The organism is Leptospira bourretii (assembly GCF_004770145.1).
Taxonomy (GTDB): domain Bacteria; phylum Spirochaetota; class Leptospiria; order Leptospirales; family Leptospiraceae; genus Leptospira_A; species Leptospira_A bourretii.
Genome location: NZ_RQFW01000005.1, coordinates 57,672 through 173,014, shown reverse-complemented (window position 1 = coordinate 173,014; position 115,343 = coordinate 57,672). Strand labels below are relative to the sequence as shown.

Genomic DNA, 115,343 nt, shown 5'->3' with positions numbered 1-115,343 from the left:
TCCTTGGTTTCCACTTTCCTGAAACATCACAACAATCGGGTCTTGTAACACAGAAGTTCCAAATCCATTTTCCATTTTAGAAACGATTTCTTCTTCTTTCATCCCGTCTTTGATTCGGTTTTCAATAAAGGTTTTAAGATAACTTGACGCCGCACACATGTTAAACGAACAAGATTGGATGGGGAGACTTGGCAAACAAATACATCGAATTTGTTCTGTCACTTTTAGAAAAGTTTGGATCTGCGCCTCTTCTTTGAGGTTGGTGGTTGTTTTTTGTGCAAAAAGGAAGCTAGGAAATAACAAACAAAATCCAAGGAACAAAACGAGTTGGGAAAGGGATCGTTTGAAAACTTGTAACTTAGTTTTTTGTTCGATTTTTCTTGGTTTGAATTTGTATGTTTCAGAACCAAACTGATGTGAAGGGATTTTGTTTGGAATCGTAAAATCCATTTTAACCAACCACCTTCTTTTTGTTTTCGCCCGCAGGTAATAATAGGAATATTCCTGATAAAAAATAGAGTAGGGAACCAATCCAAATCAGTTTGACCAGAGGGTTCACCCATACTTCCAGGTTTGCTACAATTTGTCTTGGGAAGTTGAGGAAAAATTTTAGTTTATCCATCTCTGAACCAGGAGTGAAATAATACTGCATAAACATCAAAGGAAGATCAGGGTTTTCTGATTTTAAATCCGAGGTTTCAATGGCCCCAAGTTGGATATAAAAGTCTTCTTTGGTCATGGAAAGAATGGCAGGTTCACTCGTAGGAATATGGGTTTCGAAATCTCCTGTTAGGTGGGAAATTTGAGGATAAAATCTACGTTCTGTTGTCAGATCACTTAGTTTATTTGTGCCTCGAAAGATTCCGTAAGTTCCTTCTTGGGAGACAATCACGTTTTGAATGTTCGGTTCCCCACCAAGTCCAGAAATGAGAACTGGCTTTAATTTGAGAGTGGAGGCTTCGATTTGATACCCACCAATCATTGCTTTGTCGATGGATTGGTAAACAATTTCCTCCGATGTTGGTGGTTGTAGTTCATAAAAGAAACGAACCGATGTATTTATCTTAAATGCATTTCCCGCATACCCAATAAAAATTAAAACGAGTGAAAAGTGTACTAAGTATCCACCATACCGCCGTTTGTTTTTGAGTAACATTCTGTATCCAGCAACGAAGATGTTTTCGTTTTTGTATTCTTCTCTTCGTGCTTTGATCCCTCGATAGTATTCTTGGATGATTCCCGAAATAGTGAATATACCGATAGTAACTGTTAATACAGAATACACCTCTGCTAAAACATCTCCATACTTACTGTCTGGTTTTGTAAAGTTTTGCGAATAAAAAAGAATGTAGAGTCCACCACCGATCACCCCTGCAATCAATGGTTTGAAGAGAGTGGAAAAAAACACAGCTCCTGCGCCTTTTCTCCATGCCAGAAGAGGTGCTGCTCCCATCAGAAGTAGAAGAAAAATCCCTGCTGGTACTCCCCAAGAATTAAACCAAGGAGCTTTGAATTCTTTTCCATATAAAAGAGGAGAAAAGACACCGAGCAAAATGGCTGCGGTGGATAAAACAAGTAAAAAGTTGTTTAAAAGGAAACTGCCTTCTTTGGAAGTAATGGCTTCCAGATTTCTTTCAGGTGTTAGGTGCTTTCTTCGATACACAACAAAACCTGTAAAAAATAAAAAACTTCCTATGATATAAATAATAAATGGAGTCCCAATGGTTGATTTGGAAAAACTATGAGGGCCTTCGAGTACTCCAGAACGAGTGATCCAAGTTCCAAGCAAACTAAAGTGGAAGGCAAGGATCACAAGTAACATATTCCAGAACTTTAACATCCCTCTACGTTCTTGGATGACAACCGAATGAACAAAGGCACTGGTGAGTAACCAAGGCATAAGGGATGCATTTTCAACAGGATCCCAAGCCCAGTATCCGCCCCAACCTAACTCTTCATAGGCCCATTTGGATCCGAGTAAAATTCCTGTTCCAAGAAAAAACCAAGAAAACAAAGTCCATTTGCGAATGAACTTCATCCAATCTTCTGAGAGTTGTCCTGATACAAGAGCCGACATAGCAATTGCAAAAGGAATCGAGATACTCACATAACCAATGTAAAGGATGGGAGGGTGGATGATCATCGCCCAATGTTGGAGGAGGGGATTGAGTCCACGACCAGCAGCTGCTTCTGGAACAAATTCACGGAATGGTTGTGCATCTCCATAAAAAACAGCGAGGAAAGAAAAAAATCCAGAAAGAACCGCAAGGATGAGATTCATCATCGGGATTCTGTCTTCAATGGACTTACGTGTTTGCCATAAAACAATAAAAGTAAAAACGTTTAGAATTAAATTCCAAAATAATAAACTTCCCGAAGATCCAGACCAGATGGATGTCATTTTGTAAAATAGCGGTAAGTGTTCACTGGAATGCATGACCACATAATAGTTGCTATAGTCTGATCTTACGAGTTGTGTGAGTAAAACCGTAAAGGTTAAGATGATGACAAAAGGATTTGTCATCAGAGCCAAACGACCTAGTTCGATGGCTTTTCGTTCTTGTTTATAGATTCCGTAGATGGTTTGTAATGCGGAAAAAATTAAGATGGCAAGAGAGGCGGAGAGAAGGATGGTTCCTAAATTGTTCATTGTTCCTCGGCGTATCCCGCTTCATATTTGGAAGCACATTTGGCTTCTACATGAGTGGCAACAAGTACCCCGTGGTCTAATTTCCCATCCACTCGGGCTCTGGCTCCTTCTTTGAAGGCGTCAGGTAAAAGTGTAGCTCCCGTAAATAAGACTGGGATGATTTGATCATTGAGTTCCAAATCGAATTTGGCTTTTTTCCCCTCGCGGACAAGACTCCCCACCCGGACAAATCCTCTGACACGTAGGTTTTGGTCTGAGTATTTGGTTTGGTTGGCTGCCAGTTCCGAAGCATCCAAAAGGAGATAGGAAGTTTCCTGAGAGGAAAAATAAGCAATCCCGCCAAGAGAGAGCCCGATGAGAAACAAAAGAGTTAAAAACTTACGATTCATAATCCATTCTTTAGACGAATTCCCGTCTTTCCTCTAACCTCTCTGATTGCAAGTTTCGGTCAAACAAAAAGGTCTTAAAAAAACGAGGGAATTGCATCTGTTATAAAAAGGATTTGTAGCGATAAACGAAATATCCCACCCACTCCTTGACGGCAAGCGAGGTTTGGTCTAAAAAACTTGCCGAAGGAATGTAAAGTTCAAAAGCACCTGAGTTTAAATTGGTGGAACGATAGTCTGTTGGATAGGGAATAAAAGGAATTTCTTGTTTTTCAAAACAACCCGCCGCACGTTTCATATGGAAGGCCGAGGTGATGAGGATAGTTTTTTCTAATTTTTTTTCCTGGAGTAATTTCTTTGTTTCCACTGCATTTTCATAGGTGTTTCGGGACTGGTTTTCCCAAATTAAGTCTTTTTCAGGAACCCCTAGGTCTATGAATATCTCTTTGGCAAGATCTGCTTCTCGGTAGGCATCGGCAAAAAGAAGTCCAGATCCTCCCGTAAACAAAATCTTTTTTACCTTCCCTGCTTTATAGATCCGCACTGCATCTGTTAGTCGATCTGCGGAATCAGTGAGTTCCGGTCTACCAGGGTGGGACGAGATCGTTTGGATCATCCCACCTAACACGACTGCTACATCTGATTTTGGAAGATCGGAAATTTTTACAGGCGGGTAGTCTTTTTCTAAAGTTTGGAGAAGGTAGTTGGCAACATAAGCATTGGATGTTAAGTATAAAAATAAAATGATCTGAAAGAGTCGAAACTTCCCATGTCCTGATTTTGTTTTTAGTAGGGCGAACAGAGCCAATAGGAAAAAGAATGGAAGAGGAAAGAGGAGAACCGTCGCGAGTTTGGAAAGGGTAAAAAAGATAGAATCCATTGGTAATAGGATTCAAAAACCTTCTGAATCTTACCAGTCGAATTCGGGGCCTAAGAAACCAATTCCACTCCCCCAATACTGTGAAGGGTGTGGATAACGAACTGAAATTCCCAGGGGAGAGCGGGAATACTTCCAATCACGTGCAATTTGTTTTCGTCTTTGGATTTGTTCTTCCGGGATCGATGATTCAACTTTATGTAAGTATTGTTTGGTGACTTCCACCCATTCTTTGATCGCAGCCGGATTTTGTTTTTTTAAATCTTGGATTAAAATCCTGAGTTCGAATTCTGCATCTTCTCGGAGGTCCCGAGCAATTTCCGAAACTTCTGCATTGGCACCAAACACGGTTTCGCTTCCCTCCGTGCGATCCACTGTATCTCGCCATTTCGCATAGGCAATCATCAGATCTTTTGTCTCATTATACCTAAACATAGTAAAAGAATGATCGTTCTTCTTTCCAAAAAACGCAATCGAAAATTCCAAACATACAAAGTTTGTTTCGGTCTAATCCTCGTGAAGTTCCTATACTTACCTTTGTCCCTTCTTCTTTTTTTTGTTTTGTCCTGTTTTGCAGACGCTAGTGTTCGTAAATCCCACCACACAAAAAATGGATTCCAAAATCCCAATCCCAACATTCAAGCAAAAGGCCTCTCTGATATTTTGGTCTGGCAATACCAAAGGTTCCAGTTAACGACAAGTTTGGATCCGGCAGATTATCCTCCTTTTCCTGTCGTGGGAAATGACGGAAAGGCACTGAATGCCAACCTTTCCAAACTTTCGGTGACTTGGGTGGGGCATGCCACCACTCTCATCCAAATTGACGGAGTAAATATTCTGACAGATCCGATTTGGAGCGAAAGATGTTCTCCTATTAGTTTTATTGGTCCAAAACGTTATACACCTCCAGGGATCAAAATTGAAGACTTACCTCCCATTGACATAGTGGTTTTATCACATAACCATTACGACCATACGGATTTACCAACTCTCAAACAATTAGAGGAAAAATTTCATCCTCTTGTGCTCACCGGTCTAGGTAACAAGAAATTATTGTTAGGCGAAGGTATGAAAAATGTTAGGGAGATGGATTGGTGGGAAAAAACAAATTGGAAGGATATCGATATTACTTTTACTCCAACCCAACACTTCAGCGGGAGAGGACTTTTTGATCGAAATGAATCTCTCTGGGGGAGTTATCTCATTTCCGGCGAAACAGAAAAAGTCTACTTTGGGGGAGATACCGGTTATTATACCCATTTCCGAGAAGTGGCGGAACGGTTGGGAGAAATTGATGTTGCGATTTTGCCAATCGGTGCCACAGAACCTCGTTGGATGATGGAGGCGGTTCATGTGGATCCAAAAGAAGCAGTCCAAGCCTTTTCTGATCTGAAAGCAAAGTATATGGTGCCAATGCACTACATGACCTTTGTCCTTTCCGATGAAAAACTAGATTCTCCTGTGCCTCGCACCAAAGAAGAGCTAAAACGATCGGGAATCTCCGAAGATCGATTGGTTCCTTTAAAAATTGGAGAATCTCGGTTTTTTTAGTTCCAAGAGGTTTCGATTTCAGGTAAGCTGTCCTAAAAAAATAGGATGGTGAGCATGTTGAAGAAGCTTCTCACAATGATAGTATTCCTAGTTTGTTTGTCTGTGACAACAGCAGGTTTATTTGCTGAGGACCCAACTCCGGTTCAAGCGCAGACAACCACTCAGGAAGAAACAGGACATTCGTCACACGGCGAATCAGTACATCAGGAACTACCGTATTGGTCGGTTTTACCTTTTGTTGCTATATTACTTTCCATCGCAATCTTGCCGGTTGCCTCTCACAAAACTTCTCATTGGTGGGAAGACAATAATAACAAATTGATCCTTGCTGTGGGACTGGGAGCCATTTCTTTTGTGGTTCTTCTCATTTATGGTTACAGCCATAATATTGTGCACACGGTTTTCTTTGATTATATCCCTTTTATCATTTTACTCGGATCTTTGTTTTATATTTCCGGTGGGATTGTGATCAAAGGTGATATTCATGCAACACCACTCAATAACACATTGTACTTGTTAATTGGTGCGGGCCTTGCTTCCTTTATTGGAACCACTGGGGCATCCATGTTACTCATTCGTCCTTTGTTGAAAACAAATAGCGAAAGAAAACATGTGGTTCATACCGTTGTGTTTTTTATCTTCCTTGTTTCTAACATTGGTGGATCTTTAACACCACTCGGTGATCCTCCACTTTTCCTTGGGTATTTGAAAGGAGTTCCTTTTACATGGACATTCAAACTATTACCTGAGATGTTATTTGCTTTGGGAATTTTACTTGTTGTGTATTTCATTTGGGACACTCTCGCTTACAAAAAAGAAACCAAAAAGGATCTCAAAAGAGACGATAAACTCGCCACTCCTTTTTCTATTGGTGGGCAAGTAAACTTTATCTGGTTACTTGGTGTGATTTTGGCTGTTGCTTTTTTAAACAGTAACTATATTCCTGAAATCAACAACACTCCAACTCTTGGATTTATCCGAGAGGCAGTTTTAATTGTTCTTATTGGACTTTCTAAGTTTACTTCTAAAGAAGCAGATCGTAAGTTCAATAACTTTACCCTTCATCCAATCCAAGAAGTGGCCTATCTTTTCATCGGGATTTTTATTACGATGATTCCTGCTCTTGTGTTATTGGAAGCACATGGTAAGGAATTGGGAATCACTGAGAACTGGCAGTTTTTCTGGGCAACAGGGGCTTTCTCTTCTGTCTTAGACAATGCGCCAACTTACCTCACCTTTGGTTCGTTAGCTTCTGGTCTTCTCACTCCAGCGGGTGCAGCAAACCCTCTCACTCTGGGTCAGTTCATTGGAAATGTCCAAGCGGAAGAAATTTTAAAAGCCATTTCAGTTGGTGCTGTGTTTATGGGTGCGAATACTTATATTGGTAACGCTCCTAACTTTATGGTGAAATCCGTTGCTGAAGAAAACAAAGTAAAGATGCCATCCTTTGGCGGATACCTAGCATATTCTATGGGAATTTTAGTTCCTGTGTTTATCCTAATTACTTTTGTGTTTTTTGTTTAAGATCTAAAATGAGCCGGGGAGTGGTCCCCGGTTTTCTCCTCATACCAAACTTCTTCGAATTTAAGTTTCGCTATGAACGTTTATCCCCACGAATTCAAATTTTACCTTAATCCGCTTTCTACCAAATCCAACTTTTTCATCTAACAACCGTTTTTACTATCTGCGAAAGAAAGAATCTGCTTAGGGAAATGTTTGCTGTGATTTGAAAAGAGAGAAGAAGTCTGGACTGTAAAATCCAGACTTAAAAAGAAAGGGAACGTTTTGGGCGGAGGTTACTTCTTTTCTTGTAATGATTCCAATTTGTTCAGACCAAATCCAAGGACGAGTCCAAACACTAGGGCTGCGAGTGGGATTTGGGTTTCACCAAAATCATTAGGTAATACATTCTTTGCTGTGGCAATCTGAATGTCTCGTTTCACTTCACCTGATCTACCCACAATTGCCTGACCATGTGCATAGTCTTTGAAAGGCCAAAGGATAAAGAAAGATCCGAGGATGAGTCCCAGTAAAAAGGTCATTGTATGGGATTTGTATTTTACAAATAACCATTTTACAAAATGAGTAAAAATCAAAAGCCCGAGTAAACATCCAATTCCAAAGGCTCCCAGGAAAACAATCGAACTTGGTTCGAGAATGGTAGAAAGTTTTCCAATTACAATCTGATATTCACCTAACACGAGCATGATATATGATCCAGAGATTCCTGGTAAAATCATCGCAGAGATGGCAATGGCTCCAGTCAGAAAAGCAATTAAAGGATTTTCGGAACCCGTTGTATCTCCCATAAAAAAACTTGGGACAATGGTGAGAAGGATACCTGGAATGAGAAATAACCAAACAAAAAAACTATGTTTTTCAATCAGTTTGTATGGAACCACTAAAGAAGGAAAAATCAGTCCAATGAAAAGTGCAAGTGTTGCTTGCGGGTAGTTTTGTAATAAAAACTGAATGAGTTTGGCACCAGAGATTACTGATAACAATAAACCAATCCCCAAAAACACAAGGAACCAAAAATCAATCCGTTTCATTTCCAAAGCAAAACGTTTTCTTACATCTTCTTTCCAGAACCCGAATACCAAAGCTAACGATGCTTTGATGGTGTCTAAGTTTAGAGAAGTGATGGCTGTGATGAGCCTATCATAAAGCCCGAGGATGAGTGCAAAAGTCCCTCCGGAAACACCAGGAATGAGGTTGGCAATCCCGATGAGAAAGCCATTGAGAAGGCAGAATAAAATTTCTTTTTTCGATAGAGGCATAAAGGAAAGGATGGGAGTGCAAAGACTTTATGCAAGGTTTTTTCTAGGAACAAAAAACCAAAGGATTCCATAACTAACGACAGTATATAAAAAAACGATGAAAAGGATAATGATGTTTGGAACCAAATAGGTTTTTAAGACAAAATGGATACAAACAACCGAAAGATTTAAAATGGAAAAAATACAGAGAGATCCAATTTTTCCTAACTTAGTTTCTGTGATCCTTTGGTAGAGATGTTCTCTATGCGCAGAGAACAAATGTTTCTTTTGGAAAAATCGTTTGATTAGAATAAAAACCCCATCCAACCAAAAGTAGGGAAACAAATAAAAATAATCAGTGACATCCCAAACTGGTGAATTTGGGTTTCCCCACTTCCCAATAAACAAAGGTAAGGTCATTACAAAAAAACCTAAGGCCAACGATCCACTATCTCCCATAAATAGTTTGGCTCTTGGAAAATTATAGAAGATAAATCCAAACATAGAAACAAACAAAATTGTATAAAAATGATAACCAGGATTTCCGATTCCATAAAACTGAGGGGCGATTGTTACTAAAGAAAAAAAGGACAAAGAGAGGGTGGTGACTAAATACCAGTCCATTCCATCCATAAAGTTTACGAGATTCACTGCAAAAACTATAAAGATGGTAAGAACGATCACTTGCACTGGTTTGGGAATCGTCATCATTCCGAAATAAGTGACCTCTGGGTTTGTCCAAATCAAAAATACTGCCACCACACTCAATTCTAGAAATAAACGAAGTTTGGGACTGAGATGATACAAATCATCAATGAATCCTAAAATACAAAAGACAAATGTACCAGCTAACAAAAGATAGATGCCGAATGTTTTCGATAAGTTCTCTTTTGGGGAAAGTAAAAATCCCCCATCGGGGCAAAAAAGGAGAAAGAGGGATGTGAGAAGGAAAACGGGAATAAAAAACATCCCACCCGATTTTTTTGTGACCACGTTGTGGAGGCTACGTTCGTTTGGCACATCTTTGACCCCAAAGCGGGAATAGACATAAAATGAATGCAAAATGAGGCTAAGAATCGCAAGAATGGCAAACATTGGAGGGAAAAAATAGACCATTTTCGCAAAGTTTATCTGTACGGGGTCTTTTGGCAGTTTTTTATTGCAAAATTCCGTCCCTCTTCGATGTTTAATTTATGTTTCAGGGCGTTTATACAGCGGTCATCACCCCCTTCCGCCAGGGGAAAATCGATTATGATAGTTATTTTAAAATCCTAGAAAACCAGATTCGGTCCGGAGTGGCTGGTGTGGTTCCTTGTGGGACAACGGGGGAATCTCCCACCCTTTCTTATGAAGAACATAAGGAACTCATCCAAAAGACAGTCAAAGTTGTGGCGGGGAAAATCCAAGTCATTGCAGGCACTGGTTCCAATTCTACAAAAGAAGCCATCGAACTTACGGAGTCTGCTTGTGCGGACGGAGTGGACGGAATCTTAACGGTCAACCCATACTACAACAAACCCACGCAAGAGGGAATGTTTCGCCATTTTACAGAAATTGCCAATGTATCTTCTAAACCGGTCATGTTGTACAATATTCCAGGAAGAACCAATGTCAATTTATTGCCGGAGACGGTCGCAAGACTTGCGGCCCATCCAAATATTGCGGCCATCAAAGAAGCAACTGGTGATTTAGGACAGATGGCGAAGGTCATTGCCGCTACACCACCTGACTTTGATTTGTTGTCTGGTGATGACAACCTAACACTTCCTGTTTTATCCATTGGAGGGAAGGGAGTTGTATCCGTTGTATCCAATCTATTTCCACGCGCTTGTGTGGATATGGTTTCTCTCTATTTACGTGGCGACTTAGAAGCATCTAAAAAGATTTATTACAAACTTCTTCCTGTGTTTATCAATGCCTTCATTGAAACCAATCCTATTCCCATCAAAGCAGCAATGAGTTGGTTTGGGTATTGCGAAAATGAACTTCGTCTTCCTATGACTTCTTTATCCGAAGGATCTGCGGCCGATGCTTTCAAAAAAACTGTATTCCAATTAAAAGAGGAAGGCATTGTCTAAAATCAAAGTTGGTGTCATCGGTGCTGGGGGAAGGATGGGAAAGGCCATCATCCAAGTGCTTTCCCTTTCCAAGAAATCAGAGTTAAGTGCTGCGGTCGTGAGAGAAGGTGCTGTGTATGCTGGATTTGATTCGGGTAACCATGCAGGAATCAAAGAAACTGGAATTTTACTTTCGACCGACTTACAAAAAGCATGTGAGTCGTCGGATGTCCTGATTGATTTTAGTACACATACCGGATTTGAATCTATTTTAAATACGACCTTAGCCAATAAAAAACCTTTGGTGATTGGAACTACTGGACTTACTGATTCGGATAAAGCTCTCATCCAGTCGGCAGCAACTTCAATTCCCATTGTGTTTTCACCAAACATGTCTGTGGGGGTGAATCTTTTATTTAAGTTAACAGAGATCGCAGCGAAAGTGTTAGAGGAAGATTTTGATGTCGAAGTTCTAGACATTCATCACCGACACAAAAAAGATGCTCCTTCTGGAACGGCAATGTATTTGAAAGAAGTCTTACTGAATGCCACCAAACGTTCTGAAGAAAATGTCATTTATGGTCGTCATGGAATGTATTCAGAAAGAGACCAAAAAGAAATTGCTATGCATACGATGCGAGCAGGTGAAGTGGTTGGCGAACATACTGTATATTTTTTAAGTCCAGAAGAACGAATTGAAATCACCCACAAGGCACAAGACCGCAAAACATTCGCTACTGGTGCGGTAAAAGCAGCGGAGTTTTTACACGGAAAATCCAAAGGCCTTTATAATATGTTTGATGTGTTAGGAATATAAATTGGATTTTTTTCGAGGATTATACATCATTCCCTGGAGTAAAAATTATATCTCCATATCATTAGATGTATTAATCGTCGCATTTTTAATTTATAAAACTTATACAACCTTACGTAGGACTCGTGGAATTCAACTTTTGCTCGGTGTGGGGATCATTTGGATTTCCGGAAGCCTTGCGGAATATTTAGGGTTTGAACTTCTGGAATGGATTCTCACAAACATTCGTCCGGCTTTGGTATTTGCAATCATTGTCCTTTTGCAGCCAGAACTTCGTCGTTTGACCGGCGACTTAGCAAGGATTCGACTTCTTCGTTTGTTCTTTCTCAAACCAACTTTTGATTTAGATCCGATTGTGGAAGCCGTTCGGATCATGTCGCAAGAAAAAACGGGATCCATCATTGTTCTCGTCAAAGACATAAGTTTAAAAGATATTTCTGAAAATGCCGTGCCTATGGATGCACAAGTCACATCGGAAATATTACAAACTATTTTCTTTAAAAATTCTCCCCTGCATGATGGAGCTGTCATCATCGAACAAAATCGTATTGTTTGCGCTGCCTCTTATTTGCCAATGAGTAGTTCAGTAGAAATTGCTACGTTAGGTGCAAGGCACCGTTCCGCTTTAGGACTTTCTGAAGAAACAGACGCTATCATTATTGTTACATCAGAGGAAACAGGAGATATTACCATTTGTTTTGAAGGGGAAATGTTGCACCCAGTCAAACCTCTCGAACTCAAAGCACTTGTGAGTGGGCTTATGAGTGGAACTCGTAGGTCGAAAGACGATTCTCTTCGTAAACCAAAAGAGAAAGATACTGGTGTGAGTATATGATCGTAAAACTTCTTGGAAAAGTAGTTCGAAATTGGAAGGCAAAACTTGTTTCGCTAATCATTGCCAGTATCTTTTATGTGAATCTTCAAAACTCCAAAGTTTTAATTAAAACAATTAATGTTCCTGTCGACTATCCAAAGTTATCTGGTAATTTAAACTATTCCAAAAATCCTGAAAAAACAATCCCCGTTCGAGTGGAAGGTTTGAAGGATGTAGTTAATTATTATTCCCAATTTATGAAAGCTGTGATTGATCCAGAAGACGTTCAGTTGGGTGTAACGGAAGTGCCTATTAAAAAAATCGTAGGTGTCCCAAGTGGGGTAAAAGTCACCAAACTGAAAAAAACGGTCCCAGTTGAAATTGAATCCAGAGGATTAAAAATCGTTCCTTTAGAAGTTACTTTTGAAGGTGCACCGCCAGCTAACTTTGAAAAGTTGACTCAAATTGTAAGTCCTCAAAAAATTACACTCAGTGGAAAACCACAAGATTTGGAAAAAATCACTAAGGTTGTATTGCCTGAAATTTCTCTTGCCGATAAAAAAGAACCATTTGCAAAAACAGTTAGGATTCCAGATCTCCCTAAAGGTGTGAATGTCCTTGGATCTCGGGATGTTACTGTGAATGTAAATATCATTCCTTTGTCGTATAAAACTGGGGAACAAACTGCCGCAGGAATTCCTATTGTTTGCTCTGGACAAGACATTCGGTTGGATGCAGAACTTTCAGAAGAACAAGTTGCGATTCGGTATTTTTCTTTAAAACCAATTCGATCAGCGCAAATCCTTACCGGGATTACAGCTCAAGTCCCTTGTAATTATATCTTTGATCCTATTAAAAATAAAATCATCCCCGAATTACAACCGCAAGTTGCTAAGGTTCGTATCATTAAAAACAAAGATTTAAAAGGGATTGAAATTTTACAAATCAGCCCAGAAAAAATCGAGATTCGTTATAAGGTCAAAGAACAAAACCCTGATTCCGATCCGACCGATGATGGAACGGGAATGGAAGGTCCGGGATCCGTTCCTTCCGACAGGTCTTAGTCTTTATTTTAAAAATTCATAAATCTCTTTAAAACTTTCTTCTGGATTTTCCCATTGCGGGTAATGGCCAATCGAATCCCAACGAATGAGTTTTTTATTTTTGATTGGGAGTTTTTCAATTTCGTCAGCTAGGTGACGACCACTCACTGGATCTTCTCCTCCATTGATAAAAAGAAGAGGAACTTCTGTTTGGAGAAGGGCATTTTTCCATCGTTCCCCGTGGACCCTTCTTTCTTGAATGTATTTCAAAAGTTTATGTGGAATTAAAACCTTGTTTGGATAAGTGATAAGTTTCCAAAGAACAGAAATTTCTTTATCGTTAGGCTTTGTATTTTTTCCAAATACTTGTGCGAATGCCACTCCAAATTTTTTTTCATCATAAAACCTTGAAAGAAAAGCACCTAATATGGGTGTGGCGAGCAGTTTTTGTTTGAATGTTGGTCTGTGGAGGTGAGGGAAAAGTCCTCCATTCATAAATACAGCACCATCTATTTCATACTTACGATCACTTCTTTCTAAGTGCCTTGCTAATATTTCTTGGCCCACACTGACTGCATAATCATGAAAAACAAATTTCACTCTTCTCAGTGCATTCTTTTCAATAAAGTTCTCTATAATATCTGTTTGTTCGATTAATGTATATTTATGTTTTTTTGGTTTGGATGAATATCCGAATCCTAAAAAATCAATTGCGATTGTATTGAAGTAACGCGAAAGTCCATTGAAGATTTTGGAATAGTCCCAAGAAGAAGTGGGGAATCCGTGAAGTAGAATTAAGTTTTGTCCTCTTCCTTCTTGGATAAAGAAGATTTGAAACTTCTTATATTCGAAAAATTTACCAGCCGCTAACCATTCAGTAGCGTTCTTTTTTGGAAAGTTTAGATCAACCATATCCGACATAGAACAACAAAAGAGGAAGTGAGTCAAATAGAAGAATTTGTTACTTTCTCTTTTCCCGAAAGCCGATCTTTAAAGGGATGGAATCATACCCTCTCATCTATTTTGTAAAACCGGAAGGTAATCTTTCGGATTGGGAATATTTTTGGCATCAGATTCCCTATGGAGCACCGGGCATCCTTACATTTTTTGTAGGGTTATTTCTTAGTTATTTTGCCTTTCAAAAGTTTCGTAAATCAGATGTTGATAATAAAATTTTTCATTTAAACCTTACCATTTCATTTATTAGTTTTGGATCGGTGGGGCTTGTTCTCACAACTAGAGCTTGGATTCAAGATGTAAATACTTTAGTTTTTTGGAATGATCTACTTTATTTTTTAGTCGCTCCACTCGCACCAACGGCTTTTTATTTGGCCTACCATATGACTGGCAAACAAAGTAAACTCCTGTTATATTATTCTTATCTTTGTTGGTTCGCAAGTTTCGTATTATACTTTGGAGTTTTGATTGGGAAAGGATTTGAAACCACGGTTTTCGAATTCACTTTTGGTAAGTATCCGAGAGGAAGTTCTTTTGTTCGGCCTTGGGGAATTTTGGCACCACTAGGTTATTTCTTATTAATTTTACCATCTTTTATCAAACACTACCAATACATTCGTAAACATTATCACCTAACCTTATTTCATGGTGTGAATTTACTTTTTTTACTCACAACCATGAATGCTCCGAGTATTCTTGGGTTCAAAGTGTATCCAGGTGGATTCTTTTTGTTCATCCCAATGTTACTTGTGGCTTATGGAGTATTCCGTTCGGATTTTTTTGATGTAAATGAACTTTTGTTTCAAAAGAATGGGATGTTCTATTTTCTATTTGCACTTTTATCCTTTGTTTTGATTTTTATTTCTTTCGGAGTTTCCTTTGGACTGTCTCCTGATGCTTACGAATCAGCGAAGTGGTATCCTTGGGGGATTCCTCCCGTAGTATCCGTGTTTGGTGCTGTGTTTTTGTCGATCATTGTTGCGGGAGCCAATCCATCGGCAAGGATCAACCAACTCTGTGCCTTTGCTCTCATCCTTACGGGATTTTATGTCATTCAGTCTGTTCCTTTAAAATTAAACATATCCTATGTGGTGCAACTTCGGATTTCGCAAATGACCTTTGTGGCTTTTTCTTTTGCACCAAGCATTATGGTGCGTTTGGTATTTGAAGCCATCGGTCAAAAATCTCCCAGATGGGTTCAAGGGATTGATTTACTCTGTGTGAGTGCAGCCATCCTTGCTCCATCTCCTTATCTGTTTGTCGGATATTTTGATTACCCTTGGTCAAGAGTTCATCATGGAGGACCTGCAGAACTCCTTGTGGGAATCAACGGTGCCATTGCTCTTGTTTTAGTATTAATTACTTTTTTAAGAAACAAAGGTTACATTAACTTTGCATCCAAATGGATCATTGGATCATTTTTATTATCCGCTGTTTTATTGTTAGCTGCTCTTTTGCCAAGTCATGGATTTCCCATCTATCCATTGGCGGATTTTCAATTTATACCCGCATTTTTACTCGGTTATGCGGTACTCCGACATGGGGCCTTGTCTTTGGAAGGAAGAACCATCCAACTCAGCCAAAGGCTTGCCAATTTAGGCCTCATTACCATGGCCATTGCAGCCATTTTGTATTTTCCTATGATTCGTGAACAATACGGAGTAGGAGAGTCTGCGTTCCATTTGACCATGATTGTAATCCCTCTTGTTTTGTTTAACTACCTAGTAGTTTACATAATGTCTCGTCCTCTGGCAGAAGAACTTGATATCAGCTATTTTTTGTTGGATTTAGAAAAACAAAAAGCAGATGAAGAAAGGGAAAAAGCCCTCATTGCCCAGGACAAAGCGGAAGAAGCAAGAGAAGAGTCAGAAAAGTTATTACTCAATATTTTACCCTATAAAGTCGCTCAAGAACTCAAACAAAAGGGAAGTGTGACACCTTCTCGAATTGAAAACGTCACAGTTCTTTTTACGGACTTCAAAGGATTTACGAAAGTCGCTGAAGGGATGGATGAACAAAGCCTAATTGAAGAACTTGATGCCTGTTTCACTCAGTTCGATGAAATCATTCTTAGAAACAATTTGGAAAAATTAAAAACCATCGGGGACAGTTATATGTGTGCTGGTGGTCTTCCTGTCGAAACGAGGACAAGTGCCATTGACGCTTGTTTGGCGGCCTTGGAAGTCCAAAGTTTTATGAACCAGTTGAAAGAAATCAAAACGACACTGAACTTACCATTTTGGGAACTTCGATTAGGGATTCATACTGGACCGGTTGTGGCGGGAGTTGTTGGACGATTTAAGTTTGCTTACGACATTTGGGGAGATACGGTCAACACTGCATCAAGAATGGAGTCTGGTGGAGAAACAGGTAAAATCAATGTTTCTAAAGAAACCTATGAACTCGTGAAGTATTTTTTTGTTACTGAATACCGAGGGAAAATTCACGGAAAAAATAAAGGGGATTTGGATATGTATTTTGTCCACCGCCTAAGACCTCGTTATTCGCAAGATCCTGATGGAAAGGCACCTAACCAGTATTTCCGGGAAGTGTATTCCCGGATCACTCATGGTGCCAATATCCGTTGGAAAAAAGAATCTTAACTTAAGTTTCTTTAAGTTTGTTCTTCCTCTGCAAGCCAAGTGCGTAGGAGCTGCGCCACATCTTCTGGTTTTTCTTTTGCCAGGTTGATTGCGTTTTCTAAAAGTTCGCGTCTCAGTTTTTCGTCGAGGGAGAGTTCGACTTCCGCTCCCCCTTCGTCCATCACTCGAAGAGCCGCTTCTCTCATCATTTGTTGTTGAGCCGCCAGTTCTTCTTCTCTGAGTCTTCTTCTTCTTGCGATTTCTTTTTTGATCGCACGGTAAACTAAGATCGCAAGGATGAGTAAGATAAGAATTACAAGTGAAGCAATCACCATATTTCGGATGGCACGTTGTTTTTGAAACTCTTCATCTTCTAAACGAAATTGTTCTGTCCTATCTTTCGGAATGGTGATCACACTGATTTGATCACCACGGGATCTTGTATAACCAATCGCAGCTTCTAAGTTTTTGCGAACGAGTTTTAAATCACTTTCAGCAACAGGAATGTATTTTCTATCATATCCCATTCCATCTTCTCTTTCTTTTCGTTCCCAAACACCATCGACAACAACAGAGAGTCCAATCTTTTCAATTTTCCAAGGTTGGCGTTTGATATCTTTCACACGTTTGTTGAATTCGTAGTTATTGATATTTTCGTCTTTGGAATATTCTGCTTTTTGGTAGTCTGTATCTTTATAACCAGGAGGAAGGTTTGGTTCGGTTCCTGCAGGGCCATCGGGAGTGAACCCACGTCCCTTAAAAGATTCTTTTGTTTCTTTGGATGAAACTTTTAAGGAATATCCATCCACCAACTTTCTTTCGTTATATGGTGTATCAGGGTTATCTTCTTCCGCAACAACCGGTAATACTTCGTTTTCGGTTAAAGACTCTTGGTCCCAATTGAAAGAATATTCGAAACGTGTGATATCAACTCGGTCTTCTCCACCCAAATACCAACGTAAGGTATTTCGAATGTCGATGAGTCTTTTGACTCGTTCTTCTTCTTCGATTCTAAGTTTTTCTTGGACAATCCGAAGTTCTAATCTTTCTTTTTCTAGGTCTTCTTCAAAGTCGGAAATGATTTTACCATCGGGATCGGCTACACTTACGTTTTCTGGTTTTAACTTAGGAACGGCACGTGCAACTAAGTTCACAATCCCTTTGATTTCTTTTTTACTCATTCCCTCTACACCAGGTTTGAAGTGTAAAATCACACTGGCTTTGACAGGATAGGAATTGGATTCAAAAAGATCACCTTCAGGAATCGCGATGTTGACATCGGATCTTTCAATGGGTCTTAAGGTATTGAGTGATTTTTCAATCGCACCTTTGAGAGCTCTGTACTTTTTAATGTCTTTGTCGAATTGGGTCTCTGTAAATTTTTCAATGTCGAATAATTCCCAACCAGTCACACCTGCAGGGATCAAATTCTCTTGCGCAAGTTTAGTGACGATCTCTTGTCTTTGGTCGGGATCAACAGTAATGAGGCTTGTATCACTCGACCCATAAGAATAACCGAGAGCATCGAGTTTTTTGGTTACCTCAGAAAAGTCTTTGGAATCCAAATCCTTAAAGAGAACCACTCGGTTTCGTTGTGACGAGACATTGGACAAGATGATGACTGCCACCACCACAACGGCAAGCACACCACCCAAAATCATTTTTTTGGTTTTATCGAGTTTGTTTAACAACTCTTTGAGATTATCGATGATCTTTTGCAGTGGTTCAGGCATAGTACGGGCCTCGTCGAGATTTGAGACATAATCTCCCGGGAATTCCGAAATGTACAAGTACTTTTCGCGAAGGTTCGGAAATTAAGGGGATTTTGGCTGGAATTGGTATTGACGTCTTTTTTTGTGATTACATTGTAATTACGATGAAAGCTGCAATCATCCAGATTGGAAATTCAAAAGGAATCCGAATTCCTAAAACAGTTTTGGCGGAATGTCATATAGAAGATGAAGTCGATCTATTGGTAGAGGACAATAAAATCATCATCACTCCACATAAAAACAAACCGCGAGTGGGTTGGGAAGACCAATTCAAAGCGATGGCAAAAGAAAAAGAGGATGAGTTACTCATTCCAGATTCCATTGATTTGAACTCGCAGGATTGGGAATGGTAATCAACCAATACGAAATCTATTTGATTAATCTAGATCCAACTGTCGGATTTGAGATTAAAAAATCTAGGCCATGCATTGTGATTTCGCCTAACGAAATGAATCAGTTCATAGGGACTGTGATGATTGCACCAATGACTACCGCTTCAAGAACATATCCAACAAGAGTCGAGTTGGTGTTTCAGGGAAAAAAAGGATCTGTTGTTTTAGACCAAATCAGAGCTGTTGATAAAACAAGATTGATTCAAAGGCTAGGGTCGGCGGATACTAAAACCATTCAGAAAATTAAAAAAGTCATAAAAGAAATGTTAGTCGATTAACCTTGAGTTTCTTTTATGACTTCTAATTTAAATATTCTAAGCCACACCTTCCACTTTTTGGAACACACGATCAAATCGTTTGAGGGCATCATCAATCACCGCATCTGTATCGGAAGCACTGGTATAAAGTCTACTTCCGGCAAGAGTCACAAGACCTTCCGACATATACGCCGCACCCATTTCTTCCATCGCATGTTTTCTTTTATGAGCTTCCGCAATGGTTTTTTTGATGGTCCAGAACTTCTTGATATTGATATCGAGTAACATGGTACCAACTGTTTCTAAGTGGCAAATGGAACCTTGGTTGAAGGCAACAAAAGGAAGGTCATACTTTTTGATGAGTTTTTGTAATCCTTTGGTTAGGCGATCTCCTGCTCTTCCTGATTTTTCAAGAGCTCCTGTTTTTTCCATTTCACAAAGTGTAAAGTAACCAGCTGCAGAACTGAGTGGGTTTGCTGCCATCGTTCCACCGATTAACGCCTTTTTGGTGCCAGTTTGTAATCCAGCAGATACATACTTCATGTATTCTTTTTTACCACCAAGTCCACCAGCTGATGGATATCCACCTGCCACTACTTTACCGAAGATGGTTAAGTCAGGGCTTACTCCAAAATACCCTTGGGCACCGCTAAGACCAATGCGGAAAGCGGTCACCACTTCATCAAAAATCAGAAGGGCTCCATACTTGTCACAAAGTTCACGGACTCCTTTGTTGAAATCAAAATCAAGAGGTCTTGTTCCACTTTCTGGTCCTACTGGTTCAATGAGAACAGCAGCAGTGCCACCACAAAAACGATTTCGTTTGAGAACTGATTCTAAAGCGTTCAAATCGTTCGGATAAAATTCTTGTGTGTATTTGAAAATGGATTTAGGAACTCCATTGGCTTCGAAATGTCTTGTGCCTGGGATACGAAGTCCATAAGCCAATTGATCGCTCCAACCGTGATATGCTCCACCCATCTTCACAATGTTTTTTTTCTTTGTGGCAAGTCTTGCAACACGAATAGATGCCATACAAGCTTCTGTTCCCGAACCGAGCATCCGAAACATTTCGACGGAAGGAACCAACTCTACAATTTTTTCAGCTAACTTATATTCGTATTCATGGAAAAGACCAGTCACAGGGCCTGTTGTATTGAGAAGTTCGATGACTTTTTTTCGGACAATGTTTGGGTTACTACCGAGAACGGTGGGCCCACCTGCTTGTAAAAAATCGATGTATTTGTTTCCGTCTAGATCATAAAGATAAGCACCGGAGGCTTCCGTGAATACAAGAGGGAATGGATGGTTGAAAGAAAGGTTGTGTTGGACTCCGCCAGGGATGTATTCCGAAGCCTTAGTGATCATGGCTTTGGACTTACTGCATTTTTTGTCGAAGTAATTCTGGATGATGTCCTCCATAGCGTCTTTACGAATGGAGCGGATGGGAAGGGAAATGAGTTTCCTTAGGTCTTTGTAGATTTGGTCTACGTTGGGGTATTCGTTCATGGAAAAGCCTTGGGCCATATAATCTTTCCTCTTCCGGGTCTTTTTTCTTGACAATGAGTGAGTCATCACTCATTGTCAAGAAGGAATTCATAAAATTGATCGAGAATGACGGATTCTTTGGAAAATTGCGATCAATTTCCTTGAGAAATCCAGCCTTTTTCGTTTATTGGACGGGGATAGATATGGTAACGAAGCATTTTAATGATAGTTTTGAACGAATTTCCGAAGAAAAGAGAAATCGGATTTTATCCACAGCCATTTCTGAATTTGCCAATCGCGGATTTACGAGTGCCAATACCAATACCATTGCCCAAAAAGCGGGGATTAGTGTAGGTTCCCTTTATAAATACTTTGAAACCAAAGAGGATTTTTTCCTTACGGTAGTGGATCATGGGATCACCCAATTGGAAAAAACCTTAGAGTCTGTTCTTTCTATGGATCTGGATATGTTTGGTAAAATAGAAAAAATCATTCGTATCATCCAAACCCACTCGCGGATCAACCAAGACATCATTCGCCTCTACAACGAAATGACAACAGAAAGTAATTACGAACTCATCACTCGTTTGTCAGGTGAGTTAGAATCGTTATCTGCAAAATGTTATATCGAAATGATTAACCTAGCGAAAAAAGAAGGAACGATCAGTTCTGATGTGGATAGCAACTTATCTGCCTTTTTACTTGATAATATTTTTATGACACTTCAGTTTTCCTATTCCACAGTGTATTATAAAGAACGAATGAAGATTTATTTGGGTGAAGATGTTTTTGATAAGGACGAAGACGTTGTCGCCGGTGTGATGAAAGTGATTCGTCGGGCGCTGGGTGGGTAAATAGAGTTTTTTATTTTTATCTATAAAAACTTGCGAGAAGTTTCGTGAGCGCAAAAACTTGAAACAATATGATAAAAGCGATTCTATTTGATTACGATGATACTTTGGTCCAAACACGAAAGACCCGTTACAATACGATTTATAAACTATCAGAAGAACTCTTTAAAACAAAAATCACCGAAAAAGAAATTGATGTCGCTTGGGGACTTCCTGCGGATGAATTTTTACTAAACCTTTTTGGGCGATTTTCTTTGGACATTCATTACCTTTGGTCAATCTATATAGAATTTTCTAAGAAAGATTTAAACCTTCCTCATTTGAATGCTTTCGATTTTATCGAAAAATATAAAAACTTCGTAAAATTTGGAATCGTCACTTCTTCCAGTGAAAAAGTTGTCATTCGCGAACTGAATGAACTTCAAGTTGATACGAATTTATTTTTGCAGATCCAAACCTCTGACCATACAGCTGTTCACAAACCGAATCCAAATGTCTTTGAACCAATTTTTGGATTATTAAAAAATAAAAATATAAGCAAGAATGAAGTCATCTATATAGGTGATTCTCCTGCTGATTATGAATCTGCTAGCAGGTTTGGATTTCATTTCCTTGGGATCGCACACGATGATAGGCATCTTCCTTATTTCCAAACTGGGGAAATTCCATTCGTTCGAAATTTTTTGGAATTAGAGAATTATTTAATCAATCAACATAGCTTTGTATCACAAGAATAAGCCAAATTCTCTAGGCGCATTTTCTTCCCCTCTAACTTTCCATAAACGGAGATTCTTTTAACCAAAACACCATCACAAAATTAATCAGTGATAAAATGAGAAGGATATAAAGAAACGATATCATTCCAAGAAAGTTCAGTCCTAAGATAAATAAAATTCCCGAGACTTGTCCCACAAGAAGTAACAATCCTTGCGAGGTCGATTCTGGTGCAGGAGAGGTAATCTCTGCACAGTATTGAAATCCAATGGGCGCTCCAATCCCAAGTAGAAAAAATCCAATGATCACTGATCCTGTGAGTAGGAAAATGAATCCTTGGAATAAGGTAAATAAACTAAGGCCCACGAGAAATCCTGCCATCGCAATGATAAGAAATAATTTTCTTTTTTGTAATTTATCAGATAACGGAGGAATGATGATCCCACCGATGATTCCTGAAATTAGCATCACTCCACCAACGAGTCCTGATTCGTCGATATTCAGTCCTTTGATTTCACAAATTTGATCAATACATGTGCTAACCGCATTGAAGACTCCAAGTCCAATGAGAAACAAAAATAGAATTTTTCTCATGTCCTTCTGTTTCCATAAAAAACGAAGTCCTTCTAAAAAAGGGAGTTCATGGTCTTCGCCGTGAGTGCTCGGAGAAGTAGGAGGTTTTTCTTTGATGAGAAGAAGAAAAAGAACGGCGGAACCTACAGAAACAAAACCGTAAACCATCATGACCTGTGGAATGGAATTTCCCGATTGGAGTAAGATGGGAGTGAGGATCATCACAAGAATGATTCCGAGGAATTGTGCGAGAGTTCCCAGGGCAACGGCCGTGGCTCTTTCTTGGATGGGAAACCACAAGACACTGATTTTTGTGACGGCATTCAGTAAAAACGGTTGGGCTATGGCGAGTCCAATTTGGCAGAAGAGCACAATGGTATAATCTGCCGCATAAATCCCTTTGAGTAACCCACAAACACCTGTTAGTATAGCACCAAACCCAACTCCTTTTTTAATCCCATAAGTATCAATCACGTAAGAAGCGGGAATGGCGATGAAAACAAAAACTCCGAGAAAAACTAGGGAGAGTAAATCAATTTGGAGAGGGCTTACATGATAAAATTCTTTGGCATCTCGTGCAATGGGAGCATAGGTCAACCATTGCAAACAAATGGTTGCTGTGATGACGATGTAGGCGAAAAGAACGACCCAGCGGTAAGAATATAGTTTTGGAGGGTTTTGGCTCATTTTGACTCCCTTTTTTGCAATCGATGGAATTTGCTTTCAAACATTTGTTCGGAATAAATTCTCTCACAGAGAAATCCCGAAGGAAAATGATTTGCCATCCGAGCCGATGATTCTAAATCTTTGTGAGTCATCACTCACTTTTTTCTATTTCCAGGAGAAAAACGAAACGCCCATCTGTTCGGTTCTCCGTAAGTGGTAGAGGCCGGGGGATGTGCAGAAGCGAACCGATGGAGTTTACATGGAATCTGGATATATACTGACTTATGATATTGGCACGACAGGAGTCAAAACTTGTCTCTTCCGGATCTCGAAGGCATTGGAGCTGGTGCAATCAGCCACAAAAGAATATTCGATCCATCTTTTAGAAAACGGAGGAGCAGAACAAAATCCGGATGATTGGTGGTCTTCTATGAAGGATACCACAACAGAAATTTTATCTCAATCCAAAATTCATCCAGACTCGATCCAAGGAATTTCTTTTTGTTCACAGATGCAAGGCCTTGTCCTTACCGATGCAAAGTTCCAAGTGGTCCGACCAGCAATGAGTTATATGGACCAAAGAGCATCCAATGAAATGAAAAAGGGGATTGTACATGGTTTTAAAATTGAAGGGATCAACGCCATTAAACTATTGTTATCTCTTTGGATCACGGGAGCAGTGGCTGCCAGTGTAAAGGATCCTATTTGGAAATACAAATGGGTCGAAAAAAATGAACCAGAAAAATTTTCGAAAGTGAAGTGGTGGTTTGATGTAAAAGAATATCTAATCGCACGCTCTACAAACGAAGCCGTGATGACAAGAGATTCTGCCTTTGCTACTTTTTTATATAACTCAAGAGTAGGAAAAGGAAACTGGAGTCCCCTCTTATGTAAGTTATTCGGTGTTCGGTTTGATCATTTACCAAAGATAGTCAATTCTTCTGACCGAGTGGGAGGACTTACAAAAGAAGCAGCAGATTTTTTGGGACTCAAAGAAAACATATCCGTGTTTGGTGGTGGTGGTGATGCCTCTCTCATTGGTGTGGGGGCAGGGGCAGTGAGTGAAGGTGATACTCATATCTATGCAGGAACTTCGGGGTGGATATCAACGGTTACAAAAAAGAGGACCGTTGATATTGGAGCAAGGATTGCATCCATTGTTGGAGCAAGAGAAGGGTATTATAATTATTTTGGAGAACAAGAAACATCTGGTAAATGTTTACAATGGGTGAGAGACCATTTGGCTTTAGATGAAATTGATTTATATTTAGAAAAAAAGAAAATCACCGATGGTCCTGATGCCGTGTATGAAAGTTTATTCGAGTTTATGTTTGATTCGATCAAAGATACCGAACCAGGATCTCATGGAGTGATTTTTACACCGTGGCTTCATGGGAATCGTTGTCCTTTCGAAGATCCAAAAGCAAGAGGGATATTCTTTAACATCAGTTTGAACACAGGCAAAAGAACTCTCATTCGAGCCGTTGTGGAAGGAATTCTGTTTCATAAGCGTTGGATTTTGGAATTATCTCACCGAAAAGTACCTACTTCTGATACAATTCGTTTTGTGGGAGGTGTGGCAAGATCTGCATTTATCTGTCAGTTGTTAGCTGATATCACGGGAAAAACCATTGAAAGGGTAGTTCATCCGGAAAACGTTGGCGCGATGGGAGCTGCTGCCATTGTTGCTTTTGGAATTGGAAAAATTCAAAAATTTGAAGAGATCAAATCAATGATCCCCATCCAAGACAAATGGACTCCCAATCCAAATCATAAAGCGATTTACGATAAAAACTTTCAGGTCTTCCAAAACCTTTACAAAGTGAATCAAAATAATTTTGCAATTTTAAATAGATAAGTTCGGGAATAGGAAATGGATAAACAAAACAAAGAATATAGTATGAAAAGTTTGGGGAAACCTTTTGCGATTGGTAGATCGGCAGATCTATTTGCTTTGCCTGAGAATCAAATTCTAAAACTTTTTTTTCCAGAGGCAAACGAATCGGAAATCGATTTAGAAGTAGAAAATTCTGTTGAGGCCAACAGAAAGGGCGCATCCAGGATGCGGTGTTATGGAAAAGCCAAAGTAGAAAATCGATTCGGAATAATTTTCGATCGTCTGAATGGAATTTCACTCACAAAACTTCCTGATAAAAATCCACTGGAACTCTTTCGTATCGCCGGCAAATTAGCGCGTCTACACTACGGCATCCATCAAATTGAATCGGAACGTTTTAAAGATATTAAAGAAATTCTGAAACATTGTTTGGACTCAAAACCACTTTCTTTTTTGAACGCTGGTGAAAAAGAAATTGTTAAATCTTATATCGCAGGATTGCCAAATGGAAACTCTATCCTTCATTTGGATTTTCATCCAGAAAACGTGATCGTAGAAGGGAAAGACGAGATCATCATTGATTGGATGACTGCGGCAAAAGGAAATCCGGCTGCAGATGTTGCTTTCACTTTTCTACTGTTTACCGACGCGGAACTTTGGCCAGGAACTCCAAAATTAAAAATCATCTTTTATACAGTCATCCGAAAGTTTATCCTGAGTGGGTATTTGAAAGTATATAAAAGCTTAAGTGGAATGACCGATGCCCAAATTTCTGCTTGGAGACTGCCGGCACTCATTCTTCGTTTGGGCCTTTGGAATATAGAGAGTGAAAGAGAGAGTCTAAAAGCACAAATCACTCGTTTGGTGGCAAATGGTGGTAAAATATGAATTTAAAGTTAGATCGTTTTATCGATTCATACAATGGTGAAGAATTTGATGTCACAATTATTGGTGGTGGGATAACTGGTGCCACTTTAGCTTATGAAGTGGCTAGTCGTGGTTATACGGTCGCTTTGGTTGAAAAAAAAGATTTTGGTGGAGCCACTTCTGCGGCCACTGGAAAGTTGATTCATGGTGGGCTTCGTTATTTAAAACAGTTTGAAATCGGACTTGTGAGAGAGGCCTTAAAAGAAAGAAGGATTCTTTCTAACATCGCCCCCAATTTAGTATATCCCTATCCAATGGTACTTCCAAAACCGGGACTCATAGCAAGGATTGGACTTTTTGTCTATGATCTTCTTTCTTTTGATAGTAAGTGGACTTGGGATGAATCCAAACAAATTCCCAACCATAAATACCTCAAACGAAAGGAACTGCTCCAAAAGAACTTGGGTGATTTTGAAGATGCAGCATATTTTTATGATGCCATTTGTTTGAGTCCAGAAAGGTTAACCCTTAGTTTTTTGAAATCTGCTGCTTCCTATGGTGCCAAAATTGCAAACTATACGGTGGTTGATGATTTGATTTGGAAAGACAATGCGGTTGTCGGAATCCAAGTGCACGATGCACTTACTGATAAAAAATACGAAATTCGTTCCAAGATAACGATCAATGCTTCTGGACCTTGGACTCATAACATACTTTCCAAATCTCCTAAAACAGAACAACCTATGCCAAAAAAACGTTCGGAAGGTATTTATATCATAACCAAAAAATTAACGAACCTAATGACACTTTACGTGGGAGACAAAGGCCATTTCAGTTTTGCTCCATGGCGTGGACATTCCATGATTGGGCCAACAGAAAAATCTTATTTTGGAAATGTAGAAGATTGGAAACTCACCAAGGAAAGTATTGTTGAGTTTATCGACTATATCAACGAAACATCTCATATTAAAGAGAAGTTGTCGATGGATGATGTGATTTTTGCTTACGGTGGTCTTCGTCCACTCATTGAAAGTTCGGATGATACTTATTCTGCATCTAGAAGGTCAGAACTTTATGATCATGCCAGGGATGGAATCCAAGGTCTGATCACCGCAGCAGGTGGTAAATACACCACAAGCCGAAATTTTGCTGAATTGATTTTTAAAAGAATCAAAAAGAAACTTGAGAAAAAATCAACAGAAAATATTTCCGCAAAACAATACTTATACGCATCACAAATCCCCAGTATTGAAATTTTCATCCAAGGGGCGCAGAAACAAAATACAGAATTCTCTGAAAAAACAATCGATTATTTGGTCCGTCATTATGGGTTACAATATGAGATCATTTTGGAGTTCGCAAGAAAAACTAAAAACTTAGCAGCTGTTTTGAATGCGGATGGAGAAATATTGGCAGAAGTTGTTTATGTGATTCGTTACGAAATGGCAAAATCACTTTCGGATATTTTCTTAAGAAGAACAGGTCTTGGAACACTCGGGATTCTCTCTGATGAAATTATGAAAGCGATCATTGACACAGCTGCTGCAGAATGGAACTGGTCAGAGGAAACAAAAAAGAAAGAAACAGAATCAATTTACAAAACTTTAAAATTACCAGTGTGATTTTTCCCGTTTTATAATTTTCGGCTGACAAAGATCACTTTACCCATTTACTATTTTGGTATGGGCAAAGTGATCACGATTGATACTGAGTATGCAAACTTCCCGGAGGTGGCTTCGGCTTATCTTTTAGAGGAGGAAGGTCATGGAGTGGTTGTGGAAACCAATACCACCCATGCCATCCCAAAAATTCTTAAGGTCATGGAGTCCGAAGGAATCAAACCAGGGAACCTGGACTATGTCATTGTCACCCATGTCCACCTAGACCACGCGGGTGGCGCTTGGGCACTCCTCGAAGCTTGTCCGAATGCGATTCTTCTCGCACATCCCAAAACCGCCAAACACTTGATCGATCCAAGTTTACTCATTAAAAGTGCCACGTCAGTGTATGGAAAAGAAAACTTTGATTCTTTATACGGCGAAATCAAACCTATCCCTAAAGATAGGGTGCGAGTGATGGAAGATGGAGAATGGCTCACTTGGAAAGACCATTCCTTTCAGTTTATCTACACCAAGGGACATGCCAATCATCACTTTTGTATATATGATAAAAAAACAAATGGAATTTATACGGGGGATTCTTTTGGAATTTCGTATCCTCAATTAGAAAATGGAAAACGATTTATTTTTCCTACCACAACACCCACTGACTTTGATTATGCGGAAGCGATTCACTCGTTAAATCTAATTTTGGATACAGGAGCAGAAGTTGCCTATCTCACTCACTTTGGCCCGATCGGTGATTTGAAAAAGAATGCAGAGGACCTGAAAATAGGACTGACTTTATGCAATGAAGCCATTCAGGTCATAGAGACAATTCCCAAGGAAGAACGTCTCTTTTTTATGGAATCAAAAGTGAAAGCCATGATCCAAACCTTAGCAAACAATAATTCAATCACACTGACTGAGTCTGATTGGAAGTTACTACATCTAGATGTAAATTTGAATGCACAAGGGTTAGTGTATGCCTTTGAAAAGAAACAACCCAAAGTATAAATACCAATATAAATATATACTGAATCAAATGAACCAGAATCTATATAAAACCAGGAATCGTTGGATCCATTTATTTTTATCGCCTTTCGTTTTTTTCACCACAGTTCCCTTTTTGATTTTTTTTGGTGTTCAATGTTCTTTGGCATCCAAATCGAAAAAATCCAAGGACCCTCAAATCCAAATCCAATTTATATCAGATGAGTACGAAGAAACAAAATCGATTCCTTCTTCTTTGTTTGAATCAAAAGATTTACTTTTGATTCTTGCTGAGTTGTCCAAAAAAGAAGATCCTGCAATGCGTTTTATTTCTACCAACAGAACCGAAGAAATTATGGAAGTGAATGGAAAATCCAATTCTTGGTCAGAAGGTTGGGTGATTTATGTAAATGAAGAAAAAATTGATGGGGTCCAAATGAAACGGGGAGTGCGTGTCAGCCCCAGTGATAAAATTGAAATTCGGTATGAGGCAGTCGAACGTGTGTTTGGTCGTCCTACCTCATAGTCCAATGTTTCGATCGAAACAATTTTAACAAAAAAATCATCGAGACATTTCGATTGCCTCAGTGATTTAAATTTTATCTAAGAGTAGTGAGTTCTCTGTAAGCTCTGACAAATCCATCAGACATTGTTTTTGCAAATGTCAATGAGATCCGAGCCTTCTCTGCCGCAATCATCACATCATGAAGTTCCACTGAGTTTGGATCAAAAACAATTTTTTGTGTGAGTTCATCTGCTTCTACTTGTTGGTCATTCACTTGTTCGAAGGCTTTCTTTAAAGCATCTCCAAAAGTTCCGGCAACTTCATCAGGAGATTTGGCTTCATTGGTTTTGCCATAGTGACGTTCGTTAGAGCGAAAGATTCCTACCTTGTCACCTTGGGGGAGAAGGGAATGTGGTTTGTAAGTTTGGGAGCTACTATTGGAAATGCGATCAATGGACATGGTCTTTCCTCCTTCTCATTTTCGGCGAAATTCAGAAAACCTAAAGAAAAAAATTATGTCACATTAAAAAAAGGGAAAATCCGACGGATTTGGCCGGGGGTTTACGCCCGACCGATCTCCATAGCCTTATTCATCATGGCCTTGGATCCATTGATGAGTTGGACATTGGCCTCATACGACCGAGAGGCGGAGATCATATCTGTCATCTCAGTGACGATATTGATGTTCGGAAGTTCCACGTATCCTTTTTTAGGCCCAGTTTGGATGGCATCTGGGTGTGTTGGATCATAAGTGAGTCGTAAAGGACTCATATCCTTTTCGATTTTCATCACCTTGACCCCTTTGCCTTCACCGGGAGCAACACCAAAAGGATACACAGGGCTTTTCCAATTGGTTCTTAGGTTAATCGGTGTTAGGATGACACGGTCTCTGCGAAAAGGGCCATCTCCATTGGTATTTCTCGTGGTTGTCGAGTTGGCAATGTTATTGGAAATAACATCCATACGGAGTCTTTGGGCAGAAAGGCCAGTGGCAGATATATTAATCGAATCAAACATTCCCATAACTTACTCCTTAGTTGGTTCTCATCACAATGTTGAGAAGGCGGTTGTTTTGGTTGAGGCGATCAATCATAAGGCTATAACTCATTTGGTTCTGGTTTGCCTCTACCACTTCTTTTTCAATGTCTACGTTGTTCCCGTCGGGTCTCATTGTAGTCAGATAGTCCAAATTGGTTTTGGGTTTTGCATCCCGGTAATCTAGCGGTTTAAAAAATTCAATATGACGGTCGTTTGTGATTTTAGTCGGAACTGCTTTGTCCTTTTCAATTTTTTCTGATTCGATGGCGCGTTTGAGCATAGACTCAAACACCACTTCCGAACGTTTAAAATTAGGAACATCCGCATTGGCGATATTATCAGTAATCACTTTACGCCTTTGAGTCGCAGCACCGAGGCCACGTTCCAATAGGTCTTGAGTTTTCATGAAATGTGTTGCTTCAAACATATTTCTCTTCCTCTCTACATTCCCCTTTCGGTCGGTTTTTCTTCCTCCTAAAGTAATTTATGTCGCCTCAATTGATTTTTTTAGGGCGGCCCCGAGTGCTTCTAAAACCAAACGGAGAAGGATGCAGGGTCGGGCTCTCCCTCCAATCCTCCCCAAGTTTTCCTTGCACGAGCAAAACCATAAGTTGAATTCGGGGAGGGATTTCCGCTCGATCCCTGCCGCAGAGATTGGAACTAAAATCCGAGTTCTTGGAGGGATTGGGTAAGCCACTTACTTTTGGAACAAAACAACCAATTGAAAGCCACTGCAAAAAGTAAGTGGCTTACCTTTGTCACCGAGTGCCAATCGAAACTCGTTTGCCCTGGCACCCAATTCTTTTTTGAATCAATTTCTCTATTTTTATTTCTTAGTTCTATTTTCTAACTCCAAAAGTAAGGACTGGATGCGGGAGTGGTTTGAAAGATACCAATCAGAAAAAATTCCAACAATCCCCCGGAAGAGTTGGATGGGAACCCAACGAGCCGGTACAATGATTCTTGGTTTTCGCTGTTTCAAACCATTGACCAATGCCTTTGCCACTTTTTCAGGAGGAATTGCTTTTCTTAAAATATGTGGGAATCCGATTTCTCGCATGGTTGTTGTTAGACGATCTCCTCCGAAAACACCCTCTGTCAGTGGAGTCGTAATCCAACCAGGATACAATACACTAGCACTTGCAGACTTGCCGGCAAGTTCTGCCCGAAGAGAACGGACAAACATTTCAATCCCTGCTTTGGAAGTCGCATACGGTGCATTACACATTCCATTTGTGAATGCGTAGATGGAAGAGGTAACAACCACTTGTCCTTTGTTTTTTACAATTTCAGGTAAAGATGATTTGACTGTGCGCCAAACACCAAGTAAGTCCACATCTATAATTTTTTCAAATTCCGATTCTTCACAATTAAATACAGTATAAGCAGATTCTTTCCATGAGATGCCTGCATTGGCAAAAACAATATCAAGTTTTCCAAAAGTGGAAACGGATAAACTGGTTACTTTTTTTATGGATTCCCAATCAGTTACGTCCATTGCTTTTGCTAATACTCGTTCTTTTGCAAACTCAGCAGCCAATGTATCCACTGATTTTTGAGATACGTCTGTTAATACAAGTTTGGCACCTTCTGCATACAGTTCTTTTGCGCAAGCGGTTCCGATTCCACCGGCTGCACCTGTGATGAGAACTACTTTATCTTGTAGATGATAAGCCATATGACACCTTCTGTCCTGTTAGGGTAATGGTTTAGAACAATAGTCAACTGCTTATTCAAAAAGAACCAAAAGGAGAGTTTGTTTCTTTATCAGTCTCAAAAAGAAAAGGATATATAATTACAATGGATACAAGAAGAACTCAAGTTAAGTAAGTAGGGTTCTCCTCTGGAAAAACTTTTTAGTTTAATTCTTTGATTTTTTGTTCTAAGAGTGCGATTTCTTTTTTAGATCTAGTTAGTTGAATCGCTTTTTGGAAATGAATTGATGCCAAGTCATTATTAGAATTAGAATATAAATATCCAATTAACGAATGATAATCACGATTTTTATAATCTTTATAATTTTCCATCTCATCTAACGCTTTTTGTTTTCCAAAAACCTTTGAATAAGCAAAAACTCGATTTAAAAAAACCGATGGAGACTTGTAAATTTCCAAAAAGTTATCATATATGTTTAAGATGTATTTCCATTTTTCTAAGGACTCTTCTTGCGTATGCCAATAGGCAATGGCAGCTTCATAATGGTATCTTGATCGTGAGGTTGTGCTAAATGCCTCTAAAAAATATTCGTTTCCCTTCTGAATCAAGTTTTGGTCCCATTTGGATTTATCTTGGTCAGTAAAAATAACAACTGACCCTTGCGTATTTGTGCGAGAGTCGAGTCGAGATGCCTGAAAACAAAAAAGAGACATGAGTGCTAACAATTCAGGAGTTTTTGTTGATTTTGTAAGAGTCAGGGAGAGTCCCAGATTCATTGCTTGTTTGATTAAATCAATACGAATCACGGAATCTTTTGTTTTTGACGAATAACCTTCGTTAAAAAGAAGGTAAATTGTTAAAAGGACTGAGTCCATCCTCAATTTAATTTCATCAATTGGAAGATTTTTAATTTCAAACTTTGATTGGCGTAATTGTTCGCGTGTGCGGAATAAAATTTTTTTTACCGCTTCTTTGTTTGAATGAAGAGCAAATCCTATTTCTTCAACACTAAAGCCACATAAAATTTGTAAACTTAAACAAACTCTGCTTTTTGGAGAAATTGTATTTTCGCAAACAGCAAAGATCATTGCGAGGTGACTGTCGGAAATTAAACTTTCCTCAAAACTAATGTCTTGTGGTTCTTCAATATTTGAGTTTAGAACATTATTTATTTTTTTTGTTTCAGATATTTTTTTTCTAAATCCATCTTTTGCGATATTTTTGGCAACAGTGTAAAGCCAAGCAGAAGGATTTTCTGGGATTCCATTTTGTGGCCAAACTTCGGTGGCTCGTAAAAATGTTTCGGCAACAATGTCCTCAACTAAATCTAGGTCTTTCAAACTAAAATGACGGCACAAAACGGCCGTCATTTTTACTTGTTCTCTACGAAACAAATCCGAAAGGATTTTGGTTTCTTGATTAACTATGGTCATCAGGAGTTACGACTTTTCTAACTTCGACATTTCCTCCGATTTTTAGAATAGGACAACCTTTCGCAATTTCAACAGCACCAGTGAGTGATTCTGATCTAACAACGATATAACCATTGATAAATTCTTTGATCTCTGTGTAAGGTCCATCTGTCACCAAATTGCCCGGACGAACTGTTTTTGCATCTGAAATCGCCAAACGGTTTCCTTTGTCAGCCAATTGTTCCTTCGCCGACAAATTGGTCATCCAAGCCATCCATTCTTGTAAGACTTTTTGCATTTGGTCAGGGGATGGTCTTTCTCCCTCTTGGTTGCTATTTCGAAAAATTAATGTGAACTCTTTCATTTTTTACCTCAAATGAATAACGTTTCCATTTTGGAAACGGGGACATGGATTTGAAAAAAATCTCATCCATACCAGTTTCCATTGAGGTAATTGTAAAAAAAAGTTCAAAATAGGTGGGTCTGGGTCATCTCTTAGACAAGCAGACAACCCCAGGATTGTTTTAAGAAACTAAAACTTCGACTGCTGCTTCCTTCTTTGGTTTTTGTTCTTTTCGTTTTCTATCTCTTTCTTCTGTGACTTGTTCATAGTAAGTTTCATAGTAAGGAAAGTTGGTTCCCATGAGACGATCCCATACATTGAAATAAAGGGAATAGTTGCCTTGGAATTTTTGGTGGTGGAGGTTATGGTGAGTGGATGTATTGATCCATTTTGTTATGGGGTGAGAGGCCCAACCTTTTGGGAAAAACTCATATCCTAGGTGCCACCAAATGTTCAGAATCATCGCATAAAAAGTATGGAATAAAACTACATAAAAATGGACAGGAACAAACATAACAAAAGGAACAATGTAGATAGCTTCTAAAAATGCTTCTGTGGCTTGGAACCGGTAAGCAGCAAGAGGAGAAGGATTGACTGATTGGTGGTGTTCCGAATGGACATGTGGGTAAACTTTTTTGATATGAGCAAATCTATGCATCCAATAGAACCAAGTTTCATGCCAAATTGTAAAAAGTGCGAAACTAAGGAAAATATATCCGATCCCTGACCAACTAGAAACTGGCCCAAAATACACAGCACTTGGGACAATTTTTGCTTTCATCAAAGTGATATTCGTGACCGCCACTAATGTGAAAACAAGTAGTGTCACTGCCGATTGGCGAAACTCTTTCCAAACTTTTTCCGCTTTGGGATAAACTTTTTGGATACGATAAGTTTCAAAAAAATCCTTTCGCCAAACATAGAATAATAGAAATGCTAACCCTGCAATTGGGTAATAACGTAAGAAATTTAATACACCTTGTGTAAAACCAATTTTGGTAACACAATCTAAAACTAAATCACACTGAACTGGTCCACCAAACATAGAACTCTCCTAACCCTTTGCCTTGAGAATGAAACCATTCTAACAAAAAATAAAATTCAAATCGACCGGATCGGTAAAGTCGGAATAAAAAAAGATTCCGAGCGGGTCCATCCGGATCATTTCCCAAGCGACTTTCTAAATTCGCTAGGACTTGTACCTACTTCTCTTTTGAAGGCGTCATAGAAAGTGGATTTGGAAGGGAACCCAACGTCATAAGCGATGGTTAGGATATTTCGTTCTGGGTGAGAAGCAAAAAGTGCCTTTGCTTCGCGGATTCGGTAGTGGTTGACTAGATGAAAAAAACTCTTTTTTTGGTGGAGGTTCAAATACTCCGATAGTTGGTGTTCGGATAGATCCATTTGGTTGGCTAACTTTTCTAAATTGATGCTTTCATCACGATAGATTTTTTCTTCTTCCATCAAATGGAGGAGTTGGTTTTGGAGTGTCTCTAAATTGAATCCCCCTAATTGGGAGGTTTGGTATTTTTTTTCTTCAATGACAATCCTTTGCACTTCACCCCATAACTCTGGGCTTTTTTGTCTGAGTAAGTAAATACCAATGAGAAGTAACGCAATAAAGGTGGAAACTATTTCGAGTCCATGTCTTTGGTGAAAAAATAAAGTGTAAACTCCTATCAAACTGGAAAAAGCACCAATCCCAACAACAATTCCCACCAAACGAAGATGAGCCGAACTTTTAAAACGTTCCAAACGAATGTATTTTGCCATTTGTGTGAAAACATAAAAAGCAGCATAAAATATGGGTAAAACTGCAATGAGAATTGTGATTTGAAACTTAAGTGGAACTCCTTCTATCAAATACTTTGAGTGTAGCGCAATTTTTTCGGAAGCAGAAGAAAAGTAAAAAGGAGTTAAAAGGATGGTCACAATGATAGCGGGCACAAGTTCCCAAAATGAAAATTGATTCCTGTTTTGGCTTTCATCCCAAAGTTCTGAAAAATATCGTTTGAGAAGGGCACCAATACAAGCCGTGAAAGGCAAATGGACCAAATAAAAATGGGGAAAAAATTGGTAAAGTCCACTGGTTGTGAAAAAGGTATGCGCTTGGAACATTGCGGCAAAGAGAAATAATAACCCTTGCACTTTGGTTTGCCCACTCGAGTTTTTTCTCAGGAATTCTCCCCAGGCAAAGAGCAGGGAAAGTCCGGCAGAAAAAACAATCAAATGGCTTGTGATATTCCACATTGTGGTTCATATTTGAATCAATCGATTGGATTGTAAAATAAAATCACTTGCCTCGGGTTCGTTCTGAAATAGAATTACGTTTGAAACGTGGATACAATTCATCGACAATCCTCCTTTCTTTGGGAAGGAAGCAACTTAGAAATCCATCTCCCGGCGGTCCTTACTGCTTCGGAAACGGGAAAAGATTGGACTGCCTTTTTTGATATCTTAAAAAAAAATCCCCCTCGCACCATTGTTGTACATGCAGCTAATTTGACCGAAGCAGATTCATCTGGGATTTCATTTTTAAAATTAATCCGATTGGAATGTGAACAAAGGAAAATCCAGTTCACCTTATATGGATTAGGCGAGCAATTTCGATACCGCCTAAGTGTTTCCGAAGACGATAGCAAAAAAAATAAGGAAACACATTCTCATTCTTTAAGAAGGTCAGAAAAAATCGGGAAACTAACCATTGATTCTTTGTTAGAATTCAAATATCTGATTACATTCACTGGTGAACTTACTGTTTCTTTTTGGCGTTCTTTTTTGCATCCTTCAAAGATCCGATGGAAAGATACCTTTCGTGTAGCGGAATCCATGGGAGTCAATGCATTCCCCATCATAGCGATGATTGGATTTTTACTTGGTCTTATCATGTCCTTTCAATCTGCCATTCCGATGCGAAGGTTTGGAGCAGAAATTTTTGTCGCCAACCTTGTGGGCCTTTCTTTGTTTCGGGAACTTGGTCCTCTGATGACAGCTTTTATTCTTTCGGGAAGGTCTGGTTCTGCTTTTGCAGCGGAACTCGGAACCATGAAGGTTTCTGAAGAAATTGATGCACTGACTACGATGGGTCTTCCTCCTGTTCAATTTCTCATTATCCCTCGTTTGGTGGCGTCCTTACTCATGACTCCTCTCCTCACCATTGTTTTTAATTTATTTGGACTGATCGGTGGGGCAGTGGTGTTGATTAGTTTTGGTTTTCCACTCGTTACTTTCATCAACCAAGTGAATTTGGCAGTGGGTTTGTCCGATATCTTAGGTGGTCTCTTAAAATCATATTTTTTTGGGATGATCATTGCATCCATTGGTTGTTACCGAGGTCTAAAAACAGCATCAGGAGCAGGGGCTGTTGGGGAATCGACTACTTCAGCCGTTGTTGGTTCCATCATACTTGTTTCCATCTTAGATGGAATTTTTTCCGTCTTATACTTTTATCTACGAATATGAAAGAAAAACCAATCATTCGAGTGGAACATTTAACAACGGGATACGGCCATACAGTGATTATGGAAGATATTTCCTTTGAAGTCAACCGAGGAGAAATATTCGGAATACTCGGTGGTTCCGGCTGCGGTAAATCTACTGTATTAAAAAATATGATTGGCCTCACTTCACCATTTAGCGGCCGTATATGGATTGATGAAGATGATATCGTTTTGGCAGAAGGGAAGAAAAAAATAGAAATCTGGAACCGAATTGGAGTGATGTACCAACAAAGTGCTTTATTTGGTTCCATGTCCTTATTAGAAAATATTCGACTGCCTTTAGAAGAATTTACAAAACTTCCTTTGGCTATCATGAATGAAATTGCAATGACCAAATTGAAAATGGTTGGGCTATTTCCTTTTGCTCATCTGTATCCAGCTGAACTTTCGGGCGGTATGAAAAAACGTGCAGCCATTGCCCGTGCTATGGCAATGGATCCAGAAATTTTATTTTTGGATGAACCAAGTGCAGGTCTAGATCCCATCACTAGCGTGGAGTTAGACCACCTAATCATTCGTTTGTCGAGAACTTTGGGAGTTACTTTTGTAATCGTAACTCATGAACTTCCCTCTGTCTTTACTATGGCGGATCGAGTGATTGTTTTAGACAAAAGCAAAAAAGGAATCATCGCAGAAGGCAAACCAAAAGATTTAAAAGAAAAATCAAAAGACCCTTTTGTAAAACAATTCTTCAATCGTATTCCTCAGGAGAGTTCTCAATTATGAACCAATCGAATAAAATATATTTCAAAGTTGGGATTTTTGTCCTAGTTAGTTTTTTTACACTGATTTTGTTTTTAATTGTTTTCACTGCTGGGAATATCTTTCAAAGATCAGTTAGTCTGGAGACCTATTTCGATGAATCAGTCCAAGGTTTGGACATTGGTTCTCCAGTGAAACACCGTGGCGTAAAAGTTGGGACAGTCCAAGAGATTACTTTTGTTCAAAATGAATATTCGGATAAACTCACAGAAGATACAGAACTTCGTTATGGAAGATATGTTTTGATTAAAATGTCTGTTCCTGATTTTGTGAAGGGTGTTTATGGGAATGATTTAAAAAAAACCGTTCAGAGGATGATTCAAAGTGGACTTCGTGTTCGTCTCGCCTCACAAGGATTAACTGGGACAGCATATCTTGAAGTTGATTATTTGAATCCTGAAAAAAACCCTCCTTTGTCAATCGAATGGGAACCAAAAACAATTTATATCCCTTCTGCTCCAAGTACCATCTCTCGTTTCACTGCATCCGTAGATAAGTTTTTCGACAAAGTAGAAAAAGCAGATGTTGATAAAATTCTATTGGGTGTGGGCGAACTCATTCGAAATCTAAACCAAACCATCCAAGAAGCAAAGTTAGGTGATTTAGCACGTGAATCCACCGGACTTCTCGTTGACCTTCGTAAAACAAATGCAGAAGTAAAGGCACTCATTGCTAGTCCTGATACACAAGGTTTACCTAAAAAATTAGATGCCTCTGTGACGCAGTTACAAATGACATTAAAACGATTGGATACACTTCTTGCTTCGAATCAGGGAGACATATCTACATCAATTGAAAATTTAAGAATCGCATCCGAAGATTTAAAAGAAGTAACTTCGAATGCGAAAAAATATCCTTCTCAGTTTCTTTTCGGAGAAGCACCAAACAAGTCTAAACTTTGGAAATAAAAGTATGAAAGCTTTGACCCGTTTTTTCATTTTAATTGGATTCACATTTGTTTTAACCCAATGTTTTGGAGTTAGTAAAACTTTTCCTGAAAAAAGATTTTTTTTAATCGAAGTTGGTGAAATCAAACAATTGTTTGTTGTTCCAAAACCAAGGACTTTTGTCGTCCGAAAGGTTTTTATTTCTCAAAGATTCGAAGGAAAAGAATTTGTATATCGCAAAGAAAATGCCGTTTACGAATCCGATTTTTATAATGGTTTTTTTATTCCGCCGGCCCATAACTTCAAAGAAGAGTTTGTTCGTTCTCTTTTGAAATCCGGTAACTTTGAATGGGATGCGAGTATGAACACCAGAATCAATGTTACACATTTTATTGAACTAAACCTTTCTCAAATGTATGGAGACTTTCGTACCAAAGAACCAAAAGCGGTTCTAGAATTTGAGATTGTGGTTTATGAAGATAAGGATTCAATTTCTACACCAGTGTTCCGAAAAACTTACAAACAAATCCAACTCATTGAAAAAAAAGATCCCGAAGCTTTGGTTCTTGGTTGGAATCTTGGTCTCACCAATACATTTAATGAGTTGAATGCCGATCTAAGCACTCGGTTAAAATGAGTTTAGGATTCAAAAACTTCATAAAGTAACAGTTCACCTGAGGTGTGTTTTTTTATTTAAAAGATACAAAATACATATCGGAAAGGAGGTTGCATTTCTTTTCAAACTAGTATCCATAGTAAGATCTTAAAGGACGTACTATGAGACTCATTGAATCCATTGCACCGTTTTATATTCTACTTCTACTACTCGAGGTACTTTACACTCGTTTTAAAAAGCAGGATTATTATTTTTACGAAGATTCTTTAGCCGACTTGAGTCTGGGAGTTCTCAGCCGAATTTTTGACGGTGTGATCCTGCTGGGTTTGGTTTTTGTATACAATGAGTTATACAAAATTTCTTGGGGAGAGACTTTTCTTTCAAAAATCTTTTTATCAACTTCTTCTCCTTTATATTGGATTCTCCTTTTTATAATCCTTGATTTTTTGTTTTATTGGGCTCATCGATATAGCCATGAAATCAAAGTTTTGTGGGCTTCTCATGTAGTGCATCATTCAAGTGAAGAATTTAATTTGTCTGTTGCTCTTAGGCAGTCTTTTGTCCGTAATATAGGAATCGGGCTTTTTTATTTGCCACTTGCGCTTCTTGGTTTTCCGGTTGAGTCTTATTTGATCATCGATGCATTAAATCGTACATACCAATTCTGGGTTCATACTCGCACCATTAAAAAACTCAACAAGTGGTTTGAATTTATATTTGTGACACCATCTCATCATAGGGTCCACCACGCAATGAATCCAGAATATATTGACAGAAACTATGGAGGTGTGTTTATATTTTGGGATCGTATCTTTGGAACTTTTTGTGAAGAAAAACAAGAACCTAGGTATGGCCTTGTTTCTCAATTAAAAACTTATGATCCAGTGACGGCGGAACTTCATGTGTTCCGTGATTTGTTTGGTGATCTATGGAAAACAAAATATAAGTGGCAAGGGATCCGTTCTTTTTTTTCTTATCCTTCAGTTCGGCCTGATGACCTACAATCGATTCTTGATCGTGGTGTCAGAGATCCAAAAATTTGGCTGAATCACAACAGATGGGATATAGATAGAAAATCCAGATTACCTCAATACAGACACAAAGCCGGAACACCATTGGATCGAATTTATCTTTTGATTTCTTTTTTAATCCCAACAGTTATTACTTTATATTTTTTAAAAAGAATGCATCTTTATTCTTTGGGAGAAATTGTTTCTGTGTTTTATCTTTTGGTTTTTTCCTTTGTTTCCATGGGAAGACTTCTGGAAGGAGAAAGGAATTGGTTTCGATTTGAGATTCCAAAATATATTTCTTGGCTTGTGCTTCTTCGCTACTTTTTCTTATAGTAGGAAAAGATGAAATATTTACATACAATGATTCGTGTTTTGGATTTGGATCGGGCTTTGCATTTTTTTGTGGAAATCCTTGGCCTCAAAGTTACACGAAGAAATGAACACCCAGAAGGCAAATTCACTCTTGTGTTTTTGTCTACAGGTGATGCGGACGCACCTGAGATCGAACTCACATACAATTGGGGTCAAACAGATCCATACACGGTCGGTAGAAATTTTGGACATTTGGCATATGAAGTAGATGATATATATCTTACTTGTGAACGAATCAAAGAATTGGGAGTTGTCATCAACCGTCCTCCACGTGATGGCCGTATGGCTTTTGTTAGGTCACCTGACCTTATTTCAATTGAACTTTTACAGAAAGGTAGTCCTTTACCTCCAAAAGAACCTTGGGCCTCTATGCCAAATACTGGTGAGTGGTAGGTTTGAAAAAAAAACCAAAAATTGCCATTATCGGTGCAGGTGCCTCAGGTTGTTTTGCTGCACTACAGATTGAAGCTGAGTTAGAAGGTTTATGTGAAATCCAAATTTTTGAAAAATCAAAAGAACCACTTTCTAAACTTCGGATTTCCGGTGGTGGACGATGTAATGTAACCCATAATCTTTTTGATCCAGAACTTCTTTCGGATCGTTACCCGAGGGGAAATAAAGAACTGCGATGGGCTTTCGAAAGTTTTGGACCCAAAAATACAATCGATTGGTTTGGGAAAAGGGGAGTGGCCCTGAAAGCAGAAGCAGACGGTCGTATGTTTCCTACTACAGATTCTTCAGACACCATCATCCAATGTTTTTTAAACGAATTAAAATCCAAAAAAATTCCAATTCATTTCGAACAAGGGTTAGTTGGTATTTATGTAAATTCAGAATCAGATCCTTCCCTTGGATTTCGAATTCTTTGGGAGGGTGGTCTGGAAGATACTTTTGATTTTGTTGTCATTGCAACTGGTTCCAACAGGAAAGTTTGGAACATTCTTGAAAAATTAGGACATAAAATCATACCTCCAGTTCCTTCCCTTTTCACTTTGACTTTGGAAAATACAGATATTATGGAACTTACTGGTCTTGTGGTTCCTTTTACTGAAATCAAAGTTTTGCCCAAAGGCAAACCACAGAAAGGACCAATTCTTGTTACCCATTGGGGTTTGAGTGGTCCTGCCGCTTTACGGTTGTCGGCTTGGGAAGCCCGAAATTTATTTGAAGAAGATTACAAAGTCGATTTGTCTATCAATTGGATTGGAGGGGAAAAAACTCAAACCATTGAAGAAATTTACCTTTCTAAAAAAGAAAAATCGCCTGCAGAAAAATTGACTCCAGACCCGGATTGGAAACTCCCTTCCCGCTTTTGGGAATGGGTATTGAAAGAAACTAATATCCAACCAAATAAACGTTATTCAGATATTTCCAAGTCGGAAATTCGAAATTTGAGTCTTAATCTAACACAAACTAAATTAAGAATGGTCGCAAAAGGTGTTTTCAAAGAAGAGTTCGTAACAGCAGGCGGAGTTTCTAGAAAAGATATACAATTCCAAACCATGGAAAGTAAACAAACGCCTGGACTTTTTTTTACTGGTGAAGTAATCGATGTAGATGGAATTACTGGTGGGTTTAATTTTCAAAATGCCTGGACTACGGCGACCATCGCAGCCCGAGGCATTCGTAAAGCAGTTGTTATTTGATTCTATGAATTTGAATAAAATCAACAGTTTGTGCGACCGATCCGGGTGCACCTGATAGAATCACAACAGTATCTCCCGATTTTAACTTACCTTCAGATTTTAGAGTTTTGCTCATAAAGGCAATCATATCAGGAAATTTATCCATCATCGGCATCACATAAGCTTCTACACCCCAATACAACTGCATCTTTCTTGCTGTACCTAAAAATGGTGTGAATGAATAAATTGGTTTTGAAGGTCGAAACTCAGATGATAGTAGAGATGAATATCCTGATCTTGTAAAATTGATAATCGCCTTTGCATTGATCAATCTTGAAATAGATTCAGCAGCGCTCCCAAGTGCGGTTCGTTCTACTTCAAACTCTGTTCTATCCATATTTCTTAAATGAGATAAATAGATTTCTGATTCTTCAGCAGCTTGGATGATACTTGTCATGGTTCTAACAGTTTCTATTGGATATTTTCCGGAAGCTGTTTCCCCAGATAACATGACAGCATCTGTTCCATCCATAACAGCATTGGCAACATCACTTGCTTCTGCACGAGTGGGACGTGGGTTATCAATCATAGTTTCTAACATTTGTGTGGCGGTGATCACAGGTTTTCCCTGTTGGTTTAGTTTTGTGATCATTTCTTTTTGGATGATAGGAACATATTGTGTGTCTAACTCCACACCTAAGTCTCCTCTTGCAATCATGATCCCATCGCAGTTTTCAATGATTTCTTCAATATTCTGAATGGCTTCAGGTCGTTCAATTTTTGCAATGAGTCCGGCATAACTATCTTTCATAAATTGTCTTGCCATCTCTAAATCACTGGCTCGCCGAACAAATGATAAAGCAATGTAATCGACGCCGAGAGATAAAGCGAATTGTAAATCTTCGATGTCTTTTTCAGAAAGAGCAGGGGCGGAAATGGGAGTTCCTGGAAGATTAATCCCTTTATTATCTTTTAAGGTTCCTCCAATAACGGTTTCTAAAACTGCTTTTTCTTTTGTTTTGGATTTTACAACAAACGAAAGTTTGCCGTCATCAATCAAAAGTTTGTGCCCCACATCAATGTCATTTAAGATGTATTGGTAAGTGCATCCAATTTCTTCGCTTGTTCCAAGGAAATCGGACTTGTTATTGATCGCAATTTGGTCACCCGATTTGAGTTCCAAAGGTCCCGTGCCTAATTTGCCAGTTCTGATTTTTGGACCTTGTAAGTCCGCAAGGATGCCAATTGACTTACCTGATTCTTGCTCACATTCACGTAATAACTCGAAGATTTCTTTGTGGTAATCATGGGTAGAATGGGAAAAGTTCATCCGTGCCAAATCCATTCCTGAATAAATTAGATTTAGTATGGTTTCGCGATTAGCTGAGGCAGGGCCAATGGTACAGATGATTTTTGTGCGTTTGTTCGGGATTTTGTCGTCTTCCGGCATAGACCCTATTCTTAGCTTTTTTGATTTTTCCTGCAAGTAAATTGTACGGATTGAATTGACTTGTGTCATTTTTCGCAAAAATATCAATTTAATGGCATCTAATGCACTCGCTCTTATCTACCACTCTTCGTACAATCTCGAATTGCCGGGTCATGTGTTCCCGGCACATAAGTATTCTCATCTTTATAATCGTGTGAAAAGGGATCCTGTTTATGCATCTTGGGACATTTTGCTCCCAAAAAAAGCAGAAGAGGCAGATTTAGAACTCGTTCATACAAAAGAATACTTAGACGATTTGTTTAGTTACGAACATACTTCGCGAACAATGTATTCAGAACTTCCACTTAATCGAAGTATTGTGGAAAGTTTTATGTATGGTGTGGGTGGAACAATGATGGCTGCAGAACTCTCAAAAACTTCGCGATTTGCTTTTAATATGGGCGGCGGTTACCACCATAGTTTCCCGGACAAAGCAGAAGGGTTTTGTTATTTGAATGATGTAGCAATTGCTATACGAAAACAAAAAGAAACAAATCCAGAATTAAATGCGCTTATCATTGACTTGGATTTGCACCAAGGTAATGGGAATTCTTATATTTTTCAATATGATGACAAAGTTTTCACATTTTCGATGCACCAAGGTAATCTTTACCCAAAAAAAGAAGTATCTAACTTAGATGTGAACTTAGAACCGAACACAAAAGATGATGAATATTTGTCTACATTAGAAACATCCTTAAATCAAATCCGAAAAGATTTTGATTCCAATATAATTTATTATGTTGCAGGAGCTGATCCTTATGAAGATGATTCTCTTGGAGAATTAAAAGTTTCAATGAAAGGATTAAAAGAAAGAGATTTGATGGTTCGCAAATTTGCAGAGTCGTTGAACGTTCCATGTGTTGTGACACTTGCCGGTGGTTACGCTCGTGACTTTCGTGATACAGTTGAAATCCATTTTAATACAATTACGGCATTCGGTGAAAAATAATGGGAGTATTTTCGTCTACAGACAAAAAGAAAAACGAATCTGATTGGCTGAATTTAGATGATCTGTCTTTAGTTGATGTCTCTAAAGAACTAAACACTTCGCTCAACATGGAGCCACGGTTGTTTAATCGGTTCACTCATTACGAAGTTGAACAACTGTTAGTAAGCGCTGGATTAATTTCTGCCGTTGAAAAACGCGGATTCCCAAATCCAATCATCGAATTAGAAATTCTTAACAACTTTGACAATCGCATTTATATTAAAACAGAAACTAAAAAGATATTGGTTCATACTCGCCTGAAAGTATCACAATTTCAGATGAAAGGCGATGACGAACAATTTCCAATGATTTATATCGACTGGCTTCTGACGCAAAATATTAACTTTGAGCCAGGGGACATCAAAAAAGAATTATATTTTGGACAAGAATATCCTGGTCTCAATGTTTTAAACGAATTTACTGATTTCATTAGAGTCCTTTCAAAAAGACTCGGAACATCAGGTGCTTTTAATGTGCCTGAATACTTTCACGATGCAGTTTTATTTTCACGAAAGTTTCGTTTTATCGATCCAGAAAAAGAAGGAACATTTCGAGCCCTTGTGAAAAATTTTCGTGGTACCAATTTGAGAAGTTTGTCTTCCCAGATCCATCAGAACAGAGTTCGTTATGAAAATGGGGAACCATATGAGTGGAAGTATGGAGAGATGATTTCCTGCACGGATCCCTATTTGGAGAAAAAAGTTTTCCATGAGGCCTATTTCAAAAAGGTGGAGGAAGTGAAAGAAAAACTAAAATTTACTTTGGTCTCAAAATAACCATCCGAAAAGCCGATACATCTAGTAGATGTCCGAGTATTCTTTTAAACCTGAGATCCTAATCATTGACGATGACACAGAAATCTGTGAAACTTTAGAACTTATTATCAATGGATTGGGTTACTTCGTTCGGTATTTTACCAATCCATTGCAAGGTTTGGAATACTTTGAAGCAGAACGAAATCCAATCGTCTTTTTGGATGTCAATATGCCGCATACATCTGGGTTGGACCTGTTACCAAAAATCAAAACTTATGATTCCAAAACCCAAGTTCTAATGATGACAGGGGAACACGATATTCAAACCGTTGTTTCTTCACTTTATCATAGAGCCTCCGATTTTATTCTAAAACCCTTCCATACAAAATCGATTGAAGCAGCAATTTCAAGAGCATTTGAATATTATAATTTTTTGAAAGATAAGGAATCGATGGATGAGTCCATCAAAAGGGATCTTCGGTTGGCTGCAAAAATCCAGTCAAAAACAATGAACCTTCCCCAGATCAGTCACACGATTTTTGCTGATATCAAACCTGTAAGTTTTGTTTCAGGAGATTTTTTTCAAGTTTTGCCTTTGGATGAAGATCGTACTTTAATTTTAATGGGTGATATTGAAGGCCATGGAGTAACTTCTGGCCTCATTGCCATTTTGATGACAACGATACATAAAGAATTGGCAAGAACCACAACGGTTGCTCCTTCTGAATTGTTAGTCCGGTTGAATGGAGAACTTTGTAATGCCATCGGAACTCATAGTATGACAGCGATTAGTATTGTTGTGGACCATCCGAAGAAAAAAATCACCTACGCGAGAGGTGGTCATCCATTCCCGATTGTATTTCAAAAAGAAAGTCGCGCCCCATTGATTTTACAAGACCAATCAGGACAAATTTTAGGAATTTTGAAAGAAATGGAATTTGCTGAAAATGAAATCCAAGTGGAAACAGGAGATGTTCTTTTTTTATATTCCGATGGACTTCTTGCTTCTAGCACACATCCGCTGGTTCAAACTTTGATCCAACTTCCTGGTGGAACCAATCGTATTGACAGCATGAAAACAGAGATCACAAACTATATTCAATATTTAGAATCCTCTTCTAAAGCTGCGGATGACATATCCTATTTACTTCTAGAGATTTAATATATTTTATATTTGTTTTAGTTGCTTCTGTTAGAAACTGGTTCAGTACGTCTTTGGATTGAAACCGACCATCTTCAAATCCTTTTTTCCAATTGGTTCTATGTGCGTTCATTTCACGAATGATATCTAATTTTTCAGGAAAATCACAAAGTTGTTTTGTGATGACTTGTCCTTTATAGAATAAAAAATCGCCCTTTGCAAAAAACTTTTTATCATCTTTGGAAAGAGTGTTGATATAGATTTTATTTTCTTCCACATAACTATGAATTGTTGTTTTTGTTACTTCCCATAAAATTTCTTTTTTTGGATTTGTTTTATTTAAATTCACCGCGGAAACAAGAACAACCACTGTCCCAAATAAAAAAACAGGAATCCATTCAAAGTGGATCTCTTTTGATTGGATCCAAAATTGATGAGTTAGAAAGGTAATGGGTAACCAATAAAAACCCATTAAGTCCCAATCCGCAGGAAAACCTAACTGTGGGTTATGGAAAAATCCATGGAGAAAAAAAGCGAATATAGCAACAACAGTGACTTTTGACTCAGGTCTTCTGAGAAATTGTTTCCACTCAGTTCGTGAGAAGAGGAATTGATACAGTAAAAATAAGGAAGGAATGGACACGTTCCAATACAAAACAGAAAGGATTTCCTTGATGTGGTTTAAAGAAATCAATCGATTTCTCGGATAAAATGGAGGATGGATTAAATGAGTGCTATTTCTATCGATGGATGGATCATGCAAAAATAAAAAATACAAAAACCAAGGAAGAAGGATAGAAAATCCGATGAAACTACAGACAATCAAATGTTTGATTTTTTTTTCTTTTGGGGAATGAAAATACCAAAGATAAACCAAAAGAAGTACCAAATATCCTGATACCAAATGAAATAACATAGATATCGCAACCAAAGCAGTTGCACCGTATAACAATAAATCATTGTCTTTCGGGTTTTTTGCAAATTTTGAGACAAAAATATAGAGAAATAAATGGTTTGCTGTTACAAGAGTATAGTTTTCTGCATAACCGAAGTTTAGCAATATACCACCTGACGAAAGTAAGATGAGTATTGATAAAGAATTTGATTTTAAATTTTCTCTGGCTGCCCATAAAAAACCAAAAATCACACAAATTCCTGCTAGTTGGGATAAAAAAGTATAAGAAATTCTTGGGTCATCGGTAAAACCCAAATTTGATAAAAAATTGGAAACTAGGCTATGAAGGACGGTTTCTAGAATTTCATCTAAGGTGAATTGAAACCCAAATAGTTTGGTTTCTAAAAGATTGGTTTCTAAAAGAAGCAGTCCATCACCCCAATCCATATTACGAATTGGAAATAAAACCAAACAGACAAAGAAAAAAAACGCAAAAATCCAATCGGGATATTTATATTGTTCCAAATTTTTGAAAAAAACGAGCCCCTTCGTTTTTCCATAAAGAACTACGGATTGGAGAAAAATGAAAAAGATGGCAATGCCAATGTAAACTAGGGAGTTTGCTGGAAAAAACCAAGGTTTGTTAGGTAAAAATTGGCAAACCAAAAGGAATAGATAAGGGAAAAATAAAAATGCTGTTTTCATAAGGAATTTTTTTCGTAGTACTCTTCTGGAATTTCTTTTGCAGTTATGAAAGGAAAATGACCTTTACGGATATTAAAAAAGACAAGTTCTGGAAGGCTATAAAATACAGTCTCCGTTCCTTTCGAAAATCTTTTCCCTTTATCAAAAGGGGCAGTGATCAATCCCGCTGTTGTATAACCAATCCCCCACACTGTATTCAACAAACCATAAATTGGGCGATCCCAAATGGTTTCTTCTGTAAAAAATAAAAACGAATGATCAATGGGATTTGTTTTATAGATTTTTGAGGTAGGGACAAATCGATCTTGGAAATACCTTTCTGAAAATTGGACAAGTTGTTTACGTTTGAGATTTCTGTATGATGGATAAACTTTGGTTTGTTTTGTGGAATCACTGGATTCTAATTTGAAAGCTGCTACGGATGGGATAAAATTAAAACTAATCACTTTGTTTGAAATTGGTTTCCAAAAAACCTCATTCCCAATTTTGCCTTCGGGAAACATTTCATTCATATAACGGATGAGTTCTGTTGTACAATTTTGATTCACCAAATGATAAGAGTATAGATTTTGAATTCCTTTTGTGTATCTTTCTAGATTTTCTTCATTTTTTGAAATGTCTTTATTCAAATCAATTGGTTCTAGGTTTTGATTCAATTTGTTTTGGTATGGATTGTTTCCTTTCCAATTGAATTCAATCCCTTCGATAAAATAGTTTGAATCTAAAAAACCTTGGTATCTCGTTAAAAAAGATTCCCAATTAAAAAAAAGAATGGGGTCATAACCTGAAGAAAAGTTTTTTTTGTTGGTTTCAAATAAAATATCATATTCTTCTTGTTTGGTGGTTTTTATGGATTCAGGTATTTCTATTTCAGGGAGATAGGTAAAACCATCGAGGTTTTTTTTGGGGAATACAATATATCCTTCTTTGATTGATTTTTGTACATAAAGGATTCGGATGAGTAAGGTCATTTCCTCCCAATCATTACATTCTATTTCAAAAAGACATGATCTTAAGTCCTTTGCCAAATGATTGAGGTAACTTCCCCAGATTTTTTTTTCGGTTTCATTTAGTTGGAAATTAGGGCCTTTTAATTGCAGGAAGGCTTGGTCATAAGTCAAAACAGGATCTAAGAGAAACTTACGAACAAAAATTCTTTTTTGTATGATTCTGTATTGTTCTGTTTTTGTTTGTAGAGAAGAAACTAAAGGGTAGGGTGAATCAGTTTTTGGTAATGACCGTATATCGTCTGTTAAATGTAGATTTTTTTCGGTATTTTCCCATTTGAATATGGTAGTTTCCAACTCTCTTTTTTCTTCTTCCGAAAAAGAAAATAAATTCAGAAAGGAAGGGTTTGGATCATGGATATTTGTAAAATAACCAAAACCTGAAACTGGTAAAAAAAATTGATTTTCAGTTCTCTTTGTTTTTAAATTTTCCCATTCTTCTTCCAGTTTTTTTTGGTTTTGGATATGTGTCTCTTGGACGAGATAGAGTTCGTTCCATTTTTGTCGTAAAAGACGCTTGGATTGTTCCGATAAATCCCACTCATAAAATTCAATATTCCGATTTTGTACGACCCCATATTGGAATCGAAACTCATCCCATGGTTCTCTGACGATGTGGAAGATTTTGTCTTCGAAGGAATACTGCAGATGGTAAACCCTGTCTCCCAAGCGCAGTGCAGAATGTCCGCCACTGGATTGACCTGAATTTGAATCAATGTATAAAAAACCAAATGGATTTGGGTTCGGCTTTGATTGAATGGAAGGAAAAAATAAAAAATAGATGAGTAAAAAGAATAAGGAATGGGCGGTATTTCTCCGCCCAAAGTGGATCTGAATTATAGATTGTACCCGTTTAAGATTAGTTTTGCGACAGTAACATTTTGTTTTGCTACGTCTTCCGCTACGATTTTCATCTCAGATGGAGAAAGATTTGCTTGTTTTAATCCTTGTCCAATCGCAATGTAAGTTGCGCTGTTTGATCTCCAAGCAACGACACCGTGAGATTTTGCAATCAAAGAAAGTTGGTTTTCAAGTTCTTGTTTTTGGTTTTCGTAACGAATTTGTAATGCTACACTTGCAATGATATCCTCTTTGTATTCGTTCATTGCTTTTTCTTTTCCGCTATCAGAAATAGAAGAAATGCTATTAGAAACTGATTTCACTAGTGCAGAAGCAGAGTCAGAAACAGAAACTCCTAATCGGCTAACGCTACCAGAAGCAGAATCCAAAATGGAACAATTGTTAAATGAAATTAGTACCGCAATGACGGAAACTATACTCAAATGTTTGAACATACGCATAAAAAACCTCTTACGACGAATTGCAAAGATTCTAAGTCCAATTTAGAAACCGTCAATTAATTTTCTGAATTAAACTGAAACAACCACAGACCCAAAAGCAGGCAATGTGATTTCAAAGTGACCACCAATCATTCGAAGGTTTACCATTGTTCCTGTCCAGAAGTCCAAAAAAGGCTCCTTGGTTTTTAGTCCTTGTGGGATGGCCACCTGAATGGTGCGTTCTTCTTCTGTTGGATTCCAAATTCCAAGATAACCTGCTGGATTGTACATGGCCGTAGGGAATTCTTCTTCAAAAATTCCGATTGGTATCGGTGTATATGCCTGGCATTCTCTGTTGAGTTGGAAGGCCTTTTTTAAAAGATCCAAACGGTCTGTTTCTAATTTTGTCAAATCATCTGAAACTAGTAACATCCCACCTGACACAGCCATGACGGAAGCCATCAGTTTGGTTTGTGCTTCGTTCATTTTGTTTCTTTTTTTACGAACGAGTAAACAATCAGGGTCGTTTAACCATAGATGTCTGTGCATCGAGGAACGAGTGATATCGTTGATGAGGGCGGTTCTTGTACAAAGTGCATCTCTGTCTTTTAAGAATACACGAAGTTTTTCAGGATACCAAAATGGTGCCACATCACAAGAGATACGCATTCCATCAAAAATTCCTACTGATGGCAACATGGGTGCTCCACATCCGAGTAAAAATGTGTTTTTCCCAACAACTTTACGAATGAGTTCTAATGCATTTCTATAACGAGCTTGCGGCGATAAACTTTTGTTATACACATCGCCAGGAAGTAAACCAGCATAAAGAAAATCCAATTTTAAATAAGGATATCCCCATTCTTTGACAAGGGTAGAAAAAACTTTTTCTATATAAGCCAATGCCGTTGGGTGTGTGATATCAAGAGCATAGGTATAACCTCTTCCCCAAAGTGGTTGGTAAATGGCAGGAACCGGTTTTCCATTTTGGTCTTTGAGGATGGCTTCAGGATATTTGCGAAAGAATTCTGATTTTTTTCGAACAAGGAAAGGAGCAAGCCAAATCCCTGGTTTGAGTCCCACTCTTTTGATTTCATCAGCAAGGATTCTCATCCCTCCTGGAAACTTATCGTTTGGAACTAACCAATCTCCAATTTCTTTTTGGTATCCATCATCAATCTGAAAGAACTCAAAAGGTAAATTTAATTCTCTAACTTTTGTTAAATTGTCTAAAATTGTTTTTTGGTCAATTTTTGTATAATAATAATACCAAGAACACCAACCAGTCGGAACTTTTTTTGGTAAGTTTCCTGGGCCTTCTTTTTTTCCTAACTCTTCAAAGTATTTGGCCAGTTTGATTTCTGGATTTCCTTTAAACGTTAGGACTTTGATTTTTGCGATGCTGAGTTTTGTATTGGGACGAAGGTCGGGTAAACAATGAACATCGTAAACAACTTTAACGGACGTTATGTTGCCGGATTCTCCAAAGACAATTTCAAATTTAGTTCCGAATTCTCCCTGTTCGATGGGCGCATACAAAACACCATTTCCAGTTTCCCTATTAAAAACAAGAGCAAGGTATTCTGATATAAACTTTCCGACCTTTGATTCATGTTTTGAATAAATATTCTCTTGCGAGTATTGTAAAAAAGATAAAAAAGGTGGTTTGTCGACGGATGTACTTTCGACTTTTCTAGAGATGGACCAGGATTGGTATCCATGTTGGAAAAGAGAATATCCGTTCCCTTCAGGGAGTAGGGACAATTCTAGTTCCAAATGATCTACAGAAAATCCTACTTCGGGTCTTGTCGGTTCTCTCCAAATGAGTTTGGGACTGAGGACTGTACCTGATTTTTGATCCGTAGTGGAAGGTAATAAAAGTTCGAATTTTTTACATTCGGATTGGTAAACCCCTGCCTTTACAGGAAGAAAGTTAGAAATGGTGACGGAATTATGAACTCTGTATTGAATTTTCATCTTGGAAAAATCTATTTGATGATTTTGTTAGGGTGGTTTCCATAGTAAGCCATTATGACCCAAAAACGTTCAACTATAAAACCTGTCGTCCTCCAGGGTGACCTGAACGAAGATTTTTTTGAAGCCTTCAAAAAGGATGACCGGTTGGCCGTGGACTGTGAAATGATGGGACTCAATCCTAGAAGGGATAGACTCTGCGTCGTACAAATTTCCGATTCTAAAAATAAAGTCGCTCTCGTTCAAATTCTTCCTGGCCAAAAAGAAGCCCCGCACATCCAAAAATTATTTGAATCCAAAGAGATCACTAAGATCTTCCATTATGCTCGAATGGACATGACCTTTTTACGTGCAAGACTCGGGATCAAAGTGCAAAATGTATTCTGCACTAAAATTGGAAGTAAACTTGCTCGAACTTATACCGACAAACATGGGTTAAAAGAACTCATTCGTGAATTTTTTGAAGAAAACATCGATAAAAAAAATCAAAGTTCGGATTGGGGAAAAAAGATCCTTACCAAAGACCAAGTAGACTATGCATCGACAGATGTTCGGTTTTTGATTGCTCTTGAATCCATCCTAACGGAGATGATGATCCGCGAAAATAGGTTTGCACTAGCTGAGCGTTGTTTTGGATTTTTAGAAACACAAGTGGAACTTGATCTTTTAGAAGTGCCTAATCTTTTCGAACACTGATGGCAAAAAAACAACTCCCCCAATACCAATGCAAATCCTGCGGGGATAGTTTCAGCCGATGGGCTGGAAAATGCCCTTCTTGCGGGGAGTGGAACCAAATTGAAGAGGTAGAAAATACCTCTTCTGGAAGGTTTGATTCTCCCATCTCTCAAAAACCAAAAGATAGAAAATACACAGATCCAAAATCGATTGGTTCTGTGGTGAGTGACGCTCATGTTCGCACCTCTACTGGTTTTAGCGAATTGGATTTGGTGCTTGGTGGAGGGATTGTTCCCGGTAGTTTGGTGTTAGTTGGTGGGGAACCTGGAGTGGGAAAGTCCACTCTGGTTTTGGAGATGGCCAAAAACATTGCAAAGGAAGGTTCTGTTTTATACATTTCGGGAGAGGAGTCTGCTTCCCAAATTGGACTTCGAGCCAAACGTATGGGAGTCACCTCCCAAAACATTTTATTATCTTCCGAAGTGTATGCGGAAAATATTTCGCAGATGATTTCGGATTTAAAACCCAAAGTAGTCTTTGTCGATTCCATCCAAACCATTTTGAAAGAAAGTTTGGTCAACCAAGCAGGAACCATCACGCAACTAAGAGAATCTTCTCAAGTGTTTTTGGAAACCGCCAAAAGGACATCCGTTCCTATTTTTCTCATTGGCCATATCACAAAAGAAGGCCAGATTGCCGGCCCTAAAGTTTTGGAACATTTGGTGGATACAGTTCTCTATTTTGAAGGGGATCGGTTTAATTATTACCGCATCCTCCGTGCTGTCAAAAACAGGTTTGGTGCCGTAGGTGACACCGCCATTTTTGAAATGGTTTCTGGTGGGTTAAAACAAGTACTCGACCGTCATCGTTTGTTTATCTCCCCTGAATCAGAAGAAAGATCTGGAAGTGTTTTGTCTTCTGTGATGGAAGGTTCCCGCGCCATCGGTGTGGAAGTGCAGGCTCTTGTGACTAAGTCATCTTATGGGCAAGCTCGTCGTATGGCAGAAGGTTTGGACAATCGTCGTGTGATTTTACTTTCTGCTGTTCTCGAAAAATATTTGGGATTCCCATTGTCTGAATCAGATATCTTTAGCAACCTTGCAGGTGGCCTGAGCATTGACGAACCAAGTCTCGACTTAGCCATTGCCGCATCGATTGCTTCTTCTTTTAAAGACAAACCAGTTTCCAGAGAAATTGGTTTTCTTGGGGAAGTAGGGCTTTCGGGAGAAGTGAGGAGTGTAGGCCAAATTAGTTTGCGACTAAAAGAATTGGCCGGAATTGGAATTTCCAAAGTTTATATTCCCCAAGGGAATTTTAAAGAAGTGGATGGGCTTTTTTCTTCTTTAGAGCTGATCCCTGTTAAACACTTACAAGAGTTAGGTTTTTGATTTTAGAAACTAGTTTTCTTTTTTAAGGACAAACAGAAACTTCTTCTATTCTTAAATCATCATTATAAATGGTTCCAGCACTCACCGTTGGTGAAGCATAGAGTCCAAAGTGAGCTTGTTCTAATACACCGCAGCCTCCAGAAACACTGGCGGTTGAAATCAAAGTTCCATCCATCCACACTTTTGCCATTCCTCCCGAAGGAGAAAAGTCAAGGCAGGTTGTGAGTTTTGTCCACTGCCTTTGTGGAAAACTTGTATTTGTGTTTTGGAATGTATGTTGGCTTTGGTTGTGGTAAGGAACATGCATTAAATAAGCATAATTTTTTGAATCGATGTTCACAAGAACCACTCGCCTCCATTGGTCGCTGGGATCTGCTGAAAAAGTCGCAAAACTAAACCAGTCGGCACTATTTGGCAGACTCATATCCAGATAAGCATAAAACTCAACTAAGACTGGTGTTTTGAATCCACCTGACGGAAGTTTGTTGAGCTGGATAGTCGGATACCCTCTATGGTTACAATTTTGTGGATAAAAACAACTGGGACCTACGGACAAGATAGTTGCTTTATGGGAATATGTGCCTGTACGTTTTTGTTCCGTACTTTGTCCATGAGTGGCTGCCGATTGGTAAGGTGAGGGAACAATATAGAAAGAAGAAAATTCGGAAGCCGACTCAAAACTAGTTTGGAAGATCCTTCCTTGTTGGGTTTTTGTCAATTGTTCACTGGTACAAGAGATGGTTGTGGCTGCTTGGTAAGCAAGTAGGGTTCCCGCTAAAATCTCAGTTGTTTGGTCTTCTGTCTTTTTTTGGCACTGGACAAGTTGGGTGGTTAGTCCCAGACAAATTCCCAAAAGGAGGAGGTGTTGCCATTGCTTTCTCATCGTTCCCATCAAAGCCTATAGACGAACTAAGTCCGTCAAAACTGTCTCCCATTTTGTTTGTCCCATCCCCTTGTGGTAAGTACTAGAAATCGTGCATAAGCAGAGAGAACATACAGTGTTAGCTAAGAACATCGTTCCGAAACATTTGACCTAAATTTGCCATAAGTTATTGACTGATGTCATTCTTGTGAATTCATATTGTAAAAAACATAGAAAGTTCAGGTGAAATATGAAAAAGAAAATTTTGATTGGGTTTTTAGCGACCCTTCTCTCCGTTCCCACCTCCGGTCTGTTTGCCGGTCCTCTTGATGGTCAGTGTATCGCACTTGTCCATGGAATCCTTGGTTTTGATGATACCCAAGGTCTTGCAGGTGGTCTAGTCAAGTATTGGGGAGGCCTTGACGGTTATCTTCGTAGCCAAGGCGCAAAAGTCACCACTCCTGGAAGTTCGGCAACCAACTCCATTCCTACTCGTGCGAGCCAAATCCAATCTTCTGTATCTACATGGATGACAGCAAACGGTTGTTCTAAGGTGCACTTGATGGGCCATAGCCAAGGTGGACTTGTCATTCGTTATATGGTTTCCAACTTAGGTTTTTCTGGAAAAACACAAACTGTCACTACCATCAACTCCCTTCACCAAGGAGCACCAATGGCTGATATCGTTCTGGCTGCTATCCCAAGTTGGTTACAACCATTCGCAAATTCTGCACTCAGTTTACTTGCAAAGCTAGTTTACCGTGATGGTCGCCCACAAGATGTAATTGCTATGGGAAAATCACTGACTGTAAGTTATGTGAAAACTTTTAATACTAACTCTCCTAACAAATCCGGAATCAAATACTACTCTTATGGAAGTGAAATGGCTTGGGCAGACCTCATCCAACACCCAATCATGGCACTCACTCACCCAATCACTTGGGCTGGTGGTTTGTATTACGGTTTAGGTGGCGGTAATGATGGTGTGGTTCCGTTGAATTCTCAAAAATGGGGAGCTTGGAAAGGAACACCTTCTTCTTATTGGTTTGCCACTGGTATTGATCACTTACAAGCAACAAACTTGGCTTGGAGCGGACAAAACTATTACGATGTGCAAGGTTGGTACTTAAACATCGCAAAAAACGCAAAAGCTGGTTTATAAAAACCAACAACCAAAGCCGGATGCCCATCCGGCTTTTTTATTTCGAATCAATTTCAAAACATATCCGCATTAGGTTTTTATACAGTCAGAATGGATTTTAAAAAAATAATTATCATCATCTCTATATTTCTTTTTTTCTTCTTGGGGTTACTTTACTTTTTAAAACAAAACTCAACTACAGATCAGTCGAAACAATCACTCAGTCCAGAAGAACAAATGGTTAGGGATCGAATTTCGCCTCTGGGAACAGGAGAGGGATTTTGGGACGAGGCAATCTCTCCTTTTCGAGAAGATAGAACCAAACCTTATTTAGAGTTATTGGAAGATTTAAAAACAGGTAAGGTTAATTTTGTTTGGGAAGTGTGGGCATTACGACGTAAATGTAAACCCGAATATACACCTGACCAGTGCAATGCAACCATCCTTGCTTATCTTGATTCGGAATATGAATCTCCAGATAAGGAAAAAGTAAAAGATTTGTTTCTATCATACTTTCGTTATGAAGAAGAATACAGAAAGTGGGAACAGCCAACAGATTTATCCTTTGTAGAATTGTATGAAAAGATCAAAGCCAAACGAAGAGATGTCCTTGGAGAAAAGGCCGATTTGGTTTTTGGAATGGAAGAATCCCAAGTATCTTTTTTAGAAGGTACACAAAACTTTATCAAACAATCTTCCAATGTACCGGCAGAACAACGAGTGAAACAGTTTGAAGACCTAAAGAAAAAAACATATGGGTCTTATTATGATGCTTTAGTCTCTAGAGAAGATAAATATGATCATTACCAAGTGGAAATGAGCCTTCGTGATAAAGAGTTCAATGCAATCACTGATCCAAAAGAAAAAGAAAAATACCTAAATAAAATCGAAACCAAATACTTTGGAAAAGAAAGAGCGGCTAGTTTGTCGGAAGAAAGGGCAAAAGAGACAAAGTTTTATGAATCCATCGCCAAGTATGAATCCAAAGAAAAAGAATTTTTAAAGGAGAATCTAGGCCTTTCTCCACAAGAAAAAGAAAAGAAACTGAAAGAATTACGGATTCAGTTCTTGGGTTCAGAAGAAGAAGCAGATGCTTACGTGAGGCGGAAAAATATAGAAGAAGCGGGAAAATAAATCCCCGCTTTGGTTTGTCACTTACAGAAGCTTACAATTAGTTTTCGTTTTTTGTGAGTTTCTGGTTGTTAGGGTTTGGTTCAGATTTATACTTTTCGTATGCATTCATTGTATCGATGTATTCGTTTCCGGCATTCCAAACAATAAACCCATGTCCTAGTGAATCTTTTGCCCCTTGCATTTGTACTTTGATATAATCTGTATAAGTTAGTTTGCTTGGGCCTACCATCATATTAAAACCTTGTACCCAAGCAATGGCTTTGGTTCCTTGTTTGGCACGTTTAACTGTAAGGTCAAGACCGTCCTTGATGGTTCCGTACGGATCTGCCACTCGTTTGGTTAATCCGTAAAAATGAGATGGATATAACATGGGATATAACCCATTCAGTTCTTCACTAAACGGTTCTACTTTTTGACCAATCACATCGTTTTCAATAAAAGGAACTCTACCAAATACATCGGCAGTCCAACGAGTGTCTTTGGAACAACTGTCTTTGGTTTTTTCTTTATGATCTTTGATGATTCCGAGAATGGATTCATACCGTTTTTCATAACTCATACTAAAGTTAGTGCCACCATCAGCATATCGTATATAATCCAATTGTATTTCTGGAAAACCTAATTCGCAGGCTTTGCGAATGGATTTTTGAATGGATGTCATCAAATTTGCGTTAGGTGTTTTTTCTATCAATCCACCTTCAAAGTTAACTACCCTTGCTACCATGTAGAAACCTAATGCTTTGGCTTCCGCTACCTGTTCGGGAGTAGGTGGATATGGTTGCATATCGACAACAGCAGTGTTCATCCCTGCGTCTTTCATTACTTGGAATAATAGGCTCCATCTTTTTTTATCACGAATGGTTTTGGTATTGATATAGAGCCCTTCAATAAAATCAGGAGTGATCCCTGTGGGATCTGCATTTTGCCGTCTTTCGGTTTTGGATGCGGACTGGCAGGAAAGGAAGAATGATAGTAAAAGGAAAAAAGTTGCCTGTTTCATGGTAGTAATGACAAGAATTTGGGTTGGTTCTGAAAATTCAAATCGAATCGATTGACGAAAATGATGTGCCATAAGAAAATTTGGGCATGTTAGAAATTTCCAACGACTTCAATTTAAAATCTTACGGAAGGTTCCCTGAGGAATTATCGGATCCAAAAAGTTTTAAAGACCGAATGGTGGAAGTTTCCCGTCTTTTCCAGGGTATGGGAGAATCGTATTTACAACACCTTGGTGACGATTCCAAAATCAGCGGGTCCGAAAAGAAGAACCTCATTGAGTATTTAGAAAGTATTTTACTTGTCCTTGTTATGTTGCGTAAAATCGATTTTTCGCCCGTCGACGAAGAAACCTATATTCGAAAAGACCGAGGTTTATTTGAAATTAGGTTGCGGTTTACGGAAGGATCTGTATGGGAACTTACGGGATCCATCAAACCAGAATACAAAATGAAACAAAGGACATTCAAAGAATGGTTTAATTCCTCCTTTTCGACAGATATTAAAACCTTCTATGCCATTTATGGAAATGCTGGACTCGACCAATTGATCACACCTGATGAAAAGGTTCAAATTACAAAACAAATCGACCGTATCATTGCCGAAATTGTGGAGATGATTGTGTTTATCGAAAGGTTTATGTTGTTTCAGTAAAAAATTCGGGAAGTGAAAAACGACAAGTTGAGGGACAAGTGGGATCATTAAAAACAGGAATCACCTTCCACGAAGAATTTCTAAAACACAACACAGGGCCAGGGCATCCCGAAACACATGGAAGGTTGGAATCCATTTTGGATCATCTTTCCGATTTACCTTCCAAAAATTTTTTATGGAAAAAAGATTTTAAAGAAGCTCCCTTATCAGTGATTTCTTCCATTCATGATCCAAATTACGTTCGTTTGGTGAGTAGAACCTGCGAAGAAAAAGGTTCGGGGTATTTGGATGGTGATACAGTTTTTTCCTCTCGTTCCTATATGGCGGCAAACCTTGCGGTTGGTGCAGGACTATACTTAGCTGATGAAGTATTACTCGGAAATTTGAAAAATGGAATGGCACTCGTTCGTCCACCAGGCCATCATGCGGAAGCAGACCATGCAATGGGATTTTGTATTTTTAATAATATTGCCATTACCGCAAAATACCTTCAGTCCAAAGGAATCAAAAGGATTTTGATTCTTGATTGGGATGTCCATCATGGAAATGGCACACAACACCAGTTCTACGAAGATGATTCCGTTTATTTCATATCCCTCCATCAGTTTCCTTTTTATCCAGGAACGGGTTCTTTAGCGGAACGTGGCAAAGGGAAGGGATTTGGAACCACTATGAATATTCCTTTGGCACGTGGTGCGGGTGAATTCGAATATTTATCTAGTTTCCCTTCCATCCAAAGAGAAATGGAAAAATTCCAACCAGAATTTGTATTGGTGTCAGCAGGTTTTGATGCACATAAACAAGATCCGTTGGGTGGAATGAATTTGCCCACATCCTCCTTTGAAATTTTTACTAAGGAAATACAAAACATTGCAAATACTTATTCTAACGGCAAAATGATCTCCTTTTTAGAAGGTGGATATGATTTTAAAGCACTTTCCGAATCAGTGAAATTGCATTTGGAAACCTTAGCATCTTAACATTTTAACACCTTAAATTTAAACTTTAGGCACAACTTCAAAAACTTCCTTCACCCAATGAATGAGTGGCCTTGCACTAATAATAGAAAAATGATTTTGTTTGTTTAGCTCTAATGTTCGTAATGCGGGGTTCGGTTTTTTGGTAAATACCTTATCGGTCAGGTAGGTAAGACTTTTTTTCTCCACAATCCCATCACCAAGAAAGTTTTGTAACGGATTTTCAATTCCTTCCATAAGAGCATAGGCTTGGTAAACATCTATCTCATCCAATTCACCAAAATAAGTTTCGCCAAAATAACCAGAAATGGTTTCTATCCATCCTTTTTCTTCTTTGCGAATGAGTCCGAAGGATAAATCTTTGATGGCATCACTACGAAGATTGCCTATCATTCCTATAATTTTAAGAGCTACATTGGGGCTTTTTTCAAAAAGAAATCCAAGCCAAAATCCTATTTTCTCTAAATATGAACCTTTGTTTGGTGCTGCAATAAGGATTACTTTCCCGAATCGATGGAGCCATTCTTTGTTCTCTAATTTGGCATGATACAAACAAGAGCGAAAAATTAAACATCCTAAACTATAACAGATGATATCCGGTTTTATATTTGGATCTTCATTAAAAAAAATATCTAAAAGATGCATCAGTTTTTTCCCATTTTCGTGGATGGGAAGGCCGTGGTTGTATCTCAAATAAAAAGGATAATAACCTACTTCTTGCAAGTCGGTAGCAAGACCTGGTGAGGTTATTTTTCTGTCTTTGTATTCGACTGTCTGTTCCTGCCAGACCGACTCATCGGTAAATAAACCTGGCAAAAATAAAACTGATTTCGTTTTTTTTGAATTTTTATATTCCCCAATCGTTTCTTTTGCTGTGATGTCTTTCCCAATCGTTCGAAAACTCATGTCTATCTTTGTAAGTTTAAATTTTTGATCATGCGAACTTCCAAGAATACTTGATATCATTCGATTATCAAATATCATATCATCGCTTTGTTTGGCGGTCAGTTCTACCTTAAAAAGTGCTTTGTCAAAGGCTTGGTTTGTTTGTTCGATTGTTTTTTGCAAACTTTCATTTGATTTTTGCCCCGTCTCTTTGACTTGGACCCCGGCTTTTTGTAATGCCTCTCGCCATTCTGGTTTATAGAAAAAAGCATTGGAAAGCAGGTCTAATCCTCCACCTGTGCTTGTTAGGCTACCTTTGACTAAAACCTGGATTCCTTTCAGAAGAGAATCCGTTGTCTTTTGTGTGAGGGATACTGTTTTTCCAGCAAGGGAATTGATGAGGATTTGGATCACGGGGAAAGATTGTAACTCGGTTTCTTTGGAAAGCGAGTGAAAAAAGTAAGTGAGTTACCTTTTCCAGTCAGGGAAAAAGTGGCGTGACTGCAAAAGGAAATCAGCTTGAAAAAAGTTCATTTAGGGGAAAGTGAAGGCTGGGAATAGGAGAAAGCGGATTGGGTAGGACACCAAAAGAAATCTGATGATTGGATCGAATTTAAAACTTTATCATTAGAGTCATTCAAATTGGACTGAAGAATTTTAATATTTAATATTCAACACAAACTAAGTAGTATGAGGAGGCGCAGCTTCTTCCACTTCCGTTTCGGAAGGCTGAATAATTTGTACTATTGGAGGCACCGACCCTCCCACCATCGCTAGTTGGTGATGGACCTACATTTATTGTCCAATTGTTGCATGTATTTTCAGTTTCTTGCGTGGCTGTTTGCCAATAGTTGGATTGGGCAAATCCCGTCCAATATTCTTTGGTGGTTCCTGAATCAAAGGAATGGTTTAGGCTGTAAGGGTTGGTTGTAAAATTGTCAGAACTATCTGCCGGTAAAATTCCCGCAGCATTGGGACTGAGTAAACTTGCTGAATCACTCGCGCGGATGTAAATCCTCCCTGATTGGAAAACCCAATCTGTGTTTTCTCCAACGCCGCCACTGCAATTGTCAGAAGTACAAGCAACTCTTGCTCCACCATCTGTCGTAAGCATTGCTTTATAAGTTCCAGTCGATGGTTTGTTTGTGTCCGCATTGCATTTTAAATCGGCACCAGCAGGACCATCGGCAGCGGCTCCTTGTAGATTCCCATTGAATGTTGCCGCTGTAATAAATACTTTATACACTGTTGGTTCAATTTGGATACTAATGTTATGCGTATCTGAATCGGTACCGTTGGTAGCAGTCACTGCGTAAGAGGTTGCCGGTTGTGTGCCACTAGTAGGTGTTCCTGAAATCACACAATTGCTTGCATTCAAACTCAATCCAGTGGGAAGAGATGGAGTCACGGAACAATTGGTGATCACAAAGGTGATAGAAGGAGTGAGAGTTGGTGCGGCCACAGCATTCTGAAAGATAAACGAATTCCCCGTATATGCCATATAGATATTTTGATGGCTGATGGAAACGGCACCACTGGTGTTGTAAAAAGGGTCGGCACTCGTTACAGTGATTGTGAGAGAAGAAGAATCCAAAATTTGGGTAATTGAATTCAAACTGATTGTTTGAACTACGTTGTAATTTGAAGGAGTAAAAGTAAGCACGGTTGGACTCGGCGAAGTTGCCGAACCGTCAACAGTCAGTTTTGTATTAGTGAAAGTAAAAGAAGCGGTGACATTCGCAGTAGGTAATTTGACTAACGAAATTCCGAAGTTTTGTGGGGTTCCATATTTCAATAAAACACTTGTGCTGGATACATTGATTTTTGCGGACGAAGAAACAGAAACGGATGTTGAGGTCGAACTGACGGGATTTAGTCCGCTAATGAGTGTGAAAAGCAACTCATCTCGTGGATTCACTTGGTTACAAGAAAGGAACCAACCCAAAGAAAGGATGGAAACGAAAAAATTCCAACGCATGTTTCCAACCCCCTCCCACAATACTTAAAACAAGTAAGTGACTTACCTTTTTCAAATATCGGAGAAAGAAAGGGAGTTACAAGTGAAATTCTTGGCTTAAGTAATTGGAAGACCTTTCTTTCAGTACTTCTCCTAGAAGATTACGTCCCATCTCATTGTCTTTGAAACTCACAACAGTGCGAAGGGAAAAAACTCGCAGAGCATCAGAAACCGAAAGTGTTCCATCAGCCGAATCTTTTCTTCCAGAAAAAGGAAAGGAATCTGGTCCCCTTTGGCACTGGGCGTTCCAATTGACCCTTGCCACTTGGTTTACCAGAATATCAATGAGTTTGCCAATGGTTTTTGGATCTTTCCCAAAGACACTCGCTTGTTGGCCCATATTGGATTCATAGATATAGTTTAATGGTTCTTCGATAGAAGAAAAGGGGACAATGGGAACCAGAGGCCCAAATTGTTCTTCATGATACAAACGTGCGTTTGGTGAAACAGAAGAAAGAATTGCTGGAAACATAAACGATTCCTGAATTTCTCCCCCACCAGGATTTAAAATTTTTGCACCATGCCCAAGAGCGTTATCCAATAGTTCCTTTAACCATTGTGTTTTTCCTTCTTCAGGGAGCGGAGTAAAATTGACTCCCGTTTCCCAAGGCATGCCTGCTTTCCATTTTGTGAATTCTTCTAAATAAAGTTTTGTAAATTCATCTAAGATATCTTTGTGAACAAATAGAATTTTTAGGGCAGTACATCTTTGTCCATTATAAGCAAGTGATCCCGATAAAATTTCAGGAACCATAGTTTTTAAGTCGGTGTCAGGTAAAACGATTGCAGGGTTCTTTGCATTCAGTCCCAAAACGGATCTTAGGCGGTTGAGTTTGGGATGTTTTTTTGTGATGAGGTTAGCCGTATGACTAGAACCAATAAAAGCAAAGACATCAATTTTGCCTGACTCCATAATCGGAGAAATGACTTTGGAACCATCACCATATACGGTGTTGATGACACCAGGAGGAAAAGCTTCCTGAAAACATTCAAGGAGTGGTTGTAGTAATAATACTCCATATTTTGCCGGTTTAAAAACGACAGTATTTCCCATAAGAATGGCAGGGATTAGAGTACAAAATGTTTCATTCAAAGGATAATTGAATGGGCCCATACAAAGGACCACTCCATAAGGAGAACGTTTGATTTGCGCAATCAGTCCTCCTTCTTTGATATAGTTTGCAGAACTTGTTTCGAGTTCTTGTAAGGATTCAATTGTGTCTTCTAGGTATTCGATCGTTCTTTCGAATTCTTTTGTGGCATCTTTTTCTGTTTTGCCAATCTCCCACATCAGAAGTAAGATGATTTGGTCTTTTTTCCCTTTCATCAGTGTAATGAATTTTCGAACGGCATCAATTCTTTCTTTGGAAGTGGCAATGGGCCAAACGCCTGTTCCGTGGTTGTAGGCTTTCACGGCCGCATCGAGTGCGAGTAAACTTTGTTTTTCATCAAAATTAGGATAGGATCCTAAAACCACTTGTTCCAATTTTCCATTTTTGTTTAGAAAGATTGGAGATTTGACAATTTGTGATTCTCCTTCCCAGATTCGAATTTCACCACCCAAGAGGTATTCTTTTTGGTGGATCGGTTGGATCCTGTATTTTTCTGGAATGGAATCTTCAGAAGGAAAAACAAAGCTCATGATCCATGAATCGAATGGGCAGGTGACTAAAAAAGCAACATTTTACAGAAAAGAACAGCCGATATAAAATTTATGGAACCATGGATGGACCAAAACAAAGAAGAGTGGGAGGCTTTGACCTTACGACTTTTCCGCCGTGTGGAAGAATTAGAATCACTTATGTTAGAAGTTCGTAGTGATTTGGTTCGTTATCGTGCTGTGCGTGAAGAATGGTACCATTGGCATAGCGCCTGGAAGGAGGAATACGCCAAACGAGCGACCGGATGAGTCTGAAAAATCGTTTTCGGTAGGACCTCTCTTGGAAAATTAGTCCTATCCCATTCGAAAAAGGAATTCCCATGGCCGAAAAACCTATGTCCCCCTTTGGTGAGTTAGCTCCCAGCACACCTGCTTCTCTCTCTGATGTCAAAAAGAACATTTATGGACGATACCTCGAAGAATTTAATGTAGGTGATATCTATGTTCACCCTCGTCAATTCACTGTGGACAGAAGTTTTGCCCAAGAGTTTGCCACTGTGTTTATGGATGCAAACCCACTTTACCTATCTGCAGAATATGCAAAGGCACATGGATTTGCTGATTTACTAGTTCACCCACTCATGGTGTTTAACTTAGCACTTTCGATTGGCGTACAAAATAACAGTGAGAAGGCGCTTGCCAACCTCGGTTATTACAACGCACAGTTTTTACTACCTGTTTATCCTGGTGATACACTTTCTTCTCGCACTAAAATTCTAGCAGTGGATGACAAAGGTCCAGACAAACCGGGAATCGTTCATGTAAGAACACTTTGCCTCAATCAAAAGAATGAAGTGGTTTTACAATACGAACGTAAAATCATGATCTACCAATCCAATGGAAAACCAAAAGGCAATCCAAAACCAGGTGATGCTTCCGCATTTTTCCCAGAGTCTAAAACTCCCGCCCTCAAACTTCCAAATCTCAAATTCCCAACTGAGATGAAAGATGTGACTTGGGGCCATACTTACTTTGAAAACTTCAAACCAGGTCAAATTTATGTTCACCAAAATGGAAGAACCATCACTGACGAACACTACCAATGGACTTTCCGCGTAGGAAATACTCATCCACTTCATTATGATAAATTGTATTCTGCGGGAATCTCTGGCCCTATGGGTGGAGAACCAGTGGTTTATGGTGGACTCGTGTTTGGTTGGTTAGCTGGTATGGCTTCCCGTGATATTTCTGAAAACGCAATTTGGGAACTTGGATTCACTGAAGGTTACCATACACAACCGGCATTTTCGGGTGACACTGTGACTTGTATTTCTCGTATATTAACTACAGAAGACAAAGGAACGGAATACGGAATCCCTGCGGGTGAAGTTCAAATCCAATTCATCGGACTCAAAAACATCAAAGCAAACGATGCTTTGGATAAATTTGGTGCGGATCTTTTCCTCAAAGAAAACGATAAAAAGAAACTAGGTAAAGAAAAAATCCCAGAAAAAATCTTCGAAATAGAAAGAAGATTGATTATCAAAAAACAACCATAAGGTGAAAAAATGAAAGTTACCATCCCCAAACGAATTCCTGAGATGGAAGACATCGGGGATGGTGTCTTTAAAATTATCCTGCCCCAACCGTTTTACGCTCCTAACAATATCTATTTGTATCAAGGTGACGATGGTTTGACTTTAATTGATTCTGGTTATATTGAATCTATCCCGATGTTACAAGCATCCTTAAAAACTAAGGGCTTTTCATTTAAAGACATTCGTCATATCATTTATACACACAATCATTTGGATCATATATCCTCTTCTTTGGTCCTTAAGTCTTATGCAAAAAACGTAACCTATTATGGGTATCGTGCTATGGCCGACGGGGTGGGAAATTATTTAGAATCGATGGTGCTTTTTGAAGAAGCAACAGAAGACTTATTTCATAAAGCATTTGGTGATAAGGAAGAACTGGATAGGATTTTGGAAGAATCGCGCCAAGGTTGGCGACAGTTTTATAGTAAATTTAGTGAAACCAAAAAAGGGGATCCTGTTTTACGAATTGATGTCAAAATTGATCATAACGACAGTTTAGAGTTTGGCGGAAGACTACTAAGGTTTTTACATACACCTGGTCATAATTTGTATCATATCACACCTGTAGATCCTTCGACCGGAATTTATTTTTCGGGAGATTTGATCATTGCCAATCTCACCGCCATTTATTCTGAAATGGATGGAAACTTAGGTGATTATTATTTTACACTTTCCAAACTTTTGGAAGAGTCCATTAAACGAATGTTACCTGCCCATGGTAGTGAAATAGAAGATCCGAAAAAAACGATTACTCTTGTAAAAAAAACATTGAGTATCCTTGAAAAAGGAGTCCTTCGCCGCCTCAGAGAAGGGGAATCTGATTTAAAAGTGCTAATGGAAGCAGCCATTGGAAAAAAAGTCCATAACGGTGGCCATTTACCAACAGCTCTTGGACTTGTGTATAGCATCATCCAGAAATTAGTTTTAGAAGGACAGATTCGTATCGAAAAACGTGAGAATGGATATGAAATCTTTCATATTATAGGTTAAGCGAATTTAATTCTTATTTTCTCAGACAATCAGTGTCAACCTAAGTCATTCAGACTAGTTCCTTTGAGGTAACTTCCAAACTTCAATTTGTTTTCCTCTCCAAACGAAAACTCCCTTTTGGTTTTCTAATTCTTTTTTATATTCCAAAATTCTGGATTTCGGCCAGAGAATTTCATCAGTAAACTCCTCTGCTATTACCACATAACAAACATTCGCCTTTTTACAAATGGAGGAGGAGTTTTTGATTTGTTCTAACGGATAGGTTGTTTTTTTGTCAGTGATATAGAAGGAAAGGTTATACTGTGCGAATACAAATATTCGGTTTGAGTTTTCTTTGAGATCCAAAGGTTCATTCGGGTATTTGGGATTTTGTTTCTCTTTTGGCTCTCCCAAAATTGCTTCCTTATGACTGGAGAGAAGAATCAAATTTATATCTTTCAGATCTGAATGGATTTCCTTTTGGATCGTAGGGTTTTTCCAAGGACTTACGATTTTGGTATTCAATGGATAATTTTGATCGAGTGAGTTTTTCCAAAAGAGACAAGTAAGGATCAGGAAGGCAAAGGAAAGGTTTATTTTTTTCTCTGATTGGATCCATAGAATTCCGCTATAAAGTAAAAATGGAACAAGCGAATAACTGTAATACGTATAAACCTCATGGTGCCAAGGCCTTGAGGAAAATATATGTGTAGCGTATATTAACCCGATTCCTATGACTTCGGGTACCATCTGAAAGATTCCGAGTCCCCCGCTGATGGCAATTTCTAGAAAAATATCCAATGTCTTTTTGAAACCTGTGACCTGTTTGAAGGCGGAATGGTATTCTTGTGTTAAAACCTTAGTCCAAGTTATGGATTCTGATCTATCACCAAACACTGGATATATGAAAAAAACAAATCCAAACCATACAAATACAATACTGAAAACAAGTGTTAGTGATCGGATGGTCGCTTTTTCTTGAGAGTGGTCTGTAGGCGATCCACTAGGCTGTTGCGCATCTCTATTTTCATTCTTTTTCTTTTTCCAAAGTTTATATGAAATTCCGAAAACAGTCGGTAGAAAAAATAGAAGAAGGTAAATGCCAATATCCTCTTTTTGCGAGAGATAGAGAATGATAGATAAAGCTAAAACGTTATAGTAGATCCAAGGGGAAAGGAATGGAGCATTTTGTATCTTTTCTCTTTGCTCCCAAACATAAAAAAAGAAAAGTCCAAAAACTAAAACAAGCACTTCAAAATGGAAACTAGAACCTATCCGATACAAATACAATTGGTTTGTCAAAAGAACCCAAAAAGTTAGAAATTTGGTTCCCTTCTCTTTTAAATGGTGTTTGGAAATTTGGTAGGCCCAAAGGATCCAGAGAATGGTAGCAAGTTGATAAACAAAAAAAACTCCTAAAGCAAGTCCCAACTTATTTGGAATCCAACTGATAAAAGGTGTTAGAACCAACATTCCTGGTGCGAAGTGGTGGTGGAGGTAACTCCCTTCACCCGATTCAGAATAGTAGCCGCTGGTGAATCCTTCTCCATTAGAAATAGAGAGAAGGATATCCGAAATGCCAATATAATCCGCATCTTGAAACAAAAAAGCATCGGCTAGTGACTTTGTTAAATGGAACGCATGGTAGGTGCTTGTGATTAAAAAGAAAACACAACTGGCAAAAAGTAAATAGGGGAGAATTGTTATCTGTTTATCAGATAACAAACCAATGTTTGTTGTACTATGATTCGGCTTTGTCTCAGATTTTGATTTTTTTTCTTTCCAAAAGTTTAAGATGGTTAGGAAAAACAAAAAAAGAAATACCCCCTTTTGGAAGGGGGCATGAAAGTTTTTAGGAGAAATAAAGAGAAAAGGAGAAACTAAACTGAATAAAAAAAATAAATAAACCACTTAACGAATAAAGTACAATACCTTTCTTTCGCCGATCCGCTCTCTGTTGATTTCCACTCGGTTGCGGTAATAATATCCTTTTTCAGGAAATGTTTTAGAGAAAAATTCAAATAAATCCATTTCGAATAACAACATACATTCTGCTACATCCGTCGCGCCAATCGACATTGCTTTATTTGTATCTACCATCACATGACGTGAGTTGATAAAGTCAGGTTCAATTTCATTGGCTATCAGTTCAAAATTTGTTTTGGTAATGGTTCCGCCAACAGAAGTTTTTTTCCCTCTACTCTTAGCTTCTGAAATGATTTTTTTGGAAACACGAGTGACTTCTTTGTCATCTGGTTTTTTATCCATAGAAGCACTTAAGTCTGACCTAGCGGCCGTTACTTGCTCTAAACTTTGAAATGGAACTGAATCAAAGATATCCATCAAGTTTCTGTATCCTGTGATGGTTTCCATGTTAATTGATTTATTATAAGATTCGTATTCCGAAGGTGTGAGGAGATTCTTCATGGTCTGGATGAAGTTTTTTAACGCATATTCGGACTCCACCATCGGTGCAGAAATTCCCGAAACTCCGATCCTTTTGCAGATTCTGATATCGTTTCTTGCTTCCGGGCCACCAATTTTGACATAGAGTGGCAAAATTCCGGCAGTGATCGTTTTTAATAGGGAGATTTCTTCTTCTCCCATGTCCTCGGTTTCCGTACCTGTTTTGATGCAGACAAAAGAGTAGTTTTCTTTCATCTCCAGTAAGGTTTTTCGTAAAACGTGGATTGATGTTTCCATAAGCAGAAGATCTCCATGTATGGTATCGTCGATTCCCGAAAATAGTACAAGTCTTTTGCGCTTTTTTTCCCCCTTTCTTGACAGAAAATTCCAATTCCCTAGCTTCGAACCTATGGGAATATTCTCCACCATCTTCCAATCCAAACCAAAACAAGATTCTAAGGAACCGCCAAAAGAAGGGGCTGCTGCCTCAGGGATTTCTTTCGGAATCATTGTGGTTCTTGTATTTGCTTTCAAATCATCTATATTAGATGCTAATAATATTCCTTCCGGTTCGATGATTCCGACACTCAAAATTGGGGACTTTTTGTTTGTGAATAAAATGCGTTATTCCTTTCGAATGCCTTTTACGGAGAAGGAACTCTTTCGTATTGATGATCCCAAACGTGGGGACATTGTTACTTTTATTCCACCGGCAACGGCACTTGCCCAAGAAGAATCAAGGACTGGAATCTTTGCAAAACGTTTTGTCAAACGAGTTGTAGGATTACCCGGCGATACAATCAGAATCACCCGTAAATACATTGATACAAAAGATAGAGGACGAGTACACTTTGCACTCATCGAATACAAAGAAAAAGGTTCCGAAGAGTTTCGATCTTACGAACCAAAGGAAGTTCCGATTGGAAAAGAACTTTCTGATTTGGATAATTTAGAAGCCACACAAAGAGCACTCTTCAAAGAAGTCAAACCAGGGTTTGAACATTTTATTTTGGAGGGATTTGAGGATGATCGCCGTGCCCATATCTTTGAATATTGTGATTTTTTACATGGTTGTCAAATTCCAGAAGGCCAGTATATGGTGATGGGGGACAACCGAGATGACTCTCACGATTCACGTGCTTGGGGATTTGTAAAACGAGAAGATATTTTAGGTAAGGCACTCATTATTTATTTCTCCATCGATTGGAAAGATTCCACATGTGAATACAAAGATGGACAGGAACTTGCTGAGAAAGGACCTGAAATTGCAGAAAGATATGAAGGGGAAAAACTAGAAAACCGTTGTCATTATACAGAAATCTTTTCTTCACATAATACTCGTTATAGAGATGATGAGTCTCGGTTCGGATGGATTGAGCGGACCATTCGTTACCGATTGTGGAGACTTAGTGTTAGGTGGGATCGCATTGGTCGTATCCTCCAATGAGCGAAGAATCGGAAAAACCATCGGGTAAAAAATCGGAGAAGTCACCCATGGCGATGGCAGGTGCCGGTTTTGAATTTGTATCTTCCATCGCAGTTTTTGTGGTGGGAGGATACTACCTTGATGACTATATGAAAACGGAACCACTTTGGCTCCTGGTTGGTTTTTTCCTAGGTTTTATTTTTGCTTTTTATTCTCTCATCAAACGAGCCAAAGAAAACGAATAAAGATTCGATCCATTCTGCTGTTACATCTGCATCTACTAATTCCATCCTTTGGCCGTGGTATGTTTGCAGAAAATCACTAAGCCGCTCCAAATAAATTCTTGACGGATCACAAGTTTACAAAAAACTTTTTACTGTAATGGCCTCTCGGACAACCACAAACAACGAATTCATGGATTCCATGCCCGTTCTTGGATTGTCTAGCTATGTCCTCTCTACTCTCGTCCTAGTCGTCGTCTCCTCATACATACGTAGCTTTCTGTCATAATTCTCACTTGTTTCCTCGGTCGACAGAAAGCTGAAAGTCGACGGGGAAACCAACAAGGAGAGGATCTTTATGTCGGAACAAATCACCGTAAGTCAATACATCATACGTTTTTTAGAATCAAAAGGTATCACATGGATTCCAGGAGTTCCTGGAGGAACCATCTTGCCATTATACGAAAGTTTGGCGGGGTCAAGCATTGAACATGTGTTAGCAAGACATGAGCAAGGTGCTGGATTTATCGCACAAGGTAGGGCAAGGAGTACGGGAGAAGTGAGTGCCGTATTTGTTTCCTCTGGACCTGGTGTGGCCAATCTCATCACAGCCGTTGCCGATGCGCAAAGGGATTCTGTTCCCTTGCTAATTTTTTCGGGACAAGTTCCATTAGGGTTAATGGGAACCGATGCTTTCCAAGAATTACCAACAGTAAAGATTGTTTCATCACTCGTGAAAAAGGTTTATTTGGTAGAAGAACCAAATCAAATTACTGAAATTTTAGAGGAAGCATTCTTGTTATGCGGGGAAGGGAAAAAAGGCCCAGTTTGGATTGATTTACCCAAAGATATACAAACTCAAAAGATTAACTTACCTGAAAATAACATTCCTTTTGGTGGATCATCTCATTTGGATTTTTTGGAACAGGTAAGTAAGGCAGATCCTTTGTCTTTTGAAAGTTTGGATATTTTTCTAGATGAGTTCAAATCGTTACTAGAGAATTCTCATTTCCCCTTACTCTATATAGGTGGTGGTGCTAAAAAAGAATATTTGCGTTTAAGAGAATTTGTTTCTCGTTTTCAAATTCCTGCTGTGACCACTCTTATGGGACTTGGGATTTTTGAAAAAGACGATCCGATGAATTTAGGAATGATGGGGATGCATGGAACTGTTGCCGCCAATGAAATACTGGGTGTTTGTGATCTCTTGATTGCCATAGGAGTTCGTTTTGATGATCGTGCGACAGGTGCCATAGAAAAGTTTTGTAACCAAGCAAAAATCATTCATATAGATATTGATGCCCGTGAAATTGGCAAAAATAAATCTGTAACTTTAAGTTTACAAAAAGATATTTCAGGGGTTCTCCCTTTTTTATTAGAAGAGGATTTTCAGGTCCAAAACAAGGAATCATTGTTGCAGGTTGAAACTTGGAAACAAATCCCAGAAGAACATTCGATGAAATCTATCCTTTTGGATTTTGCTTCAGTTTTGCCTAGTGGCGAACATTTTATCCTAACGGATGTAGGCCAACACCAGATGTGGGTGGCACAATATTTTCCATTTCATCAACCTATGTCTTGGATCACTTCTGGTGGACAAGGAACTATGGGATTTGGTCTTCCAACTGCCATTGGAGTAGCTTTAAGCCATCGGGATTCTCATGTGTATTGTTTTACAGGTGATGGTTCGATTATGATGAACTTACAAGAGTTGTCTACACTCAGAGAACAGAATCTTAATGTAAAGATCATTCTAATCAACAATGAACATTTGGGGTTAGTGAAACAACAACAAGACTTGTTTTATGGAAGTTTGTATTCTGGTTCTAAATTTCATTTCCATCCCGATTTTTCGATGTTATGTGATTCATTCGAAATTGGGTATTGTGAATGGGATTGGAGATCGGGAGTTCAGGGCTTAGAAACAGTTTTAGAAAAGAAAGGCCCGGCTTTGGTTGAAGTAAGAGTCCCTTCTAGTTGGGGAGTGTATCCATTCGTTCCTGGTGGGAAGTCCAATCAGGAATACATCCTCGGCCAAGTAACAACCTGAGTTTTGACTCCGAGGGAAAAATTCCCTCGGATCATTAAATTTTTGTTAGATGGCTTTGTTTCCGCGTTCTCCGCTTCGAATGCGAATCACTTCTTCAAGTGGCATCACAAAAATTTTTCCATCTCCAATTTTACCTTCTGGGCCTGTTTTTGCCGCTTTTAAAATGGCATCCACAGTGGGTTTGACAAACTCATCGTTAACTGCGATTTCTAATCGCACTTTTCTAAGAAGGTTCACTTGGTATTCATGACCACGGAAAACTTCTGTTTTCCCTTTTTGTTGGCCATACCCTTGTACGTCACTCACGGTCAAACGATAGATTTCGTTTTTAGTAAGTTCGTTTTTTACTTCTTCTAACTTATGTGGTTGGATGATTGCGACTACTAATTTCATACTGATTACCTTATATCATATCCTTTTTCACCATGAATCTCTTGGTCGAGTCCGGTGATTTCTTTATCTTCTTCGATTCTGAAACCGATTGTTTTTTCAATTACTAGTGCAAGTATATAAGAAACAACAAAAGAATAAAGTCCTGTGACCACCACGCTGATTGCTTGAGCAGTCAATTGGTTTCCTAAAGTCATTCCTTCTGCAAGTTCTAGTGCGAAAATTCCAGTTAGAATCGCACCGAAGGCACCACCTGCACCATGAATTCCAAATGCGTCGAGTGTATCGTCATACCCAAGTTTTCCTTTGAGTAAAATCGCCATATAACATAATGGAGACACTAAGGCTCCCATGATTAAAGCTCCTTGGACGCCCACATAACCAGAAGCAGGTGTGATGACCACAAGACCTGCCACAATTCCTGAAGCGGCACCAAGTGCAGTTGCCTTTTTTGTGTGTAACCATTCAATGAGTAACCAACTGGCTCCGGCTGCTGCTGGCGCAATGAGTGTCACTAAAAATGCTCTTGCAGCAAGTCCATTGACAGCAAGACCCGAACCTGCATTGAATCCGAACCATCCAAACCACAATAACCCAGATCCAAGTAACGTATAAGTCATGTTATTTGGATGGGTTAATAAGCCGGAATCTCCTTTTCTTTTTCCAATGACAATGGCAGCGGCAAGTCCAGCAATCCCTGAAATCAAATGAACGACTGTTCCTCCAGCAAAATCAAGAGCATTCATTTTTAACAGCCAACCCGAATCTGCCCAAACCCAATGTGCTACTGGATCATAAACTAATGTTGACCATACGAGAATGAATACTATATAAGCGGATAGTTTGATTCTTTCCGCGATTGCCCCAGAGATCAGTGCGGGTGTGATGATGGCAAACATTCCTTGGAATAAAAAATGTACATAAGTGGGGATTGAACCTTTTACTGAATCAAGATTGATTCCATTTAGAAATGCCAAATCGAAATTTCCAATATACGGGTTCTCTCCAGAAAATGCAAAACTATACCCAAAGATGGTCCATTGTAATGTCATCACAATGATCGCAACGAAACTATGCATCATGGTTGATAGAACATTTTTGGAACGGACGATACCACCGTAGAACAAGGCAAGTCCAGGGATCATAAAAAACACAAATGCGGAAGAAACTAACATCCAAGCTGTATCAGATTTATCGATGGTAGGGGGGGATGGTAGTTCTCCTTCAGCCGCCAGGAAACCAGGCAAAAGGAAAAGGGCACATACCAACAAAGGCCGTAAGACCAATTGTATATTCATTGTTTGCTCCAAATATCTTTTTCGAGATGCGAAATAAAATTCGTATCATTACGATTGGTTTCTCTTTTGAAAGCGAGTCAATTCTGCAAAACTAGGAACTTTTTTGTAAAAAATATTGGGGAATTGGGAAGGTGATGGCCTGATTTCTGAGGTTGTGGTAAGGCGATGGTATTGGGTGGCGGGTCTAGTTCCCCACCCGAGTCAGGGCGGGGATAGATAAATTCCAGCTGGAACCCGAACCGCTCAAAAATCCTAAAGAATCCGAGAAATTTTTTATTAAAAAGATTGAACAAAATTAAATTGTGCACAATCTAAATAATAAAGACTTAGGGAGAAAATACATGTCAGAAGAATTTTACAAAATTAAAGTGAAACGCGGATCCGAGGAAGTTCCTTTGGAGCAGTTCAAAGACAAAGTCCTTTTGATTGTGAATACTGCAAGTGAATGTGGTTTCACCCCTCAATACAAAGGGCTTCAAGAAACCTACGATCGTTATAAAGGAAAAGGATTGGAAGTGTTGGCGTTTCCGTGCAACCAGTTCGGACAACAAGAGCCAGGAACAGACGCAGAAATTAAGTTGTTTTGCGAAAGAACATTCTCAACTACTTTTCCAATCTTTTCTAAACTAGAAGTGAATGGGCCAAATACTGATCCACTCTACCAACATCTTAAAAAACAAGCACCAGGAATTTTTGGTTCTGTCGACATTAAATGGAATTTTACAAAGTTCTTGATCGACAAACAAGGAAATGTGGTGAAAAGATATGCACCAATTACAAAACCCGAAGATATTGAAAAGGATATCGAAAAACTTGTCCAAGCTTAAGAATCCCACAGATGAGGTTCTTCTTTTGAAGAACCAAATTTGTTTTTCTTTATATTCTTCCATGCACCGTTTGATGAAGATTTATCGTCCGTTACTTGGCGAGTTGGGATTAACTTATCCACAATACCTGGTGATGTTGGTGCTTTGGGAAGAAGAGAAAATGACTGTGAGTGGACTTGGAGAACGTCTACAGTTGGACTCTGGAACATTAACTCCTTTGTTAAAGAGATTAGAACAAAGTGGGTTTGTAGAGCGTAAGAGAAGTTCTGAAGATGAACGAGTTGTTTATGTGTCTCTTACAAAAAATGGAAAACATTTACGCGAAAAGGCAAAGGCTATACCTGAACAGATTTTTTGTTTGTCAGGGATTGAAGAAAACCAAGCAATTCAACTGAAAGCAATTTTAGACGAACTCGGCCAAGCTTGAAAGAAAACAAAATTTCTACCAATAATTTTCGGCTTTATTCTTGACGTTGGACCGACGTCTGAAAAGGATCTAACATCGTTTAGGTTGATTTCCTCTTACCTGAGAAAGCGAAGGTTCATCACATATGCCGAGACTCATTTCGTCACTTTGCTTTTTGATCTTACTATTTATAGTTTCTTGCAAAAACCCTTTTTCTGACAATCCCTGCGATCCCAATGGACAGAAGTTTATAGACAGTTTGCTATTAAAATGGGCAATTTCGGATAACAGTGCCACTTGCGGTAAAGTATACCTCTTAGCAGCCGGAAAAGAAATTTTAGAATATTCGATTCCTAGTTTAGGAGTGACTGGGATCATCAATGGAAACCAAATCGTCGTTTCCTCAGAAACCATTGTTTCGATTTCATCTTATGTTGCTAACTTTAAGACAAGTGGTGTATCTGTTTCGGTCAATGGAGTTTCACAAACGAGTGGGGTGACTTCTAATGACTATAACTCTCCATTAAAATACATTGTGACTGGTGCGGATGGAAGTAAAAATGAATACACTGTCCAAATGATAGCACCTCGTGTTTTGGGTTCTGGTTCCCTTCGGCTTTGGTTCAAGGCAGACCAACTAACACTAAATGATGGAGATCCGATTTTGACTTGGTCGGATGTCAGCGGTTATGGAAATCATGTTACGCAAGCTTCAGTACCAACTGTGCATACACTTTATAGAAAAGGTCAAGTCAATGGATACCCAGTAGCTGAATTTAGAAGTGTAAATGTTTCAAGGATGAATTTATCCGGTGGAGTTGGGTTATATGTTACTAATAGTGGAAGCGTTTTTTTTGTGATGAAGTTAGTCAATACGATTACTGGTGGGATTACTGTGATCAATATACATGGCGGTCAAGGAAGAGAGATTTCTATAGATCATCCAATTTCCACATATCTCGTCTGTCGGAATGGTGCAAGTTGCTCTACAATTTCAGCTTTACCAATTCCAAAAAATGATTTTATTGCTATAGGTTCAGTGCAAGTTCTGATGACTTCTGGTCGAGAGTATTGGAATGGTAGTTTAAAAGGACAAGTTCCCATCTCGTATGATTATTCTGGCGGTGCTAGCCCAAATACTATTTATTTAGGAAATGGAAACCTTGATGCGGATATTGCAGAAGTATTATACTTCAATACGGATCTTTCGGATGCAGATGTTGCAAAAGTTTTCTTCTATTTGAATACTAAATATGGGCTTTCGCCAATGTAAAAATCAAGCTAGAATTATAGTTTAGTGATTTAACCAAAACATGAACTTTCCATCATAAAAATCGGGGAATGTTGAATTCTGTTTCACAAACCAACAAACATGTGATATATGGTAGCCATTGGGTGGCGGGTGGATTACCCCACCCAGTTCGATTAGGGCGGGGATCTCTACCATCCTATCCCCCGCGCACCCCCCCCAATCCTACTTGCCCACAAATCCCTAACCTCCCATCTTGAACCAATGGATCTAAATACCATCAATCTCAAAAGGTTCCATCTTCACTATTTTAGTTACCTATTTCTTATATTCATTCTAAGTCTTCCGTTAACTGCTGGTTTGGTGGAGGATGGATATCGTCTGATTTTTTATTTCGGTGGTGCTATGTCCTTTGCCATCCAAATGGCCATCTTGCAACTTCGTTTCCTTCCTAGAAAAATTCCTGCATTGTCAGAGTCTGGGTTCCCTGTTTTCACCGTATTTCTCTCCTTTTTTCTAAATCTGGGCATTTTGACTGCTTTGCAGGTCTTAGAGTACCCTTTTGAGGCAACTTCTGGATTTTTAATTGCCTATTTCGTCCACCTTCTTTTCCTTGTATTTGCGAGCTATTTCAGTGGAAAATAAGTCTAAATATCGGTTTTTTTTATCATTTTTATTAGTTTTTTCCCTTAGTTTTACGAATGTTTTTGCGAACGATTCGGAAGGGCACGGCTCTGAAGAGGGCTTCGATTTCAGTGAAGTCATGGCACACCACTTGGGTGATGCTCCTATCTTCCCTCTCAACTTTGGTGGCACGATTGTTACAGAAGGACAACCTGGATTCGACGCTGAAAACCATGATGTCTTTGTGAACCACGACGGTGTGAAATACCACTACGTAGGTGGACTTGACCTTCACATCACCAAACGAGTGACCATGATGTGGATTGCTTGTTTCTTTATGTTCCTCGTTTTTATCCCTGCAGCCAATTTGATTTCAAAAAACCCTAAAAAAGTTCATAACAAATTCACATCGGGTGTAGAGGCTTTTGTGAGTTACTTAAAAGAAAATGTTGTGGATGCATCCCTTGACCACCACGGCCATTCTTACTACCATTACATCTTCTCATTGTTTTTCTTTATTCTTTTCTGTAACTTGTTTGGCCTCATCCCATCTGTGGGGGAACTAACAGTTGCCGCTTCTGATGCTCTTGTGGCAGTCGGGGCAGTGGATCACACTCCACATTCTCTCCATACATTCGGAGAAATCTGGTCTGGGATCACACCAACAGGTGACATCAGTGTCACTCTATCTCTTGCATCCATTACACTACTTACAATATACGGAACGGCATTTTCTTACCAAGGGATCTCCTTTGTTGCACATGCGGTTCCTAAGGGAGTTCCACTCCCACTCTGGCCACTGATGTGGGCCTTAGAGTTTATCGTCACACATATTGCACGTTCTTTTGCGTTAACCATGAGGTTACTTGCCAACATGACTGCAGGACACGTAATGATCCTTGCCTTACTTGGGTTTATCTTTATGAGCGAAAGTTGGCTCATCGCACCTGTATCTGTTCTCAGTTCGGTGCTCATTTACTTTTTAGAACTACTTGTAGCTTTTTTACAAGCGTTCATTTTCTCACTGCTCACAACCGTGTTCATCGGAACCGTGATGCATAGACATTAAGATTGGTTTTATTTATATTATAAAACACACAGGAGTGAAACGAAAACAATGGAATTCGGTTTAGGATACATCGCAGTAGGACTCGCAGCAGGACTTGCATTACTTGGTGCAGGAATCGGTATTGGTAGAATTGGTGGATCAGTGGCAGAAAGCATTAGCCGCCAACCAGAAGCAGCGGGAAAGATCCAACTCGTTCTTTACGTAGCAGCAGGTATGATTGAAGGTGCAGCACTTTTCGCAGTGGTAATCGCTCTTCTTATCGCGCTCAAACTCAATGGCTCAATTGACAAAACAATTGGTGCTGGTGCCACTAAAGTAGAACAAGGACAATAGTCTTGGTTATCCTTGCGGCTTCCGGCTTCAATTTGCTGAAAGTCAATCCGGGTCTGGTCATCTGGACCCTGGTCACTTTCTCAGTTGTTGTCTTCGTTCTTAAAAAATTTGCATGGGACAAGATCCTTCATGCTCTCGAAGAACGTGCGTCCGGCATCCAAGGCGATATCAACAAAGCGGAAACCCTTCGTCTAGAAGCAGAAAAGTCTTTAAAAGAATACAAAGACCAACTCTTCAAAGCGACGGAAGAAGCTCATAAAATTGTAGATGAAGCTAAAAAAGATGCAGTTGCTCTCCGCACCAGGTTGACGGAAGAAGCGCACAATGAAGTAAAAGGCATTAAAGATAGCGCAATTCGAGAAATCGAACTAGCGAAAGGCAGAGCTTTATCTGAAATGCAACACCAAATTGTGGAAATGTCCGTTCTCATCGCGATTGAGATCTTGGAGAAACAATTGAAGAAGGAAGACTATGCTTCCTTTGTCGAAAAAGAGATCGCAAAACTCGATAAACTTAAAATCAAATGAGTCTGAACCAAATTTCAAAGGTTTACGCAACGGCACTTTTAGAGTTAGCAAAAGAAACTAACTCGCTTGAGTCAACGGAAGAGGAACTTTCAACGCTTGTTGATATTTTCTTTTCCGATGAATCAATCCGCCATTATTTCCTTTCTCCATTAGTAGACCCTTCCGAGAAAGAACGAACTGCAGAAAAGTCAGTTCAAGGGAAGGCATCGGAAATCGTTGCCAACTTCATTACACTTGTGGTTCGTAAGAATCGATTTCTATTCCTCAAGGATATTTTGGAAGATTTTAGAACAGGAGTGGACCGACTTAAAAATCGTAGTTCTCTTCGCATTGTTTCCAAAGATTCTCTTGGCAAAGAAGCCGTAGATCGAATCACCAAGTCTATCTCTTCCAAGTTCGGACGCGATGTTCGTGTCACTGAACATACGGATCTTAACCTCATCGGTGGATTCAAAATCTATATAGACGACTTTTTAATCGATGCCTCGATCCGTGCAAAACTTGCCGGAATAGAAGAGGCTCTCCTCCAAAAGAAAATCCCAGTCGGAGCATTTGAATGAAAATTAAAACAGACGAAGTAACGTCGGTACTAAAACAAGAAATTAAAAACTTCAAAAAAGACCTTCAAGTTGAAGAAGTTGGAACGGTTCTCGAAGTAGGGGACGGGATTGCGAGAGTTTACGGACTCACAAACGTAATGTCAGGAGAGCTTGTTGAATTCCAAAACGGAGTTCGAGGACAAGCATTCAACTTAGAAGAAAACTCCGTCGGGGTTGTAATCTTTGGTGATTATATTAAAATTGAAGAAGGTTTTTCCGTTAAACGTGTAGGAAAGATCTTCGAAGTTCCAGTAGGACCAGAACTTCTCGGTCGTGTTCTTAACCCACTCGGGGAAGTGATCGACGGGAAAGGACCTCTGAACGCTAAAAAAACAAGACCAGTTGAGTCACCAGCTCCTGGAATTGCGATGAGAAAATCGGTTCATGAACCAATGCAAACTGGTATCAAAGCAATTGATGCAATGATCCCGATTGGACGTGGACAAAGAGAGCTCATCATCGGTGACCGCGGAACAGGAAAAACTTCCATCGCGATCGACACCATCATCAACCAAAAAGGTAAAGGTGTGATCTGCGTTTACGTAGCGATTGGACAAAAAGCATCTACTGTTGCTTCCACCATCGAAATGTTACGCGAAAAAGGTGCTCTTGAGTATACGATCATTGTATCGGCTAACGCATCGGAACCTGCCCCAATGTTATACATTGCACCTTATTCTGGTGCGACAATGGCTGAATACTTTATGTATGAAGAAGGAAAAGCAACACTTGTTGTATATGATGACCTTTCCAAACAAGCCGTAGCTTACCGACAAATGTCACTCCTCCTTCGCCGCCCACCAGGTCGTGAAGCATACCCTGGGGACGTATTTTACCTTCACTCTCGCCTCCTTGAAAGAGCAGCGAAACTTGATGATAAATTTGGTGGTGGGTCAATGACAGCTCTTCCTATCATCGAAACACAAGAAGGGGAAGTATCTGCCTACATTCCTACAAACGTAATTTCCATCACGGATGGTCAGATTTACCTTCAATCCAACCTATTTGCATCGGGTCTTCGCCCTGCGGTGGATGTGGGGATTTCTGTATCACGGGTTGGATCTGCAGCACAAATCAAAGCGATGAAAAAAGTAGCGGGAACTCTCAAGTCCGACCTCGCTCAGTTCCGTGACTTGGAAGCGTTTGCACAGTTGGGAACTGAACTAGATCCAGTCACACAAGCTCAGCTTGATCGTGGTTACCGAGTTCTTGAAATTCTCAAACAACCAAATAACTCACCAAATCCAGTGGAAGAACAAGTGATTTCGATCTTCGCAGTAACAAAAGGTTTTATGGATACAATTCCTACTGCAAAAGTAAGAGAATTCGAAGCCTTCCTTTTGAAAACAATGAGAGAACAACACCCAGAAGTATTGGAAGAAATCAGAACTGCAAAAGAAGTAAAACAAGAAGCAGCTCTGCAAAAAACAATCAAATCGATTGTTGAACATTTTTTAGCAAAGAATAACTAAGGGGAAAGATCTTGGCGACACCGCGTGAGATAAAAAAGAGGATTAACTCGGTTAAAAACACGAGAAAAATCACTCGAACCATGGAGATGGTCTCCACGGCTAAGGCAAAAAAAGCCACTAACAAAGTGAATGCGGCAAAACCATACGCTGACTTAACACGTGAGTTGGTGTCTTCTTTGTCTAGCCTTGCTGGGATCATTCACAGCCCTTACTTAAGGAAGCCGGACAAAATCCGAAAAGTCGCTATCCTTGCAATTGCCGCAAACCGTGGGTTATGCGGTGGCTTTAACTCCAATCTTCTTCGTATGGTCAAAAACCGTATCGAAGAATTGAAGTCAAAAGGTGTGGAAGTAGAAGTCCACGCTGCAGGAAAAAAAGCCATTGCTTTCTTTAAATTTGCAAAGGTTGAGTTGGTAACAACACATACCAATATTGATGATAAAGCAGGCAGTAAAGAAGCAAACGATCTTGCTTCTTACTTTATGGAACGTTTTGCAAATGAATCAGTGGATTCTGTTGAAATTATTTCCACTCACTATTATTCGGCAGCAACTCAATCTCCGGAAATAACAACTGTTCTTCCATTATCTATGGAGGATACAAGTTCTAAAGGTTCTTCTGGCCCGGAAGTATTGTATGAACCGGATCCAAAAACAATTTTGGAGAACCTTCTACCAATGGTGATCAAAACAACTTTTGTTAAGATCATTTTGGAGTCGGTAGCATCCGAACACATTGCACGAAGAGTGGCGATGAAAGCGGCGACAGACGCAGCAGGTGAGATGATCAAACTTCTTACTCGCGGTTACAACCGAGTTCGTCAGGCAAAAATTACACAGGAAATTTCAGAAATCGTAGGGGGAGCGGAAGCCATCTCCTAACAAAGGTCTTTCGGAGTATATATGAATAAAGGTAAAATTAAACAAATCATCGGTTCGGTAATGGACATCAGTTTTGATTCCGGGAATATGCCTGAGATCTACAATGCTGTAGAAATTCAATCGAAAGTAAACGGCAAAGACGTAACAATTACAGCAGAAGTGCAACAACACATTGGGGACAACACAGTTCGTGCGATCTCCCTTCAATCCACAGACGGGCTAAAAAGAGGATTAGAAGTTGTTGATACAGGAGCTCCCATCTCTGTTCCAGTTGGAACAAAAACTCTTGGTCGTATCTTTAACGTACTCGGTGAGGCAATCGATGAACTCGGTGACCTTCCAAAAGACGTAAAAAAATTACCAATTCATAGAAATGCACCTTCTTACGAAGAAATTAAACCAAAAACAGAGATCTTTGAAACAGGGATCAAAGTCATCGATCTTCTTGCTCCTTATATCAAAGGGGGAAAAACAGGACTATTCGGTGGTGCTGGGGTAGGAAAAACCGTTCTTATCCAAGAGCTTATCAACAACATCGCAAAACAACATGGTGGTTACTCTGTGTTCGCTGGTGTGGGTGAAAGAACTCGTGAAGGAAACGACCTTTGGAACGAAATGAAAGAATCGGGAGTTATCGACAAAACAGTTCTTTGTTTTGGTCAGATGAACGAACCACCAGGTGCTCGTCTTCGTATCGCACTTTCTGCTTTGACTATGGCAGAAAACTTCCGTGACGAATCCGGATCAGACATCTTACTTTTCGTAGATAATATCTTCCGTTTCTCACAAGCAGGTTCTGAAGTATCGGCTCTTCTTGGTCGTATGCCATCTGCGGTAGGATACCAACCAACTCTTTCTACAGAAATGGGTGGATTACAAGAGCGGATTACTTCCACGGTTCGTGGTTCCATCACTTCGGTGCAAGCGATCTACGTTCCTGCCGACGACTTAACTGACCCGGCTCCTGCGACTGCGTTTGCTCACTTAGATGCAACAACGACATTATCTCGTGCCATTTCTGAAAAAGGGATTTATCCTGCAGTGGATCCACTCGATTCCACTTCACGAATCATGAACCCACAAATTGTTGGGGAAGATCACTACAACACAGCTCGTGAAGTACAAAGAATCCTTCAAAGATACAAAGACCTACAAGATATCATTGCGATCCTTGGTATGGACGAACTTTCTGAGGATGACAAAATCCTAGTATCTCGTGCTCGTCGTTTGGAGAAATTCCTCTCACAACCGTTCCACGTAGCAGAGCAGTTCACGGGTCGACCTGGAAAGTATGTAAAATTGGAAGACACGATTCGTTCCTTCAAAGGAATCATCGAAGGTAAGTATGACACCCTTCCAGAACAAGCATTCTATATGGTCGGATCGATTGACGAAGCAATCGAAGCGGCGAAACAACTCAAAGGTTAATTCGGATGAGTAAAGAACTGACTTTAACAGTCATCTCTCCTGACAAAATCCTTTACCAGGGCAAGGCAGAATCTGTGATTTTGCCTGGTTCTGTCGGTTATTTTGGAATTTTACCAGGCCATGCAACTCTTGTCTCCCAACTCGATTTTGGGCTGATCAAATTGCATACAGCTGGAAAAGAGTTCCGAATCGCCATCGATGGAGGATTCTGCGAAGTGAGAAATGACCAAATCAGAGTTCTCACCGAAGGTGGGGATTCTGAAGACGATTTGTCCCATGACCACGCGGTAGAACTCCTAGAGGAAGCGGAAGCCCTTCCCATTTCCAAAGACAAAGAAATTCTACTAAAGAAAGCAAAAGTTCGCATTTTACTGCACGAACGTTAATTTTTTTCCCCCCTTCTTGCCGAAAATAAACCAGAGGGGGATTTCCTTTGGCTATAGATTGGATTCGACGTTCTGTATTGGTAACGATACTATTTGCCGGATTCTATTACTTAAAGGAAAACCCTGATTTGCGAAAAAGAATCTATTCTGAAGAGCCGATTCGTGTTAGAATTGAGGGACCCGTATTGAATCCCGGATTTTATTCATTGGAAGCGGGTTCAAATGGAAAGGATTTGATTGAAATGGCGGGTGGATACGTACCCGGAGCGCAAATCAAAATGGAGGACAGTATCTTGGAACAGCCGTTAGAGGATGGCCAGGTACTAAATTTGGGAAAACGGTAATCGAGGCGAATGGCGGATCAAGAACAGAATAAAAACGAAGATCTAGAAAACATCGAACCTATACTCGATGAAGACTCGTTTTCTTTGGATTTGGATGATTTTGATATGGGTGATGATGATTTGGATGTTTCACCTGGAATCGAAGCCCCAAACCTAGATGATATCTCCGCTTTTGATGATGAAGACGATTCCATTTCGGACATGGTTGCTTCCTCCGATTCCTATGATGATTTATTAGATATAGATTTAGATTCTGATTTAAATTTACTTGGGGAAGAAGACCCCATTTTGCATGATGAAGACATTCATGCTGATTTTTCTGACTACGAAGAAGAGTCAGAAAACCAAAAACCAAAAACTCCCGCCAAACAAACACATAACGATATTGATGATGAAGACCTTGAATTAGAGTTCGATGATGATTTAATCGACCTGGATAAAGAAATTGAATCAATTCTTAATGGTGAAGATGGAATCCTAACTTCTAAAAAATCCAAACAGGATTTAGAAGAGGAAGAAGATGGCCCAATTTCACTTTCTCTAGAAGAACTAGAAAACATCACAGGGAATTTGGAAGAAGAAGATCATTTAGGGGAACCAGAACGTCCTCAGTTTGGTGAAGAAGATCATGAAAATGATCTAATCGATGAACATTCCGATCTTGATTTAGACTTAGACGATTCGGAAATTGATACAAACCTTACTTTCGATGAAGAAGGGAAACCACAGTTTGATTTAACCGATCATGATGAAGATTCGTTTATACCTAAAGATGATTTAGGTCCTGGAAATGAAGAAGGGGACAGTGAATTCAAACCTCTTGTGGATCCAGAAGAAGAAGAATTGTTTGGTCAAACCAAAGAAGACGAAAATCTTACTTTATCTGATGAAGAACTTGGAAGTATACTTGGAGCCGGTGGAGAAGCCAGTTTAGAAGAAACATTAGGTTCTGAAGAAGAATTTTTAACATCAGATGAAGAATCTGAGTTACCAAGTTTCTCTGATGACGACAGCGGATTTGATTTGTTAGGTGGTGAATTTGAAACACCTGAAGAAGAACCTACGTTGCAAGAAGAAGAGGATGAAGGTCCTCTTACATTATCTTTAGAAGAGTTAGAAAATATTTCTGGCGAAGCCGTTGAAGAGGACTTTGAAGAACCAACTTCCGACATCTTAAACGAAGAAATAGAAGATGAATCCATTACCTTAAGTCCAGATGAATTAGGAAATATCATTGCGAGTGATCCAATCGAAGAGTCTGATGATTCCGTAAGTTTTGATATTGAAGAATCTGATGAATTAGAAACAGATCTTGGCGATGACTTTGGTTTTGATTTAGGAGAAAACGAATCCGAAATTGAAGAAGAAAGTTCTCTTGAAGGTCTTGAAGGCCAGATGGAAGGATTTGAATCTTCTGAGGAAGAAGACGAAGGTCCGATTGCTCTTTCCATGGAAGAATTGGAATCCATTGCTTCTGCTTCTGATACGGAAGAAAGTTCGGAAGAAGAACTTGTTGATAGTTTTGATAGGGCACCACTCCCGTACGAAGAAGAACTCACTCCAAAATCCGATTTGATGGGAGAAGATGAAGAAGACGAATCCATCGCTTTATCGATGGAGGAATTAGAAAACATCACTGCCGCTGAAGAAGAAGATATAGAAGAGGAAGATATCACTCTTTCACCAGAAAGTTTAGATGAAATTCTTGGTGAAGAACTTCCAGGAGAAGGATTGGATGATATTGCAGATCTTCCAATCGAAGAAGAATTTTCTTTATCCGAACAGATTGGTGATGAAGATGATCTAGTAGAACACGAAGCCGAAATGGATTTTGGTGATTTCACTTCTGATTCGGCCGTTGATGATAGTTTTGATTTATCAGTTCCTGACCTAACAAAAGATACAAGAACACCAACACTTGCAAGCGATGACTCAGAAGAATTTGAAGTTGATTTAGATGAATATGCAATGGAGGGAAAACTTTCTCCATTGGAAGAACTCCGTAAATCCGATGTATCAGCGCCAGAAGAAAAACGATCTTCCGCAGAAGATGCGTTTGCTGATGCAGGTGGTGAAAACTTATCTGTTGGAGATCGCAAAAAGGTTCTAGGATATTTAGACAACCTCCTTGGTAATCTTCCTGACGAGGTCATCAGAGAGTTCTCGAAATCACAATACTTCGAGTTATACAAAAAAATGATGAAAGAATTGGAGTTATAAAGTGGGACTTCTCGATAGAGCCGAAGAAATTAAAAAGACTTCGGGTTCCCAGACTCCAAAATCGCAAACAAATTCCCAAGACAAGCCGTCTTTATTGAAAAAGGCAGAACACTTTCGAGAAGAACCAGAATCTCCTATCATAGACTCGGTTCCAATTGCAGATTCCGACTCAGAATGGTTAGACGATAGTTTTCCAGATACTCTGGCTACAGAAATTGGTGATCTTCCAAATCCCGATGGAGAAGAAGAGTTTGATCTAAGTGATATACCTGAGTTGACCGACGCCGATTTTGGTGACTTGGCGGATGAAGAATGGGATGAAAACCCTCTCCCACAATTAGAAAATGATTTAGAAAATGGTCCGAATGATTACCAGCCAATCTCAGACGAAGATTCCGAGTCTTTAGTAGAGCCAGATTTAGATTTTGATTTGCCTACCGATGAAGAGCCATTACCTGAACTTGAAGCGGAATCTCCAGAAACACCAGAACCAACACCAACTCCTGAACCAACAAAGGCAAACGAACCAGAGTTTGGTGATGATTTAATTGATCGTGATTATCATGATGATATTGCAGAACCCGATGCCCCACTTCCAGAAGTAAACATTTTTGATGAGTGGGAAAACGATGCAAAGAGGGAAGCTGCAAAGCAGCCGCTAAGACAAACAAAGGATGATCCAGCTCCGATCGGCGAAGATGTATTATTTGATGACGAGTCTGACTTTGGAACTGCACCAATGTCTTATCATCTTGCCTCCAAAAAACGAATCGAAAATTACCAAGCCATCTTTGAAATCACCAAGGAAATTGCTTCATCCAAAGAATTTTCTGATTACTTTGATAACTTAGTTTATAGTTTAATTGGACAAGTAGGTTGCAATTCAGTTGTTGTCTTAACTTCAACGAACCCCAAAAATCCGAAATGGGAAGCTGTTGCTGCACAAGGAATTCCATCTAAGGATTCTTGGTATCTTTCTCCAAACGATGAAATCTATTCTCGTATTTCTGATTCTGAAACTGTTATTTATGCAGGCGAATTTAAATCGTCTCGTTTGCCCAACAGAGAATTAAATTTATTAAATGAAATGGGTTCTGAAATCCTTGTTCCCATTCGGCACGGGCAAAAGTGTTTTGGAGTATTGTCTCTTGGTAAACTGATCAATGGGGAAGAATATATCACCGATGATTTAGAATTTGCAAAAATAGTTGGTGATATCGCAGGTTCAGTATTTGAAAGAGTATCTGAATTTGAGTTGATGAATGACAATTTAGTACAAGCAAAAGAAGTCATTGGAATCAATGAATCTGTCTTACAATCTGCAAGAGAATTCGCCCGTGTACGTAAAATGGACGAAGCCTATGATCTTCTCATTGATAACATTAAAAACAAATTGGGCGTAAAACAGTTTTCCTTTTTGGTGTTGGATTCGGAAACCAGATCTGACTATATCGTGTTTGGTTCTAATTTTATTTTGCCGGAAAGAGCCAAAGATTTTAAACTAAGTAAGGACTCTGATATTGTAGGGATGGTATCCAACGTTCCTGGTGTTTATAAGTTAGAAAATTTTAGAGAAGACTCGGAGCTGAAATCTATTTTTACAAATGATGAGTTAGGGATTATGAACGAGTTTACTATCCTTCCCATTATCAACCTCAATTGGCTTGTGGGAATGGTAGTTGTTCATTCGACTGGTACTGCTTGGACAGACACAACAAGGGATGTTGCTGTAGCTCTCCTTGAAACTTCTGCTCCTGTATTCGCTAATCTTTTGATTCTACAAGAAAAAGAAGCGTTGTTTAGAAATCCATTCAACCCTTTAGAATCTCGAATTTTAAGCGAGATCGAAAAATCCTCTCAGATGAATTTGAATTTTACCGTTTCTTTATTCAAAATTCAAAATGTATCCAGAATGGTTCATTTAGTAGGGGCTGGAACATTTGCTCGTTATGCGGACGTTCTTCGTAAAACGATGATGGATCATATCGGGGAATTGGACTTTTTTACTAGAGTTGGGCAAGGAAAATTTGCAATGGTTCTTCATGGAAAAGACAAAGAAGAAACAGAGGTTGTTATCAAAAAAATCAAATCCTCTTTTGCAAAAAAAGAAGAAGCAATCATTGGTTCGTTTCGTGCCACTTACCGGGTTCTAAATTTGTCTTATCCCGATGACACCAAGGACAAAAATCAATTTTTGGAAATGGTTGAAGAAGCCTAAGTAACTTTGTGTTATTTAATTCGATTTCTTTTCTTTTCCATTTTATATTCTTTTATTTAATTTACTATTTCGTTTCTAACCGAATTCGAAAATACCTACTTCTTTTCTTTGGAATATATTTTTATTCGCAGTGGGGAATCAAACCCACCGTTTTACTGCTAACTTCCGTAATTTTTAATTACTCTTTGGCAAGATACCTTGCAAATGAGTTGGGTCAAAAACGTAAGGTAATATTTATATTTGGTGTAAGTGCAAATTTACTCTATCTTGCTGCTTTTAAATATTTTGTGTTTGTTTGGCAGTTGTTTTCTGATTTAAAGATTAGTTTTGGATTTCCTGGAATTGTTTGGAAACCTGAAATTATTTTACCAATTGGAATTTCTTTTTATACATTCCATAACATAAGTTACTTAATCGAAGTTAATGACAAACGAATCAATCCTACAAAAAACTTTTTTACTTTTGCAATTTATGATTTGTTTTTCCCGTTGTTACTTCTTGGGCCAATTGAAAGACCAGGAAATCTAATCCCACAGATAGAATCGGAACAAACCATCACCAAAGAAAAGATATGGAATGGCATATCGTTATTTTTATGGGGGGTTTTCATTAAATCCACAATCGCTGATCCATTTTCCCGGTATGTAGAAATTCATGCTTCGTCTTTTGAATCTTTGGAACCTGGGATATTATGGATTGTGGCACCAGTCATTGCTTTTCAGGTGTATGCGGATTTTTTTGGTTATTCCCTTTGTGCTATGGGTCTTGCGGAGATGATGGGCTTTCAGCTAATGAATAATTTTAAAAGGCCTTTTTTTTCTTCGAATCCATCTGAATTTTGGTCCAAATGGCATATTTCTCTTTCGACATGGTTACGAGATTACGTCTATATTAAGTTAGGTGGAAACCGTCATGGTTTTCTTCGGGAAAATACAAACTTAATGGTAGTTTGGTTTCTTGCCGGAATTTGGCATGGTGCAGGTTACGGATTTGTAATTTGGGGAGTGTATTTAGGATTGTGTTTGGTTCTCTATCGCTGTCTAAAACATTACGGTTTGGTGAAAGAGAATATAGGTTTTATTTCTCATCTAGGCGTCTTTTTTACTTTTTATAGTTTTTCATTAGGTTTGTTACTGTTTCGGATTCAGTCGCCCTCCGAAACAATCTTAATATTACAAAATTTATCTTCTTTACCAAATCTTTCTTCCATACCTTTGATGATCCTTTTGACAGCATTGCCATTAATTCTTTTTGATTTTTGGCAGGAAAAAAAAGATACAGATCGTCCGAACTTTTTTATCTCCACAAAGCCATATACATTTCTTTTTATTTTTTTCTTTTTGTTCCTTTGGTTTTCATTATTTTCTCCGTTTGGAAAACAAGATTTTTTCTATTTTCAATTTTAGAATTCATTATGAAGTTACGTTATTTTTTTATCACCTTTTTGACCATTTCTCTTTTTATGCATATGACAGAAGAATGGATCATTCAGTTCTGTGAGACAACTTCTGTGTATTGGTATTTTGCAAATGAACGTACGATTCGTACGGAAGCAAAGGTTCTGGTTTTAGGGGACAGTCAGATCGTTAGTGGGATTTCACCTGAGACAATTGCAGAAATAGAAGGGCTGTCTAATGAAGAAGTTTTATACCTCCCGAAGCCGAGTCAACAACCGGAAGGTATCCTTTCCGATTCTTTAGATGTTATCTACAAACTACCTAAACTAAAGAAAGTTTATGTAAATTTATCTCCCTTAAATACGAGTAAAAACTCAGTCACCGATGCAAACCGACAATTGTTTTATTCATTTGGAAATTTGTCCAAATATACGATCACACATCCTTTGTTAAGGAAGGCATACTTTTCTAACCTAACGGATTTAAGTTGGAAATTGATTGTTAAAATTTTTCCTTATTTTGGTCTTAGTTCAAATATCAATCGTTTGGTGTATGATCCGGTCGCACAAAATGATATCCCGAGAAGAAAACAAGAGTATTTGTACATTCAAGATAACATAAAGAACAAACAAGGTGCTTGGGTTTGGAAATCGATTGGTGATGATCCTACATTATTAGAATCAGAAGTTTTTCCAAATTTAAATACGCAGATCTTAGCAGGCAGGCGGGATTTATCCATTCAGTTGTGGTTAGAATGTGTTCGCCTTTGGGAAAAACAAAATTTAGAGATAGTATTCCTTCGGATTCCATTTTCACCTAAAATGGAAAAGGATATTCAGAAAACAAAGGCGAACCTGGTAGCAGATGAGTTTTTTAAAACAATTACTACAGATCCCAATCGTAAGAAAGTAAAAGTCTTAGATTTTAAGTCGGTGTTTTTAGAGGAGTATCAGAATTTTGCTGACTTAACACATCTCAACCAAAAAGGAAGAGATGCGTTTTCTGTGATTTTGAAAAGAGTTCTATTTGATCACGCCCACTCGTCGTCCAAGGGCATGTAGGTTGATTCCCCAACCTAGTCCAAAAAATTGTTTTGGTGTTAGGATTTCGTCTGTACTTGGGTCCCAAATATCTTTTACAAATGCTTCTGCTGAAATTTCAGTTCCGTATGGGATTCCCCAAAAATTTTTATCTTCACCGTATGACATGAATTACCTCGCTATTTAGCCAAATCTTAGGATTTAGAGGATTCTACCATAGTATAAAATTCTTGGAAATGGTAAGCGGAATCGTGTGGGCCTGGGCAAGCTTCTGGATGGTATTGGACTGCCATCACAGGAAGGCCTTTGGTTTTTAGACCAGCAACCGTATTGTCGAACAAATTGATCCTTGTGATTGGTATCTCACTTGTTGACTCACCAAGAACATGGAACCCATGGTTTTGGGATGTGATTTCAATTTTTCCGGTTTCTTCGTTTCGAACAGGATGATTTCCGCCACGGTGACCAAACTTAAGTTTGGCTGTCTTTTTCCCAAGAGCCAACCCAATGATCTGGTGCCCTAAACAAATTCCAAACAGGGGCTTTTTTGCATCCATAATGGCTTTTGCAGAAGAAATGGCATAATCCAAAGGAGCCGGATCCCCTGGCCCATTGGATAAGAAAAAAGCATCAAATCCTTCTTTTAATAAGTCTTCTGCTTTGGTTTTTGCAGGGAATACATGCACGTTGAATCCTGCTGCATCTAGAAGTTTGAGGATGTTTCTTTTGATTCCGTAGTCATACACAGCAAGTTTAAATTTGCTAGGAGAGTGAGCACCAAACACATATGGTTTTTCACAGGTGACCACTTGGGCAAGGTCTTGTCCTTCCATGGAAGGTGCGTTTTTGACTGCCTCTAAAAAAGAATCTTCGTAGGTTTCGCTAATGAAAATTCCACAGGACATTGCTCCCGAATTCCGAATAATGCGCGTTAGTTTGCGCGTATCTATCCCTTCTATTGCGGGTACTCCAAACCGAATGAGAAACTCACTCAGAGTTTCTTTGGATTGGAAGTTGGAAGGTCGTTTGACATATTCTTTGACAATCAGTCCAGAAGCCTGAATCTTATCCGATTCCATATCGTCTGGATTGATACCGTAGTTCCCAATCATGGGGTAAGTGAGGGTCACGAGTTGGCCTTTGTAGGAAGGATCAGTGATGATTTCCTGATATCCCGCCATAGAGGTGTTAAAGACTACCTCACCAATCGAATTCTTATTTGCACCGAAGGATCGGCCCTTCATGACCGTTCCGTTTGCTAAAACCAAAAAAGCCTGCATCCAGTCCATTCCAAAGAAATGGGCCCTAATGACGAACAAAAATTCATCAGTCTTTTAGGTAATAACGTTTTATCCGATCGTAATGGTAGTCTCCATTGATTTCTACTGTTTGCATTTTGGAAAGGGCCTCTGCCATCTCTTTGGCGAGTCCAGGTTCAATGGTCAAATAGGAGCGTTTCCCCCGGACCAAATAGACGATTTGACCAGTTTCCCCATCGGCTTCAATGACCTGGCCCTGGATTCTTTTGGACTGAGGAGAAGGGGAACTAACAGAGACTTGGTATTTCTGGAAAATATGAAGTCGACCAACACATAACCAAACATCGGAGGTGGGGGAAAGTTGTGCGGCTTTTCCTTCAATATGGCGTTTTTCGAAGGTTTGGTTTCCGAGGGTGAGCCTCATGGTTTCTGCATCACAATGGATGGTTTTTTCTCGGAGGTTGGTTTGGTCGAGGAATCGGAACTGTGGATCTTCGCCAGATGCTTCCCAATGCACCAATTCGCCTGAAAAACGAATCATCTTTCGTTCCAATCCAAACCGTTCGGTCGAAAACAGAACAAAAAGCAAGAACAATCTGCAAATAAGGAAAACTTGTTTAGACGGCATTAGACTCATTCGATTTACCACATTTAACACAATTTTCGTTTAAATTTAACAATTTTATTTGACAAATCCTAGAAGAACGACTAGTTTCATTGCAATTGTCGGTATGAACGACTGCTCACTTGCATTCGTTTGTCCACAGGTACGAAAAAAATTCAGGAAACAACTCACTAAGGAGTAATCATCGCATGCTGAAATCTCTACGTTTTGGAATGATGGGGTTCTTACTTTTGTGCTTAGCTGGTAGCTTAAGCGCACAATCTGGTCCTCGTTCTTATTTTATGATCGGTCTTGGAGCTCAATTTGACCTAGCTCAACTCGGTGGAACCATCACAAAAGATGGTCTTGATTCTGGTCGACCAAGGCTTGATGGCTCAGGCCAACCATATGGAACTCCTCAAAAAGCGATCTATGCAGAAAACACATTGATCAGCTTAAAGAGAACCACTGGTGGTGCAATTGGTGCAAAAACAAACGGAGCTATGGTGGGTGGTAACATCAACGTAGGTTACGAAAAAGAAGGGGTTTTTGGAATCAATAGCCTTTTTTGGAGAATCAACGTAAACTATACAACAAAAATCGCTGGTGGTGATACATCTTCGACTGTAATGGGTTACAAATGGTTAGACCAAGAGTGGCATTACACTGCTTGGACAGTTCCAACTTACCTAGGAATCAAACTTTACAACGCAGCGAACGATACTGCTGTTTACGTTGGTGCTGGTGTGAACTACTTCCAAGGATGGTGGGGAGTTTCTGGGACTATCAATAACCCTGGACTTCAAACTTTTGCTCCAGGAGTTCTTGGACCAGGAGGAACACTTCTTGGTGATGCTCCAAGCCCAGGAATTCACAAAGAAAACGTACGTTTTGGTGCAAGTGGAGTTGGTTTGAACTGGCTCGTAGGTGCACAAACAAAAATCACTGACAAAGGTCACCTTTTCTTTGAGTTAGAAACTATCCTTTCTGCTGGAATGGGAGTTGGTGGAGTTGCGTCTGTCGGTGGAGCTTCTGCTCTTGCTCCTTGGGTTGCTTACCCAGTAGTAATCGGTGGACAAACTTACCGCGTAGGTTACAAAATCGAAATCTAATCAGTCATTTACTGATTGTATCAAAAGCCGGTGTTGGATTCCAACCCCGGCTTTTTTTATTTCATGAGTAAGGTGATAAATTCTTTATCCTTTGTAGTAAGAGAATTTGTTTCGTGAGTTAACAACTGCAATCGAAGTTTGTTGTATACATTCCAAATCTCAGCATGGTGATCGATCGATTCAGAAACCAAGGCTACTTTTGTGATAAACGAAAAGGCTTCTGTAAAATTACGAAATTCTTTTTCCATTTTTAAAAAAGGAATCCCATCTTTTGTATCTAGTTCCCATTCTTTGTAGGTATCTAAGAGACTTTCTATTTCCTTTTCAGAAAGATCCGTTGGTTTTTCTCTCATGGTTTCCCCTTCCGTTTATGAAAAACAATCAAATAAAGCCCAAGAAGGATCACTCCTCCTCCAACTAACTTTTGCAGGTCTAATGGTTCATTCATAAAGAAAATCCCAACAAACATTAAAAAAATTGGTTCAATTAGTAATGTTGCATTGAGTTTGCTAATCGGTAGATAATTATGCGCTTCAAAATAAAAAGCTCTACCTAAAAAATAACCTAATAACGAAAAAAAACCAAGCATAACAATGATTGGCAACTTGGGGATTAAAAAAGAACCAATGCTTAGCGAATATAAAAAGAAAAACACACATAACAAAAACAATCGCAAGTAAGCATACTCGAGGCCCAGAATCTCGGGAATGTATTTTTTGATCATATAACTTTGAATAGCAAATAAAAAAGCGCTAATTAAAATACAAAACGCAGATAAAAGATTGATCTGACCTTCTAAGGTGGATATCAAATAAATTCCAACCATCGCCAGTACAATTCCAAATACTTCGCGATCTTTAAAACGTTCTCCCAAAAACACAACACCCAAAATCACATTGTATAAAACCGTTGTTTTGATAAGGATTGCCGCAGGACCAAGATCGGTTTGTTTGAGTGCATAATAATACAACACAATCCCCATCGCATTGGAAAAGGTTCCAAGGAGTAAAACCAAACCGTCTCTTTGGATTGTGAGGATTACTTTTTTTCTTCGTTTAGAAGAACTCAGAAAAAAAGGTGTGACAGCTAAAAAAGCAAATCCCACTCCAAATAAGGCAGCCATTTCGGGAGTAAGATTGTATCTACGAAAAACTTCTTTAAAACCAATGACTTCGAATGCAAAGAATACTCCCGTTAAGAAGACAAAAAAATATCCTTTTTTTTCGTTACCAGTCAATGGGTTCTTTTCCTTGTGATTGTAAATACTCGTTTGTTTTGGAAAAATGTTTGTTTCCTAAAAAGCCTCTGTAAGCAGAGAGGGGAGATGGATGTGCCGATTTTAAAATTAAATGTTTGTTTGGCGGGATTAAAACTTCTTTTTTCTGCGCAAAGGATCCCCATAATAAGAATACAATATTGGATTTTTTCTCCGCAAGGATTTTGATCGCAGCGTCCGTAAATTCTTCCCAACCTTTATTTTGGTGAGATCCTGCCTTGTCTTTTTGTACAGTCAGAGTGGCATTCAGAAGAAGAACACCTTGGTTTGCCCAATGAGTTAAGTTTCCTGATTTTGGAATGGGTTTTTGTAAATCGTCTGCAATTTCTTTAAAGATATTTTGTAAGGATGGTGGGAAGGGAACTCCGTCGTTGACGGAAAAACAAAGTCCATGTGCTTGCCCGGGGCCATGGTAGGGATCTTGGCCAAGGATCACCACTTTCACTTTGTCGAAAGGACAAGAATCAAATGCATTGAAGATTAATTTTGCCGGCGGATATACTGTAGCAGATTTGTATTGATCTCTTACCCACTCGCGTAAGTTGGAAAAATAAGGTTTTTCAAATTCTTCTCTCAGGACTTCTTTCCAGCCCGACTCAATTTGTACGTCTTTCAATTTTCCCCTCCGAATGAAAGTATAATACTCGTAAGTCGATTCCTCCATGAGTGACATGAATCGTTTTTTTGGAAAAACTTCGAAGTTCCCTCATACAATCGCTCCATTTTTCTTCAGTAGGACAAAGGATAAACCCAATGAGTTTGGGATGATTTTTTGTGAGTTTTAAAAGTTCTTCTAATCGTTTTCCAATTTTGGAATACAATTTTTCTTCGGGTCCAGTTCGTTCGTGTTTGCGGAGTCCGTAAGGTGGATTCAAAGGTAAAAAGTAGTGAGAAAAATCTGAACTTCCCTCCGGTAAAACAGGAAAGGTTCTTAAAAAATCAGAAATACTATGATCCCAATGAGATACTTGGATTATTTTTCTCCAACGTTTGAACTCTTCTGACCAATAACTTTCTAAAGCTGGGTCTGTATCTTGGATGACAATGGGAGTGGATTCAAAAGGTTTTGTTGATAGTTGTTCTTTTAGTTTCCTTTTGAAATGTTCGAATGATTTTTCGGGAAACAAATTGAGTTTAAAAAATATAAAATCCCTTGGTAAAGAGAGAAGAGAAATGTTTTCTTCCTGTAACGCCCATTCGGTGGCAAAAGTCAATGTACCAGCAAACGGAATATACAAAGCACCAATCTCTTTTTTAGAAACTAGAAAGATTTCAATACATTGTTGGATTAGAATCTGGCTTAAGTCTTCTGGGACTGGGGCACTGGTTGGGAAATTAGCTTTGATACCTCGTTTGTATCCAGGTTCTCCCAATACAGAAAGTGAAACGGTAATTTCATCTTCGAAATAACTGATATGTAAATTTTCTTTAATCTCATAGAACCTTGTATTTACATCTGAAAACAATGGTTTAGCGATTGTAACTGCTTCTGTTAAGATTCGATCCCATTCTTCTTCCCTAACTTCGGAAGACCTATCCCAGTCTTTGGTGCGTCCAATCACAAGGCGAACATCTCTTAGAAAAAGACCATGAAACAGAAGGTAGGCGATTTGATGAGAGTTTGTGTTTTCTAGTTTTATTTTTTCAGAAAAAACGCGTATATTGGGTTCCGGTTGGTTGGGTAAGGGAACAGAATTTAAGATCTCTTTGATTTTTTCTCCAGACCAAGTGGCTGTTCCGGGTGGAAAATACACCTCCCAACTTAGGGCAGTTCCGGTTTGTGGTTTGCGGATTCTAAATTTCCAATTCATCTTTTCCTTGCTCAGGACCTTTCTTTCGAAACATTGTCTTCTATATGTCCAGGATTTTCACTCCAGAACTTTTTTTGGTGATTGCCGCCATTCTTTGGGGTGGAACCTTTGTGGTCATCAAACTTGCACTGGATTCAGTGCCACCCTTTCTATTTTTGGCTGTCCGGTTTTGGCTCGCAGGAATTGTTACTTTACTTCTGTATCGAAAGACTTTGTTTTCCAAAGCAAACCGCAGGTGGGATTATATATTTCCTGCCTTTTTGGTCGCTTGTTCGGCTTTATTGGGTTATGCCTTTCAAACCATTGGCCTTGTTTATACGACCGCCACGCAGTCTGGTTTTATGACTGGAGCCTATGTTGTCTTTGTTCCTTTGTTACAAATTGCCATTGAACGCCGGCTTCCATCACTTCGAACTTGGATTGCTGTTTTGATAGTCGTCGTAGGATTATTTTTGATTTCTCAAAATGGAAAATCCTATGAAGAAATTCTTAAATCTACTGGCTTTGGATTGGGTGATGGACTGACTCTTATTGGTGCTTTTTTCTTTGCGATTTACATCATACTCATTGATATTTTTAGTAAAAAAATTCCTGCCCAAATCTTAGTGTCCTTTGAGATTCTTTTGATTGCGATTGTATCCACTACTTTGTTCCCAGTGGAGTCTATTTTTTTGAACCAAACAATATCAGTGCAATTTGATTTAAAATTTTGGATTGGAATCATTTATACTTCTATTTTTGCTACGATTTTTACAACGCAGATCCAAACTAGATACCAGAAGGCGGTTCCTCCGGCAAGAGCAGGGTTACTCTATAGTTTGGAACCGGTGTTTTCTTTTTTTCTCGCCTATTTAGTGTTAGGAGAAAGGCTGGAGACAGTTGGTGCAATTGGTTCGGGCCTTACCCTTTTTGGAATTGTATTTTCCGAATTAGGTAAGTGGAATCAAAGAGAAGAATAACAAACCATAAGGTGTTATCGATATGGTTTGGTTTGTTTAAAACTTTCGTAAATGTATGCACTCCCAGAGTATTCCATCTTCGTTTAAATGATTTGGTGTTCTTTGAGGGCGTGGTAAAGAATTCCAATTGTAACTTTGAGAATGGACAAAACTGGGATTGCGAGTAACATTCCAAAGATCCCAAAAAAGTTCCCCCCGACAGCAATTCCAATCAGTATCGCAAGTGGATGGAGAGAAACCGCATTGGCAATCACTACCGGTTGTACGATCGCGTTGTCTACTAATTGTGCTACCACCACAACCGAAGCAATGGATCCAATCGATGGAGACATCTCAGGGAAAAGAATGGAAAATAAAATGGGGGGAACAGCTCCCACAAGAGGTCCTAAGTAAGGAATGGAATTGGCAACACCCAAAAACACTCCAAAGAGAATAAAAAACTTAACCCCAACAATATAAAAACCAATCGAAGCAACAATTGCCATAATTCCGCATTGGATGACTAAACTTTTTAGGTAACTGGTAATCTGTTGGTTCATTCGATAAAAAACCATTAAAAACATTTCGAAAAAACGATTGGGAATAAAACTAATCACTGTTTTATAAATTAGGTTTGCATCCAATAATAAAAAGAAACTGATAATGGGGATGATGATCATCCAACTAATAAACGTGGGAATCATCACAACAAGACTACGTAAAAATTCTTCTAAGTTGGAAGTAGCCATTTTAGCAACTTCTTCTGGATGGATGATCTTTTTCCATAACTCAGGGTTTTGTGAGACTACAGGAAGTTTATTAAAATCTAATAATTGAAAATTGGGATCATCCATTTTTACAGACCATTCGGAGACAATGGGTTGCGCCTTTTCAAAAAGATTTGGTAAATAAAAAGCCAAAAACCAATAAGCACCGGCGATTAAAAATGTGAATATAACGATAATTGTAATCGCTCTGTGAATTCCTCTCGATTCGAAGTAGTCCACAATTCCATGAAAGATGTAAAAATGGATTCCTGAAATTAAAAGTGGAATTGCTAAGAACTTTACTCCAACAACTCCAATCAATACAGTAAGTGCGATCAGGCCAAAAAACGCAGTCCGTAATATAAAAGAGGATATATTAAATTCTTTTAGATTCATTTTGTTTTATTTTTTTTGCTTTTGAAGTAAGCTGCTTCTAGTGTATCATTTGTTTTGCGGAGCCTGTCAGCGATGATCGATGCAAAACTCAATAGCAGATCGTTTCCTACTCTTGGTTTTGTTTCTAATAGTGTTTTTAGTTCAGGTTGAAAAAAACCAAGTAAAATAGAATCTACAAGTGCCACGGCAGTTGCAGATCTTGGGAAATCTTGGAATAGGGCGAGTTCTCCAAAAAAAGCACCTTTTTCAAGTTCGGCGAGCTTTAGAGTAACACCTTCTCTTTCAGAAAAAATTTCCACCTTCCCTTGTAAGATGAGATACACTCCTGTTCCTGCTTGGCCTTGGTAAAAAATAGTTTCACCTGCATAATACTTACGTTTGTGGATGAGCCTTGCCACTTCTCGTAATGTCCTGCGAGACATTCCTTCAAAGATTGCTGTTTCACGTAAAAAATGTGAAATCTCCGTAATCGGGTTTTCATCACGTTTGAGAATGGATTTCCAAAGGGGAAGTTGCATAGGGCCTCTTCTATATAAATCGGATAGACGGGGTCAAGAATTGATAAAACTTGATCCGTATGGGCCAAGCTTTTTACGTTGCGGGGACAGGGACAGATGTCGGAAAAACTTTTTTCTCCTGCCTCTTTATGGCAAAATACGCAGAAACCTATGGGTTTCGCTATTGGAAACCCATCCAAACTGGTACAGTCAGTGCCGGTGATACGGAATGGGTGCAGAAAACAACCAGTCTAACGGATTCCTATTTTCTAAAACCTGTGTATGAATTCCAAACACCCGCAAGTCCACATTATGCCTCCAAACAAGAAGGAAAAATTTTAGATCCCAAGTTCCTTCTAGCGGCACTTAGCAAAGAAAGAAAAAACAATACCCTTGTCGAAGGGGCAGGTGGGGTTTTTGTCCCTTGGACCGATGACTACTTAACCATCAGAGGAATTGGAGAAAGTAATCTTCCTGTTGTGGTGATAGGATCCACCGAACTTGGCACTATCAATCATACCTTACTCACTTTGGATGCGCTTACCAGTCGCTTTGTGGCGGTTCTTGGGTTTTATTTAGTGGGCCCAGAAAATTCCTTACAAACTGATAATGCAGATACCATACAAAGATTAGGTGGTGCACCTTGTTTGGGTGTTACCAATTTTCCAGATCAAAAGTTATCACCGACAGAATTTATTTCTTTTGCAAACCAAGAGTTTGATACCAATCGGAATGTCATTGATACTTTACTCAATCCAGACGATGAAATATAGTCCACTCCAAACTCATACATGGGTTCCTTTGACCATCCAAGAAGAAGGGGAATCTTTAATCGATATTGTAAAAGCTGAAGGGGAGTTCGTGACTGATTCCGAAGGGAACCAGTGGATTGATGCCATAGCCAGTTGGTGGACAATGATATTTGGTCATCGTCATCCTAAGTTGGTATCCGCACTTAAAACACAAATTGATGAATTAGACCATGTGATGCTTGCAGGTCATATCCATCCTGCGGCTGAAGCATTATCCAAATCTTTATTGGAACTAACTCATTTTGACTTTCACAAGGTCTTTTATTCAGATAACGGATCAAATGCGATAGAAATTGCTCTGAAACTCACAATCCAATACTATCGAAACCATCCTGATTTGAAACCAAGGTCAGAGTTTCTCGTGTTTTCCAATTCCTATCATGGAGATAGTATTGGAGCCATGAATGTTTCAGGAAAAAATTATTTTAACCGAATTTTTTCTGAACTTAGATTTCCCACAAAAGAATTTCCTGCTCCCAATTGTATGAATTGTCCTTGGGGAAAAAATGTGAGTAGTTGTGCGACCGAATGTTTAAACGATTTAGAACTGAGTATCAAACAAAACGAATATGCAGGAATTGTCATTGAACCGTTGGTATTTGGCGCCAATGGGATGTTATTTTATGATAAAAAAGTATTAATCAAATTAAGACAACTGGCAACACAAACCAATACTCTTCTTATTTTTGATGAAGTATTTACTGGAATGGGAAGGTTAGGTGAGTTTTTTGCTTACCAAGTGGCAGGAGTCAAACCCGATCTTTTGGTGATGGCAAAAGGTCTTACCGGGGGAATGTTGCCCCTCGGTGCCACCTTAGTTTCTGAATTCATTTATCAACAATTTTTGTCAAAAGATCCTTACCATGCATTTTTTCATGCACATACTATGACTGGAAATCCAATGGCGTGTAGCGTTGGTTATGCGTCAGTCAAACTTTTGCAGGAAGATGGTAAGGTCCTTGTCAAAAAACTCGAAAGTTCTTTGGAAAAACGAATAGAACCATTCCAAAAAAAATTAGGGAAACGAATCCAAAACGTTCGAGTGTTTGGTGGAATCTTTGCTTTTGAATACAAAGAAACCATAGCAGAGGATGAATATCTAAATCCCATTGGGAAAAAGATCCGTGAAAAAATGAGAGAATTTAGAGTTCTTTTACGCCCACTTGGTCGAACCATCTATATCACTCCACCCTATACCATTTCAGAGAAATCCCTGGATCATATTTTTTTAGCGATGGAAGAGACCCTTCTTAGTTTTACCGATTCAGATTGAGACTAAATATACGAAGAGATTTTCTTCGTTTACACAGGTTGGCGTCGCAAAGAATCTGTTCCCATGATTGCAGAAGTCCAAGAAAAAACAGTTTCCTCCTCACCTTCCTTAATTACGGAAGCGGAAGCCCTTGAAATCCTAGAAGGAAAAGCCCCTTTGCTTTCGGTTGTCGCTCGTGCCTCAGAAGAAAGAAATCGTTATTATACCAATCGTGTTCGCATTCATATATTAGATAATATCAAAAATGGTTATTGCCCTGAAGACTGCGGATACTGCGCACAAAGAAAGGGTGGAGATTCAGGAATCCAAGAGTATTCACTCAAGTCTCCGGAAGAAATTTGGGAAGATGCCAAACGTGCGAAAGACAATGGTGCTTACCGTTTTTGTATGGTGACTTCTGGACGTGGCCCCACTGACAATGCAGTGGATCGATTGGCAGAGACCATCTCCAAAATCAATGGCGAACTTGGAATGAAGGTTTGTTTATCTGCGGGAATTTTGGACGCAAAAAAAGCTAGGACTTTAAAAGACGCAGGCCTTGACCGCTACAACCATAATCTCAATACATCTGAATCTAAATACAACGAAATCTGTTCTACACATACCTTCAAAGACCGACTAACAACACTTGAGGCGGCAAGAGAAGCGGATATCGGACTTTGTTCTGGGATCATTGTGGGAATGGGAGAAGAACTAAAAGATCTAGTCCAAGTTGCCTTTGAACTCAAACGACTTGGTGTGATATCTATCCCTGTTAACTTTTTTATTCCTATCAAAGGACATGCGATCCAGAAGTCGTCACTCACTCCTGAATTTTGTATTCGTGTATTGTCTATGTTTCGATTGGTCAATCCAGATTCAGAAATTCGTATCGGTGCCGGAAGAGAAGGCCATTTAGGTTCTTTACAGTCAATGGCTCTTTTTGTAGCCAATTCATTGTTTGCTGAAGGATACTTAAATGTAAAAGGCAGTGAAATGGCCCAAACGATGAACTTGATTCGCGATTGTTCTATGGTTCCTGAATTTACAGAAGGAGTTCCAGAAGGATGGGATGAGTACGAGTCACAGTTCCTTTACGACGAGAAAAATTTTCCAGAACTCTATAAACATAAAAAGTAGTTTGCCTTTTTTACTTTTGGCGGTAGTATGCTCCTACTTTACCGCCTCTAGTGAGAAACATGCGAAAACCTTCTTTACCATTTCGAAAACAGATGAGTTATGCGATCGGCCAATTGGGTTGGTCCACTCTCATCAATATCATTGGTCTCCACCAAGTTTATTTTTATCTCCCACCCGCACCAAAACCAGGACAAGAATGTTTCCCCGACCTGATTGAAAAAATGGCATTCTGGGGACTGTCCACCATTGGTGTTGTGGCAGCTCTTGGTCGTTTGTGGGATGCATTTACTGATCCCATCATTGCCAATTCCTCAGACCGGTTTAGTTCCCGATTTGGACGCAGGATTCCTTTTCTATTTCTAGGAGGAGTGCCCGCAGCCGTCTTTTGTTGGCTGATTTTTGTTCCCCCACACAACTTTATCTCTTCCACCAACTTGGTTTGGATGACCGGTTGTATGCTTCTGTTTTATCTATTTTTAACAGTGTATGTCACACCTTTCTTTGCTCTCATTCCAGAATTGGGTCATACACCAGAAGAAAGATTGAATCTCTCTACTTATATTTCAGTCACGTATGCTTTGGGGATCATTGTGGCTTCAACAGAACCAATGATCGCAGGTGTTTTAAAATCCTCTTTTGTTTTTGATGGGGATAGTGCACTTCAAACCTTGGTATCTCGTCAGTATGCTTTGGGAATCCTTTGTACGTTTGCGGCAATCTGTATGTATTTTCCCGTATTTTCGATTCATGAAAAAACCTATTGTGAATCGGAGGCCTCCAGTGTTCCTTTTAAAGAGGCCATCCTCCTTACATTCAAAAATAAGAATTTTCTATACTTTGCTTTGTCGGATCTCTGTTATTTTTTAGCACTGACCATTCTTACCACAGGGATCTCTTATTATGTAACAGTCCTTCTAGAACTGGAACGTGAATTTGTCACACAACTACTCACTGTGATGTTACTGGTTTCATTTGCTTTTTATCCTGTGGTCAACTGGATCGCAAGAAGGATCGGAAAGAAAAAAACAGTACTATTTGGATTCTATATCTTTCTTTTACTCTTTCTTTCTATCTATTTTGTAGGGAAAAATTCATTACCATTATCACCGCATATTCAAGGTTATTTGATTGTTGCCATTGCAGCCGTTCCCATAGCGATTCTTGGAATCCTACCGAATGCCATCCTTGCTGATATCGCTGAACTTGATTCATTAAAAACAGGTTCAAAACGAGAGGGGCTTTTTTATGCGGGAAGAACATTCATGCAAAAGTTGGGTCAAACTTTAGCTGTACTTATTTTTAGTTCGGTGATCCTTTTGGGACTTGATCGAGAAACCAAAAAAACTGTTTCACCAAATGTAACGGGGATCCTTGCACCTTCTGTAGCGGATCCAAAATCAGAATTGAAAAAAAATCCAGAAGTTGAGGCAAAAATAAGTATGGAATCTACCATTTGTAAAGTCGAAGAAGTAGAAGCGGGAGGGGAGCTGGGTGTCCGTTTGACAGGTCCTCTTGCCTCTGCATTCTGTCTACTCGCCATCTTTCTCTTTGGAAAATACAAGGAAGATGAAACTTTAGAAGAGATTGCAAAGATACGTGGTAATTAAATCCTGGTTTTTGGAGCTATTCAGATGAGATATCGCATTGAGACAACCAAGTTAAAGAACGGGTATATCGAAGCCAAACTCATCGAGACAACCACAAATAACCCGATCGAATTTCGGATTTGTGATACGGAAGAATATGCGCAGGCCCAAATCAAAGATTGGCAAAAGCGCTTCCGAATGAATGAACCGCAAGAACAGGACTAAATTCTTCCTCCGATGGGGCATGGCTTTTGCCCTTGTTTTGAGTGTTACTGACTGTAAATCATCCTCAAAACGTGATTATTTCGAAACCAATTTCCAATGTTTTGCCGAGCCTGGGTGGCGAGACAACTCTAACTTTAAAAAGTACATTGAGAAGGCTTGGCTCCCCACACGGCTGTTATACGCAGAAGATAATTTAAAAATCAAAAAATCAGATATTGTTTTTACTGGCGATAGTTTGGTTCATTTGTTTTTACCAGACTTGATGGCCAAAGAATTTCCCGGTCAGTCCGTTACCAATCGTGGGATTGGTGGTGATATGACAGAAACTCTTCTTACTCGCATTGAAGAGGATGTCCTTGTACTTCGTCCAGAAACCATTGTCATTGAAATTGGTGGGAATGATTTTATCCAAGGCAAATGCCTTAGTCTCGTGCAAAACAATCTGCTCTCCATCATTCAGAAAATTCACGTTAGGAATCGGAATACAAAGATATTTTTGATGGCTGTACCGCCAACGCGAGTTAAGGAACTGAACCAAATTGTTCCTGTATTTAATTTGTTTTTAAACCAAGTTGCAAAAACCACTTCTAATGTGGAATATATCGAAGTTTGGGATAAAATGCGTAAAACCGATTCTCCCACGTTAAGTGAAGAATTCATTCGTCCCAATGGGGATAACCTTCATTTTAATGAAAAGGGATATGAACTCTGGGGTAAAAAACTAAGACCTTATTTAAAAAAGTAAAAATGAATTCACTACTTCTGATTTCTCGTTCCCCCATCTCTCCATCTATTCTTTCTGAATCTTTCGCTAGTCTCATGTTTGGCGATTCCTCCACCACTGCCAATGTAAGTGATTTGAATGTTTCTCACGCAGAACGTTTTGGATTGTACTGTGTGCGTATTTTACATAATACAACTCTGAATCGAGACCAAGTTTTAACAGTTCGAAAAAATTTAGCAAAATACCAAATTGATTTTTTATCCCTTGGTTCTTTGTTACCAAATCATAAAGAGTCTCTTTTTGTTTTTGATATGGATTCCACAGTGATCAAAGAAGAGGTCATTGACGAGTTGGCAAGAAAACACGGAGTGTATGAAGCCGTTGCCACTGTCACCAAACAAGCGATGGAAGGTGGAATGGGATTTGACGAAGCTTTACGATTGCGTGTCAAACACCTGGCAGGTCTTTCCAAAGAAAGTTTTCGGGAAGTGTATGATCTTTTGACACTAAATGATGGAATGGAAAAAGTATTTCAATTTGTTCCAACAAATGGATCAAAACTTGGAATCCTCAGTGGTGGGTTTACTCCCGTATTAAAACTATTTTCGGAAAAGTATCCTGTGGATTTTTATAGAGCCAATGGATTGGAAGAAGTCAACGGAAGTTTTACAGGTGAAATTTTTGGTGAGATCATCAACCGAGAAAAAAAAGAAATCTATCTAAAACAGTATGCAAAAGACCTTTCGATTCCTTTAGAACAGGTGGTTGCCGTAGGAGATGGGGCAAACGATGCCCTCATGCTTGGTGCCGCAGGAATTGGCATTGGAATTCATGCAAAATCTGGATTAAAAGATAAAATCACGAACTGGATCGACTTTACTGATCTATCGGCCTTAGTCTTTCTCTTTGAGAATTCTTTTTAATTCATCTAAAATAGACAACGCTTCCATCGGTGGAATTTGATTGGGATCGATTTGTTTTAATCTTTTTAAAACCTTTTCCTCGTTTGGTGACATGTTGGAAGTATTGTTGTCCATGAGGCCCGCAAACAAACTTGGTTCTTCGTTTTTGATTTTAATCTCTCGTTTTTTGGATTCAAGTCCCGAAAGGATTTCTTTGGCACGATCAGAAACGGTTTCGGGAATGCCTGCAAGTTTTGCTACATAGATTCCAAAGGATTGTTTTGATTTCCCTCGTTTGACTTTTTTAAGAAAAAGGATCTCTCCTTCTTTTTCAAATGTATCCAAATACAAATTAAAGATTCCATTTCCTTTTTCCAGTTCTGTTAATTCATGGTAGTGGGTCGCAAAAATGGTTTTTGGTTTGGGAAACTTGGCAGATAAAAATTCTAAAATGGCCCAAGCAATCGATAACCCATCATAGGTGGATGTTCCACGACCTACTTCATCAAATAGAATGAGGCTATTTTCAGAAAATTGGTTTAGGATGGTGGCTGTTTCTTTCATCTCTACAAAAAAAGTAGATTCACCCTTCGTTAGGTTGTCACCAGAACCAATCCGAGTGAAAATTCGATCTACCACGGCAAGGGATGCTTTTTTTGCGGGAACATAAGATCCCATTTGGAATAGGATTTGGTTAATGGCAATTTGGCGCATAAACGTAGATTTACCGGCCATATTGGGACCGGTTAACACGGCAATGGCGTTGTCGCTCGGATTGAGTTCTAGGCTATTGGGTACAAAACGTTCGCCAATTGGTAAAAAAGTTTCCACAACAGGATGGCGAGATTCGGAATAGTTTAAAATTCCATCGTTACGAATTTCGGGCCTGATCCATTGGTATTCTTCTTTGGTTTCTGTGAGCGAAAGGTGATAATCTAAAGAAGCCACTTCTGTGGAAAGAGTTAAAAATTCTTCATAAAGTGAAATACAGTGTGCGACTAATTCTTCGAATTTTTCCTTTTCAATCCTTTCGATGATTTCATCTGCTTGTAAGATGGCTCGTTCTAGTTCTTCTAATTCGGGAGAAGTGAATCTTTCTCCTGTAACCAGCGTTTGTTTTTTTAAAAAATGTTTGGGAACTTCTTTCGCTTGGGCTTTGGAGATTTCAATAAAGTAACCAAGGATTTTGTTGTAACGAATCTTAAGTGAGGAAATGTTGGAAGCTTTTTTTTCTTTCTCTTCTAATTCCAAAATCCAATCCTTTCCTTTTTCGCGAGCAAGGATGGCATCATCATATTCTTGATTGAATCCAGCTTTTAAAAAAGGAGAGTTGCCGAGAAATACAGGAAGTTCGCCATCAAAAAGGGTATCCATAAACAGTTTTGATAATGTATTTAGTTCTTTAGGTAGTTTGGAAAAATCATAACCAATCCCATCCAAAATGGATTTGATACTTGCTGTGGATTCTAAACTTTTTTCAATCCCACGAAAATCGCGAGGTAATGCTTTCCCTACTCGAAACCTTGTAAGAACTCGCTCCAAATCAATCAAATCACCTAACAAATCTTTTATTTTTTGTCTTTCTTTTTTGTTTGCAGAAAGAATGTCTATTTTATCCCAATGGGCTTTGATTTTGTTTTCATCTCTTGTCGGAAATAGAATCCTTTGTTTGAGATATCTTTTTCCAGTCGCTGTGATACAGCGATTGAGAACCCCAAACAAAGTATGGTTTTTATCATTTGGATTTTCAACGAGTTCTAAATGAGAAACGGTTTGTTCGTCCAGAACCAAATATTCGTTTTCATCAATTCGTCTAGGAGATTTAAAAACAAAGTTTTGTTTCCGATAGTTATACTGAAGATAGGCGTCGAGTACATGGACAACCGTGTCAATTCCTGCTCCTTTCTTTTTGGGAAGATAATCCGGTGGGATTTTAGAGAGAATGATTTTGGATTCTTTTGCTAAGGGGGGGACTTCTTCTGTATAAATGATTTCTTTAGGAGAGAATCGTTTGATAGTATCGTTAATTCTTTCTGTTTCATTTTCTGAAAAAAAGAAATACAAAAGTTCTGAAGTAGAAACGTCAGCAAATGCTAAGTAAACGGATGTTTTTTCCCGGTAATACAATGATAAATAATTGTTTTGGTATCCGCCGAGAAGGTTATCTTCCACCACAGTTCCCGGTGTGATGATACGAACCACTTCTCTCGACATGATTTTGGCTTTGGGATCGTCGGGTTTTGTTTGTTCACAAACAACTACTTTTTTCCCCGCAGCAATCAGCCTTGATATATAACTTTCCGTTGCATGATACGGGATCCCTGCCATCGGAATTTGGTTTTGGCGTTTGGTGAGGGTGATGTCTAAAATCTGTGCAGCAATTTTAGCATCTTCTAAAAACATTTCATAAAAATCACCCATACGAAAGAATACAATCCCATCCGGGTGTTGTTCCTTCACCTCCATGTACTGGCGCATGACAGGAGTGTTCAATGCTTCATAGTGTTCGGACATTTTGTACCAAGGTTATTATTTTATTTGGATCTTTTTTTCCGTCGGTTTCCACTCCACTGGCCACATCAATCCCATAAGGATGAACGGTTTCTAAAGCAGTTTTAACATTCTCTGGAGTGATCCCACCAGCGAGTAAAAAAGGTCGTTTTACGTATGTTACATATTCCCAAGGGAAAGTATGTCCGGTTCCACCACCCAAATTTTTTTGATAACTATCTAAAATTACTAAACTTGATTTTGGTTCCAGGTCTTCATCACTTGTGACCTTGGTTTGGATCCTGATGGTAGGTAATAACTTTTTAGTTTCTGTGAATTCATCCCAAATTTTCGGAGAAATCAACTGGTCTCCTCGGATGAGTTGGATGAGGTCCGGTTGGAAACGCTCTGTGAGTGTTTTGATTTCTGTAATTTCGTTTTCAAAAAACAAAAATACAAGTTTTGGGAATCCAGATTTTTTTCTTATCTTAAGAAGGGTTTCTGCTGTTTCGGCATTGATGGCACGAGGGGAACGTGGAGAAAAGTTGAGGCCAACAAAATCGACCTGGAGGTCCACACAAAGTTCTAATGTGGCCAGGTCTTTGATTCCACAGATTTTAATTTTGTATCTGGTTCCCATATGGGAACCAGATTGAATCAACTCAGATCAGAGGCAATCGATCCTTTGTACCCAAAGTGTAAAAATTTAAGGAAACTATCCTGATACACCAACATATCCTGTTTGGAAATTCCTTGGCGAACCATCTGCACAAAGATATTGAGAAAAAAGGAAAGGATGTTGCGGACAACAAACTCACTCACTTCCCCTTTGTAACTTGGATTTTTTTCTTTAAAATTGCTATACTGGTCAAAATTGATTTTGGTAAGACGGGTAAGAACCGTATCTGGAAATTCTTCTAGATGGGAACCTTGTGATTTTGTTAAGAGAAGGATAAAATCATCGCGATTTGCATCCACATAATCAAGAGCAATATGAAATCTCTCTTGCCACGCCTCATAACTGTCGTTAAATCTTTTTTCGAAATAATCTGGATGAGATACATAAGCAAAGGCTTTTTCCATTCCAGAAAGAACCGGCTGTAGTATCTCTGTTAGAAGGTGTTCTTTGTTTTCGAAGTAATTGTAGATATTACTCGTGGATACCTTTGCCTTTTTCGCAATGGTTCGCATACTAGCCTTCTCAAAACCGAGTTGGATGAATTCCTCTCGAGCCGCTTGTAAGATTTCTTTTCGTGTATGTTCTTTTGGAGTTTGCATGGTCCTGAACGATGTTTCCTAAAAGAACAATGTCGTTCAGGATTCATTTGTAAAGTTTAATTTTACATGTTTGTTGTATTTTGTATTAATTTTGCCACAATTCCATAGAGACGAAAACTTCCTAACACCAATACCGGAAATCTGCCTTGGAATAGGGGACGCAGGTCTTCTTCGGCTTGTACTTTCGTGGTGATGGATGTTAGGCCTTGGGGAAGTTCTGGGAAGGCCCCAAATCCGCTTCCTTCCCAAAGAATGAGGGAATGGAGGGGGAGGCCCACCAGTTGAGACAAAATCCCTTCTCGGTCCTTGTCGGGAAGGCTTCCCAGTAGCAGGGAGAAGGAGGGATGTGTTTTGGCAAACTCACGTGTGGTCGTAGCAATGGCGTCTGGGTTGTGGGCCGGATCAAAAACAATTTCGGGAGAGTTTTGTAACACTTCCATGCGACCACGAGGTTTTTTTACTGAGGCAAAGGAAATGGAGCTGAGCTTTGTTGTCTCGTTTGGAATCAAATGGATTAGGGCCGCTTGGGAAAATAGAAAGTTAGTTTCTAAATAGGTAGGTTTTTTTTCGAGAGGGAGGACCTGCGTTTTCGTTTTTCCTTTGGGAAAATTTTGAATGAGGGTTCGTAAGGAATCATCTTCGGGATCCATCGCTATCAGGTTTCGACAAACATCAGTTAGGATTCCTAGTTTTTCCAAACAAATTTTTTCTTTGGTAGCTCCTAAAATTTCGGAATGATCCAAACCAATTTTTGTAAGTATAACATGGTCGGCATACACAAGTTTTGTAGAATCAAGTCTTCCTCCAAGCCCTGCTTCCCAAATTTCGAAATCTGTATTTTCTTTCGCAAAATAGAGATAAGTAAAAACGGTTAGAAATTCAAAATAAGAAAGTGACTGATACCTTTCTAAGTCGGGAAGGATAGTGTTCTTAAAAAAAGATTCCACATCCTCTTCTTTGGGAACTTCTGGTTTTCCACCTAAAAAAATTTGAAAACGTTCTAGCGGTGTCAAAAGATGGGGAGAAGTATAAAGTCCTGTTTTGTATCCAAGAATGGACAAAAGGGAAGCAAGGTAATGAGAGGTAGAACCTTTTCCATTGGTACCGACAACACTGATGCGGATCGGCTTTTGTATTTTATGTTTTGTTTTTAAAAATAAAAAGAGATCAGAAAGTCCATCCAAAGAATAGTTTTTGAAGACATTGAAGTTCCTTGTTTTTTCAATGTTTTGCAAACTATATAAAAAATCAAAAAACAACATATGGAATTCTTTTGTTAACCTTCTGTGAACCTAGTATAGAACTATTTACGATTTTTCAATTGTTTGAAAAGTAGGGACTCCACCTTCCCAATCCATTTCTGTTTTGTTTTGATATTTGTAAATAGTTCAAATTGTCGAATCCCTTGGTAGAGTAACATATGGTATCCAGGAATGATCTCTGCTTTTTTTTTCTTTGCCTGTTTTACTAAATCGGTCTCTAAAGGATTGTAAACAATGTCGAATAACGTATGTTTTTTGGTAAAAAAGTCGGAATTTAGAATTGGTTCCCCACCAAATCCTTTCATACCAACCGGAGTTGTATGGATGACGAGGTCATAGTTTTCCGCTTCTTCCATAGACTTTTCTTTGGTCGTAACACCAAGCCATTCCGGATTTCCTAAAGAATTGAGAATCTCATTCGTTGCCACTTCGTTTCGTGCAAGGATTTTGACCTTTCTTTGGATCTTTCCCTGCTTCGCATTGTTTTGGAGAAATTCTGCGATGGAAAATATAATTCCTTTGGCACTTCCCCCACTCCCGAGAACTAAAATTTGTTTTTCTAGATTCGGATCTAAAAGATCGGGATTGGCTTGGAGGATGGATCTGACGGCACCAGTCCCATCTGTGTTCACAGCTTCGATTCCCTCACGGAAGAGTAGGGTGTTGGAAGAACCCATCGTTTGGGATGCTTTACAAACAATGTTCGCTTGTGAATAAGCCCATTCCTTAAACGGTATGGTAACGGAAACTCCCCGGACACCTAAGTCGATTAAGGGAAGAAGTCCAATCTCGTTCCATCGCTCGTTTTCAAAAACCAAATACACTCCATCATATCCAGAAAGTTGGAAGAGAGTGTTATGAATCCAAGGGGAAAGGGTATGACCCAAGGGATATCCCAAGATCCCAAATAGTTCAGTGTGTTTTGAATACAAGGAAAACCTCTTTTTTTATCTTATGGACTAAACTATGGCTTACCGAAAATAGGTAATAGACAGGTACAAGATCAATGATTTCATTACCGCTTGCCGCACCATCAGAACCGTGGACCATTCTAGTAGATATTTTATTCTTTTTTCTCGCATCCGCAGCCTGTGCCTATTATTTTTATTATTATAAACGTAAAGACTTACTCGGAAAATTTTGGGGATCTACATTTGTTGCAGGGATTGGTGCATTAATCGTTTTTGCAACCTTCCAAACTTATATCCGCGATATCATCATGTGGCTCATGTCACCCAAAATTGGATCCACTCAATTATCCAACGTGAATTTGGTTGCCATCTTTCTTGGTGGATTTACTGCTCTTTACATCATGAACCGAATCAACCATAACAAAGAAAGAAGAGATTGAATTCGATTTTTCATATAACTTTAAATACTTAAGAAAATTATAATAAAATCCTAGTAGGGCGAGAACAAATCCTTGTTTCCCATCTAGGATTCCCAACCGAATCCAATACATATAAAAACCTTTAAAACACGCTTTTAAAAAAGCCCAAAAAATAGAACTCGTTTTTCCCTTTCTAAATTCTTCTTCCGCAAACAAACTAGAGTAACGATCAATGAATTGCAGGTGATCGGATATGTTTTTATAAGAATAATGATATAGTGGGTTCTTTAGTTTGATTGGTTTTCCTGAAAGTTTAACTCTTTCGTGCACCAAACCACCGCTAAACTCTCCGGCAGTTTTTTTAAACAACCGAATTTGGTAGTTAGGATAGTATCCACCAAAACGAATCCACTTTCCTAAATAATAAGTCAAACGAGGGATGAGATAACCAACGGATTCTAACTTGTTTTCCTTAAATAATTCTATGATTTCTGATTTTAAACCATCGGATACCACTTCATCGGCATCAATGGCAAACACCCAATCAAACTTAGTTTTTTCAATGGCGAAGTTTTTTTGGTCTGCATAGTTGTCGAACTTACGATAAAAAACGCGAGCCCCGTGGGATTTTGCTAGTTCAACAGTTTTGTCTGTAGATCCAGAATCAATGACAACGATATCTTCAATAAAGGAAAGGGCAGCGAGAGTGCGAGAGATGTTATCCTCTTCGTTGAGGGTAATGATGGCACAGGATAAAGGAAGAGGCATAAATTAAATTTGGTTGGGGTCGCGGACAGAGATGAATTTATCAGAGAGAGGAATTTCCAAACGAGCAATGGTGGAATCTTCCCCGATGATGATACGAAAGAAATTGGGGTCGATACCTTCCCCTTTTAACATGATGAGGATGAGGGCAAGCCCAAGACCGGCACCTTCTGTGGTGTCAGCATTGTCCATGTAGAACTGAGCGATGTCATCATATACCATTCCTTTTTCCAATCGTTCACGGATGGCTTTTTCTTCTTCTTTGGCAATGGGAGTGTTGTTGATGACCTCGATGGTGATTCCATCGTCATTGAATTTAAAATTAATTAAGCAGTAGTATCCTTTCTTTTTGGCTTTCATTCCAAATTCGTTGGACATCTCTTCGGAAAACATTTCTCGGTATTCTCTCACCCCCCGGGCGTACTCAGAAGGGTTTAACATACTGTATCCACGTTCCTCAAAAAAGACACGTTTTTGGTTGGCTTTGCAGGCATTGATGGCCAATTCTTTGATGATGGTGTATAGAGTTGGGACAAGAGTCGGGTAAGTGAGGCGATCCAGAATCAGACCTACGGCCTCCTTAATGTGTTCCTCAACGGATTTGGAAACCCGGTGCGTCTTTAGCGAGAGAATTTTCCCATTTTCGATGTGTAATTTGATGTGATCAGAAATCTCGCTTGTTTCCTTTCCCATACCCGAAATCTTTTCCATTCAAGTCCTTACTGTCAAGGTAACTACGACCG

Annotated in this window: 113 protein-coding genes (1 of these 113 only partly in view); 64 read left to right on the top strand and 49 right to left on the bottom strand. The window is 39.0% G+C overall.

Features of this window, described 5'->3' with window-relative positions; translation table 11 throughout:
- The 5 genes from EHQ47_RS02420 to EHQ47_RS02400 form a co-directional block, all read right to left on the bottom strand.
- Window positions 1–450, bottom strand: the 5' portion of a protein-coding gene (locus tag EHQ47_RS02420; protein ID WP_135748378.1) for a cytochrome c-type biogenesis protein CcmH. It extends 237 nt beyond the left edge of the window; 450 of the gene's 687 nt are visible here — the first part of the coding sequence; its start codon is at window positions 448–450; its stop codon lies beyond the left edge, outside the window.
- Between the two features lies 1 nt (window position 451).
- Entirely contained in the window at window positions 452–2,650 is a 2,199-nt protein-coding gene (locus EHQ47_RS02415) for a heme lyase CcmF/NrfE family subunit (protein ID WP_135748379.1), read from the bottom strand.
- Window positions 2,647–3,039: a cytochrome c maturation protein CcmE domain-containing protein gene (locus EHQ47_RS02410; RefSeq protein ID WP_004786637.1), complete on the bottom strand. Its 393-nt coding sequence runs from the start codon at window positions 3,037–3,039 to the stop codon at window positions 2,647–2,649. The genes EHQ47_RS02415 and EHQ47_RS02410 overlap by 4 nt, the downstream gene beginning before the upstream one ends.
- A gap of 100 nt (window positions 3,040–3,139) precedes the next feature.
- Complete coding sequence (locus tag EHQ47_RS02405) at window positions 3,140–3,916, bottom strand: YdcF family protein (RefSeq protein WP_135776488.1); 777 nt, start codon at window positions 3,914–3,916, stop codon at window positions 3,140–3,142.
- A gap of 30 nt (window positions 3,917–3,946) precedes the next feature.
- Complete coding sequence (locus EHQ47_RS02400; RefSeq protein WP_135776487.1) at window positions 3,947–4,348, bottom strand: hypothetical protein; 402 nt, start codon at window positions 4,346–4,348, stop codon at window positions 3,947–3,949.
- Window positions 4,349–4,357: 9 nt separating this feature from the next.
- Here EHQ47_RS02400 and EHQ47_RS02395 point away from each other — a divergent pair, with 9 nt between their 5' ends.
- Both EHQ47_RS02395 and EHQ47_RS02390 read left to right on the top strand, forming a co-directional pair.
- Complete coding sequence (locus EHQ47_RS02395) at window positions 4,358–5,464, top strand: MBL fold metallo-hydrolase (protein ID WP_244290183.1); 1,107 nt, start codon at window positions 4,358–4,360, stop codon at window positions 5,462–5,464.
- A 54-nt stretch (window positions 5,465–5,518) separates the two neighbouring features.
- Window positions 5,519–6,988 (top strand): sodium:proton antiporter, encoded by a 1,470-nt coding sequence (locus EHQ47_RS02390; RefSeq protein WP_135776486.1) that lies wholly within the window; start codon window positions 5,519–5,521, stop codon window positions 6,986–6,988.
- A gap of 272 nt (window positions 6,989–7,260) precedes the next feature.
- Here the strand turns inward: EHQ47_RS02390 and EHQ47_RS02385 are convergent, their stop codons facing one another.
- Window positions 7,261–8,244: a DUF368 domain-containing protein gene (locus tag EHQ47_RS02385; protein ID WP_135776485.1), complete on the bottom strand. Its 984-nt coding sequence runs from the start codon at window positions 8,242–8,244 to the stop codon at window positions 7,261–7,263.
- A gap of 27 nt (window positions 8,245–8,271) precedes the next feature.
- On the bottom strand, window positions 8,272–9,339 hold the full coding sequence (locus tag EHQ47_RS02380) for an MraY family glycosyltransferase (RefSeq protein ID WP_135776484.1): 1,068 nt from the start codon (window positions 9,337–9,339) through the stop codon (window positions 8,272–8,274).
- A gap of 77 nt (window positions 9,340–9,416) precedes the next feature.
- On the opposite strand from EHQ47_RS02380, the gene dapA reads away from it, so the two are divergent.
- From dapA to EHQ47_RS02360, 4 genes are read left to right on the top strand one after another with little or no spacing between them, the layout of a single operon-like run.
- Window positions 9,417–10,301: a 4-hydroxy-tetrahydrodipicolinate synthase gene (gene dapA / locus EHQ47_RS02375; RefSeq protein ID WP_135748385.1), complete on the top strand. Its 885-nt coding sequence runs from the start codon at window positions 9,417–9,419 to the stop codon at window positions 10,299–10,301.
- Window positions 10,294–11,097: a 4-hydroxy-tetrahydrodipicolinate reductase gene (dapB, locus tag EHQ47_RS02370; RefSeq protein WP_135748386.1), complete on the top strand. Its 804-nt coding sequence runs from the start codon at window positions 10,294–10,296 to the stop codon at window positions 11,095–11,097. Before dapA ends, dapB begins: the two co-directional genes overlap by 8 nt.
- Window position 11,098: 1 nt before the next feature.
- On the top strand, window positions 11,099–11,929 hold the full coding sequence (cdaA, locus tag EHQ47_RS02365; RefSeq protein WP_135697043.1) for a diadenylate cyclase CdaA: 831 nt from the start codon (window positions 11,099–11,101) through the stop codon (window positions 11,927–11,929).
- Entirely contained in the window at window positions 11,926–12,972 is a 1,047-nt protein-coding gene (locus tag EHQ47_RS02360; protein WP_135776483.1) for a CdaR family protein, read from the top strand. Before cdaA ends, EHQ47_RS02360 begins: the two co-directional genes overlap by 4 nt.
- Before the next feature lie 3 nt (window positions 12,973–12,975).
- Here EHQ47_RS02360 and EHQ47_RS02355 read toward each other — a convergent pair whose 3' ends face one another.
- Entirely contained in the window at window positions 12,976–13,863 is an 888-nt protein-coding gene (locus EHQ47_RS02355; RefSeq protein ID WP_244290182.1) for an alpha/beta fold hydrolase, read from the bottom strand.
- 86 nt (window positions 13,864–13,949) lie between these two features.
- On the opposite strand from EHQ47_RS02355, the gene EHQ47_RS02350 reads away from it, so the two are divergent.
- Window positions 13,950–16,511, top strand: a complete 2,562-nt coding sequence (locus tag EHQ47_RS02350) for an adenylate/guanylate cyclase domain-containing protein (protein ID WP_135776481.1) — start codon at window positions 13,950–13,952, stop codon at window positions 16,509–16,511.
- A gap of 11 nt (window positions 16,512–16,522) precedes the next feature.
- Here the strand turns inward: EHQ47_RS02350 and fliF are convergent, their stop codons facing one another.
- A complete protein-coding gene (gene fliF, locus EHQ47_RS02345; protein ID WP_135748391.1) occupies window positions 16,523–18,223 on the bottom strand; it encodes a flagellar basal-body MS-ring/collar protein FliF in 1,701 nt (566 codons plus the stop codon).
- A gap of 143 nt (window positions 18,224–18,366) precedes the next feature.
- On the opposite strand from fliF, the gene EHQ47_RS02340 reads away from it, so the two are divergent.
- Both EHQ47_RS02340 and EHQ47_RS02335 read left to right on the top strand, forming a co-directional pair.
- Entirely contained in the window at window positions 18,367–18,615 is a 249-nt protein-coding gene (locus EHQ47_RS02340; RefSeq protein WP_135748400.1) for an AbrB/MazE/SpoVT family DNA-binding domain-containing protein, read from the top strand.
- Window positions 18,609–18,932 (top strand): type II toxin-antitoxin system PemK/MazF family toxin, encoded by a 324-nt coding sequence (locus tag EHQ47_RS02335; RefSeq protein ID WP_135776480.1) that lies wholly within the window; start codon window positions 18,609–18,611, stop codon window positions 18,930–18,932. The genes EHQ47_RS02340 and EHQ47_RS02335 overlap by 7 nt, the downstream gene beginning before the upstream one ends.
- A gap of 36 nt (window positions 18,933–18,968) precedes the next feature.
- Here the strand turns inward: EHQ47_RS02335 and EHQ47_RS02330 are convergent, their stop codons facing one another.
- The gene (locus EHQ47_RS02330; protein WP_135776479.1) at window positions 18,969–20,438 is read right to left on the bottom strand and encodes an aspartate aminotransferase family protein; all 1,470 of its coding nucleotides are present in this window, start codon (window positions 20,436–20,438) and stop codon (window positions 18,969–18,971) included.
- Between the two features lie 164 nt (window positions 20,439–20,602).
- Here EHQ47_RS02330 and EHQ47_RS02325 point away from each other — a divergent pair, with 164 nt between their 5' ends.
- Window positions 20,603–21,253, top strand: coding sequence for a TetR/AcrR family transcriptional regulator (locus EHQ47_RS02325; RefSeq protein ID WP_135748393.1), 651 nt, complete (start codon window positions 20,603–20,605; stop codon window positions 21,251–21,253).
- A 68-nt stretch (window positions 21,254–21,321) separates the two neighbouring features.
- The gene (locus EHQ47_RS02320) at window positions 21,322–21,987 is read left to right on the top strand and encodes an HAD-IA family hydrolase (RefSeq protein ID WP_135749903.1); all 666 of its coding nucleotides are present in this window, start codon (window positions 21,322–21,324) and stop codon (window positions 21,985–21,987) included.
- A 31-nt stretch (window positions 21,988–22,018) separates the two neighbouring features.
- Here the strand turns inward: EHQ47_RS02320 and EHQ47_RS02315 are convergent, their stop codons facing one another.
- Complete coding sequence (locus EHQ47_RS02315) at window positions 22,019–23,224, bottom strand: MFS transporter (RefSeq protein WP_135776478.1); 1,206 nt, start codon at window positions 23,222–23,224, stop codon at window positions 22,019–22,021.
- Window positions 23,225–23,462: 238 nt separating this feature from the next.
- Between EHQ47_RS02315 and EHQ47_RS02305 the strand changes: the two genes are divergently transcribed.
- The 5 genes from EHQ47_RS02305 to EHQ47_RS02285 are packed head-to-tail and all read left to right on the top strand — an operon-like array spanning window position 23,463 to window position 29,024.
- Complete coding sequence (locus EHQ47_RS02305; RefSeq protein ID WP_135776669.1) at window positions 23,463–25,061, top strand: xylulokinase; 1,599 nt, start codon at window positions 23,463–23,465, stop codon at window positions 25,059–25,061.
- A 15-nt stretch (window positions 25,062–25,076) separates the two neighbouring features.
- Complete coding sequence (locus EHQ47_RS02300) at window positions 25,077–25,928, top strand: aminoglycoside phosphotransferase family protein (protein ID WP_135776477.1); 852 nt, start codon at window positions 25,077–25,079, stop codon at window positions 25,926–25,928.
- Window positions 25,925–27,529 (top strand): glycerol-3-phosphate dehydrogenase/oxidase, encoded by a 1,605-nt coding sequence (locus tag EHQ47_RS02295; protein ID WP_135776476.1) that lies wholly within the window; start codon window positions 25,925–25,927, stop codon window positions 27,527–27,529. The genes EHQ47_RS02300 and EHQ47_RS02295 overlap by 4 nt, the downstream gene beginning before the upstream one ends.
- A 60-nt stretch (window positions 27,530–27,589) precedes the next feature.
- Window positions 27,590–28,522 carry an MBL fold metallo-hydrolase gene (locus EHQ47_RS02290; protein WP_135776475.1) on the top strand — a complete coding sequence of 311 codons (933 nt, stop codon included), beginning with the start codon at window positions 27,590–27,592 and terminating at the stop codon, window positions 28,520–28,522.
- Window positions 28,523–28,550: 28 nt separating this feature from the next.
- The gene (locus EHQ47_RS02285) at window positions 28,551–29,024 is read left to right on the top strand and encodes a hypothetical protein (protein WP_244290181.1); all 474 of its coding nucleotides are present in this window, start codon (window positions 28,551–28,553) and stop codon (window positions 29,022–29,024) included.
- A 73-nt stretch (window positions 29,025–29,097) separates the two neighbouring features.
- On the opposite strand, the gene fliE is transcribed toward EHQ47_RS02285, so the two are convergent.
- The 8 genes from fliE to EHQ47_RS02245 all read right to left on the bottom strand — a co-directional run bounded on the left by fliE (window position 29,098) and on the right by EHQ47_RS02245 (window position 35,702).
- Window positions 29,098–29,463: a flagellar hook-basal body complex protein FliE gene (gene fliE / locus EHQ47_RS02280; RefSeq protein ID WP_135697068.1), complete on the bottom strand. Its 366-nt coding sequence runs from the start codon at window positions 29,461–29,463 to the stop codon at window positions 29,098–29,100.
- Window positions 29,464–29,564: 101 nt separating this feature from the next.
- A complete protein-coding gene (gene flgC / locus EHQ47_RS02275; RefSeq protein WP_002975027.1) occupies window positions 29,565–30,026 on the bottom strand; it encodes a flagellar basal body rod protein FlgC in 462 nt (153 codons plus the stop codon).
- 10 nt (window positions 30,027–30,036) lie between these two features.
- Window positions 30,037–30,468, bottom strand: coding sequence for a flagellar basal body rod protein FlgB (gene flgB, locus EHQ47_RS02270; RefSeq protein ID WP_002975016.1), 432 nt, complete (start codon window positions 30,466–30,468; stop codon window positions 30,037–30,039).
- A gap of 399 nt (window positions 30,469–30,867) precedes the next feature.
- Complete coding sequence (locus EHQ47_RS02265) at window positions 30,868–31,719, bottom strand: SDR family NAD(P)-dependent oxidoreductase (RefSeq protein WP_135747893.1); 852 nt, start codon at window positions 31,717–31,719, stop codon at window positions 30,868–30,870.
- A 178-nt stretch (window positions 31,720–31,897) separates the two neighbouring features.
- The gene (locus EHQ47_RS02260; protein ID WP_135776473.1) at window positions 31,898–33,130 is read right to left on the bottom strand and encodes an RNA polymerase sigma factor; all 1,233 of its coding nucleotides are present in this window, start codon (window positions 33,128–33,130) and stop codon (window positions 31,898–31,900) included.
- Entirely contained in the window at window positions 33,117–33,473 is a 357-nt protein-coding gene (locus EHQ47_RS02255; protein ID WP_135746790.1) for a YciI family protein, read from the bottom strand. Before EHQ47_RS02255 ends, EHQ47_RS02260 begins: the two co-directional genes overlap by 14 nt.
- Before the next feature lie 160 nt (window positions 33,474–33,633).
- Window positions 33,634–34,497, bottom strand: a complete 864-nt coding sequence (locus EHQ47_RS02250) for a sterol desaturase family protein (protein WP_135746791.1) — start codon at window positions 34,495–34,497, stop codon at window positions 33,634–33,636.
- A gap of 116 nt (window positions 34,498–34,613) precedes the next feature.
- Window positions 34,614–35,702 (bottom strand): AraC family transcriptional regulator, encoded by a 1,089-nt coding sequence (locus EHQ47_RS02245; protein WP_135776472.1) that lies wholly within the window; start codon window positions 35,700–35,702, stop codon window positions 34,614–34,616.
- A gap of 87 nt (window positions 35,703–35,789) precedes the next feature.
- Here EHQ47_RS02245 and EHQ47_RS02240 point away from each other — a divergent pair, with 87 nt between their 5' ends.
- The 7 genes from EHQ47_RS02240 to EHQ47_RS02210 all read left to right on the top strand — a co-directional run bounded on the left by EHQ47_RS02240 (window position 35,790) and on the right by EHQ47_RS02210 (window position 42,248).
- Window positions 35,790–36,914 (top strand): ABC transporter permease, encoded by a 1,125-nt coding sequence (locus tag EHQ47_RS02240; RefSeq protein WP_135776471.1) that lies wholly within the window; start codon window positions 35,790–35,792, stop codon window positions 36,912–36,914.
- A complete protein-coding gene (locus EHQ47_RS02235) occupies window positions 36,911–37,678 on the top strand; it encodes an ABC transporter ATP-binding protein (RefSeq protein WP_135697085.1) in 768 nt (255 codons plus the stop codon). Before EHQ47_RS02240 ends, EHQ47_RS02235 begins: the two co-directional genes overlap by 4 nt.
- Window positions 37,675–38,622, top strand: coding sequence for an MlaD family protein (locus EHQ47_RS02230; RefSeq protein WP_135746794.1), 948 nt, complete (start codon window positions 37,675–37,677; stop codon window positions 38,620–38,622). Before EHQ47_RS02235 ends, EHQ47_RS02230 begins: the two co-directional genes overlap by 4 nt.
- A 4-nt stretch (window positions 38,623–38,626) precedes the next feature.
- Window positions 38,627–39,238, top strand: coding sequence for an ABC-type transport auxiliary lipoprotein, LBF_0736 family (locus tag EHQ47_RS02225; RefSeq protein ID WP_135746795.1), 612 nt, complete (start codon window positions 38,627–38,629; stop codon window positions 39,236–39,238).
- Between the two features lie 140 nt (window positions 39,239–39,378).
- Complete coding sequence (locus EHQ47_RS02220) at window positions 39,379–40,563, top strand: sterol desaturase family protein (protein WP_135776470.1); 1,185 nt, start codon at window positions 39,379–39,381, stop codon at window positions 40,561–40,563.
- 9 nt (window positions 40,564–40,572) lie between these two features.
- Entirely contained in the window at window positions 40,573–40,995 is a 423-nt protein-coding gene (locus EHQ47_RS02215; protein WP_135697092.1) for a VOC family protein, read from the top strand.
- Window positions 40,996–40,997: 2 nt separating this feature from the next.
- Window positions 40,998–42,248 (top strand): BaiN/RdsA family NAD(P)/FAD-dependent oxidoreductase, encoded by a 1,251-nt coding sequence (locus tag EHQ47_RS02210; protein ID WP_135776469.1) that lies wholly within the window; start codon window positions 40,998–41,000, stop codon window positions 42,246–42,248.
- On the opposite strand, the gene pyk is transcribed toward EHQ47_RS02210, so the two are convergent.
- The gene (pyk, locus tag EHQ47_RS02205) at window positions 42,241–43,677 is read right to left on the bottom strand and encodes a pyruvate kinase (RefSeq protein WP_135746798.1); all 1,437 of its coding nucleotides are present in this window, start codon (window positions 43,675–43,677) and stop codon (window positions 42,241–42,243) included. The genes EHQ47_RS02210 and pyk overlap by 8 nt on opposite strands.
- Before the next feature lie 91 nt (window positions 43,678–43,768).
- Here pyk and EHQ47_RS02200 point away from each other — a divergent pair, with 91 nt between their 5' ends.
- From EHQ47_RS02200 to EHQ47_RS02190, 3 genes are read left to right on the top strand one after another with little or no spacing between them, the layout of a single operon-like run.
- Complete coding sequence (locus EHQ47_RS02200; RefSeq protein WP_135776468.1) at window positions 43,769–44,668, top strand: histone deacetylase family protein; 900 nt, start codon at window positions 43,769–43,771, stop codon at window positions 44,666–44,668.
- Window positions 44,668–45,483: a hypothetical protein gene (locus EHQ47_RS02195; RefSeq protein ID WP_135746800.1), complete on the top strand. Its 816-nt coding sequence runs from the start codon at window positions 44,668–44,670 to the stop codon at window positions 45,481–45,483. The genes EHQ47_RS02200 and EHQ47_RS02195 overlap by 1 nt, the downstream gene beginning before the upstream one ends.
- Window positions 45,484–45,511: 28 nt before the next feature.
- On the top strand, window positions 45,512–46,624 hold the full coding sequence (locus EHQ47_RS02190) for a SpoIIE family protein phosphatase (RefSeq protein WP_135746801.1): 1,113 nt from the start codon (window positions 45,512–45,514) through the stop codon (window positions 46,622–46,624).
- On the opposite strand, the gene EHQ47_RS02185 is transcribed toward EHQ47_RS02190, so the two are convergent.
- From EHQ47_RS02185 to EHQ47_RS02170, 4 genes are all read right to left on the bottom strand, one after another.
- Complete coding sequence (locus EHQ47_RS02185; RefSeq protein WP_135776467.1) at window positions 46,581–48,203, bottom strand: dolichyl-phosphate-mannose--protein mannosyltransferase; 1,623 nt, start codon at window positions 48,201–48,203, stop codon at window positions 46,581–46,583. The two genes, EHQ47_RS02190 and EHQ47_RS02185, sit on opposite strands and share 44 nt — an antisense overlap.
- Window positions 48,200–49,879 (bottom strand): hypothetical protein, encoded by a 1,680-nt coding sequence (locus EHQ47_RS02180; protein WP_244290180.1) that lies wholly within the window; start codon window positions 49,877–49,879, stop codon window positions 48,200–48,202. The genes EHQ47_RS02185 and EHQ47_RS02180 overlap by 4 nt, the downstream gene beginning before the upstream one ends.
- Window positions 49,880–50,046: 167 nt before the next feature.
- Complete coding sequence (locus EHQ47_RS02175; protein WP_135746824.1) at window positions 50,047–50,505, bottom strand: putative lipoprotein; 459 nt, start codon at window positions 50,503–50,505, stop codon at window positions 50,047–50,049.
- A gap of 75 nt (window positions 50,506–50,580) precedes the next feature.
- Entirely contained in the window at window positions 50,581–52,467 is a 1,887-nt protein-coding gene (locus EHQ47_RS02170) for a glycoside hydrolase family 36 protein (protein WP_135776465.1), read from the bottom strand.
- Window positions 52,468–52,521: 54 nt separating this feature from the next.
- On the opposite strand from EHQ47_RS02170, the gene EHQ47_RS02165 reads away from it, so the two are divergent.
- Complete coding sequence (locus EHQ47_RS02165) at window positions 52,522–53,160, top strand: ribonuclease D (protein ID WP_135746805.1); 639 nt, start codon at window positions 52,522–52,524, stop codon at window positions 53,158–53,160.
- Window positions 53,160–54,527, top strand: a complete 1,368-nt coding sequence (gene radA / locus EHQ47_RS02160) for a DNA repair protein RadA (RefSeq protein ID WP_135746806.1) — start codon at window positions 53,160–53,162, stop codon at window positions 54,525–54,527. The genes EHQ47_RS02165 and radA overlap by 1 nt, the downstream gene beginning before the upstream one ends.
- A gap of 22 nt (window positions 54,528–54,549) precedes the next feature.
- On the opposite strand, the gene EHQ47_RS02155 is transcribed toward radA, so the two are convergent.
- On the bottom strand, window positions 54,550–55,410 hold the full coding sequence (locus EHQ47_RS02155) for a heparin lyase I family protein (RefSeq protein ID WP_244290179.1): 861 nt from the start codon (window positions 55,408–55,410) through the stop codon (window positions 54,550–54,552).
- A 229-nt stretch (window positions 55,411–55,639) separates the two neighbouring features.
- On the opposite strand from EHQ47_RS02155, the gene EHQ47_RS02150 reads away from it, so the two are divergent.
- Both EHQ47_RS02150 and EHQ47_RS02145 read left to right on the top strand, forming a co-directional pair.
- Complete coding sequence (locus EHQ47_RS02150) at window positions 55,640–56,551, top strand: esterase/lipase family protein (RefSeq protein WP_135746808.1); 912 nt, start codon at window positions 55,640–55,642, stop codon at window positions 56,549–56,551.
- Window positions 56,552–56,641: 90 nt separating this feature from the next.
- The gene (locus tag EHQ47_RS02145) at window positions 56,642–57,664 is read left to right on the top strand and encodes a lipase secretion chaperone (RefSeq protein ID WP_135746809.1); all 1,023 of its coding nucleotides are present in this window, start codon (window positions 56,642–56,644) and stop codon (window positions 57,662–57,664) included.
- 37 nt (window positions 57,665–57,701) lie between these two features.
- Here EHQ47_RS02145 and EHQ47_RS02140 read toward each other — a convergent pair whose 3' ends face one another.
- On the bottom strand, window positions 57,702–58,664 hold the full coding sequence (locus EHQ47_RS02140; RefSeq protein ID WP_135746825.1) for a putative glycoside hydrolase: 963 nt from the start codon (window positions 58,662–58,664) through the stop codon (window positions 57,702–57,704).
- An 86-nt stretch (window positions 58,665–58,750) separates the two neighbouring features.
- Here EHQ47_RS02140 and EHQ47_RS02135 point away from each other — a divergent pair, with 86 nt between their 5' ends.
- Together EHQ47_RS02135 and EHQ47_RS02130 are read left to right on the top strand one after the other, a co-directional pair.
- Entirely contained in the window at window positions 58,751–59,314 is a 564-nt protein-coding gene (locus EHQ47_RS02135; protein WP_135746810.1) for a hypothetical protein, read from the top strand.
- Between the two features lie 38 nt (window positions 59,315–59,352).
- Entirely contained in the window at window positions 59,353–60,294 is a 942-nt protein-coding gene (locus EHQ47_RS02130) for a histone deacetylase family protein (protein ID WP_135746811.1), read from the top strand.
- Between the two features lie 18 nt (window positions 60,295–60,312).
- Here EHQ47_RS02130 and EHQ47_RS02125 read toward each other — a convergent pair whose 3' ends face one another.
- The 3 genes from EHQ47_RS02125 to EHQ47_RS02115 all read right to left on the bottom strand — a co-directional run bounded on the left by EHQ47_RS02125 (window position 60,313) and on the right by EHQ47_RS02115 (window position 64,835).
- A complete protein-coding gene (locus EHQ47_RS02125; RefSeq protein ID WP_135746812.1) occupies window positions 60,313–61,590 on the bottom strand; it encodes an esterase/lipase family protein in 1,278 nt (425 codons plus the stop codon).
- Between the two features lie 250 nt (window positions 61,591–61,840).
- Window positions 61,841–63,154, bottom strand: coding sequence for a DUF1554 domain-containing protein (locus tag EHQ47_RS02120; RefSeq protein ID WP_135746813.1), 1,314 nt, complete (start codon window positions 63,152–63,154; stop codon window positions 61,841–61,843).
- Between the two features lie 76 nt (window positions 63,155–63,230).
- Entirely contained in the window at window positions 63,231–64,835 is a 1,605-nt protein-coding gene (locus tag EHQ47_RS02115) for an NADP-dependent glyceraldehyde-3-phosphate dehydrogenase (protein WP_135746814.1), read from the bottom strand.
- Between the two features lie 84 nt (window positions 64,836–64,919).
- Here EHQ47_RS02115 and EHQ47_RS02110 point away from each other — a divergent pair, with 84 nt between their 5' ends.
- The 3 genes from EHQ47_RS02110 to EHQ47_RS02100 all read left to right on the top strand — a co-directional run bounded on the left by EHQ47_RS02110 (window position 64,920) and on the right by EHQ47_RS02100 (window position 67,384).
- A complete protein-coding gene (locus EHQ47_RS02110) occupies window positions 64,920–65,102 on the top strand; it encodes a hypothetical protein (RefSeq protein ID WP_100720202.1) in 183 nt (60 codons plus the stop codon).
- Between the two features lie 71 nt (window positions 65,103–65,173).
- A complete protein-coding gene (locus EHQ47_RS02105) occupies window positions 65,174–66,352 on the top strand; it encodes a MaoC family dehydratase (protein ID WP_135697129.1) in 1,179 nt (392 codons plus the stop codon).
- 9 nt (window positions 66,353–66,361) lie between these two features.
- Entirely contained in the window at window positions 66,362–67,384 is a 1,023-nt protein-coding gene (locus EHQ47_RS02100; protein WP_135776464.1) for an MBL fold metallo-hydrolase, read from the top strand.
- 54 nt (window positions 67,385–67,438) lie between these two features.
- On the opposite strand, the gene EHQ47_RS02095 is transcribed toward EHQ47_RS02100, so the two are convergent.
- Window positions 67,439–69,274 (bottom strand): DUF2079 domain-containing protein, encoded by a 1,836-nt coding sequence (locus tag EHQ47_RS02095; RefSeq protein ID WP_135746816.1) that lies wholly within the window; start codon window positions 69,272–69,274, stop codon window positions 67,439–67,441.
- Window positions 69,275–70,066 (bottom strand): aldolase, encoded by a 792-nt coding sequence (locus tag EHQ47_RS02090; protein ID WP_135746817.1) that lies wholly within the window; start codon window positions 70,064–70,066, stop codon window positions 69,275–69,277.
- Between the two features lie 112 nt (window positions 70,067–70,178).
- Between EHQ47_RS02090 and lepB the strand changes: the two genes are divergently transcribed.
- The 3 genes from lepB (at window position 70,179) to EHQ47_RS02075 (ending at window position 73,466) form a co-directional block, all read left to right on the top strand.
- Window positions 70,179–71,216, top strand: coding sequence for a signal peptidase I (gene lepB, locus EHQ47_RS02085; RefSeq protein WP_414467766.1), 1,038 nt, complete (start codon window positions 70,179–70,181; stop codon window positions 71,214–71,216).
- The gene (locus EHQ47_RS02080; protein WP_135746819.1) at window positions 71,213–71,440 is read left to right on the top strand and encodes an AtpZ/AtpI family protein; all 228 of its coding nucleotides are present in this window, start codon (window positions 71,213–71,215) and stop codon (window positions 71,438–71,440) included. Before lepB ends, EHQ47_RS02080 begins: the two co-directional genes overlap by 4 nt.
- A 334-nt stretch (window positions 71,441–71,774) precedes the next feature.
- On the top strand, window positions 71,775–73,466 hold the full coding sequence (locus EHQ47_RS02075) for a thiamine pyrophosphate-dependent enzyme (protein WP_135746820.1): 1,692 nt from the start codon (window positions 71,775–71,777) through the stop codon (window positions 73,464–73,466).
- 45 nt (window positions 73,467–73,511) lie between these two features.
- On the opposite strand, the gene EHQ47_RS02070 is transcribed toward EHQ47_RS02075, so the two are convergent.
- Both EHQ47_RS02070 and EHQ47_RS02065 read right to left on the bottom strand, forming a co-directional pair.
- Window positions 73,512–73,859 carry a P-II family nitrogen regulator gene (locus EHQ47_RS02070; RefSeq protein ID WP_135571340.1) on the bottom strand — a complete coding sequence of 116 codons (348 nt, stop codon included), beginning with the start codon at window positions 73,857–73,859 and terminating at the stop codon, window positions 73,512–73,514.
- 5 nt (window positions 73,860–73,864) lie between these two features.
- The gene (locus EHQ47_RS02065; protein WP_135746821.1) at window positions 73,865–75,154 is read right to left on the bottom strand and encodes an ammonium transporter; all 1,290 of its coding nucleotides are present in this window, start codon (window positions 75,152–75,154) and stop codon (window positions 73,865–73,867) included.
- 341 nt (window positions 75,155–75,495) lie between these two features.
- Here EHQ47_RS02065 and EHQ47_RS02055 point away from each other — a divergent pair, with 341 nt between their 5' ends.
- The 16 genes from EHQ47_RS02055 (at window position 75,496) to EHQ47_RS01975 (ending at window position 92,195) form a co-directional block, all read left to right on the top strand.
- A complete protein-coding gene (locus EHQ47_RS02055; RefSeq protein ID WP_135697144.1) occupies window positions 75,496–75,981 on the top strand; it encodes a glutathione peroxidase in 486 nt (161 codons plus the stop codon).
- Window positions 75,968–76,408, top strand: a complete 441-nt coding sequence (locus EHQ47_RS02050; protein ID WP_135776462.1) for a MarR family winged helix-turn-helix transcriptional regulator — start codon at window positions 75,968–75,970, stop codon at window positions 76,406–76,408. Before EHQ47_RS02055 ends, EHQ47_RS02050 begins: the two co-directional genes overlap by 14 nt.
- A gap of 238 nt (window positions 76,409–76,646) precedes the next feature.
- On the top strand, window positions 76,647–77,660 hold the full coding sequence (locus EHQ47_RS02045) for a DUF5018 domain-containing protein (RefSeq protein WP_135746823.1): 1,014 nt from the start codon (window positions 76,647–76,649) through the stop codon (window positions 77,658–77,660).
- Between the two features lie 240 nt (window positions 77,661–77,900).
- Window positions 77,901–78,281: a hypothetical protein gene (locus tag EHQ47_RS02040; RefSeq protein ID WP_135776461.1), complete on the top strand. Its 381-nt coding sequence runs from the start codon at window positions 77,901–77,903 to the stop codon at window positions 78,279–78,281.
- Window positions 78,250–79,329: a F0F1 ATP synthase subunit A gene (atpB, locus tag EHQ47_RS02035; protein WP_425269557.1), complete on the top strand. Its 1,080-nt coding sequence runs from the start codon at window positions 78,250–78,252 to the stop codon at window positions 79,327–79,329. Before EHQ47_RS02040 ends, atpB begins: the two co-directional genes overlap by 32 nt.
- A 48-nt stretch (window positions 79,330–79,377) precedes the next feature.
- On the top strand, window positions 79,378–79,662 hold the full coding sequence (gene atpE, locus EHQ47_RS02030) for an ATP synthase F0 subunit C (RefSeq protein ID WP_002975055.1): 285 nt from the start codon (window positions 79,378–79,380) through the stop codon (window positions 79,660–79,662).
- Between the two features lie 2 nt (window positions 79,663–79,664).
- The gene (locus EHQ47_RS02025; protein WP_135776459.1) at window positions 79,665–80,189 is read left to right on the top strand and encodes a F0F1 ATP synthase subunit B; all 525 of its coding nucleotides are present in this window, start codon (window positions 79,665–79,667) and stop codon (window positions 80,187–80,189) included.
- On the top strand, window positions 80,186–80,749 hold the full coding sequence (atpH, locus tag EHQ47_RS02020) for an ATP synthase F1 subunit delta (RefSeq protein WP_135749246.1): 564 nt from the start codon (window positions 80,186–80,188) through the stop codon (window positions 80,747–80,749). The genes EHQ47_RS02025 and atpH overlap by 4 nt, the downstream gene beginning before the upstream one ends.
- Window positions 80,746–82,260 (top strand): F0F1 ATP synthase subunit alpha, encoded by a 1,515-nt coding sequence (gene atpA, locus EHQ47_RS02015; RefSeq protein WP_135776458.1) that lies wholly within the window; start codon window positions 80,746–80,748, stop codon window positions 82,258–82,260. The genes atpH and atpA overlap by 4 nt, the downstream gene beginning before the upstream one ends.
- 11 nt (window positions 82,261–82,271) lie before the next feature.
- Complete coding sequence (atpG, locus tag EHQ47_RS02010) at window positions 82,272–83,141, top strand: ATP synthase F1 subunit gamma (RefSeq protein WP_135749244.1); 870 nt, start codon at window positions 82,272–82,274, stop codon at window positions 83,139–83,141.
- A 21-nt stretch (window positions 83,142–83,162) separates the two neighbouring features.
- Complete coding sequence (gene atpD / locus EHQ47_RS02005) at window positions 83,163–84,569, top strand: F0F1 ATP synthase subunit beta (protein WP_135697160.1); 1,407 nt, start codon at window positions 83,163–83,165, stop codon at window positions 84,567–84,569.
- A gap of 5 nt (window positions 84,570–84,574) precedes the next feature.
- Window positions 84,575–84,955 carry an ATP synthase F1 subunit epsilon gene (gene atpC / locus EHQ47_RS02000; protein ID WP_004784107.1) on the top strand — a complete coding sequence of 127 codons (381 nt, stop codon included), beginning with the start codon at window positions 84,575–84,577 and terminating at the stop codon, window positions 84,953–84,955.
- 353 nt (window positions 84,956–85,308) lie between these two features.
- Window positions 85,309–87,519, top strand: coding sequence for a hypothetical protein (locus EHQ47_RS01990; RefSeq protein ID WP_135776457.1), 2,211 nt, complete (start codon window positions 85,309–85,311; stop codon window positions 87,517–87,519).
- A gap of 1 nt (window position 87,520) precedes the next feature.
- Window positions 87,521–89,737, top strand: coding sequence for a GAF domain-containing protein (locus EHQ47_RS01985; protein WP_135776456.1), 2,217 nt, complete (start codon window positions 87,521–87,523; stop codon window positions 89,735–89,737).
- A gap of 8 nt (window positions 89,738–89,745) precedes the next feature.
- Window positions 89,746–91,143: an MBOAT family O-acyltransferase gene (locus EHQ47_RS01980; RefSeq protein ID WP_208727378.1), complete on the top strand. Its 1,398-nt coding sequence runs from the start codon at window positions 89,746–89,748 to the stop codon at window positions 91,141–91,143.
- Window positions 91,144–91,151: 8 nt separating this feature from the next.
- Window positions 91,152–92,195, top strand: coding sequence for a hypothetical protein (locus EHQ47_RS01975; RefSeq protein WP_135776455.1), 1,044 nt, complete (start codon window positions 91,152–91,154; stop codon window positions 92,193–92,195).
- On the opposite strand, the gene EHQ47_RS01970 is transcribed toward EHQ47_RS01975, so the two are convergent.
- From EHQ47_RS01970 to EHQ47_RS01960, 3 genes are read right to left on the bottom strand one after another with little or no spacing between them, the layout of a single operon-like run.
- Window positions 92,157–92,342, bottom strand: a complete 186-nt coding sequence (locus tag EHQ47_RS01970) for a DUF5808 domain-containing protein (RefSeq protein WP_135749239.1) — start codon at window positions 92,340–92,342, stop codon at window positions 92,157–92,159. The genes EHQ47_RS01975 and EHQ47_RS01970 overlap by 39 nt on opposite strands.
- A gap of 26 nt (window positions 92,343–92,368) precedes the next feature.
- Window positions 92,369–93,454, bottom strand: coding sequence for a glutamine-hydrolyzing carbamoyl-phosphate synthase small subunit (carA, locus tag EHQ47_RS01965; RefSeq protein ID WP_135749251.1), 1,086 nt, complete (start codon window positions 93,452–93,454; stop codon window positions 92,369–92,371).
- Between the two features lie 46 nt (window positions 93,455–93,500).
- Entirely contained in the window at window positions 93,501–93,974 is a 474-nt protein-coding gene (locus tag EHQ47_RS01960) for a hypothetical protein (protein WP_244290176.1), read from the bottom strand.
- 272 nt (window positions 93,975–94,246) lie between these two features.
- Between EHQ47_RS01960 and EHQ47_RS01955 the strand changes: the two genes are divergently transcribed.
- Entirely contained in the window at window positions 94,247–95,149 is a 903-nt protein-coding gene (locus tag EHQ47_RS01955) for a porin OmpL1 (RefSeq protein WP_135749237.1), read from the top strand.
- A gap of 56 nt (window positions 95,150–95,205) precedes the next feature.
- Here EHQ47_RS01955 and EHQ47_RS01950 read toward each other — a convergent pair whose 3' ends face one another.
- From EHQ47_RS01950 to EHQ47_RS01935, 4 genes are read right to left on the bottom strand one after another with little or no spacing between them, the layout of a single operon-like run.
- Window positions 95,206–95,502 carry a 4a-hydroxytetrahydrobiopterin dehydratase gene (locus EHQ47_RS01950; protein ID WP_135776454.1) on the bottom strand — a complete coding sequence of 99 codons (297 nt, stop codon included), beginning with the start codon at window positions 95,500–95,502 and terminating at the stop codon, window positions 95,206–95,208.
- The gene (locus tag EHQ47_RS01945) at window positions 95,499–96,386 is read right to left on the bottom strand and encodes a DMT family transporter (protein ID WP_135776453.1); all 888 of its coding nucleotides are present in this window, start codon (window positions 96,384–96,386) and stop codon (window positions 95,499–95,501) included. Before EHQ47_RS01945 ends, EHQ47_RS01950 begins: the two co-directional genes overlap by 4 nt.
- The gene (ung, locus tag EHQ47_RS01940; protein WP_135749234.1) at window positions 96,376–97,041 is read right to left on the bottom strand and encodes a uracil-DNA glycosylase; all 666 of its coding nucleotides are present in this window, start codon (window positions 97,039–97,041) and stop codon (window positions 96,376–96,378) included. Before ung ends, EHQ47_RS01945 begins: the two co-directional genes overlap by 11 nt.
- The gene (locus EHQ47_RS01935) at window positions 97,022–98,236 is read right to left on the bottom strand and encodes a hypothetical protein (RefSeq protein WP_135776452.1); all 1,215 of its coding nucleotides are present in this window, start codon (window positions 98,234–98,236) and stop codon (window positions 97,022–97,024) included. Before EHQ47_RS01935 ends, ung begins: the two co-directional genes overlap by 20 nt.
- Before the next feature lie 44 nt (window positions 98,237–98,280).
- Between EHQ47_RS01935 and EHQ47_RS01930 the strand changes: the two genes are divergently transcribed.
- Window positions 98,281–99,195 (top strand): DMT family transporter, encoded by a 915-nt coding sequence (locus EHQ47_RS01930; RefSeq protein ID WP_135749232.1) that lies wholly within the window; start codon window positions 98,281–98,283, stop codon window positions 99,193–99,195.
- Between the two features lie 83 nt (window positions 99,196–99,278).
- On the opposite strand, the gene EHQ47_RS01925 is transcribed toward EHQ47_RS01930, so the two are convergent.
- Both EHQ47_RS01925 and EHQ47_RS01920 read right to left on the bottom strand, forming a co-directional pair.
- Window positions 99,279–100,337 carry an AI-2E family transporter gene (locus tag EHQ47_RS01925; protein WP_135749231.1) on the bottom strand — a complete coding sequence of 353 codons (1,059 nt, stop codon included), beginning with the start codon at window positions 100,335–100,337 and terminating at the stop codon, window positions 99,279–99,281.
- Window positions 100,334–100,855: a cyclic nucleotide-binding domain-containing protein gene (locus EHQ47_RS01920; RefSeq protein WP_002975024.1), complete on the bottom strand. Its 522-nt coding sequence runs from the start codon at window positions 100,853–100,855 to the stop codon at window positions 100,334–100,336. Before EHQ47_RS01920 ends, EHQ47_RS01925 begins: the two co-directional genes overlap by 4 nt.
- A 59-nt stretch (window positions 100,856–100,914) precedes the next feature.
- Here EHQ47_RS01920 and bioD point away from each other — a divergent pair, with 59 nt between their 5' ends.
- From bioD to serB, 7 genes are all read left to right on the top strand, one after another.
- Window positions 100,915–101,607, top strand: a complete 693-nt coding sequence (gene bioD, locus EHQ47_RS01915) for a dethiobiotin synthase (protein WP_135776451.1) — start codon at window positions 100,915–100,917, stop codon at window positions 101,605–101,607.
- A complete protein-coding gene (gene bioA / locus EHQ47_RS01910; RefSeq protein ID WP_135776450.1) occupies window positions 101,597–102,919 on the top strand; it encodes an adenosylmethionine--8-amino-7-oxononanoate transaminase in 1,323 nt (440 codons plus the stop codon). Before bioD ends, bioA begins: the two co-directional genes overlap by 11 nt.
- A 63-nt stretch (window positions 102,920–102,982) precedes the next feature.
- Window positions 102,983–104,038, top strand: coding sequence for a biotin synthase BioB (bioB, locus tag EHQ47_RS01905; protein WP_135749228.1), 1,056 nt, complete (start codon window positions 102,983–102,985; stop codon window positions 104,036–104,038).
- Between the two features lie 92 nt (window positions 104,039–104,130).
- Window positions 104,131–105,645: an MFS transporter gene (locus EHQ47_RS01900; protein ID WP_135776667.1), complete on the top strand. Its 1,515-nt coding sequence runs from the start codon at window positions 104,131–104,133 to the stop codon at window positions 105,643–105,645.
- Between the two features lie 24 nt (window positions 105,646–105,669).
- On the top strand, window positions 105,670–105,849 hold the full coding sequence (locus EHQ47_RS01895; protein WP_002975048.1) for a hypothetical protein: 180 nt from the start codon (window positions 105,670–105,672) through the stop codon (window positions 105,847–105,849).
- 19 nt (window positions 105,850–105,868) lie between these two features.
- Window positions 105,869–106,594, top strand: a complete 726-nt coding sequence (locus EHQ47_RS01890) for an SGNH/GDSL hydrolase family protein (protein ID WP_135776449.1) — start codon at window positions 105,869–105,871, stop codon at window positions 106,592–106,594.
- A gap of 2 nt (window positions 106,595–106,596) precedes the next feature.
- Complete coding sequence (gene serB, locus EHQ47_RS01885; protein ID WP_135776448.1) at window positions 106,597–107,496, top strand: phosphoserine phosphatase SerB; 900 nt, start codon at window positions 106,597–106,599, stop codon at window positions 107,494–107,496.
- Here serB and mutS read toward each other — a convergent pair.
- The 5 genes from mutS to EHQ47_RS01860 form a co-directional block, all read right to left on the bottom strand.
- Window positions 107,467–109,989 (bottom strand): DNA mismatch repair protein MutS, encoded by a 2,523-nt coding sequence (gene mutS, locus EHQ47_RS01880; protein WP_135749225.1) that lies wholly within the window; start codon window positions 109,987–109,989, stop codon window positions 107,467–107,469. The two genes, serB and mutS, sit on opposite strands and share 30 nt — an antisense overlap.
- A complete protein-coding gene (locus EHQ47_RS01875; protein WP_135776447.1) occupies window positions 109,973–110,605 on the bottom strand; it encodes a phosphoribosylanthranilate isomerase in 633 nt (210 codons plus the stop codon). The genes mutS and EHQ47_RS01875 overlap by 17 nt, the downstream gene beginning before the upstream one ends.
- A gap of 17 nt (window positions 110,606–110,622) precedes the next feature.
- The gene (locus EHQ47_RS01870) at window positions 110,623–111,243 is read right to left on the bottom strand and encodes a TetR/AcrR family transcriptional regulator (RefSeq protein ID WP_004787555.1); all 621 of its coding nucleotides are present in this window, start codon (window positions 111,241–111,243) and stop codon (window positions 110,623–110,625) included.
- A gap of 62 nt (window positions 111,244–111,305) precedes the next feature.
- Window positions 111,306–112,505 carry a Mur ligase family protein gene (locus tag EHQ47_RS01865; protein WP_135776446.1) on the bottom strand — a complete coding sequence of 400 codons (1,200 nt, stop codon included), beginning with the start codon at window positions 112,503–112,505 and terminating at the stop codon, window positions 111,306–111,308.
- 41 nt (window positions 112,506–112,546) lie between these two features.
- On the bottom strand, window positions 112,547–113,437 hold the full coding sequence (locus tag EHQ47_RS01860; RefSeq protein ID WP_135776445.1) for a shikimate dehydrogenase family protein: 891 nt from the start codon (window positions 113,435–113,437) through the stop codon (window positions 112,547–112,549).
- Between the two features lie 74 nt (window positions 113,438–113,511).
- Between EHQ47_RS01860 and EHQ47_RS01855 the strand changes: the two genes are divergently transcribed.
- A complete protein-coding gene (locus tag EHQ47_RS01855; RefSeq protein ID WP_040917277.1) occupies window positions 113,512–113,856 on the top strand; it encodes a hypothetical protein in 345 nt (114 codons plus the stop codon).
- On the opposite strand, the gene EHQ47_RS01850 is transcribed toward EHQ47_RS01855, so the two are convergent.
- On the bottom strand, window positions 113,761–114,603 hold the full coding sequence (locus tag EHQ47_RS01850; RefSeq protein ID WP_135749957.1) for a glycosyltransferase family 2 protein: 843 nt from the start codon (window positions 114,601–114,603) through the stop codon (window positions 113,761–113,763). The two genes, EHQ47_RS01855 and EHQ47_RS01850, sit on opposite strands and share 96 nt — an antisense overlap.
- Before the next feature lie 3 nt (window positions 114,604–114,606).
- Window positions 114,607–115,311, bottom strand: coding sequence for a hypothetical protein (locus EHQ47_RS01845; protein WP_004785405.1), 705 nt, complete (start codon window positions 115,309–115,311; stop codon window positions 114,607–114,609).
- Between the last annotated feature and the right edge of the window lie 32 nt (window positions 115,312–115,343).

Bases quoted from the DNA above. Each gene is read 5' to 3' on its own strand.
- EHQ47_RS02415 (WP_135748379.1), bottom strand. From the start codon at position 2,650: ATGAACAATTTAGGAACCATCCTTCTCTCCGCCTCTCTTGCCATCTTA.
- EHQ47_RS02410 (WP_004786637.1), bottom strand. From the start codon at position 3,039: ATGAATCGTAAGTTTTTAACTCTTTTGTTTCTCATCGGGCTCTCTCTT.
- EHQ47_RS02405 (WP_135776488.1), bottom strand. From the start codon at position 3,916: ATGGATTCTATCTTTTTTACCCTTTCCAAACTCGCGACGGTTCTCCTC.
- EHQ47_RS02400 (WP_135776487.1), bottom strand. From the start codon at position 4,348: ATGTTTAGGTATAATGAGACAAAAGATCTGATGATTGCCTATGCGAAA.
- EHQ47_RS02395 (WP_244290183.1), top strand. From the start codon at position 4,358: ATGATCGTTCTTCTTTCCAAAAAACGCAATCGAAAATTCCAAACATAC.
- EHQ47_RS02390 (WP_135776486.1), top strand. From the start codon at position 5,519: ATGTTGAAGAAGCTTCTCACAATGATAGTATTCCTAGTTTGTTTGTCT.
- EHQ47_RS02385 (WP_135776485.1), bottom strand. From the start codon at position 8,244: ATGCCTCTATCGAAAAAAGAAATTTTATTCTGCCTTCTCAATGGCTTT.
- EHQ47_RS02380 (WP_135776484.1), bottom strand. From the start codon at position 9,339: ATGGTCTATTTTTTCCCTCCAATGTTTGCCATTCTTGCGATTCTTAGC.
- dapA (WP_135748385.1), top strand. From the start codon at position 9,417: ATGTTTCAGGGCGTTTATACAGCGGTCATCACCCCCTTCCGCCAGGGG.
- EHQ47_RS02360 (WP_135776483.1), top strand. From the start codon at position 11,926: ATGATCGTAAAACTTCTTGGAAAAGTAGTTCGAAATTGGAAGGCAAAA.
- EHQ47_RS02355 (WP_244290182.1), bottom strand. From the start codon at position 13,863: ATGGTTGATCTAAACTTTCCAAAAAAGAACGCTACTGAATGGTTAGCG.
- EHQ47_RS02350 (WP_135776481.1), top strand. From the start codon at position 13,950: ATGGAATCATACCCTCTCATCTATTTTGTAAAACCGGAAGGTAATCTT.
- fliF (WP_135748391.1), bottom strand. From the start codon at position 18,223: ATGCCTGAACCACTGCAAAAGATCATCGATAATCTCAAAGAGTTGTTA.
- EHQ47_RS02340 (WP_135748400.1), top strand. From the start codon at position 18,367: ATGAAAGCTGCAATCATCCAGATTGGAAATTCAAAAGGAATCCGAATT.
- EHQ47_RS02335 (WP_135776480.1), top strand. From the start codon at position 18,609: ATGGTAATCAACCAATACGAAATCTATTTGATTAATCTAGATCCAACT.
- EHQ47_RS02330 (WP_135776479.1), bottom strand. From the start codon at position 20,438: ATGGCCCAAGGCTTTTCCATGAACGAATACCCCAACGTAGACCAAATC.
- EHQ47_RS02325 (WP_135748393.1), top strand. From the start codon at position 20,603: ATGGTAACGAAGCATTTTAATGATAGTTTTGAACGAATTTCCGAAGAA.
- EHQ47_RS02320 (WP_135749903.1), top strand. From the start codon at position 21,322: ATGATAAAAGCGATTCTATTTGATTACGATGATACTTTGGTCCAAACA.
- EHQ47_RS02315 (WP_135776478.1), bottom strand. From the start codon at position 23,224: ATGAGCCAAAACCCTCCAAAACTATATTCTTACCGCTGGGTCGTTCTT.
- EHQ47_RS02305 (WP_135776669.1), top strand. From the start codon at position 23,463: ATGGAATCTGGATATATACTGACTTATGATATTGGCACGACAGGAGTC.
- EHQ47_RS02300 (WP_135776477.1), top strand. From the start codon at position 25,077: ATGGATAAACAAAACAAAGAATATAGTATGAAAAGTTTGGGGAAACCT.
- EHQ47_RS02295 (WP_135776476.1), top strand. From the start codon at position 25,925: ATGAATTTAAAGTTAGATCGTTTTATCGATTCATACAATGGTGAAGAA.
- EHQ47_RS02290 (WP_135776475.1), top strand. From the start codon at position 27,590: ATGGGCAAAGTGATCACGATTGATACTGAGTATGCAAACTTCCCGGAG.
- EHQ47_RS02285 (WP_244290181.1), top strand. From the start codon at position 28,551: ATGAACCAGAATCTATATAAAACCAGGAATCGTTGGATCCATTTATTT.
- fliE (WP_135697068.1), bottom strand. From the start codon at position 29,463: ATGTCCATTGATCGCATTTCCAATAGTAGCTCCCAAACTTACAAACCA.
- flgC (WP_002975027.1), bottom strand. From the start codon at position 30,026: ATGGGAATGTTTGATTCGATTAATATATCTGCCACTGGCCTTTCTGCC.
- flgB (WP_002975016.1), bottom strand. From the start codon at position 30,468: ATGTTTGAAGCAACACATTTCATGAAAACTCAAGACCTATTGGAACGT.
- EHQ47_RS02265 (WP_135747893.1), bottom strand. From the start codon at position 31,719: ATGGCTTATCATCTACAAGATAAAGTAGTTCTCATCACAGGTGCAGCC.
- EHQ47_RS02260 (WP_135776473.1), bottom strand. From the start codon at position 33,130: ATGACCATAGTTAATCAAGAAACCAAAATCCTTTCGGATTTGTTTCGT.
- EHQ47_RS02255 (WP_135746790.1), bottom strand. From the start codon at position 33,473: ATGAAAGAGTTCACATTAATTTTTCGAAATAGCAACCAAGAGGGAGAA.
- EHQ47_RS02250 (WP_135746791.1), bottom strand. From the start codon at position 34,497: ATGTTTGGTGGACCAGTTCAGTGTGATTTAGTTTTAGATTGTGTTACC.
- EHQ47_RS02245 (WP_135776472.1), bottom strand. From the start codon at position 35,702: ATGTGGAATATCACAAGCCATTTGATTGTTTTTTCTGCCGGACTTTCC.
- EHQ47_RS02235 (WP_135697085.1), top strand. From the start codon at position 36,911: ATGAAAGAAAAACCAATCATTCGAGTGGAACATTTAACAACGGGATAC.
- EHQ47_RS02230 (WP_135746794.1), top strand. From the start codon at position 37,675: ATGAACCAATCGAATAAAATATATTTCAAAGTTGGGATTTTTGTCCTA.
- EHQ47_RS02225 (WP_135746795.1), top strand. From the start codon at position 38,627: ATGAAAGCTTTGACCCGTTTTTTCATTTTAATTGGATTCACATTTGTT.
- EHQ47_RS02220 (WP_135776470.1), top strand. From the start codon at position 39,379: ATGAGACTCATTGAATCCATTGCACCGTTTTATATTCTACTTCTACTA.
- EHQ47_RS02215 (WP_135697092.1), top strand. From the start codon at position 40,573: ATGAAATATTTACATACAATGATTCGTGTTTTGGATTTGGATCGGGCT.
- pyk (WP_135746798.1), bottom strand. From the start codon at position 43,677: ATGCCGGAAGACGACAAAATCCCGAACAAACGCACAAAAATCATCTGT.
- EHQ47_RS02200 (WP_135776468.1), top strand. From the start codon at position 43,769: ATGGCATCTAATGCACTCGCTCTTATCTACCACTCTTCGTACAATCTC.
- EHQ47_RS02195 (WP_135746800.1), top strand. From the start codon at position 44,668: ATGGGAGTATTTTCGTCTACAGACAAAAAGAAAAACGAATCTGATTGG.
- EHQ47_RS02190 (WP_135746801.1), top strand. From the start codon at position 45,512: ATGTCCGAGTATTCTTTTAAACCTGAGATCCTAATCATTGACGATGAC.
- EHQ47_RS02185 (WP_135776467.1), bottom strand. From the start codon at position 48,203: ATGAAAACAGCATTTTTATTTTTCCCTTATCTATTCCTTTTGGTTTGC.
- EHQ47_RS02175 (WP_135746824.1), bottom strand. From the start codon at position 50,505: ATGTTCAAACATTTGAGTATAGTTTCCGTCATTGCGGTACTAATTTCA.
- EHQ47_RS02170 (WP_135776465.1), bottom strand. From the start codon at position 52,467: ATGAAAATTCAATACAGAGTTCATAATTCCGTCACCATTTCTAACTTT.
- EHQ47_RS02165 (WP_135746805.1), top strand. From the start codon at position 52,522: ATGACCCAAAAACGTTCAACTATAAAACCTGTCGTCCTCCAGGGTGAC.
- radA (WP_135746806.1), top strand. From the start codon at position 53,160: ATGGCAAAAAAACAACTCCCCCAATACCAATGCAAATCCTGCGGGGAT.
- EHQ47_RS02155 (WP_244290179.1), bottom strand. From the start codon at position 55,410: ATGAGAAAGCAATGGCAACACCTCCTCCTTTTGGGAATTTGTCTGGGA.
- EHQ47_RS02150 (WP_135746808.1), top strand. From the start codon at position 55,640: ATGAAAAAGAAAATTTTGATTGGGTTTTTAGCGACCCTTCTCTCCGTT.
- EHQ47_RS02145 (WP_135746809.1), top strand. From the start codon at position 56,642: ATGGATTTTAAAAAAATAATTATCATCATCTCTATATTTCTTTTTTTC.
- EHQ47_RS02140 (WP_135746825.1), bottom strand. From the start codon at position 58,664: ATGAAACAGGCAACTTTTTTCCTTTTACTATCATTCTTCCTTTCCTGC.
- EHQ47_RS02135 (WP_135746810.1), top strand. From the start codon at position 58,751: ATGTTAGAAATTTCCAACGACTTCAATTTAAAATCTTACGGAAGGTTC.
- EHQ47_RS02120 (WP_135746813.1), bottom strand. From the start codon at position 63,154: ATGCGTTGGAATTTTTTCGTTTCCATCCTTTCTTTGGGTTGGTTCCTT.
- EHQ47_RS02115 (WP_135746814.1), bottom strand. From the start codon at position 64,835: ATGAGCTTTGTTTTTCCTTCTGAAGATTCCATTCCAGAAAAATACAGG.
- EHQ47_RS02110 (WP_100720202.1), top strand. From the start codon at position 64,920: ATGGACCAAAACAAAGAAGAGTGGGAGGCTTTGACCTTACGACTTTTC.
- EHQ47_RS02105 (WP_135697129.1), top strand. From the start codon at position 65,174: ATGGCCGAAAAACCTATGTCCCCCTTTGGTGAGTTAGCTCCCAGCACA.
- EHQ47_RS02100 (WP_135776464.1), top strand. From the start codon at position 66,362: ATGAAAGTTACCATCCCCAAACGAATTCCTGAGATGGAAGACATCGGG.
- EHQ47_RS02090 (WP_135746817.1), bottom strand. From the start codon at position 70,066: ATGGAAACATCAATCCACGTTTTACGAAAAACCTTACTGGAGATGAAA.
- lepB (WP_414467766.1), top strand. From the start codon at position 70,179: ATGGGAATATTCTCCACCATCTTCCAATCCAAACCAAAACAAGATTCT.
- EHQ47_RS02080 (WP_135746819.1), top strand. From the start codon at position 71,213: ATGAGCGAAGAATCGGAAAAACCATCGGGTAAAAAATCGGAGAAGTCA.
- EHQ47_RS02075 (WP_135746820.1), top strand. From the start codon at position 71,775: ATGTCGGAACAAATCACCGTAAGTCAATACATCATACGTTTTTTAGAA.
- EHQ47_RS02070 (WP_135571340.1), bottom strand. From the start codon at position 73,859: ATGAAATTAGTAGTCGCAATCATCCAACCACATAAGTTAGAAGAAGTA.
- EHQ47_RS02065 (WP_135746821.1), bottom strand. From the start codon at position 75,154: ATGAATATACAATTGGTCTTACGGCCTTTGTTGGTATGTGCCCTTTTC.
- EHQ47_RS02055 (WP_135697144.1), top strand. From the start codon at position 75,496: ATGTCAGAAGAATTTTACAAAATTAAAGTGAAACGCGGATCCGAGGAA.
- EHQ47_RS02040 (WP_135776461.1), top strand. From the start codon at position 77,901: ATGGATCTAAATACCATCAATCTCAAAAGGTTCCATCTTCACTATTTT.
- atpE (WP_002975055.1), top strand. From the start codon at position 79,378: ATGGAATTCGGTTTAGGATACATCGCAGTAGGACTCGCAGCAGGACTT.
- atpH (WP_135749246.1), top strand. From the start codon at position 80,186: ATGAGTCTGAACCAAATTTCAAAGGTTTACGCAACGGCACTTTTAGAG.
- atpA (WP_135776458.1), top strand. From the start codon at position 80,746: ATGAAAATTAAAACAGACGAAGTAACGTCGGTACTAAAACAAGAAATT.
- atpD (WP_135697160.1), top strand. From the start codon at position 83,163: ATGAATAAAGGTAAAATTAAACAAATCATCGGTTCGGTAATGGACATC.
- atpC (WP_004784107.1), top strand. From the start codon at position 84,575: ATGAGTAAAGAACTGACTTTAACAGTCATCTCTCCTGACAAAATCCTT.
- EHQ47_RS01990 (WP_135776457.1), top strand. From the start codon at position 85,309: ATGGCGGATCAAGAACAGAATAAAAACGAAGATCTAGAAAACATCGAA.
- EHQ47_RS01975 (WP_135776455.1), top strand. From the start codon at position 91,152: ATGAAGTTACGTTATTTTTTTATCACCTTTTTGACCATTTCTCTTTTT.
- EHQ47_RS01970 (WP_135749239.1), bottom strand. From the start codon at position 92,342: ATGTCATACGGTGAAGATAAAAATTTTTGGGGAATCCCATACGGAACT.
- carA (WP_135749251.1), bottom strand. From the start codon at position 93,454: ATGCAGGCTTTTTTGGTTTTAGCAAACGGAACGGTCATGAAGGGCCGA.
- EHQ47_RS01960 (WP_244290176.1), bottom strand. From the start codon at position 93,974: ATGATTCGTTTTTCAGGCGAATTGGTGCATTGGGAAGCATCTGGCGAA.
- EHQ47_RS01955 (WP_135749237.1), top strand. From the start codon at position 94,247: ATGCTGAAATCTCTACGTTTTGGAATGATGGGGTTCTTACTTTTGTGC.
- EHQ47_RS01950 (WP_135776454.1), bottom strand. From the start codon at position 95,502: ATGAGAGAAAAACCAACGGATCTTTCTGAAAAGGAAATAGAAAGTCTC.
- EHQ47_RS01935 (WP_135776452.1), bottom strand. From the start codon at position 98,236: ATGAATTGGAAATTTAGAATCCGCAAACCACAAACCGGAACTGCCCTA.
- EHQ47_RS01930 (WP_135749232.1), top strand. From the start codon at position 98,281: ATGTCCAGGATTTTCACTCCAGAACTTTTTTTGGTGATTGCCGCCATT.
- EHQ47_RS01925 (WP_135749231.1), bottom strand. From the start codon at position 100,337: ATGAATCTAAAAGAATTTAATATATCCTCTTTTATATTACGGACTGCG.
- EHQ47_RS01920 (WP_002975024.1), bottom strand. From the start codon at position 100,855: ATGCAACTTCCCCTTTGGAAATCCATTCTCAAACGTGATGAAAACCCG.
- bioD (WP_135776451.1), top strand. From the start codon at position 100,915: ATGGGCCAAGCTTTTTACGTTGCGGGGACAGGGACAGATGTCGGAAAA.
- bioA (WP_135776450.1), top strand. From the start codon at position 101,597: ATGAAATATAGTCCACTCCAAACTCATACATGGGTTCCTTTGACCATC.
- bioB (WP_135749228.1), top strand. From the start codon at position 102,983: ATGATTGCAGAAGTCCAAGAAAAAACAGTTTCCTCCTCACCTTCCTTA.
- EHQ47_RS01900 (WP_135776667.1), top strand. From the start codon at position 104,131: ATGAGTTATGCGATCGGCCAATTGGGTTGGTCCACTCTCATCAATATC.
- EHQ47_RS01895 (WP_002975048.1), top strand. From the start codon at position 105,670: ATGAGATATCGCATTGAGACAACCAAGTTAAAGAACGGGTATATCGAA.
- EHQ47_RS01890 (WP_135776449.1), top strand. From the start codon at position 105,869: ATGGCTTTTGCCCTTGTTTTGAGTGTTACTGACTGTAAATCATCCTCA.
- serB (WP_135776448.1), top strand. From the start codon at position 106,597: ATGAATTCACTACTTCTGATTTCTCGTTCCCCCATCTCTCCATCTATT.
- mutS (WP_135749225.1), bottom strand. From the start codon at position 109,989: ATGTCCGAACACTATGAAGCATTGAACACTCCTGTCATGCGCCAGTAC.
- EHQ47_RS01875 (WP_135776447.1), bottom strand. From the start codon at position 110,605: ATGGGAACCAGATACAAAATTAAAATCTGTGGAATCAAAGACCTGGCC.
- EHQ47_RS01870 (WP_004787555.1), bottom strand. From the start codon at position 111,243: ATGCAAACTCCAAAAGAACATACACGAAAAGAAATCTTACAAGCGGCT.
- EHQ47_RS01865 (WP_135776446.1), bottom strand. From the start codon at position 112,505: ATGTTGTTTTTTGATTTTTTATATAGTTTGCAAAACATTGAAAAAACA.
- EHQ47_RS01855 (WP_040917277.1), top strand. From the start codon at position 113,512: ATGATTTCATTACCGCTTGCCGCACCATCAGAACCGTGGACCATTCTA.
- EHQ47_RS01850 (WP_135749957.1), bottom strand. From the start codon at position 114,603: ATGCCTCTTCCTTTATCCTGTGCCATCATTACCCTCAACGAAGAGGAT.
- EHQ47_RS01845 (WP_004785405.1), bottom strand. From the start codon at position 115,311: ATGGAAAAGATTTCGGGTATGGGAAAGGAAACAAGCGAGATTTCTGAT.